The organism is Micromonospora sp. DT46 (assembly GCF_049841735.1).
Taxonomy (GTDB): domain Bacteria; phylum Actinomycetota; class Actinomycetes; order Mycobacteriales; family Micromonosporaceae; genus Micromonospora; species Micromonospora reichwaldensis.
The window spans coordinates 346247-457879 of the sequence record NZ_JBNCKW010000002.1 but is presented as its reverse complement, the minus strand read 5'-3'; the positions used below and the strand labels follow the sequence as shown (position 1 = coordinate 457879).

The following is a 111633-nucleotide window of genomic DNA, read 5'->3' as shown; positions in this document are numbered from 1 at the left end:
GATCAGCGCCTACGGGTCGATCTGGTCCGGCGTGTGGCTCACCGGGCAGAACGGGCCGCAGGGCTGGACGAACATGGCCGGCGACTCGAAGTTCCCGATGACGAACGCCCGCGCCTTCTCGCTGCTGGCCAAGACCAACGGCAACTACCGGTACGCCGGGACCGGCACGACGTTCACCTACTACGGCTCCGGCAGCACGCTGTACCTGCGGATCAACGACGACGCGCCGGGCAACGGCAGCGGCGCCTTCACCGCCGAGGTCACGGTCACCCGCGGCTGAGCTGACGTCACGGCGACCCGCTGCTGACAGGTGCGGGGGTGGCTCGGCGACCGACCGTTCTCCGAGCCACCCCCGCCGCCTGCCCTAGAGCGGATAGGTACGGGCCACGGCCAGCATCTCCGAGCTGTGCGAGCCCACGATCCCCACGTCCGGCGGGCGCGGGCGGAAGCCGGGCAGGGCGTCCAGGCCGTCGCTGGCGTCCATCGCGCGCAGCGCCACCTGCCCCGCCTTAGGCGTGACGGTCAGCGTCACCTCGATCCCCTCCGGCGGCGGGGCGTGGAAGACCAGGCCGAAGCCCCAGCGGCCCTTTCGGGCCTCCACCGGCACCGCCCGGCCGGCCACCTCCGCCCGCAGTACCGTCGCGGTCGCCGCGTCGACGTGCAGGGTGGTCAGGCGGACCTGGCGTTGCGGGACGAGCCGCAGGCGCAGGGTGCGCTCGGCGCCGGCGGTGGTGTCGGCGAGCACCTCCAGCTTGGGGGCGGGCAGGTTCGCCGGCTGCGCCGGGCCGGCGCGCAGCTCGGTGTCGCCCAGGCCGGGGAAGTCGGCGACCTCGGTCACCTCGTCGACGTAGCCGTCGGTCCAGGGCTGCGGGTCCTCCTCGTGGCTGAGCCAGCGGGCCTGGCCGCTGCCGGCGTCGAGGGCGTACATCAGGTGGGTGGGCGCGGGGTGCGCGGCGTCGAAGCGGTCGACGGCGAACCCGACCCCGGCGAGGACCACGGCCGCCAGCGCGGTGGCGGCGGCCGGCAGCGCGCCGAGCCGGCGCGCGCGCACGGCGACCAGTCCGCGCTGCCCGCCGGCCTGCGGGTGCAGCAGGTCGACCACCGGCAGCGCGGCGAGGCCGAGCAGCACCGCGACCAGCGCCGCGACCCCGCCCATCGCCATGCCGAGCGCCGGGAAGAGCAGGACCACGGTGGGCAGCAGGATCACCACGGCCACCGCGGCGGCCAGGGTCGACGCGACCACCGGCCACGGACCGTCGATCCGCACGCTCAGCGCGACCAGCCCGGCCGCCGCGCCGGCCAGGGCCGGGATGGTGACGAGGTACGCCCCGCCGGGCACCAGCACGGCGAGCAGCACCCCGAGCACGGCCAGCCAGCCCAGCCCGCCGACGGCGAGCGCGGCCGGGCCGACCCGGCGGCGGGTGAGCGCGTACCAGGTGAACAGGACGGCGGCGGCGAGCGCCACCACGGCCAGCCGGTACCAGGTGGGCCGGTACGGGTCGAGCAGCTCGGCGTAGCCGGGCCGCAGCGCGGTGATCGCCGCCCAGAGCAGCTGCGCGGCGAGCGGGGCGAGCACGAGCGGCAGCAGCGCCAGCCCGAACCCGGCGGCGAGCCGGCCCCCGGTGGTGCGGCCCCGCCGCAGGGCGAGCCAGCCGAGGGCCGCCACTGCGGCGAGCGCGAGCAGCGCCAACGGCAGGACCAGCCAGCCGGGGTAGCGGACCAGCCCGCCAGGGACGGGGAAGTAGGTGGCGTCGTTCCCGGAGTCCAGCGCCCTCAGGTCGACCCGGCCGAACTCACGGGCGAGGCCGAGGGCGTTGTCGCCGTGGTGCTGGAGGCTCGACCGGTCCATGGCGGCGGGAGTGTCCAGCGGAGTGTGGTAGATCGCCCCGCCGTCGATGTACGCCGAGTTCAGCCCGACGAAGTCGTTGTCGAGGAACGCGGTGAAGTCGGTGTCGTTGGGCAGCGCGCGGTAGATCTCCACGGCGAACGAGGTGCCCACGGGGTGCGGCGCGGCCCGGCCGAAGGCGTCCACCAGGGCGGCGTTGTCCCGCGACGTCTCGAACATGATCACCGGGCCGGTCGAGCCGCGTGCCTCCAGGTTGAGCACGACGCCGCCGCCGGCGGCCAGCGGGTGGCTGGACGCGAACGCCGCCGCCCCGCACAGGCACGCCTCCTCGGCGTCGGTGAGCACGAAGACGATGTCGTTGCGTGGCCGGGGACCGGCGGCCAGGGCGCGGGCCACCTCCAGGATGGCCGAGGTGCCGGCGGCGTCGTCGTTGCCGCCCGGCCCGGACTGCACCGAGTCGTAGTGCGAGACGAGGAAGACCTTGCCGGTGGGGTCGGTGCCGGGCAGCCGGGCCACCACGTTGCGGACCCGGGCCAGGGCGGCCCCGCCGGCCGCCCCGCTGAGCTGGCCGGCCTCGGGCACGACGGTGTCCTGCACCTCGGTCTCCAGGCCGAGGCCGCGCAGCACCCCCTCGACGTGCGCGCGGACCTGGTCGTTGGCGGGGCTGCCCGCCACGTGCGTCCGCGCGGCGACGACTTCGACGTGCTCGTACGCCCGGGCGGCGCTGAACTCGCCCGGCGGTGCGTCGGCCGGGCGCGGCGCGGGGGTGCGCAGGTCGAGCAGGGTGCCGGCGCCGACGGCGACGAGCGCGGCGAGCGCCGCCGCGGCGGCGACCAGCCGGCGACGGGGCCGGGCCAGCGCGCGGTCGGCGGGGCGGGTGGGGGGTGCGCCCACGGGGTCTCCTCGGGACGGGTCTCAGGTGGGCACCATCCTGCACCCCGGCGGCCGTCAGCGGGACTCCCGGTGCGGGCCGGGGGAGCGCGGACGCCCGCTTTGCCCCTCGCCGCACAGTGATCCGACCCATGCCCGCGCATGCGGAGCCCGTCGTGTTGTGTGCGAACGTTGTCTAATACAGGATCAGCAGGGCACTCGGAAGGAGCCCGACATCACCAGCGATCTCCCGCGTCTCGCGGCGGTGACCCGGCCGCACCGGGGGACCGGCATGGCCGGTTCCTCCGTCGTGCCGTATCCGCACGGCGGCATGGGACGTCATCCCAACCTGCCTCCCGGCGAGCGGCTGCGGGTGCTGCTGGTGGAGGACGACGAGGGCGACGCCTTCCTGGTCGGTGAGCTGCTCGCCGAGACCAACTCGATGATCGACCTGCTGGTGGCGACCAGCCTCAGCGAGGCCCGGCAGCGCGTGATGGGCGTCGACTGCGTCCTGCTCGACCTGGGCCTGCCCGACGCGCAGGGCCTCGACGGGCTGCGTCAGGTGCTGGAGATGGCCAGTGGCGCCGCCGTCTGCGTGCTGACCGGCCGCTCCGACGAGCACCTCGGCATCGTCGCCGTCGCCGAGGGCGCCCAGGACTACCTGGTCAAGGGCCAGGTCGACGGGGTGCTGCTGACCCGGGCGCTGCGCTACGCGGTGGAGCGCAAGCGGGCCGACGAGAACGCCCGGCGGCTGCGCGAGGTCGAGTTGCGCCAGGCCGAGTCCGCCCGCCTCGAACGGGGCCTGCTGCCCCAGCCGCTGATGACCACCGACGTCGTCGCGGTGCACACCTTCTACCGGCCCGGCCGGCACGCCGCCCTGATCGGCGGTGACTTCTACGACGTGGTGCAGACCCGGCCCGACCGGCTCGACCTGATCGTCGGCGACGTCTGCGGGCACGGCGTGGACGAGGCGGCCCTCGGCGTCGAGCTCCGGGTCGCCTGGCGGGCGCTGATCCTCGCCGGTGTGCCCGACGACGAGGTGCTCCCGGCGCTTGAACAGGTGCTGATGAGCGAGCGCCGGCTCCAGGAGATCTTCGCGACCGTCGCGACCGTGCGGCTGGACCTCGACGCCAACCGGGCCACCGTCCGGCTGGCCGGGCACCCGCCGCCGCTGCTGCTCGCCGGGGGCAAGGTGGTGCCGGTTCCGGCACCCGGCGGCCTGCTGCTCGGCGTACGACCCCGCCGGCCCGTGGCCTACGACCTGGAGTTCGACACCGATGACTGGTCCCTGTTGATGTACACCGACGGCCTCATCGAGGGCCGGATCGGCGAGGGCGACGAGCGCCTCGACGTGCCGGGCCTCAGCGGACTGCTCGCCGATCCGGCGACCCTCGCCGTGCCGCTGTCGGAGCTGCCGGCCTGGCTGGTCGGGCGAGCCGAGCAGCTCAACGGCGGTCCGTTCGCCGACGACGTCGCCATGCTCCTGGTCAGCCGGGGCGGTGGCAGGTGACGCGCGTCGGCGACTGGACCCTGCGCCGGCGGGTCGTCACGCTGCTCACCGTCGTCGCGGTCCTGCTGATCGGGCTGGCCGGCGGCGAGGTGGCGCTGGCGGCGAAGAACCGGACGCACATCGACGCGATCCTGTACAAGACCGGCCCGCTGCGGGTGCAGGCGCAGGAGCTGCTGAACGCGTTGCTGGACCAGGAGACGGCGGTCCGCGGCTACGCGGTCAGCGGCAACCCGGCGGACCTGACGCCGTACGAGGCGGGCCGGAAGCGCGAGCAGGACCTGGTCGCCTCGATGCAGCGGCTGGTCGACGACTATCCGGAGCTTCGGCAGGAGATCCGGCTGGTCGAGGAACGGGCCGAGGCGTGGCGCCAGGCGGTGGCGGTGCCGGTGGTCACCACGACGCAGCAGAACGGCACGACCGCGGGGCAGGCGCTCATCACCGACCAGGCGCGGGAGCAGTTCGACGACGTACGCGGCGCCGTCGACCATCTCCAGCAGGAGATCTTCGAGGCCCGGCAGCGCAGTGCCGAGGACGTCCTGCGGACGAGCAACCTGCTGGTCGTCCTGCTGATCGCCGCCCTCGCGGTGGTGATCATCGCCGGCAGCATGCTGCTGGTCTCCCTGGACAAGATGGTGATCCGCCCGCTGACCGGCCTCGCCGACCAGGTCCGCGAGGTGGCCGAGGGCGACTACCAGCACGGGATCGCCGGCGCCGGTCCGCCCGAGTTCCTCCGGCTCGCCGAGGACGTGGACGCCATGCGGCGCAAGATCGCCAAGGACCTGGCCGAGGTACGGGAGGCCCGGGAGCGGATCGAGTGGGTCAACAGCCAGCTCCAGAAGCAGGCCGAGGAACTCACCCGCTCCAACCGTGACCTGGAGCAGTTCGCGTACGTCGCCTCGCACGACCTCCAGGAGCCGCTGCGCAAGGTGGCCAGCTTCTGCCAGCTCCTCCAGCGCCGCTACGCGGGGCAGTTGGACGAGCGGGCCGACCAGTACATCGCGTTCGCGGTCGACGGCGCGCAGCGGATGCAGCGTCTGATCAACGACCTGCTCGCCTTCTCCCGGATCGGCCGGCTCACCACCGGCTTCACCGAGGTCGACATGAACAAGATCATGGGCGACGTGGCCGGCCAGACCGAGGCGGCCCGGCAGTACGCCGACGCGGAGCTGACCTGGGGCGAGCTGCCCGTCATCCGTGGCGAGGAGCCGCTGCTGACGAACCTGCTGGCCAACCTGGTCAGCAACTCGGTCAAGTTCCGCCGCCCCGACGTGCCCCCGAAGGTGCACGTCTCGGCCCGTCTCGTGGGCGACGAGTGGGAGATCAGCTGCCAGGACAACGGCATCGGGATCGAGCCGGAGTTCGCCGACAAGATCTTCGTCATCTTCCAGCGGCTGCACGCGAAGGACGCGTACCCGGGCACCGGGATCGGGCTGGCGATCGTCAAGAAGATCGTGGAGTACCACGGCGGTCGGGTCTGGGTGGACACGGGCACCGAGGAGGGCACGGCGATCCGCTTCACCCTCCCGGCGCTCCCCGAGGACGTCGAGGCGGCCGCCGCGTCGACGGCGGACGAGCCGGCGCCCGGGGACGGCGTGGCCGGGGACGGCGACGGGACGCCCGGGGACGGCGACGAGCCCGCCGCCGGGGCCGGCACGGGCGGCGCCCCGGCGCAGGCCGACCGGCGCGCCGACGAGTCGGAGACCACGGACGGGCCCGGCCGGGCACCGGAAGGCGGTAGAACGGGTGACATGAGGGAGACGGTGGGATGACCGCGCCGGCGGACGGCAAGAGCCCGATCGAGGTCCTGCTGGTCGAGGACGATCCGGGTGACGTGTTGATGACCCAGGAGGCGTTCGAGGAGCACAAGCTCCGCAACCGGCTGACCGTCGTCTCCGACGGCGCCGAGGCGCTCGCCTACCTGCGGCGGGAGGGCCAGTACGCCGACGTGGTGCAGCCGGACCTGATCCTGCTCGACCTGAACCTGCCGCGCCGCGACGGCCGGGAGGTGCTGGAGGAGATCAAGTCCGACGAGCAGCTCTGCCGGATCCCGGTGGTGGTGCTGACGACCTCCCAGGCCGACGAGGACATCCTGCGCAGCTACCAGCTGCACGCCAACGCGTACGTGACGAAGCCGGTGGACTTCGAGCGCTTCATCTCGGTGGTCCGGCAGATCGACGAGTTCTTCGTCAGCGTGGTGAAGCTGCCGCCGCGTGGCTGACACCCTGCTCGACGACGTCGGTGGTCTGCTGCGCGAGACCGCCGACCAGGTCGTGCTTCCGCTGTTCCGCAAGCTCGACGAGGCCGACGTGAGCGAGAAGGCGCCGGGCGACCTCGTCACCGTGGCAGACCGCCGCGCCGAGGAGGTGATCTCGGCGGCCCTGCGCCGGCTGCGCCCCGGCTCGGTGGTGGTGGGCGAGGAGGCGGTCGCCGACGACCCGGCCCTGCTGGAGCACCTGCGCGCCTCCGGCGACGTGTGGCTCGTCGACCCGGTCGACGGCACCTCGAACTTCGCCGCCGGCCGGCAGCCGTTCGCGCTGATGGTGGCGCTGCTGACCGACGGGGATCCCGTCGCCGCGTGGGTGCTCGACCCGCTCGCCGGGACGCTGGCCGTCGCGCGGGCCGGCGAGGGCACCTGGCTCGACGGCCGGCCGGTGCGGACCGGCGACCGGGCGCCCGCGCTCGACGCGGTGCGCGGCGCCGCGATGTCGCACGCGCTGCCGGCCGCGCCGCGCGCGCTGGTCGAGGCGGGCGGCGCGCGGCTGGGCGAGATGCTGCCCGGCCAGCACTGCGCCGGCCGGGAGTACCTGGACGTGCTGACCGGGGACCAGGACTTCGTGCTCTTCTGGCGCACCCTGCCGTGGGACCACGCCCCGGGCGCCCTGCTGGTCCGGGCGGCGGGCGGGGTCGCGCGGCGCTTCGACGGCACCGACTACCGCCCGGGGGACGACGGCCACGGCCTCCTGGTCGCCGCGAGCGAGCAGATCTGGGTGGACGTGCGTGAGGCTCTGCTCGACGGCGCGTGACGTCGCTGCGACCCTGCGTGGACGTCCGACGGTCCGGGCGTTCGCGGGCCTGGCCCGGCGTGCTCCGTCCGGTATCCTGACCGCCGGTCTCCGCCAGCAGGCCGCCGACCGGCGCCCGGCGGGGGCCGCCGCCGCGCCGTGTTGTCATCCGGGGCCGGCGGCCGACGGAAGGATGCTTTCGTGCGCAGGACCATGCCCGTCGGGCGTCACGGTCGCCCGCTGACCGCCCTGTCGGCCGGGCGACGTGCCCGCCGTCCGCTGACCGCCCTGCTCGTCGCCGTCACGCTGCTCTTCGGCGTCGGCGCCGTGCCGGCGTACGCGGAGCCCAACGAGGGCGGCACCAAGAAGCTCCGGGACGCCCTGGAAGCCACCGCCAAGGCGCACATCGAGGCCAAGGGGAAGCTGGAGAACTCCAAGGTCCGGCAGAAGCAGCTGGCCGGGCAGTTGGGCGCCGTGGAGGTCCGGCTGGTCGAGCTGACCGCACAGGTCGGCGAGGTGGCCGCACAGTCCTACCGGCTGGGCCGGCTGACGCCCACGTCGATGCTGCTCAACAGCGCCTCCCCCGAGGCGTTCCTGGACCGGGCGGCCAGCCTCGACCTGATGGCCCAGCGCGACAGCAGGCGGCTGCGCAGCCTGATCGAGGCGCGGGAGCAGGCGCGACAGGCCAAGATCGCCATCGACACCGAGGTGCGGGAGCAGCAGAAGCAGCTCGCCGTGATGGCGAAGAAGAAGAAGGAGGCCGAGGCGGCGCTCGCGGAGGTCAGCTCGGGCAGCAGCGGCGGGTTCAGCGGCGGCAGCTCCTCCTCGGCGAAGCCGGCCCCCCGCAACTCGGACGGCTCCTGGCCGTCGGAGTCCTGCTCGCTGAACGACCCGACCAGCTCCGGCTGCATCACCCCGCGCACCCTCAACGCCCTCAACCAGACCAAGGCGGCCGGCTACAAGCGGTACGTCAACTGTTTCGACAACCGCCCCTCCGGCGAGCACCCCAAGGGCCGGGCCTGCGACTTCTCGGCCGCGGCCGGCGGGTTCGAGAACAAGACCGCCACCGGCGGGGACAAGGCGTACGGGGACAGCCTCGCCGCCTGGCACGTGCGCAACGCCAGCCGGCTGGGCGTGCTCTACGTGATCTGGTACCGGCAGATCTGGCACCCCGGCACCGGCTGGCGGGCGTACGGCGGCAGCGGCAGCCCCGCCGCCGACCACACGAACCATGTTCATCTCTCGATGTACTGACCCGGGGGCCCAGTTTTCCTGCGTACCATCGCGCGGGTGAGCTCCCCATCCTCCGACGTCACGGTCCCGCCCACCCAGCCGGCGGCGGCGACCCCCCGGGCGCTGCCCAACGGCCTCGCCGCGTTCCTGGTCTTCTTCTCCAGCGGCGCCGTCCTGGTGCTGGAGACCGCCGCGCTGCGGCTGGTCGGGCCGTACGTCGGGGTGACCCTCCAGGTGACCAGCTCGGTCATCGGCATCGCCCTGGCCGCCATCGCCTACGGCGCGTGGACGGGCGGCTGGCTGGCCGACCGGCGCAACCCGAGGGCGATGCTGGCCCCGGCGCTGGTGCTGGCCGGCATCGCCACGGCCGTCACCCTGCCCGTCGTCCGGTACGCCGGCGAGGTGCTGCGCGGCGGGGCGGCCTCGGCCATCCTGCTGCTCGTCGCACTCGCCGTTTTCGTGCCGGCGGCCCTGCTCGCCGCCGTCACCCCGCTGGTCGTCAAGCTCCAGCTCGCGGACCTGCGGCGCACCGGCCAGGTGGTCGGCCGGCTCTCCAGCGTAGGCACGCTGGGCGCGGTCACGGCCACCCTGGTCACCGGTTTCGTGCTGGTGGCCGCGCTGCCCAGCACGGTCATCCTGTTCGCCCTGGCGGCCTCGCTCGGGCTCACCGGGCTCGGCCTCGGGGTGTGGCTGCGCCGCCAGGACCGCGCGGAGCTGCCCGGCCCCGCCCGCGCCAAGGCCGCCCTGGCGGTGCTCGGTCTCGTCGGCGCCGGGCTGACCACCGTCGCCCCGAACCCGTGCGACATCGAGACCGCCTACCACTGCGCCAGCGTGGAGGTCGATCCCGGCCGGGACTCCGGCCGCACCCTGCTGCTCAACTCGGCGCAGCACTCGTACGTGGACCTCGCCGACCCCACCCACCTGGAGTACGCGTACACCCGGTGGATCGGGGCGGTGGCCGACGTGGTCGCCCCGCAGGGGCAGCGGCTCGACGCGCTGCACCTGGGCGGCGGCGGGTTCACCGTGCCCCGCTACCTGACCGCCACCCGTCCGGGCACCGACAACGTCGTGTTCGAGATCGACGGCGGGCTGGTCGAGCTGGGCGAGCGGCAGCTCGGCGTACGCCAGGGGCCCGACCTGCGGGCGGTCGTGGGTGACGCCCGGCTGCTCGTCGCGGGGGAGGCCACCGACAGCCGCGACCTCGTGGTCGGCGACGCGTTCGGGCACCTGGTGGTGCCCTGGCACCTCGCCACCCGGGAGATGGCCGCCGAGGTCCGCCGGGTGACCCGCCCCGGCGGCGTCTACGTGCAGAACGTCATCGACTACCCGCCGCTGCGCTTCATCCGCAGCGAGCTGGCCACCGTCGCCGCCGAGTTCCGGCACGTCGCCCTGATCGCCCCGGCGGCGGCGCTCGCCGGTCAGGAGGGCTCGAACTTCCTCATCGTCGCCTCCGACGCCCCGCTGCCGCTGGAGGCGGTCCGCGCCCGGCTGGCCGAGCTGCGGGAGGACGCCAGCCTGCTGGCGGGTGCCGACCTCACCGCGTTCGTCGGCGAGGCGCTGGTGCTGACCGACGACTACGCGCCCGTGGACCAGCTCCTCGCCACCGCCTGAACGGGTGAATCGCTGACCGATTCCGACCCTTCAGGTGTAGCCGGGTCGGTCCGGGGCAACAACGACCCTCATGGGTGGACCGATCCGGGACGGCGCACAACTGCTGGGCGAACGGTACCGGCTGATCGAACAGCTGGGGGCGGGCGGCATGTCCGTCGTCTGGCGCGGCTACGACGAGGTGCTGGGCCGGCAGGTGGCGGTCAAGGTGCTCGCGTCGCGGCTGGCCGCCGACCGCGCGTTCCGGCACCGCATCCGGATCGAGGCGCAGGCCGCGGCCCGGCTGTGCCACCCCAACATCACCAACGTCTACGACTACGGCGAGTCGGAGCAGGTCGGCCTGACCGTGCCGTACGTCGTCATGGAGCTGGTCGACGGGGAGTCGCTGACCGGCCGGCTGCGCCGGGGCAGTCTGCCCTGGCGGGAGGCGGTGACGATCGGCGCGGAGGTCACCTCGGCGCTGGCCACCGCGCACGCCCGTGGCGTGGTGCACCGCGACGTCACCCCGGGCAACGTCATGCTGACCGCCACCGGCGTGAAGGTGGTCGACTTCGGCATCTCCGCGCTGGTGGGGGAGAAGGAGAAGGGGCCGGACGGCGCACTGCTCGGCACCCCCGCGTACCTCGCCCCGGAGCGGCTCGACAACGGCCAGGTCTCCCCGGCCACCGACGTGTACGCGGTCGGCCTGCTGCTCTACCGGATGCTCACCGGCCGGCTGCCGTGGCAGGCGAGCACCACCACGCAGATGCTGCGCGCCCACATGTACAACGAGCCGGAGCCGATGCCGCCGGTGCCGGGACTGCCCGACGAGGTGCGCGAGCTCGTGAGCCGCTGCCTGGCCAAGCGCCCGGGCGACCGGCCCGCCACCGCCGAGGTCACGCGTACGCTCGCCGAGGCCGCCGGCATGATCGCCCCGGTGCCGGTCTCCCCCGCATCGGGGCCCGTGGACGAGGCCGCGCTGGCCGCCGCCGGCACCACGATCCTGCCCTGGTCCGCCGCGACCGACGCGCTGCCGTTCTCCCGTACGCGCAACCGGCGCGCGGCGACCCGGCGCCGGCGGATCGAGGCGGGGGTGGCCGCCGCCGGGCTGGTGGCGGTGACCGCGGCGCTGTGGGGGGTGACCTCGCACAGCCCCGCCAGCGGCGGCATCGACCAGCCGACGGAGGCGCGGATGGGGGCGGAGACGCCGCCGCCCTGCCGGGTCACGTACGCGCTGCGCACGGACTCCGGCAAGGACTTCGCCGCCGAGCTGACCCTGACCAACACCGGCATGCGGGAGTTGCGCGACTGGCGGCTGAGCTTCACCTTCCCCAGCCAGCAGACCGTGACGAAGGCGACCCCCGTCCCGGTGCGCCAGCAGGGGCGCACGGTGCTCGTGGAGGCGGCTCCGGAGCGGGCCGCGCTGGCCCCCGGCGCGTCCGAGAAACTCACGCTGACCGGCCGCCACGGCGGGGCCAACCCGCTGCCGCTGGAGTTCCGCCTCGGTGACGAGGCCTGCGGGGCGCAGGTCTCCGGGGTGGCCGGCGCGGCGCCCAGCGTGGCACCCACCAAGGCGCCGGCCAAGGCACCGGTCAAGGCGCCCACCGTCAAGGCCCCGCCGAAGAAGGCTGGCACGTCGGCCGGGAACTCCGGCGGGTCCAAGGCCAAGTCCGACAACTCCGGCAAGGGCAAGGGCAAGGCGGGTGGTGGAAAAAAAGTAAGCCAGGAAACGGAAAGGGAAAGGGACACGGAAAGGGACGATGACGACGACTGAGCCCGCCGGGGTCAGCTGAACTCCGAGAACCGTTGCACCTGCTCGATGTCCCCCTCGACGATCAGCATGCTGCCCGGGGCGATCACGGTGGCGTCGGTGGCGTACCGGAAGCGTTCCCCGGGCAGCTTCACGCCCACCACGCGTACGCCGTAGCGCCCGGTGGGCGTCAGTTCCGAGAGCGGCCGGCCGAGCATCGCCTCCGGGGCGCACACCTTGGCGATGGCGAAGTCGTCGCCGAACTCGATGAAGTCGAGCATCCTGCTGACGATGAGGTGGGCCAGCCGCTCCCCGGTCTCCGCCTCGGGAAAGATCACGTGGTGCGCGCCGACCGAGTTCAGGATCTTGGCGTGCTTCGTCGAGGTGGCCCGCGCCCAGATCTGCGGTACGCCCAGCTCGACCAGCGCCAGCACCGTCAGCACGCTCGCCTCCAACGAGGCGCCGATGGCGACCACCGCCCGGCCGAAGTCCGCCACGCCGAGCTGGCGCAGCGACCCCTCCTCGGTGGAGTCGGCCTGCACGACGCGGTCGAGCTGCGCCGACCACCGCTGCACCTGCTCCGGGTTGCGGTCGATGGCCAGCACCTCGTGGTTCATCGCGGCCAGTGCGCCGGACAGGTGACACCCGAACCGGCCCAGTCCGATCACCACGACGCTGCCTTCGTCCGTCCTCCTAGCCGACAACGGGTTGCTCCTCCGGGTAGCGGTACAGCCGCCGGCGGGTGTTCAGGGCGAGCGCCGACCCGAGGGTCAGCGGCCCGATCCGGCCGACGAACATGAGGATGATCAGGGCGAGCTGGCCGTTCTCCGGCAGCGACGCGGCGATCCCGACGCTGAGTCCGGTGGTGGTGAGCGCCGACGTGACCTCGAACAGCGCCGCGTGGAAGGGGACTCCCTCGGTGATGAAGATCAGCAGCACCGTGCCGCAGGCCAACAGCGCGACGCTGAGCAGGGCGACGGTGATGGCCTGCCGCTGGCTGGCGGTCGCCACCCGGCGTTTCCCGACCGTCACGTCCGGCTCTCCCCGCAGTTCCGCCCACATCACGAAGGCGAGCAGGAAGAAGGTCGCCACCTTGATCCCGCCGGCCGTGCTCGCGCTGCCGCCGCCGATGAACATCAGCGCGATGAAGAGGGGATAGCTCTCCTCCTCCAGGCCGTCCACGTCCAGGACGTTGAAACCGCCGGTGCGGATGTACGAGTTCTGGGCGAACGCCACCAGGAGCTTGTCCGGCCAGGTGTAGATGCCCAGGGTGCGCGGGTTGGCCCACTCGATGGTCAGCAGGGCGGTGAAGCCCACCACCAGCAGTGTCAGGCTGCCCCAGACGGTCAGCTTGGTGGCGACCGCCCACCGGGTCGGGTGCCGCCACTCCCGCGCCGCCTCGAAGAGCGCCGGGAAGCCCAGCCCGCCGATGATCGTGCCGAAGGCCAGCGGCAGGGTGACCCAGGCGTCGGTGGAGAAGGCGACCATGCTGTCGGTGTAGAGGGCGAACCCGCCGTTGTTGAAGGCCTGGACGGCGTGGAAGACGCTGCCCCAGAGGGCCCGGTCGAACGGGTAGTCGTAGGTGATCCACAGCCGGGCGGTCAGGATCGCGGTGATGACCGCCTCGCAGGCCAGCGCGAGGCCGGCGATGTGCAGCAGCAGCCGGCGTACGTCGCCGATGCCGAACTCGGCGGTCTCGGCCTGCACCAGCAGCCGGCTGCGCAGCCCCAGCCGCCGGGCCACCACGAGGATCACCAGGGTCGCACCGGTCACGATGCCGAGGCCGCCGACCTGGGTGAGCACGGTGATCATCACGAGCCCGAACCCGTTCCAGTAGTTCGGGGTGTCCACCACCGCCATTCCGGTCACCGAGACCGCCGAGGTGGCGGTGAAGAGGGCGGTCAGGAACGGGGTGTGCCGGTACTCGCTGGTGGCCCAGGGCAGCATCAGCAGTCCGGTGCCGACCAGGATCGTCACCAGGAAGCCGAGCGGCACGAGCCGTACGGGGTGACGAAGAAGCCGGCGCACCAGACAATCTTCCTTTTCCGGCGCGATCCGGGTGTGTAAACCGGCATCCCGACCGAGCCCAAACCACGCCCCGCCACCCGCCCTGCCGCCATCCGCCCGCCGGCGTCCTTCCTGTGCGAGGCTGTCGAGCTGATGTCGTAGACGACTCAGGCGCGCCGGGCTGCGCAGCCGCTGTCGAGCCGCCCCATCCATGGGGGCGGCGGCCCCCGCCGGACGAGGCCGCCCACCAGGCCGGTGACCAGCGGGATGCGCCGCCGTCCTCGGCCAACGTCAGCCAGACCAGCCAGGGCGGCCCCCTCCACGGCACCTGCCGGACCCCCAGCCTGCTTCGCGCCGTCCGCCCGGCACACCCCGCAACACCTCGCCCCGCACCCCGTCGCGCCCCGCCCGGCCAAACCCTGCCGCACCCGGCACGGCCCGGCCCGCCGAACCCTGCCGCACCCGCCGCGACCCGGCGCGCGGCGCTGCGCTCGCCGCATCCCGGAGATCTTGGTGGGAATCGGCCCCTCTGGGGGCGTCTTCGTACCAAGATCTCCCGAACGCCGTCCGGGTGCGGCCGGACGGGAGGTCTGACGGGCGGCCGGGGGCAGCCCGGCCGGCGGGGTTCGGCCGGCGAGGGTCGGGCAGCGGGGTTCGCTGGCGGGGGGTTCGGTCGGTGGAGGGCGGGAGGAATACGGCATTCGGTGGGTATCGGTGGCGCGGAGCGACACAGCATCACTTCCGTCGATGGGGCGGGCGCCCATCGCGGACGGGTGGGGTCGTCACCGTGTCGTGCTCGTTGTAACCCCCGACCACCCCACCCCTGTTACTTGTGTGTTTCGGCCACATAGCCCGTGGGTGACGTCACTTCTAGCGTGAGCCGTCATATGAGTTCCCTACCTCCGAGTCCTCACGTGGAGTCGCAATGACGGTCCGGACGACGCGGCGGGTGTTCCTCTCCGCCGCCACGATGATGGCCGCGGCGCTCGCCGCCACGGCCTGTGGCAGCCCGCAGGACACCGCCTCCGGTGGCGGCGACAGCGCCGCCCCGGTGAAGGTTGGCCTGGTCTACTCCCAGTCGGGAGCCCTCGCCAGCTACGGCAAGCAGTACATCGAGGGATTCAAGGCCGGCCTCGACTTCGCCACCAAGGGCACCAACAAGGTGGGCGACCGGGCCGTCGAGGTCACCGAGGTCGACGACGCGGGTGACCCGGCGAAGGCGGTCTCCGCGGCCAAGGACCTGATCGGCAAGGGCAACAAGATCATCGCGGGTTCGACGGCTTCCGGCGTGGCCCTCCAGGTCGCCCCGATCGCCGCGCAGAACAAGGTCCTCTTCATCTCCGGACCCGCAGCCACCGACGCGGTGACCGGCGCCAACAAGTACACGTTCCGCTCCGGGCGGCAGTCGTACCAGGACGTGGTGACCGCCAAGTCGTTCATCGGCGACCCGGCCGGCAAGAAGGTCGTGGTGTTCGCCCAGGACGGCGCCTTCGGCGACGCCAACGAGGCGGCCGTGAAGGCCGTCATCGGCGGTGCGGGCGCGGCCGTCAGCAGCGTCCGGGCGCCGGCCAGCGCCACCGAGTTCACCCCGTTCGCCAGCCAGATCAAGTCCGCCAAGCCGGACCTGCTCTTCGTCGCCTGGGCCGGCACCACCGCCCCCGCGATGTGGCAGACGCTCGACCAGCAGGGCGTGCTCTCCTCCACCACGGTCGTCACCGGCCTGGACATCCGCGCCTCGTGGCCGACCTTCGGCGCCGCCGGCAGCAAGATCTCCTTCCTGTCGCACTACTTCGACGGGGCCTCCGACAACGAGGCCGTGAAGGCGCTGAAGGCCAAGGTCGGCACCGTCGACCTGTTCCACCCGGACGGCTTCGCCGCCGCGCAGATGGTCGTACGGGCCATCGAGGAGGGCGGCGACGACGTCGAGAAGATGGTGAAGGCGCTGGAGGGCTGGAGCTTCGACGGGGTCAAGGGCAAGATGACCATCCGGGCCGAGGACCACGCGCTGCTGCAGCCGATGTTCCAGGCCAAGCTGTCCGGCAGCGGCACCGCGTTCACGGCCACCGCCCAGAAGGCGCTGACCGGGGACGAGTCCGCGCCGCCGGCCGTGGCGATGAAGGGCTGACACCAGATGCTCGCCACCCGCGGTCTGACCTGGCGGATCGGTGAGGTCGCCATCGTCGACAGCGTCTACCTCGACCTGGCGCCCGGGGAGTTCCTCGGCGTCATCGGGCCCAACGGCGCCGGCAAGACCTCACTGTTCAACCTGATCACCGGCGTACGCCGGGCCACGGAAGGACGGATCACCCTCGACGGGCAGGACATCGGCTCCCTGCCACCGCACAAGCGGGCCCGTCTCGGCCTCGGCCGTACCTTCCAGGCAAGCTCGGTCTTCGGCTCGCTCAGCGTGCGGGAGAACGTCCGGCTCGCCGTTCAGGCGCACCGCGGGGGCTCGATGAAGCTGTGGCGGCGGGCGGCGGCCGACCGGGAGGTCGCCGCCGCCGCCGACGCGGCGCTCGACCGGGTCGGCCTTGCCCACCGGGGTACGGCGCTGGCCGGCACCCTCGCCCACGGCGAGAAGCGGAAGCTGGAGATCGCCCTGCTGCTCGCCGGGGAGCCCCGGGTCATGCTGCTCGACGAGCCGATGGCCGGGGTCAGCGCCGAGGACGTACCTGAGCTGGTCTCGGTGATCCGCTCGCTCACCGGCGACAGCGGCCGGTCGGTGCTGATGGTCGAGCACCACATGGACGTCATCCTGGAACTGGCCGACCGGATCGCCGTGATGCACCACGGCGCGCTGCTGGCCTGCGACACCCCGGAGACGGTGATGGCCAACCCCACCGTGCAAGAGGCCTACCTGGGGGAGTCGCTCTAGTGGAACCCATTCTCAGTGTGGAGAACCTGTCGGTCCGCATCGCCGGGCTGCACATCCTCCAGGGGGTGTCCTTCACGGTCGCCCCGACCGGCGTCACCGTCCTGCTCGGGCGCAACGGCGTGGGCAAGACGACCACGCTGCGCGCGATCGTCGGCCTCACCCCGCCCGCCGGCGAGGTGCGCGGCACCGTCCGGATGGGCGCCCAGAGCCTGCTGGCCCGGCCCACCCACCGGCTGGTCCGCGGCGGGCTGGGCTACGTGCCGGAGGACCGGTGCGTCTTCGCCGGGCTCACCGTCGCGGAGAACCTCCGGCTCGCCGAGCGGCGGGGCAGCACCCCGGCGTACGACAAGGTGTTCGCGCTCTTCCCGGAGCTGGACCGGCGCGGACGGCAACGGGCCGGCTCGCTCTCCGGCGGGCAGCAGCAGATGCTCGCGATCGGCCGGGTGCTGCTCAACGACAACCGGCTGTTGCTGGTCGACGAGCCGACCAAGGGGCTCGCGCCGAAGGTGGTGACCGAGGTGGCCGAGGTGCTGGAACGGGTCGCCGAATCCGTGCCGGTGCTGCTCGTCGAGCAGAACCTGGCCGTGGTCCGGCGGCTCGCCCGGGACGCGGTCGTGCTGGCCGCCGGCCAGGTCGCCTGGACCGGCGACGCGCAGGAACTGCTGCTGGAGACCGCCCTGACCAAGTCGCTGCTGGGCGTCGGCTCGGCGGAGGGACACCACCCCGCCGGTACGCCGGCCGCCGCGCGGAAGGACCAGCACTGATGGACACCGTCATCCTGTTGACGCTGACCGGGCTCGGCCTGGCGGCGCTCTACTTCCTGGTCGCCAGCGGGCTCTCCCTGGTCTTCGGCCTGGCCGACGTGCTCAACTTCGCGCACGGCGTCTTCCTCGGCGTCGGCGCGTACGGGACCTGGTGGGCGGCGCACAACCTGCCCGGCGCCGGGTCGGACGGCTTCGGCTTCGTGGTCGCGGTCATCTTCGGGGTGGCCGCCGGCACGCTGGTGGCGGTGCTCGTCGAGCTGGTGCTGATCCGGCCGCTCTACTCCCGCACCATCGAGCAGGTGCTGGTCACCGTCGGCCTCTCGCTGGCCGGCGTGGCGCTGCTCCAGGCGACCTGGGGCGCGGACGCCCGGCCCTTCCCACGCCCCGAGTGGACCCGGCAGGTCACCGGAATCCTCGGCGCCAACGTGCCCAACGGCGGCCTGCTGCTGATCATCGCCGCGGTGCTGGTGCTCGGCGCGATCCTGGCCTTCCTCCGCTGGACCCGCTACGGCCTGATCATCCGGGCCGGCGTGGAGAACCGGGAGATGGTCACCGCGCTCGGCATCGACGTGCGCAAGGCGTTCACCCTGGTCTTCGCCATCGGCGGGGCGGCTGCGGCGCTGGCCGGCGCGCTCGGCGGCGTCTACTTCGGCACCGTCTCGCCCGGCCAGGGCGGCTCGCTGCTGATCTTCGCGTTCATCGTGGTGGTCATCGGCGGGATGGGCTCGGTGATCGGGTCCGCGTACGCGGCCGTCGCCGTCGGCCTGACCCAACAGTTCGTCAACTACTACGGCACCTCCGGGCTGGGCGACATCTGCGTGGTCGCGCTGCTGGCCGTGGTGCTGCTGCTGCGCCCGCAGGGCATCGCCGGAAAGGTGGCAACGGCATGACCGAGGTCAAGAGCCCCGAGGTTCCGGCGCCGCCGGCCGCCGTGCCCGACGAGCTGACGCCGGGGCGCCGACGGTGGCACGGGCTGCGCCCGTACCTGCCGCTGGTCACGCTGGTGGTCGCGCTGATCCTGCCGTACTCGACGCTGCACCTGCCGGGGATCTTCGAGGGGGCGCTGAACTCCCCGGGCACCCTGCAACTGCTCGCCGTCTGCCTGGTCTTCGGCGGCCTGGCCGCCGGGTACGACCTGCTCTTCGGGCGGACCGGGATGCTCTCCTTCGGGCACGCCCTCTACTTCGCCGCCGGCGTCTACGGCACCGACATCCTGGTCACCAAGGCGGGGCTGCCGCTGTGGCAGGCGGGGCTGCTCGCGATCACCGGCGGGACGATCCTCGCCGCGCTGCTCGGTGCGGTGGCGCTGCGTACCGTCGGCATCGCGTTCGCCATGGTGACGCTCGCCTTCGCCCAGGTCGGGGCGATCCTGGTGGCCCGCGACTTCGGCGGGCTCACCGGCGGCGAGGAGGGGCTGCCGCTGGACGTCTCCGGGCTGCCCGAGGGGCTGGTCGGGGTCACCAACACCGTCAACCTCTACTGGCTGGCGCTGGCGTACCTGGTCGTGGTGGTCTTCGTGGTGCACCGGGTCTCCGGCTCGCCGACCGGGCGGGTGCTCGCCGGCCTGCGCGACGACGAGCGGCGGATCGGGGTGCTCGGGCTCGACCCGTACCGGTTCAAGCTGGTGGCGTTCACCCTGGCCGGCGGCCTGGCGGCGGCCGGTGGCGCGGTCTACGTCCTGATCGTCGGCGGCGCCTCGCCGCACATCACCTCCTCCGAGTGGACCCTGGCGCTGCTGGTCATGGTGGTGCTCGGCGGGCCGGGCACCCGGTGGGGCCCGGTGATCGGCGGGATCCTCTACATGTACCTGGACCACCGGCTGGTCGCGTTCGGCACGTCCGACGCGGTGGAGGCCCTGCCGGCGTTCCTGAGCAACCCGCTGTCCCAGCCGCTCTTCGTGCTCGGCACGGTCTTCATCCTGGCCGTCTACTTCTTCCCCGGCGGCCTGGCCAGCCTCGCCCCGCGCCTGGCACTCCTGAAGCACTCCCTGCGCACCCCGTCCCGCCGCTCCTGACGGCGCGGGCCCAGGCCCCGCCGATGACGCAGCTGCCGCCGCCCGGCGACGGCTCGTCATCGGCGGGGCCTGCGCGTGGACGAGGACCGACGGTCCGTGGGCGTCGATCGAGTACCGACCGCTGTAGGCGGGGCGCGCCTCCGGACCCGTTCAGGCGGGAGGCTTCGGCGGTGCGAGGTTGCGGAACCGCTCGTGCGCCGACTGCCGGCTGATGCCGAGCGCGTTGCCGATCTCGGCCCAGGAGAGCCCGGCCTCCCGCGCTGACACGACGGCGCGTTCGATCAGCGGCCGTTGCCAGCGTTCCACCTCGGCGAGGATGCCGAGCGCCTGCAACGGCCACGTGGTGGCCAGCTCGGCGACGTTGTCGCGGAGGGTGTCGGAACGGCCCACCAGCCAACCGGGCGGCGTGGCGGCCAGGATCGGCCTGATGTGTCCGCCCCACTCGGAGGCGGCCATCCAGCGGCCCTCCTCAGCGGCCGGGTAGTCGCTGGCGCCGACCCAGCCGCAACTGCACCGGGCCCGGTAGCCGACGGTCGTCGCGGGTGCTGCGGCGTCGGTACTCAGCGTCCCGTCCGGCAACCGGAACCCGATGAGGTCCGCGTGCCCCGGCACCACTTCCTCCGCCATCCCGCAAGCATATGCTTGTCAGGATTTCCTGACTGTCAGCGTCAGGCTATCCTGACGCGGCTGCCCGGGCTGATCGTCGTCCGGGCCCGACGCTCCGGAAGGAGAGCGCATGTCCGTGGTCAGCGGCACCGTGGCGGCAGGTTACGAGCCGGTCCGGGAGGCGTTCCTGGCGAACTTCGAGACGCGGTCCGAGATCGGCGCGGCCCTCAGCGTCTACCGGCACGGTCGGGAGGTGGCCAGACTGTGGGGCGGGCTCGCCGATCCCGCCACCGGCCGCGCCTGGCGGGAGGAGACCCTCCAGGTGGTCTTCTCGGCCACCAAGAGCGTGCCGGCGGCCTGCGCGCACCTGCTGGTTCAGCGCGGGCAGCTCGACCTGGACGCACCCGTCGCCGAGTACTGGCCGGAGTTCGCGGCGGCCGGCAAGGGCGGGATCCCGGTCCGCTGGCTCCTGTCCCACCAGGCGGGGCTGCCGGTGCTCGACCGTCCGGTTCCACTGGCGCAGGCGCTGACCTGGGAGCCGATGGTCGCCGCGCTGGCCGCCCAGGCGCCTGCCTGGCGGCCCGGCACGGCACACGGCTACCACGGGCTCACCTACGGCTGGCTGGTCGGCGAGGTGGTACGCCGCGTCTCCGGCCGCAGCCTCGGCACGTACTTCGCCGAAGAGATCGCCACACCGCTGGGCTTGGACTTCTGGGTCGGCCTGCCCGCCGCCGAGGCGCACCGGGTCGCCCGGCTCGTCGAGCAGCCGGTCGCCCCGCCCGCCGACGTGGCGGCGCCGGAGGCGCTGGCCGCCGTGGCGGCGTTGGAGGCGCTGGCCGCGTACACCGATCCGACCTCGTTGGTGGTCCGGTCGACGATGGTGACCGACCCGCCACTCGACCTCGCCGACCCGCGGACCTGGGCGGCCGAGATCCCTGCGGTCAACGGCATCTGCACCGCCACGTCGCTGGCACGTTTCTACGCCGGCCTGATCGGCGAGGTCGCTGGCGTCCGGATCCTCGACGCGGCCACCCTCGACGCCGCCACTCGGGAACAGGCCGGCGGGGTCGACCGGGTCCTGCTGGTGCCGACCCGGCCGGCGCTCGGCTTCGGCCTGCCGTTGCCCGAACAGCCCTGGTGGTCGCCCACCGCCTTCGGCTTCCCCGGCCACGGCGGCTCGCTCGGCTACGCCGACGCGGCCAGTGGCATCGCCTTCGGCTACGTGACGAGCGGGCTCCGCGTCACGATGGGCCCGGACCCCCGTACGACCAGCCTGGTCGAGGCGGTCCGGGCGGTGGTGTCCCGCCAGCCGGCCTGACCGCTGCCGGCCCACCTCGACCGGGGCCGCGGCCCCCTCGTGCGACCGCGACCCCGTCTCCCGTCCTCGTACGTCAGCTGTTCAGCAGCTCGTACGCCGACGCCGGAGCCTTCTGCGCCTGGCTGCCCGTCGGCACGGTGACCTTCGGGGCCTTGCCGAAGTCGAAGTACTTCACGACGTACTTCGTGGCCTTGAGCTTGCCGACCGCCGGGATCTCCAGGATGAGCGAGGTGAGGTTCCCGTCCGCCCCGACGACGGCCGTGAACGGGATCGTCTTCGCCGCGGCACCGAGCGCGTCGACGTCCACGGCGTCGGCCATGGCCTGGCGCACGTGCTCGCCGTGGGTCAGGTCCACGGTCCCGGTGTAGGTCCCGCCGCCCTGGTCCGTCACGGTGTCTCCCACCGCCCCGAGGATCGCGCCGGTGTTGCCCGGGTCGGCACCCTCGTAGTAGGGCACGCTGGCCGGGTCGGTCAGCTTCGCGTGGTCCAGCTCCATCCACTTCTTCGGCAGCTTGAGCATGCTGCTGAGCTCCTCGGCGCCGTCGAAGCTCACCTTCATCCAGGAGCGCTGCTCGATCAGGCGGAAGGAGAGCTTCATGGTGAAGTCGAGCTCCTTGTCCTTCTCGGTCACGGTGAGGTCCATGCCCTTGCCCGCCGGGTCCACCACGCCGGTGACGACGCCGGTCGGGTCGCTGCCGCTGAACCGGAAGGCCGGGTCCTTCTCGTCCGGCACCGCCGCCAGGAGCGTGCTCTTCGGGTTGGCCGACGGGGACGCCGCCGGGACCGGCGAGGAGGCCGCCGGGGCGTCCTGGGCGTCGTCGTTGCCACACCCGGCGACCAGGGAGGTCGCGGCCACCAGGGAGACGGCTGCCGCCGCGACCCGTCGGACCCTGCCGGCGGGGCCGGTCTGCTGCGTGATTCGCATGATTCTCTTTCCTAGCTGGACTGTTGCCGCCGCAGATCTTGGCACGCGCCCGGGCCGCCGCGTTGGCCCTGAGGGCCCGCCCGGGCGCTCGGCCTCATAAGCGGCCGACCCGCGCGCGGGCCGTTCCCTCCGAGGGCGGTCGGGCGGTGTGCCCCCGGGCGGTCCGCCGTCTCGCGGAAGCGGGGAACGTCCGCCGGAGCTGGTAGAAATGCCGGATGAGCCAGGATCGGACGGCGGTACGGGAGCGGGCCGAGGCGGTGCTGCGGCGGTTGGCCGGCGAGCACGCCCGGCTCCGGGAGGACCAGTGGCGGGCGATCGAGGCGCTGGTGGTCGACCGTCGTCGGGTCCTCTGCGTGCAGCGCACCGGGTGGGGCAAGTCGGCGGTCTACTTCGTGGCCACCGCCCTGCTGCGGGACCGGGAGGCGGCCGGCGCAGAAGGCGTCGCCGGGCCCACCGTGATCGTCTCGCCGCTGCTGGCGCTCATGCGCAACCAGGTCGAGTCGGCGGCCCGGGCCGGCATCCGGGCGCGCACGATCAACTCCGCCAACCTCGACGAGTGGGACGAGATCACCGCCGAGATCCACGCCGGCGCCGTGGACGTGCTGCTGATCAGCCCGGAGCGGCTCAACAATCCGGACTTCCGGGACACCGTGCTGCCGAAGCTGGCCGCCACGACCGGCCTGCTGGTGGTCGACGAGGCGCACTGCGTCTCCGACTGGGGGCACGACTTCCGGCCGGACTACCGCCGGCTGCGTACGTTCCTGGGCAACCTGCCCGAGCGCACCCCGGTGCTGGCCACCACGGCCACCGCCAACGCCCGGGTCACCGCCGACGTGGCGGAGCAGTTGGGCGACGCCCTTGTGCTGCGCGGCAGCCTGGACCGGGAGTCGCTGCGCCTCGGCGTGGTCGAGCTGCCGAGCCCGGCGTACCGGCTGGCGTGGCTCGCCGACCACCTGGACCGGCTCCCCGGCTCGGGCATCGTCTACACGCTGACGGTCGCCGCGGCGGGGGAGACCGCCGAGTTCCTGCGTTCCCGGGGCTACGCCGTCGCCTCCTACACCGGGCAGGCCGAGGACGCCGACCGGCGGGCCGCCGAGCAGGACCTGCTGGACAACAAGATCAAGGCGCTCGTCGCCACGAGCGCGCTGGGCATGGGCTTCGACAAGCCCGACCTCGGCTTCGTCGTGCACCTCGGCGCGCCGCCGTCTCCGATCGCGTACTACCAGCAGGTCGGCCGTGCCGGCCGGGCCGTCGCGCACGCCGAGGTGCTGCTGCTGCCCGGCACCGAGGACGCCGCGATCTGGCGCTACTTCGCCTCGCTCGCCTTCCCGCCCGAGGCGCAGGTCCGCGCCGTCCTGGCCGCCCTGCACACCGACCGGCCGCTCTCCACCCAGGCGCTCGAACCGATCGTCGACCTGCGCCGGGCCCGGCTGGAGCTGATGCTCAAGGTGCTCGACGTCGACGGCGCGGTCCGCCGGGTGCGCGGCGGCTGGCTCGCCACCGGGGAGCCCTGGGTCTACGACGAGGCCCGGTTGCGCCGCGTCGCCGAGGCGCGCGCCGCCGAGCAGCAGGCCATGCGGGAGTACGCGACCACCCCCGACTGCCGGCTGCGCTACCTGCGCGAGTGCCTGGACGACGCCGGGGCCGCCGACTGTGGCCGCTGTGACCGTTGCGCCGGCCCGCTGTTCACGGCCGACGTGTCGGAGGTGGCGCAGACCGCCGCGCAGACCTTCCTCGGCCGGCCCGGGGTGGAGATCACGCCGAAGAAGCTCTGGCCGACGGGGCTGGAGGCGGTGGGCGTACCGCTGAAGGGGCGGATCGCCCCGGCGGGGCAGGCGCTGCCGGGGCGGGCGGTGGGGCGGCTGTCCGACCTGGGGTGGGGCGGCCGGCTGCGCGACCTGGTCGGGCCGGAGGCGGCGGACGTGGCCGTACCCGAAGACGTGGCCGCCGCCGTGGTCGAGGTGTTGAAGGCGTGGGCGCACGGCGACGAGAGGTGGCCGCGCCGCCCGGTCGGGGTGGTCGCGGTCGGCTCGCGCCGCCGGCCCCGGCTGGTCGGCTCGCTCGCCGAGCGGATCGCCGCCGTGGGCCGGCTGCCGCTGCTCGGTGCGGTGACGCCGACCGGCGCGCCGGCCGGCGGCCCGCGCGGCAACAGCGCCCAGCGGGTACGCGCCCTGCACGGCGCCTTCGCCGTGCCGGACGACTTGGCCGACGCTCTCGCCGGGCTCGACGGGCCCGTGCTCCTCGTCGACGACCTGGTCGACTCGGGCTGGACGATGACGATGGCCGCACGGGAGCTGCGCCGGGCCGGCGCCCCCGACGTGCTCCCGCTCGCCCTGGCCGTAGCCGGCTGAGCCACCGGCGCCGCCCGGTCCGGCGGGCCGGGCCGCCGATGCCTGGGCGGAGGGGCCCGAGCTGCGGTGGCGTCGTGTCCGGACCGGTCGGGAAAGTTCCCGACGCGGGCGGACTGCGACCGTCGCCACGCCGCGCCACCGGCGGGCCGGCCCGGTGCCGACGGGCGGTAGCGTGGGCGGCATGACCGATGAGCAGCCCGTTCGCGACCGGGACGGCGGCGGTGCCTGACCAGGTGTCGGCCGCGCCGGAGCACGCCTCGGCCGCGCCCGACGGCGTGCCGACCGCGCCGGAGCACACATCGGCCGCGCCCGAGGGCGTGCCGGCCGCGCCGGAGCAGGCGCCGGTCGCGTCCGACGGTGCGCTGGTCTCGTCGGAGCAGGCGTCCGCCGGGCCGGAGCACGTGTCGGCCGTGCCGGACCGCGGCACCGTCCGGCTTGCGCTGGTCGTCGGCGGGTTGGTGCTCGCCGTCCTGCTTGGCTTCGGCCTCGGTCGGCTGAACGGCGGCGGCCCGTCCGCTGCGGCGGGACCGGACAGCGCCCTCACCGGCCACAGCCACCCGCCGGGCACGGGCGCCCACGAGCACGGCGTCGACCAGGCCGCGGCGGCGCAGGCCGCCGGTCTCTCGGTCAGCTCGGCGGGCTACACGCTCACCCCTCTGGCCGCCACGTTCACCGCCGGCCGCGCGGGCGAACTGCGCTTCCTGGTGCGGGACGCGCAACGCCGCCCGGTGACCCGGTTCGCGGTCGTGCACGAGAAGCCGATGCACCTCATCGTGGTCCGTCGCGACCTGACCGGCTACCAGCACCTGCACCCGACGATGGCGGCCGACGGCACCTGGTCGGTGCCGCTGACCCTGCCGCAGCCGGGGGTCTGGCGGGCGTACGCCGACTTCACCGCGCTCGCCGACGACGGCCGGCAGACCGCCGTGACCCTCGGGGCGGACCTGACCGCGCCGGGCGGCTACCTGCCGAGGCCGCTGCCGGCGCCGGCGTCCTCGGCCACGGTCGACGGCTTCACCGTCAGCCACCAGGGCACCCCGCAGGCCGGCGTGACCGTGCCGCTGACCTTCCGTGTCGACTCGGCCGGCGGGCGCCCGGAGCTGGAGCGCTACCTCGGCGCGTACGGACACCTGGTCGCCCTGCGCGAGGGGGATCTCGGCTACCTGCACGTCCACCCCGAGCCGCAGCCGGTCGACGGGGCGGTGACGTTCTGGGTGACCACGCCCGACCCGGGCCGGTACCGGCTCTACCTGGACTTCCAGGTCGCTGGCGTGGTGCACACCGCCGAGTTCACGCTCACGGTGCCCTGACCTCGCGGATGCCGGCCGAAGCCGGGTGAGGCACGTTTCCGCTGGTGGTGCTCAGCCGGCGCGGCGGATGGGGCGGCGGGCCAGGTAGCGCAGCAGGTCGCGGATGTGGTGCTTCTCCTCGGCCGGCACGGTCGGGTCGGCGAGCCGTTGCAGGATCACCCGGACGTCCGCCTCGACCGGGCCGTCGTCGACGCGCCGGCGGGGCGCGGGACCGGCGTCGGGCAGGCCGAGCGCGCGGAACGCGGCCGCGACCGGCAGGTCCAGCGCGGCGCAGAAGCCGCGCACCTTGGCCAGCTCGGGGTAGTCCTGCCAGTCTCCGGCGAGCCAACGGAACACGGTCGACCGGCCGACGCCGGTGTGGGACGCCAGGTCGGTGACGGTCCAGCCGCGTTCCTCGCGGGCGTCGTCGATGGCGCGCCGTACGAAACGTGCGAAGGCCATCTGCGGAGAAACCTCTACGGAACCCATCCCTGCGGGTCTTCCCTCCCGACCGGCACCCGGCGGTGCGCCTCCGAGGGTAGTACGGAAAGGCAGCGAAACAGTTGACTGATCGACCAGACCGTCTCGTGAGCGGGACTCCGCACCCTGCAAAATGGCGTGGATCACACGCGGCCGACGGGCTCCGTGACCGCTCGACCACGCTCGACACTCATCCGTCGGCCGGGGCGCCCTCTCCTGGGGCCGGGTGGCCGCGACGACCGACGTCGCTCAGCGGGCAGCCGCGACGCCTTCCGGCACCGGGGTGCCGGGGGCCGGCGCGGGCACCGGCGGCAGCAGCGCCGCCAGCCGTGGGGTGACCGCCCACTGGTCGACGAGTTCCCGGTACTCCGTCCGCTGGGCGGCGGTGGGCGCGGTGCCGGTGCGTCGTGCCCGGATGAGCAGGTTGCGCGGAGTGTGCCGGGAGTCGACGAACTCCACCACCTCGGCCCGGTAGCCGTGCAGCCGGAGCAGCCCGGCCCGCAGCGCGTCGGTGAGGACGTCCGCGAAGCGCTCCCGGAGGATGCCCTGCCGGGTCAGCAGCTCGTACGGGGCCGGGGCCGGCCGCGCGCGGAGCTGGGCCGCGACGTCGTGGTGGCAGCACGGCGCGCTGAGCACCCAGCGGGCCTGCCAGCGCACCGCCCGGGCCAGCGCCTCGTCGGTGGCGGTGTCACAGGCGTGCAGGGCCAGCACCAGATCGGGGGCGGGCTCCACGACGGCGTCGGCGATCGTGCCGGCCACGAAGCTGACCCGGTCTGCCCAGCCCAGCCGCTCGGCCAGCTCGGTGTTGCGTCGCCGTTGGTCCTCCCGGACGTCCACGCCGACCAGCTCGACGTCGACCCCCCGCTGCGCCAGCCACCGGTACGCGGCGAAGGTCAGGTACGCGTTGCCGCAGCCCAGGTCGACCACCCGCAGCGGGCCGGTCAGGTCGTCCGGGAGGGTCGCCGCCAGCGCCCGCAGGAACGCGTCGACCTGGCGCCGCTTCGCCGCCGAGCCGCCGATCTCGGCGAAGATCGGGTCACCGGGATCGAGGAGGTACTCCTTCGCCCGGTCGTGCCCACCCGGCTCGGCGGCGGGCCGGGCCGCGGCGGCCCGGTGCACCTGCGCCTCGCCGGACTTGGTGACCCGCAGCTGGAGCGTCGCGTCGGCCGTCTCCACGTGCCAGTTGCCGAACGGCTCGGCCAGCAGCGCGTCCACCGCCGCGTCCGCCTCCGGGCCGGCGGCCACGTTTCGGGTGTACGGGCGGGAGCCGTCGGAGGTGGAGATCTGCAACCGGGGGCCCGCCTTCAGCGCGACCGGCCGCAGTTCGGCGCGGACCATCGAGGGGCGGTGTCCACGCCGGCGCCCGGCGGCCACCGCACGGGTGAGCGCCGGGTCGAGCAGCAGTGCCCGGACCTCGGTCAGGGCGGCGTCCAGTGGTTCGGGCATTGCTCCATCTTCCTCGTCGACCGGCGGCCTGCCCGGCACGCGTCCCGGCGGCGGTGTCCGGCGGGGGTTCTCGCCGGTGGTGTCGCGTCCGCCCAGCCCGCGGATCACGGCCCGGACGAGGAGATCCCCCGGCACCGGGTGCACCGGTCCGGGGGATCTCGGGTGACGTACGTCGGTCAGTCGGCGGTCGCCTCGGCCGGCGTACCGGCGGCGGAGCCACCACCACGACGGCGCCGGCGGCGGCGGGGCTTCGCGGCCTCGCCCTCGGCGGCGGCCGGGACCTCGGTGGCCTCGGCGGTGATCACCGTGGTCGGCTCGCCCGCGACGGTCTCGCCGGCGCGGCGACGCCGACGGCGACGCGGGACGCGGGTGCCATCCTCGGCGGTGTCAGCCGGCGCGTCGGCCTGCGGCGCGTCGGTCGCACCGCCGGCGCGGCCCGAGCGGCGCTCGCCGCGACCACGGCCCTCGCCGCGTTCACCACGCTCGCCGCGCCGGGAGCCCCGGCCGCCCTCGCCCCGGCGGGGCCGTCCGCCGCCGAGGTCCTCCTCGACCTCGGCCGACAGCCCGGCGCGGGTGCGCTCGGCGGTCGGCAGGGTGCCGCTGACGTCGGTGGGGATGTGCAGGTCGGTGTAGAGGTGCGGGGACGTGTGGTACGTCTCCGCGGGCTCCGGCATGTCCAGGCCCAGCGTCTTGTCGATGATCCGCCAGCGGGGCATGTCGTCCCAGTCGACGAAGGTCACCGCGACGCCCGTCGCCCCGGCCCGGCCGGTACGACCGATCCGGTGGGTGTAGGTGTCCTGGTCCTCGGGGCAGTCGTAGTTGATGACGTGGGTGACGCCGCTGACGTCGATGCCCCGGGCGGCCACGTCGGTGGCGACCAGAGTGTCGATCTTGCCGGCGCGGAACGCCCGCAGCGCCCGCTCGCGCGCGCCCTGCCCGAGGTCACCGTGCACGGCGGCGACCGCGAAGCCACGGAAGTCGAGATCCTCGGCGACCCGGTCGGCGGCCCGCTTGGTGCGGGTGAAGATCATGGTCAGCCCGCGCCCCTCGGCCTGGAGGATCCGGGCCACGATCTCGACCTTGTTCATCGAGTGGGTGCGGTAGGCCAGCTGCTCGGTCTGCGGCGACGGGCCGGTCTCGGCGGTGTGCCCGGCGTGGATCGTCATCGGCTGGCGCAGGAAGCGCCGGGAGAGGGTGACGATCGGGTCCGGCATGGTCGCCGAGAAGAGCATGGTCTGCCGGTCCTCCGGCAGCATCGCCAGGATCTTCTCGACATCGTCGAGGAAGCCCAGGTCGAGCATCCGGTCGGCCTCGTCCAGCACCAGCGCGCGGACCCGGTCCAGCCGCAGGTGCTTCTGCTTCTGCAGGTCCATCAGGCGGCCGGGGGTGCCGACCAGGATCTCCACGCCCTTGCGCAGCGCGTCGATCTGCGGCTCGTACGCGACACCGCCGTAGATCGGCAGCACGCGCACGCCCCGGGTCCGGCCCGCGGCGGCGAGGTCCTTGGCCACCTGGATGCCCAGCTCACGGGTGGGTACGACGACCAGCGCCTGCGGCACGCCGTCGCTGCCCTCGCCCGGCGCGAAGACCCGCTCCAGCAGCGGTACGCCGAAGCCGAGGGTCTTGCCGGTGCCGGTGGGCGCCTGGCCGATCATGTCGATGCCGCGCATCGCGATCGGGATCGCGTACTCCTGGATGGCGAAGGCGCGGGTGATGCCGGCCGCGGCCAGCGCGTCGACGGTCTCCTGACGCGCGCCCAGCTCGGCGAAGGTGGGAGCCTCCGGACGCACCGGAGCGGTGGCGGCCAGTTCCTGGCCGTCCATCAGGTCTTGAGTCAGCTCGCTCATATGGATTTGGGGGTGCCCTCTCGTGGGTGCGCCCCGGCATGTCCGTCAGGGCGCGTTCGGTGTGGCGCGGGCCACACGGTCGGCGGCTGAATGCCTCTGCCGGACCGGGCCGCACGCGCGCCGCAGGCCTCACACTTCGACCGGGCTGGCTGATCGCTCAGATCAGCCTGGGTCAGGTCGGCGCCCGCGGCAACTGCTCCATGCTACCTGAACCGACCCGAGGGCGTCCCGATTCCATCCGCGCGCGCCACGCCGGGGGCCACCCATGTGAACTGTGTCACTTCTTGCCGGTTTGCCGGCGGGCGGTAGCCTGCGCTCGTGCCCGCGACCGATCTGCCCGACCGCGCCGTCGTCGACCTGCTCGGCCTGGTGGCCTTCGGTGAGCTGCTCGCCTTCGAACGGATGGCCGTCGACGCCCGGCTCGCCCCCGACCTGCGCCGGCGGGCGGCCCTGGGCGAGATGGCCGCCGCCGAGATCGGCAACTACCGGCGGCTGGCCGACCGGCTCGCCGCGCTCGGCGTGCTGCCCGACGACGCCATGGCGCCGTACGTCGAGCCGCTCCAGGCGTACCACGACTCAACCGAGCCGAAGGACTGGGCGGAGGCGGTGACGAAGGCATACGTGGGCGACGCCATCACCGACGACTTCATCCGGGAGATCACCGCGGCCCTGGCCGAGCCGGACCGTCAGCTCGTCCTCGACGTGCTGCACGACTCGTCGTACGCCGACTTCGCCGTCGCCGAGATCCGGGCGGCCGTCGAGGCCGATCCGAGGGTGGCCGGCCGGCTCTCGATGTGGGCGCGGCGACTGGTCGGCGAGGCGCTGTCACAGGCCGGCCGGGTGGCCGCCGCCGAGCGGGGGGCGCTCACCGCGCTCGTCGCACAGAGCGGGCGGGTGGACGTGCCGGGGCTGTTCGGGCGGCTGACCGCGGCACACGCCACGCGGATGGCCGCCGCCGGGCTGAACAACTGACCGCGACCGGCGTCCGCGACGGGCGATCGTCGGGTCACCCGTCGCGGCCGACCGGACCACTCAGCGGACGGTGAACCCGACCGCGCGCGGCGACGCCTCGGCGATCTCGACGTAGGCGACCTTGTTGACCGGCACGATCACCCGCCGGCCCTTCTCGTCGGTCAGGGAGAGGGTGCCCTCGTCCTTGCCGAAGGCCTCGGTCACGATCTGCTCGATCTCGGCCGGCGACTGCGCGCTCTCCAGGACCAGCTCGCGGGGCGCGTACTGCACGCCGATCTTGACCTCCACTGTGCCTCCTCATTCGGGCGAAAGAGCCGCCGTTGGGAAGGCTATCCGATCTCGGGGCCGGATGTTCAGGCTGACTCACCTTGCAGCGGGAAGCTGGCGATGCCCCGCCAGGAGAGCGCCGCGACCAGTGCCTCCGCCTCTGCCTTGGGCAGTTGCCGGCCACGGGCCAGCCAGAACTGCGCGGCGGTCTCGGCCGCGCCGACCAGGCCGGAGGCGAGCAGTTCGGCGTGCGCCCGGCTGATCCCGGTGTCGGAGATGATGGTGTCGGTGATCGCCGCAATGCAGCCCTGCTCCACCCGCTCGACGCGCTGGCGCACCGCCGGGTCGTTGCGCAGGTCCGACTCGAAGACGAGGCGGAACGCCTCGCTCTCGTGGTCGACGAAGTCGAAGTACGCCCGCACCGACGCGCCGACGCGCTCCTTGTTGTCGTTGGTGCCGCGCATGGCGTCGTCGACCTTCGCGAGGATCGCGTCGCAGTGCGTGTCCAGCAGGGCGAGGTAGAGGTCCATCTTGCCGGGGAAGTGCTGGTAGAGCACGGGCTTGGAGACTCCCGCCCGCTCGGCGATGTCGTCCATCGCGGCCGCGTGGTAGCCCTGGGCGACGAACACCTCCTGGGCCGCGGCGAGCAGTTGCTTGCGGCGCGCGGAACGGGGCAGGCGGGTGGGCCGGCCGGCGGTCTGGGCACCGTTCCCCACAGCGGTCATGGGAACCTCCGAGTCTCTTCGTACGAGCCGGCAATTCACCCGAACCGGTCGGGGCCCGGGGACCCGTCGCGGAATTGGCCCGCCGCTGTAACTTATCGCCACTGTCACCACACGGTAGCCTCAGCGGGGGCGACCAAGGAGCGCGCGGTGAGTGAAACAGGGCAACCCGGTGCCGCCAACCCGGGGGAGCACGGCGACGGCACGGGTCCGCAGGACGACCTGGCCCGTTCCGGCAGCGGGTGGGCGCCCCCGGCGGCCAGTTGGTCCCGGGGCGGGGAGATCTCCGGCCCCCGCGAGCCGGCCTCTCCATGGGGTCCGCCCGAGCCGTCCCCCGGTTGGGCCGCCTCGTCCCCGCGGCACGGCGACCTGCCGCCACCGCTGCCCGGCCCGGCCGCGACCGAGCCGCCGGCCCGGGTCAACGGCCACCACGCCAACGGCGTCGACCACGCCGCCGACGACGCGCCGGTCAGCCGCCAGGTCCCGGTGAGCGCCCCGCCCGGCATCCCCGGCGACCAGCGCCGCGACCCGGGCAACGACCGGCTGGTGGTGCCCGCGCAGCGCCCGGCGCCGACGGCCGAGCAGCCACCAGGGACGCAGCACGGGTTCACCGACCCCGAGTCCCGTCCGGCCCGGCGCTCCGCCGAGGACCCGTCGGCCGGCCGCCAGAACCGCTGGTCGGAGCCGGGGCTGCCGACGTCGGCGCCCCCCGCCGTCCAGGTCCCGCCGGTGGGCACCGCCGCCAGCGGCTTCGAGGTGCCGCCCGGCTTCCACGCGCCGACGGCCGACCGTGCCGCCGCCGACGAGCCCCCGTCGGCCGCCGGCCCGCCGCGCGGCTGGAGCGACCACTACGCACCGGAGCCGTCGGCCCCCGACCCGCGCCACCTCCCGCCGCCCACCGAGCGCCCGCCCACCGAACGCCCAGTTGATACCGCGCCCGCCACGGGCGACCGCGCGACGGCCGGCGACCGCGCGGCCGTTGGCGACCGGCTCGCCGGCGTCGACCGCGCGTTGGGGGCGGACCGCGCCTTCCGGGACGACCGGGACGCCGATCCGGTCGCCACCGGCACGGACGGCGCACCGGGGGAGTTCGGCCAGGACCGCGCCGCCGGTGGGCCGGGCCAGGGCCGCGCCCCGGACGGCCCCCACGCGGAGCGGACGCTGGGCGCCCCCGGCCAGGACCGCACGCCGGCCGGATTCGACCAGGACCGCAGTGCGGCCGGGTTCGAGCAGGAGCGCGCGCCGGGCGGTTTCGACCGGGACCGCGCGCCGCACGCCGCGGGGCACGAGCGGGTCGGGCGTGGCTTCGGCGCGGACCCGGGTGCCGACCGGTCCCCGGTCGCCGAACCGGCGGCCGGTGCGCAGCACGTTCCGGGCGGCGACCGGGAACCGTCGTCCCGGTCGGAACCGGGCGGTTCCCGACAGTCGGCTGCCGAGTGGCCGCCGAGCACCGAACCGGACTGGACCGGCCCGAACTGGAACCGCCCGAGCTGGGGTGCCGCGTGGGCGCCGCCCTGGTCCCGGGAGGAGGCCGAGCCGGTGGGCCGTCGCTCCCGGGAGGACGCCGAGCCGGCGGGGCGTCGAGCCCGCGAGGAGCCCGAGCCCGTCGGTCGCCGGTCCCGCGAGGAACAGCCGCCGGCCTGGGCCGGTGAGCCGCAACGACCGCACGAGCCGCCGCGCGCCGAGTCTCCCCGCCCCTACGACCCACCCCGCGAGCCCGGCCGCCCCTACGACGTCGCCCAGACCGCGCCGGTGCCCCGGCCGGCGTACGAGCGACCGTCCGCCCCCGCCGACCGGCTCACGGGGCCCGAGGCCGAACCGCCGGCCCCGACCGAGCGACCGGCCTGGGCGTCGGGCGGGTCGGTCCCCGCGCCGGCGGGCGCGCCCCCGCTCGCGTACGCCCCGGAAGCCGCCGCTGCGGCGGCCCGCGCCGAGGACACCCCGGACCGGGTCACCCGGCCGTTCCGGCTCCGGCCGGAGAGCGCGGAGCCGGCCCCGAGGCCGCCGGGCGGCCCACAGCCCGCCGCCGAGGCCGCCACCAGCGGGTTCGGGCGGCGTGAGCGCACCCCGTCCGGGCCCGCCCCGACGAGCGCGCCCCCCTACGCGGCCCGCCGGTCCGCACCCGAGCCGGCCCCGGCGGCCCCGCCGGCCGCCGCCGACCCGGCGCCGGAGTCCGCATCGGCGGTGTTGCCGCAGCGCGTCCCCGCCGAGCCGGACGTGCCCGTCGTGCCGGAGCCGCCAGCCGTGGAGCCACCCGCCGAGACCCCCGAACTCGCCCGCATCGCCACCCATCTGCGCCGCGAGGACGAGCCTGCCCCGCCGCGGGAGCGCCCGGAGGGCTTCGACGTCAACGCCATCCTCGACGCCGTCCGTGGCGTGGCCGGTGTCCGCGACGCGGCGCTGCGCCGTACCCCGGCCGGCGCGCACAGCCTGCGGCTCGACCTCGCCGACGGGGCCGACCCGGCCGAGGTGAGCCGGCAGGTCGCCCGCCTGCTCCAGGACCGGATGGGGCTGGCCGCCGCGCCGCAGAACCTGCCCGGCATGCCGGCGGCACCCGCCCCGCCGGTGCGCCGCCGGTCGGCGGAGCCGCGCGGTGCCGACCCCCGGACGGCGGGCGTCGCGGCACGCCCCGCCGAGCCGTCCTCCGCAGAGCCCCGGGTGCCCGGCGCCAGGGTGACCGGCGGCCCGTCGGAGGCCGCGTCGCCCCGGGCCGAACAGCGTCCCGAGGCGGCGCCCGAGACCCCGCGCCGGCGGCGGCAGCCCGTCGCCCCGCACCGGGGCCGGGCCACGGTGGAGGAGCCCGGCTCGGTCTCCGCCGCCCCTTCCGGGACTCCGGCCGGTGCCCCGGCGACCGTCGGTACGTCGTACTCCGGTGGGCAGGTGACGACGACGGAGACCGCGCCGTCCCGGCCGCTGGACACCGGCGGCGCGGTGGGCCCCCGGGTGGTGATCGACCACGTCCAGGTGAGCACCTTCGGGCTCGACGCCACCGTGGAGGTACGCCTGCTGGCCGGCGGGGAGAGCGCCGCCGGCTACTCGACCGGGCCGGCCGTCGACGGGTACGTGCTGCGGCTCTGCGCGGTGGCCGCGGCGGCGGCGGTGGACGAGCTGCTGCGCGGCGGCGAGCCCGGCCCCGATGCCGGCCCCGACCGTGGGCGCTGCTTCGTCGAGCACGCCGCCGTGGTGCCCTTCGGCAACTGCGACGTGGCCACGGTCGTGGTGCTGCTCGTCTGCGACGGCTGGGTGGAGCAGCTCGTCGGCTCCGCGCTGGTCGCCGGTGACCCCCGGCAGGCGGTCGTCCGGGCCACCCTGGCCGCGGTCAACCGCCGGATCGAGGCGCTGCTGGCCTGAGCGCTGCCGGTCGTTGCGGCCCCGGGCAGACTGGAGTCATGAAGCGCGCCACCCTCCGGCCGGACCACCTCCTTCCCGAGCACTCCGTCCCACCGCCCTGGCCGGGGCGGGAGGTACGCCTCGACGGCACGGTGACGTACGTCCGGGACACGCCGGCCACCGCTCCCGGCGCGGAGCCGGCGCTCTACGTGCACGGGCTCGGCGGTTCGTCGCAGAACTGGACCGACCTGGCGTACCTGCTCGCCGACCACCTCGACGGGCAGGCCATCGACCTGCCGGGGTTCGGCCGCAGCGAGCCGGGCCGCCGGTACACCGTCCCGTCCTTCGCCGACCGGGTGATCCGCTGGATCGAGCACTCCGGCCGGGGGCCGGTGCACCTGTTCGGCAACTCGCTGGGCGGGGCGGTCTCGGTGCAGGTGGCGGCGGTACGCCCGGACCTGGTCCGGAGCCTGACCCTGATCTCGCCGGCGCTGCCGTTCCTGGACTTCCGGCGCTCGTTGCAGGGCCGGATGCTGCCGCTGCTGGCGATCCCCCGGGGCGAGCGCCTGGCCGCCTGGCGGCTGGCCCAGATCGCGCCCGAGGTGATGGCCCAGCAGGTGATGGAGTCCTGCGTGGCCGACCTCACCCGGATCTGCGACCAGCGCCGGGAGGAGGCGCTGGAGGAGATCCGGGTGCGGCACGAGGCCGCGCACTACGCCGCCGCGTACGTCCGGACGTTCCGGGGACTGGTCTCCAGCTTCCTGCGGTCGTACCTGCCGGGGTCGGGGTCGCTGTGGCGGCTCGCCGCGACGGTCGAGGCGCCCACCCTGGTCGTCGGCGGGCGGGCCGACCGGCTGGTGGACGTGCGGGTGGCACCGCAGACGGCCCGCGTCGTCCCGGACAGCCGGCTGCTGATGCTCGACGGGGTCGGCCACGTGGCGCAACTGGAGGTGCCGCGCCTGGTGGCCCGGGCCGTGTTGGGCCTGCTCACCGAAACGGGGGACACCCTCAGGCGGTCCGACGTGGCAGGCTGACCGGGATGTCCCCTGCCCGTCACCCCGCCCCGACCCGCCGTGCCCCGGCTCCCGTCGAGGGCCGCCGTCGCGCCCAGGCCACGTCGCCCCCACGGGACGGCGGCGTGGACCTGACCCGCCCGCGGCACCGCCGTCCGGAGCGTCGGCGGGGTCTCGTGGGGCTGGTCGCGCTGGTGCTCGCCGTCGGTGGGGCGGTGGCGGTGATCGCCGACCGGCGGGGCGCCGACGTCGGGGCGGAGGCGCTCACCGCCGGGGAACTGGCTCCCGCGCCGATGCTCGCGCCGGGGGCGGCCTCGCCGCTGCCGTCCGCGCCGGCCGCGGCGCCCTCGGCCGTCGAGCCACCGCCGGCCGTGCTCCGGCTGCCCGGGCCGGTGCCGTCCGCGGGCCGGGGCAGCTTCGGCTACGACGACCGGGTGGGCCCGGTGCTGGGTGACGCGGGCACGCTGCGCCGCTACCGGGTCGCCGTGGAGTCGGGCGCCGGCGAGGACGCGGGCGAGTTCGCCGCCGCCGTCGAGCGGGCGCTCGCCGGGCCGGGGAGCTGGGTCGACGGCGAGCTGCGGTTGCAGCAGGTACGCGCCGCCTCCCGGCACGACTTCACGGTCTACCTCGCCACGGCCAGGACGGCGGGCCGGCTGTGTGCCGCCGGAGGGGTGAACATCCGGGTGGGCGGGAAGCCCTACACGTCGTGCCGGGCGCCCGGCAAGGTGATCATCAACCTGGACCGCTGGCGGCTCTCGGTGCCGCACTTCGTGAGCGCGAAGGTGCCGCTGTCGGTCTACCGGACGTACGTGGTGAACCACGAGGTCGGGCACCAGTTGGGGCACCGGCACGAGCGCTGTCCCGGCAGGGGCCGGGTGGCGCCGGTGATGATGCAGCAGACGCTCTTCCTGAACGGCTGTGTCGCCAACCCCTGGCCGTACCGGGACGGTCGCCGGTACGCGGGCCCGCGGCTCTGACCCGGCGGCGATCGGGCGTCGGGCGCCAGCCGGGGGGCCGGCCGAATTCACCCCTGAGGGGATGAGCGAGGTTCGCGTTTTTCGGGGCGTAATGCCCGATTAGTGTGGGACGCTCGGTCCATGACGTCGTCGTCCCCTTCCGACCCGCCCGGCCCGGCACGCCGCCCGACGCCGACCCGACCGTCGTCACCTCGGCCGACGCGCTGGTGGCGACCGTCGGCCCCGATCCGGGGCCGTCGGGTGGTGGGGCTCGGCGTCACCCTCCTGCTCGCGGCGACCGCCGCCGTGACGCTGGCCCGGGCCGGCGACCGCGCGCCCGTGCCGACCACGGGCGACGGGAACCGCACGTCGTACGCGGCGGGGGCGGACGAGCGGGCACGGCCCTCCGCCTACCCCCGCACGGGTACGGGCGACTTCACCACCGCGCCCGGCGACTCCCCGGTGCGGGGCACCGACGGGCCGCTCCGGCACTACCGGGTGGCCGTGGAGCAGGGCACCGACCAGGACGTCGCCGCCTTCGCCGCCACCGTGGACGAGGTGCTGGGCGACCCCCGCAGCTGGATCGCCTCGGAGGAGCTGCGGCTGCGGCGGGTGGCGGAGGCGGACGACGCCGACTTCACCGTCTACCTCGCCACCCCGGAGACCTCGGAGCGGATGTGCGCCGAGGGCGGGCTCAGCACCGAGGGCTACACCTCCTGCCGGCTCCCCGGGCAGGTGATCATCAACCTGGCGCGCTGGCTGGAGGCGGTCCCCGACTACGGGGCGCCGCTGGAGATCTACCGCGCCTACGTGGTCAACCACGAGGTGGGCCACGAACTCGGCGAGGAACACCAGGCCTGCCCGGCGCCCGGCGAGCCGGCACCGGTGATGCAGCAGCAGACGTACGGCCTGGACGGCTGCGTCGCGAACGCCTGGCCGTACGTCGACGGCTCGCGCTACGACGGCGAGCTCGTTCCCGGCACCTGAGTTATTCCCCTTCCCGCAGTTCGGGCGACGTGTCGCTCCTCATGGCCGATCGAGGCCGGTGCGAGCGACAATGGGCCGGTTCGCCTTCAGCCGATCCCGGGGAGTCCACCGTGTCGTTGCCCCCGCTCGTCGAGCCCGCCGCCGAGCTGACCGTTGACGAGATCCGCCGCTACTCGCGCCACCTGATCATCCCGGACGTCGGGGTCGAGGGGCAGAAGCGGCTGAAGAACGCCCGGGTGCTCTGTGTCGGCGCCGGCGGCCTCGGCTCGCCGGCCCTGATGTACCTCGCCGCCGCCGGGGTCGGCACGCTCGGCATCATCGACTTCGACACCGTCGACGAGTCCAACCTCCAGCGCCAGATCATCCACGGCGTCTCGGACGTGGGCCGCTCCAAGGCCGAGTCGGCCGCGGCCTCGATCCGCGAGATCAACCCCCTGGTGAACGTGGAGATCCACAACACGGCGCTGGACCGGGAGAACGTGCGGGACATCTTCTCCCGCTACGACCTGATCGTCGACGGCACCGACAACTTCGCCACCCGCTACATGGTCAACGACGCGGCGGTGCTGCTCGGCAAGCCGTACGTCTGGGGGTCGATCTACCGCTTCGACGGCCAGGCGTCGGTGTTCTGGGCCGAGCACGGCCCCTGCTACCGCTGCCTCTACCCGGAGCCCCCGCCGCCCGGCATGGTCCCCTCCTGCGCCGAGGGTGGCGTGCTCGGCGTGCTCTGCGCGTCGATCGGCTCCATCCAGGTCAACGAGGCGATCAAGCTGCTCGCCGGCATTGGGGAGCCGCTGGTCGGCCGGCTGATGGTCTACGACGCCCTGGAGATGAGCTACCGCAAGATCAAGGTCCGCAAGGACCCGAACTGCGTGCTCTGCGGCGAGGACCCCACGGTCACCGACCTGCTGGAGGACTACGAGGACTTCTGCGGCGCGGTGTCGGAGGAGGCCCAGGAGGCGGTGGTCGACGCGACCATCACCGCGCTGGAGCTCAAGGAGTGGCAGGACGCGGGCAAGGACATCTTCCTCGTCGACGTCCGCGAGCCGGCCGAGTACGAGATCGTCCGGATCCCCGGCGCGACGCTGATTCCCAAGGGCGAGATCATCTCGGGCGAGGCGCTCGCCAAGCTGCCGCAGGACCGGCAGATCGTGCTGCACTGCAAGTCCGGGGTCCGCTCGGCGGAGGCGCTCGCCGCACTCAAGTCGGCCGGCTTCCGCGACGCGGTGCACGTGCAGGGCGGCGTGCTCTCCTGGATCAAGCAGATCGACCCGTCGCTGCCGGCGTACTGACCCGCGCCGTCGGCCGAGGTCGCGGGGGGCCGTCCCGACCCCTGCGGCCTCGGCCGATTCGCCGAGGCGTGATCACGTTTGCGCAGGTAGCGTTGCCGCCGTGGTCGACATCGATGCGGCGGTCGGGTTCGTCGTGGCACACGGGGACGCGGTGGACCGGGCCCGGCTGTCCCGGCTGCGCACCGGCGTGCCGCCACCTCCCGGACTGCTCGACGCCGCCGAGGTCGGCCAGGCGCCCGACGGCGGCTGGCCGGCGACGCTGGGCGGGGCAGTCTCCTCCGTGGACGCCACCTGTTTCCGCCTGTCCGAGTTGGACGACCTCGGCGCGCTCGGTCGTCCGGCCGCCCGCCGGGCCCTGGACTGGCTGGCCGCGCGGCAGTCGCCCGACGGCGGCTGGGAGGAGGACCCGGCGCTGGCCGACGTGGCCCCCGAGTGGGCCCGGCCGGGCGACCCCGAGGCGGCGTTCCACCTGACCGCGAACGCCGGGTTCTGGCTGACCGTCGCCGGCCTGGACGCGCGGGCGGCGGGGCCGCTCGACCACCGGGTCGGCGGCGCGTACGCGGGCGTCGTGCACGCCGCCGCCCAGTCGCTCGTCGCCCGGCTGCGCCCGGACGGCGGCTGGCCGTCCTTCCTGCCCGCCGGCTGGCTGAGCGCGGCGGTCCTGCACCGGCAGGAGATGTTCCACGAGGCGGCGCGGATCCAGGTGATCCTCGCCGAGCGGGTGCCGGAGCTGTCCCCGGGCGACGTGGCCTGGCTGGCCGCGACGCTGCGCCGCGTCGGCATCGACGGGCAGGACTGGCTGCTGGGGCGGGCGCGGCGGCGGCTGGCCGAGACCCAGCGCAGCGACGGCGGGTGGGAGAGCGACGACGGGCCCCAGTTCGACGTGCACACCACGCTGAGCGCGATCCGGGCCTGCCGCTGAGCTTCACCCGCCGGCCTCACTTGAGCTGGCTGATCACCAGCGGCCACCAGGCGTCCGGGGCGAACGCGGCGCGGTCGATGCTCTCCAGGACGGTACGCAGCGTCTCCGCCCGCTCGGCCCGGCCCGGCTTGCCCTCGTCGGCCTCCACGAAGAGCGCGAACTGGTAGAGGAACTCGACGAAGGTGCGGAAGGTGCTGTTGACGGCCTGGATGTCCTGCTGCTCCAGGTCGAACTGGAGGATCTCGCCGGTCCCCGGGTCGAGCACGTAGAGCAGCTCCGGGTTGTCGGCGACCGCGCCGACCACGATCAGCCGGATGTCCAGGGAGCCGTCCTCGGTGCTCAGCTGGATCGTGTCGAACAGCTCGATGTCGCCTTCGAGGAACGCGGTGTAGACGACCGCCACGTCGAGCGGGATCTCGTCGCCGGCGGGGAGCAGGTCGGCGTCGAATCCCCCCTCCAGCCACGCCTCGCGCGGGTACGGGATGAGCTCGTCCTCGTTCCACAGTGAGCGGAACCGGGGGTCAGCGGCCATCGGTGGTCCTTTGCGTCTCGGATGTGGAGGGGGTGCGGGCGCCGCAGGTGGCGGGGCCGGGACGCCGGGTGCGCAGCGGCGTCAGGACGCCAGGTCGGCGGCGATCAGCAGGCGTCGCCAGTTGTCGGCGTACTCGCCGGCGTGCCGGCCCTTGCGGAGCCGCTGGTCCCGGACGCCGGGCCCGAGGACGACGGCGACCAGCTCCGGGTAGCCGGGGCCGAGCACGTGCTCGTCGAAGAACGTGGCCACGTCGGGCGCGACGACGGTGAACTCCACGTCCTCGTCGGGGTGCTCGTACTGGAAGACGTAGTCGTCGGGCTCCATCCAGTAGACGTCGAGATCCTCGGTGTCGAGGCGGATCGGCGCCCCCGCCCCGATCTCGCCGCGCAGCCGGGGCGGGATGCTGTGCACCTCGTGGCCGACCGCGAGCGGGCTGCCCATCGGGTCGTCCTCGTCCACCGTGCGGGCCGCCCAGGCCGCCGGGCTGCGGATCTCCTCGGGCGGGTCGAACCGGAAGTTGTCGCCGGCCAGCCGGCCGAAGAGACCGTAGACCTCGGCCACGCCGGGCAGGTCGGGGATCGGCTCCAGCGGGCTCGGCTCGCCGATGACCACGCCGAAGCCGTGCTCGGCCTCCAGGCGCCGCAGCAGCGTGAGCTTCTCCCGGATCCGGTCCAGCCGCGCCGGGTCCTGGGGGGCGGTCACGGGATCACCTTCACGATGACCGGGGTGCCCTCGGGAACGTCCCGCAGCGCGACGGAGATGTCGCTGCCGAGCTGGCGATTCGTCCAGGCGTCCATCGGCCTGAGGTTATCGTACGTGTCCGTTCCGTCCAGTTGCAGCTCCTGGATGTGGTCGGGGTCGTAGCCCTGGCCCCGGGCGGTGATCGGCCCCTTGCCCGCGTAGAGGCGCTCGACCACGTTCTTGTTGGCCAGGTACTTGTTCGTCTCCGGGGTGCCCATGTCCTGGGTGAGGCGGCCGTCCTTGGTGAGGCTGCGGATCATCCGGTCCCGGTAGATGTTCGTACGGGTGCGGCGCTTGCCGGTCGAGGGGTCGTAGACCTTGTTGCTGTCCCGGTCCGACGGCGCCTTCTTCAGCGCCCCGTCCTGGCCGAGCCGTTGCAGGTCGCGGGCCTTGCGGTCGAAGTCCCGCCGGTCGAAGTCCGGCCGGTTCTTCAGCACCAGCACCGCCGGGCCCTTCGGCTTCGTGCCGGCCGACTTGGCGGTGCGGAAGACGTCGGCGTTCTCCAGGTAGGCCGAGACGACGCGGGCGCCCTTGGCCTGCGTCTGCCGGGGCGGGCTGGTCCGCTTCCTAGCCATTGAGCACCGTCTCCACGGCCATGCCGATGAGCTGGTCGATGATGAAACCGGTGATCATCTTGAAGATCGGGATCTGGAGGAGGGACGCCCCGAAGGTGACCGCCGCCGTCACGATGGCCTGCGCGATCTGGATCGCCAGCAGGGCCAGTTGGATGATCACCTGGATCTTCAGGGCCAGCACCACGCCCGCCGCGACCATCAGCCCGACGCCGATGACGGTGGCCGGGCGGGCGACGTCGGCGATGTTGCGCGCGGCCGACTCGCCGTCGTTCCACTCGCCCGCGAAGGCGGTGAAGCTCTGGCCCCGGTTGTTGTCGAGCACCGTCCGCGCCGCCGCCTCCAGCTGCGCGACCGATCCGGAGATCTGGCCGGCCATGCCGGTCCACTCCCCGGCGAGCTGGAAGATCGCCGTCTCGTCCGACTGCGGCCACTCGTAGCCGAGCATCGAGAGCAGGGAGGCGAGCTCACCCGGGAGCGTCAGTCCCACCGCGACTCCTTTCCTAGATCGGGCGACTCAGCCACCGGGGCGAGCCGAGGGCGGGCGGCTCAGCCACCCGGGGCGAGCCGAGGCCCGGCGGTTCAGGCACCCAGCGAGCCGAGGATCGAGCGGAAGGACGCGGCCGCGTTCTCCTCGGCGGCGCGGTAGCCGTCGGCCATCCCGCGCAGGCCGTCGACGTAGCTCTCCAGCTCGGTGATGTTGGTGCCGAGGCACTCGGCCAGCGCGTCCACGCACGCCTGGTGGGCGACGCCGAGCAGCGAGCCGATGTCGTCGCCGCCGAAGGCCGCGGCGTAGCCGCCGGCCGCCGCCTGGAAGCCCTCGAAGACCTGGCGGACGGACTCCTTGGCTCGTTCCAACTCGTCCGCGCCGCGACCCAGCGCGTCGAGGTCGACGTCGAGGCTCTCCACGCTCAGCTCCCGTGCAGTTTCCGCATTGTCTCGCTGACGGCCTGGCTGATCTCCCGCATCTGCCGCAGGCCCTGGTCCTGGAGGCGTTCGATGGTGGCGGTCATCGCGGCGAGGTCGGGCATCGGCTCGGTGGCGGCGACCCCGTCGTCCTGGCCGTCGAGCGCGGCGTTGACCGCCTGGCGCAGCTCGGCGGCGAGGTATTCCGAGCCCTCCCGGAGCACCCGGGGGTCGATGTCGACGGCGCTCACCCGGCCGTCGGTGCCGAGCGTGACCCGGATGCGGCCCTCGGCGGCCTCGGCCACCGACTCCACCCGCTCCCGGGGCGCGGCGCCGCCGCCCACCTCGCGCAGCGCGGCCCGCGCCTGCGCCAGTTGCTGTTCCAGGGCACTCTCGCCCAGCATGCCGCCTCCCCAAGACAAGCCGTGCCGAACCCGACCCAGACTAGCGGTCACCCGCAATCCGACGGTGGCCCCGCCCACGGCCGTCCGGGCACTCGCGAGCGTCGGCGATGGTTCAGCCGCGCAGGTGGCCGTCCCCGGTCACCACGTACTTGGTGGAGGTCAGCTCGGGCAGGCCCATCGGGCCGCGGGCGTGCAGCTTCTGGGTGGAGATGCCGATCTCGGCGCCGAAGCCGAACTCGCCGCCGTCGGTGAACCGGGTCGAGGCGTTGACCATCACGGCCGCCGCGTCCACCCGGGCCACGAACTCCCGGGCGGCGGTGGTCGAGTCGGTGACGATCGCCTCGGTGTGCCCGGTGCCGTACCGCCGGATGTGCGCGACCGCCGCGTCGAGCGAGTCGACGACGGCGACCGCGATGTCGGCGGAGAGGTACTCGGTGGCGAAGTCCTCGTCGGTGGCCGGCCGCACGGCGGCCGAGTGGGCGGCGACCCGCTCGTCGCCGTGCACGGTGACGCCGGCCTCGGCGAAGGCGGCCAGCACCGGCGGCAGGAAGGCGTCGGCGACCGCTGCGTGCACGAGCAGCGACTCGGCGGTGTTGCAGGTGGAGAGCCGCTGGGTCTTCGCGTTCAGCGCGATCGCGACGGCCTTGGCCAGGTCGGCGGTGGCGTCGACGTAGACGTGGCAGTTGCCCACGCCGGTCTCGATGACCGGCACGGTGGACTCCTCCACCACCGTGCGGATCAGGGACGCGCCGCCGCGCGGGATCAGCACGTCGACCAGGCCCCGGGCGCGCATCAGCTCCTTGACCGAGTCGCGGCTGCCGGCGTCGAGGAGCTGTACCGCGTCCGCCGGCAGGCCGGCGTCGGTCACCGCGTCCCGCAGCACGGCGACCAGGGCGGCGTTGGAGTGGGCCGCCGACGAGGAGCCGCGCAGCAGCGCCGCGTTGCCGGACTTCAGGCAGATGCCGGCGGCGTCGACCGTCACGTTCGGCCGGGCCTCGTAGATGATGCCCACCACGCCGAACGGCACCCGGATCTGGCGCAGCTCCAGCCCGTTGGGCAGGGTCGAGCCCCGGACCACCTCGCCCACCGGGTCCGGCAGGGCGGCCATCTGCCGCAGCGCGTCGGCGACGCCGGCCACCCGCCCCGCGTCGAGGGCGAGCCGGTCCAGCACGGCCGCGCTCAGCCCGGCCCCGCGCCCGGCCGCCAGGTCCGTCGCGTTCGCGGCGAGGATCTCCGGCGTACGCGCCACCAGCGCGTCGGCCATCGCCACCAGCGCGGTGTCCTTGGCGGTACGCGTGGCGACGGCCAGCGCCTCCGCCGCCGTACGCGCCCGCCGGGCCTGTTCGCTCACGCTCATTGCCGCACTCCTCACAGCAGTACGAGGTCGTCGCGGTGGACGACCTCCCGTTCGTACGCCGGGCCGAGCGCCGCGGCGAGTTCCGTGGTGGAGCGGCCGAGCAGCCCGGGCAGCTCGACCGCGTCGTAGTTGACCAGTCCCCGGGCGACCGGCGCGCCCTCGACGTCCACCAGGTCGACCGGGTCGCCGGCGGTGAACGCCCCGTCCACGGCCGTGATCCCGGCGGGCAGCAGCGACTTGCGGCGGCCCACCACCGCCGCGACCGCGCCCGGGTCGAGGTGCAGCCGCCCCCGGGGAGTGGTGGCGTGGGCCAGCCAGAAGAGCCGGGCCGTCGGGCGTCGGCGGCTCGGGTGGAACAGGGTGCCGACGGGCTCGCCGGCCAGCACGGGGGCGGCCAGCGGCGCGGCGGTCAGCACCACCGGGATGCCGAACCCGGTCGCGATCCGGGCCGCCTCCACCTTCGTCACCATGCCGCCGGTGCCCACGCCGGCCCGGCCGGCGCCGCCGATGTCGACCCCGGTCAGGTCCCGCTCGTCGTGCACCTCGCTGATCCGGCTGGAGCCCGGGCGGGTGGGGTCGCCGGTCCAGAGGGCGTCCACGTCGGAGAGGAGCACCAGCAGGTCGGCGTGGACCAGGGCGGCGACGAGGGCGGCCAGCCGGTCGTTGTCGCCGAACCGGATCTCCTCGGTGGCGACCGTGTCGTTCTCGTTGACGATCGGCACCGCCCGCAGGTCGAGCAGCTTGCGCAGCGTGCGGTACGCGTTGCGGTAGTGCGCCCGCCGGGTCACGTCGTCGACGGTGAGCAGCACCTGCCCGACGGTCAGCCCGTGCCGGGCGAAGGCGGCCGCGTACCGGCCGATCAGCAGGCCCTGCCCGACGCTGGCGGCGGCCTGCTGGGTGGCCAGGTCGCGCGGGCGCCGGGACAGCCCCAGCGGCGCGAGGCCGGCGGCGATCGCGCCGGAGCTGACCAGCACGACCTCCCGGCCCTCGGCGGCGAGCGCGCCCAGGGTGCCGACGAGCGCGCCGACCCGCCCGTCGTCCAGCCCGCCTTCGGCGGTGGTCAACGAGGAGGATCCGATCTTGACGACGACCCGCCGGGCCGCCGTGACCATGTCACGCACCCGCCCATTCTGCGTGGTCGGTCCCGGCACGCCCCGGCACGTTCTCATATCGTGGCCGGTCGTGAGACCTGACGAGTACGTCGAGGCGGTGCTGGAGCTCGTCGAGCGGATCCCGCCGGGCCGGGTGATGTCGTACGGGGCGGTGGCCGACGCGCTGGCCGAACGTTCGGGGCGGGCGTCGGCCCGGCTGGTCGGCTCGATCATGGCCCGGCACGGCGGGGGAGTGCCCTGGCACCGGGTCGTGAACGCGGCCGGCCGCCTGCCACCCGGGCACGAGCGGGAGGCGCGGGCCCGGCTGCGCGCCGAGGGGACGCCGCTGCGCGGCGACGGGGTGGACATGAGGGCGAGCTGGTCGCCCGAGGAGGGGATGTGACCCGTGCCATAACGTGAGTAACATTCGGCGTCATGGACGCGCCGCCGGGTGGAGCCGGCTCCCCGCCCGCCGCGCCGCCAGCCGGCCGAACGCCCGCCTCGCCGGCCGGCGCCGGCCCGACGTCCGCCTCGGGCGTGCTGCCGCGCCGGGTGCACGCCGGCTATGCGCTCGGTTCGCTGGCGACCGGCGCGTTCGGCACCGTGCCCGGCCTGCTCCTGCTGCCGTACCTGACCGACACCCTCGGCGTCGCGGCGGGCGCGGCGGCCCTGCTGGTGCTCCTGCCGAAGGCGTGGGACGTGCTGGTCAACCCGGTCGCCGGCCGGATCTCCGACCGCACCCGGTCGCGCTGGGGCGCCCGCCGGCCGTACCTGCTGGTCGCCGGGCTCGCCCTCGGCGTGCTCTTCGCCGCCATCTTCGCCGCGCCGTTCGGGGCCGGGCCGGCCGCCGGGGCGTACGTGGCGTTCGCCTTCCTCGCCACCGCCACCGCGTTCGCCTTCTTCCAGGTGCCGTACGTGGCGATGCCGGCGGAGCTGACCGGCGACTACGCCGAACGTACCCGGCTGATGACCTGGCGGATCGCGGTGCTGGCGCTGGCCATCCTGGTCTCCGGCGCGGTGGCCCCGCTGGTGCGCGACGCCGGTGGCGGAGGCGTCCCGGGGCACCGCTGGATGGGGCTCTTCGTCGCCGGCCTGATCGTGCTCGGGGCGGTCGGCGCGTTCCTCGGCACCCGCTCCGCGCCCGGCGGCACGGTGGGGGAGAGCGAGCCGACGCTGCGCGCGCAGCTCGCCGTCGCCGCCCGCAACCGACCGTTCCGGGCGCTGCTGGTCTGCTTCGTGGTGCAGTCCGCCGGGGTGGCCACCGTCCTCGCCGGGGTCAACTACTTCGCCGACCAGATCCTGCGCGATCCCAAGGGCGGGCCGACCGTCCTGTTCGCCTGCTTCGTCGGGCCGGCGCTGCTGGTGATGCCGCTCTGGACCCGGGTCGGGGCGCGGGTCGGCAAGCTCGCCGCGCTGGTCGCCGCCTCGCTGATCTTCGCGGTGGGCGCGCTGGCCCTGGTCGCCGCCCCGGTGCTGCCCCCGCTCGCGGTCTACCTGCTGGTCGCGCTGATCGGCGTCGGCTACGCCGGGCAGCAGGTGTTCGCCCTCGCCATGCTCCCGGACTGCATCGCGTACGACACGGCGCGCACCGGCCGGCGGCAGGCCGGTGTCTTCACCGGGCTCTGGACGGCCGGGGAGACCTTCGGGCTGGCCCTCGGACCGGGCATCTTCGGCCTGGTGCTCCAGCTCAGCGGCTACGTCTCCTCCGACACCGGCACGGCGGCCACCCAGTCCGGCACCGCCCGCCTCGGCATCCTGCTCGGCTTCACGGTCCTCCCCGCCCTCCTGGTCGGCCTGGCCGTCCTGGCCCTCCGCCCCTACGACCTGACCCCGGCCCGCCTGGCCGCCGCCACCCCCACCCCAACCCCGCACCCCCGCACCCACCCCGCCGATCATGCGGTTGTGGTGGGGGAGGAAAGCCGCTGACCCCCACGGAAAGGGCACCACGACTCCATGATCGACGAGGGAACCGAGCGGCGGGCGCTGCCCGGGAACGGGCTGCCCGCCGAGCGGGTGCTGGCGGAGCTGCGGGCACTGCGGGCGGCCGACCGGCCCACGCACGGGGGGCGGCTGTTCGCGTACGTCTACGACCCGGCGGTGCCGGGGCTGGACGAGCTGGCCGCCGCCGCGTACGCCGGCAGCGCCCACGTCAACGGGCTCGACCCGACCGCCTTCCCGTCGCTGCTGGCGATGGAGAACGCGCTGGTCGGCGCTGCCGCCCGGCTGCTCGGCGGGGGCCCCGGCAGCGCCGCGCCGGACGTCGTCGGCAGCGTCACCAGCGGCGGCACCGAGTCGCTGATCCTCGCCGTCAAGGCCGCCCGGGACGCCCACCCGGAGATCGCGGCACCCCGGATCGTGGTGCCGGCCAGCGCGCACGCCGCGTTCGCCAAGGCGGCGCACTACCTGCGGGTCGCCGTGGACACGGTGCCCGTGTCGGCGTCCACGCTGCGGCCCGCCGCCGCCGACATGGCCGCCGCCATCGGCCCGGAGACCGTGCTGGTGGCCTGCTCCGCCCCCTCGTACGCGCACGGCGTCGTCGATCCCGTCGCCCCGATCGCCGAAGCTGCCGCCGCCGCCGGGGTGCGCTGCCACGTGGACGCCTGCTTCGGGGGCTGGACCCTGCCGTACCTGCGTCGGCTCGGGGCGGACGTGCCGCCGTTCGACTTCGCGCTCGCGGGGGTCACCTCGATCTCGGTGGACCTGCACAAGTACGCGTACGCCCCGAAGGGCGTGTCGGTCCTGCTGCACCGTGATCCGGCGCTGCGTGCCCCGCAGTACTTCGCGTACGCGGACTGGCCCGGCTACACGATGGTCAACCCGGTCATCGCCTCCACCCGCTCCGGCGGACCGATCGCCGCCGCGTACGCCACCCTGCGGCACCTCGGCGACGACGGGTACCTGCGGCTCGCGGCGGCCACCCGGGACGCCGTCGCCGGCCTGGCCGACGCCGTCCGCGCGGTCGACGGGCTGCGGCTGATGGCCGAGCCGGAGTCGACAGTCGTCTGCTTCACCGCCACCGATGCGGGCCTCGACCTCTTCGTCCTGGTCGACGAGCTGGCCGCCCGCGGCTGGCACACCCAGCCCCAGCTGTCGTACGCCGACCTGCCGCCGAGCGTGCACCTGACGGTGACCGCCGCGGTGGCGCCCCGGGTGGCGGAGTTCGGCCCGGACCTGGCCGACGCCGTGGCCGCCGCCCGGGCCGCCGGACCGGTGACGCTCCCCGCCGAACTGCTCGCCCTCGCGACCACGCTCACCCCCGACGCGCTCACCCCCGACCTGGTCGCGGGCCTGGCCGCCGGCCTGGGCCTGACCGCCCCCGCCGACGCGGCCGGTCCAGGCCGCTCCGCCGGTCCCGCGGATGCCACCGGGCCAGGCCGCTCCGCCGGTCCCGACGACGACGCCGGTCCCGACGACGACGCCGGTCCCGACGACGACGCCGGTCCCGACGACGACGCCGGTCCCGCAGACGCCGCCGGCACCGGTGGTTCACTGGCGGGGCGGATGGCGGTGGTGAACACCCTGCTCGACGCCGCGCCGCCGGCGCTGCGGGAACGGCTGCTGGTGGAGTTCGTCGGCCTGCTGCAACGCCCCACATGGTGAGCGGCGGCGCCCACCCCGCCGGGTGGACGCCGCCGCCGGATCACCTGTCCACCCGGACGACGACGTGGTTGTCGCCGGGGGTCAGGTCCGGCCAGTAGCGGTGGTCGGCGCCGTAGTGGACCAGCCAGATTGACGGGCCCGCCTCAAGGCGCTCCGGCCCGAGGCGGAAGCGGAAGGTCCAGCTCCGGCGCTCCCCGGCCGGCACCCCCTCGGTCAGGCACGACGGCCACTCCGGCTGTTCGCGGGCCGGCTCGCACCGGTCCCAGTCGCCGCCGTCGGGCGTGCCGAAGGCCTCCAGGTGCCGGAAGGCGACGCGGTTCGCGTCGAGGGGTCCCCGGTTGGTCACGGTCACCGTCACCGTGCCCTGGAACCGGCCGTGCTCGTCCGCCGGTCCGAGGACGAACGGCCCGGCAGAGATCGCGAGGTCGGTGAGGCGGGAGTCCCGGCCGAAGGTGGTCGGACCGCCGGTCTGGGCGAACCGTTCGCCGTCCCAGCCGTACGTCCGCCACTGCTGGCGCGCCCAGTACGCCGGAATGCTGCAACAGGGCTGGATGTCGGCGACCTGGACGCGGACCTTCCCGTCGGCCACGGCGACGGCGCGGACGTCCTCGAAGCCGCCGTCACCCTCCTCGTGGGTCCGGGTCACCCGCCCCAGCGTGACGATCCGCCCGGCGGCGTCCCGGTCGAAGGCGACCACCTGCTTCGCCGACGCCTCGCCGATGCGGCAGCCGAGCAGGGCCAGCGTCTCGGTGGCGCCGTCGGCGTCGACGTCGCCGTGCGTGACGCTGATCAGGTACGGCCGGTCCACCTCCGGTGTGGTGGCCGGCAGCAGGGTGACCCGCGTGGTGTCGGCGCAGTTGCGGCCGGCCCAGGCCGGCAGGTCGGGTCGGGCGGCGCGCAGCTGCCGCTCGGTGATCCGGCCGTCCGGCGCGGCCGGTGACGACGGCGACGACGACGGCGACCGCGACGCGTCGGGTGAGGGCCGGGGCGACGGGGACCAGGTGGGGTCGGCCGTCGGCGTCGCCGCTGGCGGTGCCGGCGACGGGGCGTCCCGCAGCGCCGCGACGGCGGCGATCGGGGCCACCACCAGCGCGACGGCGACCGCCCCGGTCGCGACGGCGGCGCGGCGGCGACGCCGCAGCGTGCGCCGGGCCGCGTCCGGGCCCGGACCGTCGATCCGGTCCGTCAGGTCTCCGCGGTACGCGGCGAAGCGCGCCCGCAGCGGGTCCTGCTCAGGCATGACCGACTCCCTCCGGGTTCTCGTCGAGCAGGGTGGCCAGGACGGCTCGGCCCCGGTGCAGCCACGACTTGACCGTCCCCTCGGCCACCCCCTCCTGGACGGCGATCTGGGCGACGGACATGTCGGCGAGGTAGTGCAGGACCACGGCCCGCCGGTGTTTCTCGGGCAGCGCCGCGAGCGCCCTGTCGATGTCCACCCGGTCCGGCGTCGGGCCCGGCACCTGCGTCTCCACCCGCCGCTGCCGCAGCAGGTGGCCGCGGGCGGTACGCAGCCGACGCCACCGGCTGCGGGCGAGGTTCCAGGCCACCCGCCGGATCCAGGCCACCGGGTCGTCGTAGCGGGCCAGCCGGTCCCACCGGGCGAGCGCCCGGCAGAACGCCTCCTGCGCCAGGTCCTGGGCCTGGCCCAGGTCTCCGGTGTACGCGCAGAGCTGCGCGGTCACGCTGCGGAAGTGCGCGTGGTAGAAGTCGTCGAAGGTGATCGCCGCCGCGCCCTCGCCGGCCCGCGCGTCGACCGTCGGAGGTGGTTCGTTGGCGCGGGCCCCCATCGTCACTGTCACTGTCCCTCCCCGTTCGGGCCGCCGTGGGTGTCTGGCGGCGGTAACACTCCGCCGGGCTGAGGCCGGTTGCGGGCTGGCGCGGTCGTGGATCCGACGGCCGCCGACGGGTCGAGCGGGAAACGGCGCGCGGCCGTGGGGGTCGCCCACGGCCGCGCGCCTGCCTAGTCCACCGTCGTCAGCCGGCGGCGCTGACGGTGAACGCGGCGGTGTTGTCGGCCGGGTCGACGTCGACCAGTTCGTTGTTCCAGCCGAACATCGCGGACAGCCGCAACGAGCCCGCGCCCAGGTCGCCCGGGGTGACCTCGGCGGGCGCGCGGAGCAGCAGCGAGACCGAGCGCTCCTCACCCGGCATGAACCGCCCGCCCGGCACCGAGCAGGTGCCGGTGCAGACGTCCACCGGCTCGATGCCGGCGACGTGCACCCCGGCCGGCAGCGTCGGGTCCAGCGAGTACCCGTCGTGCGCGGCGTCGCCCGCGACCCGCACGGTCACCGGCAGCCGGCCCAGCCAGCTTCCGTCCCCCTGTCTGGCGAGGACGGCCGCCGGCCCGACCGTCAGCGACGCGTCGGTTCGCGTGTCCCAGACGTACGACCGTGGGTGGCGCAGCGAGCCGGAGGTGGAACGGAACAGGGTGTCGAACGCCCGGCTGTCGTTGGCCGGGTTCGCGTCCCCGGTCTCGACCGTCACCCGGCCGCCGGGGGTGGACATGGCGTGGGCCTGCGGAGTGGTCAGCACCTGGAATTCGATCGTGAACCGACGCCGCTCACCCGGTTGCAGGGCGTCACCCGGGACCGCGCAGTAGACGTTCCGCAGCGGCTGCTCGCGACCGTACGCGCAGGGTGCCGACGGGGTCATGCCCGTGTTGGAACCCGGCACCGGCTCGGTCACGGTCAGGTTGAGGTACGCCGGCTGCTCCCCTCGGTAGTCGACGGTCACCGGCAGGCTGCCGACGTACCCCCGGTCGGTCGGGTTGAGCACCAGCCGGCCGACGGACACCGACGTGTCGGCCGGAGCGGCGGCCTGCGCGGCGGGCGCCGCCATGCCGAGCAGGGCGAGCCCCGCGCCCAGGACGCCGGCAGCGAGCCGGCGGGCGATGGTACGTGCCATTGTGCGTGTCCTCCAGATCCCCGTGGTTCCGCCCGCAGCCTTCGCGCCGGCGGGCGGTGTTACGGGTAGGACACCCCTCATCGCCGGGAGCGGTTGCGACCGATGAACATGAACCGGTGTCGCTCACCCGACAGCGCTGCGCCCGGGACGGCGCGGACCGAGCGACCGGTCGGCGTCGACGGCGGCTGTGGTTGACTGGTGGCGGTGCTCGGGAAGGGGGCGGTCGTGCAGGTGCCGGGAGTGCTCGGTGAGCCGATCCGGTTCGTGCTGAACTGGGGCCGCCGCTACTCGCTCTGGGTCTTCAACTTCGGCCTGGCCTGCTGCGCGATCGAGTTCATCGCCACCAGCATGGGCCGGCACGACTTCATGCGCCTCGGCGTGATCCCGTTCGCGCACGGGCCCCGGCAGGCCGACCTCATGGTCGTCTCCGGGACGGTCACCGACAAGATGGCCCCCGCCATCAAGCGGCTCTACGACCAGATGCCCGAGCCGAAGTACGTCATCTCGTTCGGCGCGTGCTCCAACTGCGGCGGCCCCTACTGGGATTCGTACTCGGTGACCAAGGGCGTCGACCAGCTCATCCCCGTCGACGTCTACGTGCCCGGCTGCCCGCCCCGGCCCGAGGCGCTGCTGCACGGCATCCTGCGCCTCCAGGAGAAGATCGCCGCCGAGCAGTCCGGGATCGGCGGCGTGCCCCGGCCGGACGCGCTCGCCCCGCCGGTCGACGCCCCGCCCGCCGACGCCGGCTCGACCGGGGTGCTCCCACGCTCGGCGGAGTCGCTGACCGCCCCGCCGGTCCGCCCGCCCACCCCCTGAGCCGTACCGTCCGGTCGGACGAGGGCCCCGGCTGGCCGGCGGGGGCTAGCCTGCGCACCATGAACCACTCCGCCGACCAGCGTTCCGCCCACATCGTCGACGTGCTCACCGAGGAGTTCGGCGCGTCGATGGCTCTCGACCCGGCAGCCTTCCGGCGCAAGTTCCGCAAGATGGCCGCGTCCCCGTTCGCCTTCTACCGGGGCAGCGCCTCGCTCTTCTACGCCGACCAGGTCGGCGACTTCGCCGACGACCGGTTCCTCGACGACCGGACCAGCCGGGTGTGGATCCACGGCGACCTGCACGCGGAGAACTTCGGCACGTACATGAACGCGTCCGGGCAGCTCGTGTTCAACGTCAACGACTTCGACGAGGCGTACGTGGGGCCGTTCAGCTGGGACCTGAAGCGGCTGGCGGCCAGCGTGGCGCTGATCGGCTACGCCAAGGCGCTCTCCGATCGGGCGATCAGCGACCTGGTCACCGGCTTCGCGCGGTCGTACCTGACCGAGCTGCGCGCCATCGCCGAGGGGGGCGACGACGCGATCGGCTCGATCACCCTGGACAACGCCGACGGGGTGCTCCGCCGGGTGCTCCAGCAGGCGCGGCTCAACACCCGGGTCGACCTGCTCGCCACGCAGACCACCATCGACAACTACGAGCGCCGGTTCTCGCTGGGCGACGGCGTCTTCGAGATCGACGCCGAGACCCGGGAGCGGGTCTGCGCCGCGTTCGAGGACTACCTCGGCACGCTGCCCGCCTCCTCCGCCCAGCTCCGTCCCGTGGCCACCCAGATCAAGGACGTGGTGCTGCGCAAGGGGGTGGGCATCGGCTCGGCCGGGCTGCCGTCGTACAACCTGCTGCTGGAGGGGCACACCCAGGCGCTGGAGAACGACGTCGTCATCTACATGAAGCAGGCCCAGGTGCCGGCGGTGGCCCGGCACATCGCCGACGAGGCGGTCGCGGGCTACTTCCAGCACCAGGGGCACCGCACCGCCGAGTCGCAGCGGGCACTTCAGGCGCACGCCGACCCGTGGCTGGGCTTCACCGAGCTGGACGGGGCCGGGCAGCTCGTCGCCGAGGTGTCCCCGTACGCGGCCGACCTCGACTGGGCCGACGTGAACGAGCCGGAGGACCTGGCCGGCGTGCTGACCGACCTGGGCCGGGCGGTCGCCCGGATGCACTCGGTGGCCGACGACGAATCCAGTCACGACCTGGTCGACTACTCCACGGAGGAGGCGATCGTGGCGGCGGTGGACGCCGACGAGGCGGGCTTCGTGACGCACCTGGTCGACTTCGCCCACGCGTACGGCGTCCGCGCCCGGCAGGACCACCAGCTCTTCGTCGACCTGTTCCGCAACGGCCGGCTGCCCGGCCTCTGAGCGGCGTCAGGAACCGAACTCCAGCACCACCTTGATGTCGTCCGGCTCGGAGGTGTACGCCCCGGTGTACGCCTCCACCGGCACCCGGCGGGTGATCAGCGCGTCGAGCCACGACCGGTCGGCGCGGGCCAGCGCCGCGGCGGCGAGGTCCCAGTGCCGGCGGTTGGCGTTCACCGAGCCGAACACCACGTTGTTCTCCAGCACGAGCGCGCGGTTGAGCGCCCCGGCGTCGAGGTCGATGGTCCGCCCGCCGCTGGAGACGCCGGTCAGGCAGACGATGCCGGTCGGCGCGGCCTTGTACATCACGTCGAGGACGACGACCGGCGCCCCGGTGCACTCCAGCACCACGTCCGGCTCGAAGTCCAGCTCGCTGACGGGCACGGTGTGGTAGGTCGCCCCGAGCGCCCGGACCAGATCCGGCTTCGGCCCGGTGGTGTTGCGGTCCAGCACGTGCACGGCGAGCCCGCGCTGCGTGGCGAGCAGCGCGGCCAGCAGGCCGATCGGCCCGGCCCCGGTGACCAGTACGGTCTGCGGCTGCCACTCGGCGCGGGCACCGATGCGCTCGATGTGCTCCCACGCCTTCGCCACCACGCTGGTCGGCTCCAGCAGCATGCCGACCGAGGCGAGGGCCCGATCCAGCCCCACGGCGAACCGGGGTTGCAGCCGCCAGCGGTCCCGGGCGAAGCCGGGCAGGGCCTTGATGCCGTGCTCGGTGAACCGACCGTTGCGGCACATGTCCCACTCGCCGACCGCGCAGTTCGGGCAGGGCACCGGGTCGGGGTGCCGGACGACGCCCGCCACCAGGTCGCCGGGTTGCAGCGTGCCCGACGGGTCCTCCAGCACCCGGCCCAGCGACTCGTGCCCCAGCACAAGCCGGTCCGCGCCGGGCGGCGCCTCGCCGTAGTCGCCGGCGATGATCTCGTGGTCGGTGCCGCAGATCCCCACCGCCAGTGCCTCGACCAGGATCGCGCCCTCCTCGGGCGGCGGCTCCGGATGATCGTCGACCAGCCGCAGCGAGTCGGCGACACCCGGGTTGACAGTCACAGCGCGCACGCCCTCATCCTTCCCCGCCCCCCGCCCGCCCGCCGCCAAAGCCCGACATCCACCCCGCATCCCGCACTCCCGCGCCCGCACTTCGCGCCCGCACCCCGCACCCGCGCCCGCCCCCGCGCCCTGCGCCCCGCGCTCCACGCCCCGCGCTCCGCACCCCGCACCCCGCGCTCCGCACCCCGCGCTCCGCACCCCGCACCCCGCGCCCGCTCGATCATGCAGTTGTGGTGGGGGATGAAGGTCGCTTTCCCTGCCGAACCGGGCACCACAACTGCATGATCGTCTCGGCGGAGGGGCGGCGGAGGGGCGGCGGAGGGGCGGCGGAGGGGCGGCGGAGGGGCGGCGGAGGGGCTGAGGAGGGGCGGGGGATCGGGGGCGGGGTGGGCGTGGGGCGTTCGGTTGGGTGGGGGGTGCGGGGGAGGACCTAGGATCAGCGGCATGACTCCGGAAGAGGTCGGCCAGCGGATGGTGGCGCTGCTCGCGCCCGCCGAGGTGACCCCGTCGGTCTCCGGCGGCCAGGCGCACGCCCGCGCCACCGTCGACGTACCGCCGGCGAACTGGCCGGACGCGCTCCGCGCAGCCCGCGACGACGCCGAGCTGGCCTGCGACTACTTCGACTGGCTCTCCGCCGTCGACGAACTCGCCGGCGGCTTCGACGTGGTGGCGCACCTCTGGTCCACCACCCGCCGGCACGGGATCCTGCTGCGGACCCGGGTGCCCCGGGACGCCCCGGCGGTCGCCTCGGTCGTCGACGTCTACCCGGGCGCCGCATGGCACGAGCGGGAGACGCACGAGATGTTCGGCATCGACTTTCCCGGCCATACCGGGCTGGCGCCGCTGCTGCTGCCGCCCGAGTTCGAGGGGCATCCGCTGCGCAAGGAGTTCGTGCTCGCCTCCCGGGTGGCGAAGCCCTGGCCGGGCGCGAAGGAACCGGGCGAGTCCGAGGCCGGCGGCGGGCGTCGCCCGATCCGCCCGCCGGGCGTGCCCGCGCCGGGGGAGTGGGGAACGACGCCGACACCTGCCGGCGCGGGCGGGGTCGGCGAGGGGCCGCGCGGCGGCACCCCGGCCCGCCCGGCCCGGGAGCGGCCCGCCCGCCCGGCCCCGGGGGCCCGTCCACCCCGTACCGCCCGGCCCGCCGCCACCGCCGACGGTCCGGCACCTGCCGACGGCCCGGCACCCGCAGGCGGCCCGGCATCCGCCGACCCGGCGGTCACCCGCCCCGCCGACCCGGCGGGCGACGCCGGTCCGCCGCCCGCCGCACCTGCCGACGGCCCGGCACCCGCCGGCCCGGCGGTCACCGGTCCCGCCGACCCGGGGGCCGACGCCGGACCGCCGCCCGGCGCGCCCGGCGGCCGGACCGCCCGCTCCGGCCCGACGGCGGACCGGCCCGCGCCCGAGGGCCCGGCAGCGTCGGAGCGTTCCGGCGACGACGGAGGTACGCCCTGATGCCACTGTGGTTGGAGCTGGTCATCCGGGTGGGGGGCGTGCTCGTCGCCTTCCTCACCCTGCCGTTGCTGGTCGGGCAGGCCGAGCACAAGGTGATGGCGCACATGCAGGGCCGGCTCGGCCCGATGTACGCGGGCGGCTTCCACGGCTGGGCCCAGCTGGTCGCCGACGGCGTGAAGTTCGTGCAGAAGGAGGACGTCACGCCCCGGGAGGCGGACCGGGCGGTCTTCCGGCTCGCCCCGGCGGTCGCCCTCGTGCCCTACCTGCTGGTCCTGCTGGTGATCCCGCTCGGCCCGGACGACCTGGTCGGGCAGCCGCTGGACATCGGCCTGTTCTTCGTGCTGGCCGTGGTGGGCGTGGGCGTCGTGGCGGTGCTGATGTCGGCGTGGGCGTCGGCAAACAAGTACAGCCTCCTCGGCGGCCTGCGCGGCGCGGCCCAGCTGCTCGGCTACGAGCTGCCGCTGGTGCTGGCCGCCGCGTCGGTGGCCATGGCGGCCGGCACGCTCAGCCTCTCCGGCATCGTCGAGGCGTGGCAGCCGTGGTGGCTGCTCTGGCAGGCCCCCGCCATGGTCGTCTTCTTCCTCGCCGGGCTCGCCGAGATCCGCCGCCCGCCGTTCGACATGCCGGTCGCCGACTCGGAGCTGGTCTTCGGCTACATGACGGAGTACACGGGCCTGCGGTTCGCGTTCTTCCTGCTCGCCGAGTACGTCGGCATCGTGGTGATCGCCGCCCTCACCACCGTGCTCTTCCTCGGGGGTTGGCAGGGCCCGTTCGCCGACGCGCAGCTCGGCTGGCTGTGGACCCTGCTGAAGGTCTTCGCCGTCTCGTTCCTGATCATCTGGATCCGGGTGTCCTATCCCCGCCTGCGCGAGGACCAGCTCCAGCGCCTCTGCTGGCTCGTCCTGGTCCCCGTCTCCCTGGGCCAACTGGTCCTCACCGCCGCCGTCCGCGTCGCGCTGTGAGGTGCGCCGTCCGCGTCGCGCTGTGAGGCGCGCCGTCCGCGTCGCGCTGTAGGGCGCGTCGCGCGGTGGGGCGCGCCGTCAGGGCAGCGGGGTGTGGGCGGGGTCGACGCGCTCGGCGGGCGGGGGCGGCGGGGGCGGGGTGCCGTCGCCGAAGGGACGGCCGCCGAGGGCCTCGCGGCCGTGCGGGGTCAGCCAGTTCGCCAGGTCGGGGCCGAGCGGCACCACCCCGGTCGGGTTGATGTCGCGGTGCACCTCGTAGTAGTGCCGCTTGATGTGGTCGAAGTCGACCGTGTCGCCGAAGCCCGGCGTCTGGAACAGGTCCCGGGCGTACGCCCAGAGCACCGGCATCTCGGTCAGCTTGCTCCGGTTGCACTTGAAGTGCCCGTGGTAGACCGGGTCGAAGCGGACCAGCGTGGTGAACAGCCGCACGTCCGCCTCGGTGATGGTGTCCCCCACCAGGTAGCGCTGCCCGGCCAGCCGCTCGCCCAGCCAGTCCAGCCGGTCGAACAGCCGGTGGTACGCCTTCTCGTACGCCGCTTGGTCGCCGGCGAAGCCGCACCGGTAGACGCCGTTGTTGACGTCCCGGAAGAGCAGCGTGCTCACCTCGTCGATCTCGTCGCGCAGCCGCTCCGGGTAGAGGTCGGGCGCCCCCTCGCGGTGGTACGCCGTCCACTCGGTGGACAGGTCGAGGCTCATCGGCCCGAAGTCGTTGGTGACCACCTGACCGGTGGGCACGTCCACGATCGCCGGCACGGTGATGCCCCGCTCGTAGCCGGGGAACCGGGCGAAGTACGCCTCGGCCAGCCGCTCGATGCCGAGCACCGGGTCGCGCCCGCCCGGATCGAGGTCGAACGTCCAGCTCCGCTTGTCGTGGGTCGGGCCGGCCACCGCCAGCGAGATCGCGTCCTCCAGCCCGAGCAGCCGCCGGACGATGATCAACCGGTTCGCCCAGGGGCAGGCGCGACTGACCGCCAGCCGGTACCGGCCGGGCTCCACGGGCCAGCCGTCGCGGGCGTCGGCGGTGATCCGGGTGGCGATGTAGCGCTGGTCCCGGGTGAACTCGCCGCCCGGCTCGACGTACCGGCCGCCGGCCCGCATCAGCACCTCGTCCGCGTTGGTCGCCGCGCCGCCCTCGGTCGTCCCGCCCATGCCCGCCCCCTCCGCCGTCGTCCGTCGCTCGTCCCATCATGGCGGCTACACCGCTCCCGGGCGCGCCGAGTGCCGACCTCCGCGCGGTGTGCTGGCCTCCGCTGCCGGGCGCGCCGAGTCCGAAGGCGGCGGGTCGAGGCCGGAGGTGGCGCGCCGGGACCGGTCGGCCGGCCCCGGTGGCCGGTTAGGCTGCCGCGATGACCGATGTGGAGGCGGCGGCCCGACGCTTCATCGCCGACGTGTGGAACGGCGCGCGGGAGGAGTCGGCGTACGAACTGGTGTCGCCGGAGTGCCCGGGGCTGGGCGGGGCCGGCCCGGAGGCGACGCTGGCGTGGCACCGGGAGCGCCGCGCCGCCTTCCCCGACCTGCGCTACAAGCTCGTGGACGTGGTGGCCGCCGGGGACCGGGTGGCGGTGCACTGGCGGGCGGCCGGCACCCACGCCGGCCAGTTCGGTCCGGTGCCGCCGACCGGGCAGGTGGTCAGCTACTCGGGGGCGAGCTTCCTGCGCTTCGACGACGCGGGCCGGATCATCGACGTGTGGAGCTGCAACGAGCTGTTCCAGCTCCTCCAGCAGCTCGGCGTCGAGATGCTGCCGCCGGCGCTGGAGGGAGGCGTCAGAGGAACCGGGGCGTGATCCGGCTGAGCGGCAGGTTGACCGGGAACGGCTCGCCAGTGTCGATGAACTTCGTCCACGACCAGTGCGCTCCCCTCCACCTCGATCCGCCAGAAATACGGGATGCCGGCCTGTGCGTAGAGCGCGGGCTTGAGCACCCGGTCGATCGACTGCGTACTCGGCGAGACGATCTCCACGGCGAGCACCACCTCGTGCGGTTCGTACTTCGACGGGTGGCGGCGTGCGGCGGTCGAGGTGGTCACCAGGACGTCGGGGATGAACGAGCGGGTGCGGCTGATGCGTACCTCGACGCTCTGGGTGACGTCGTAGTCCTCAGGGCAGTCCTCTTCCAGCGCAACGCCGAGCCGCATGGCGATGGTCTGGTGGATCCTTGTGGGGGAGGGGATCACGATCAGCACTCCATCGAGCAGTTCGCGGCGGTGGCCGTCCTCGGGCAGCGCGTCCAGATCGTCCGTCGTCCACCCGCCCTCGGGCGGGTAGTCGCTCTGCAGCGCGGCGGTCATCGGTTGGTCCTTTCCGATGCGTCGTTCTCCCCGCCTCACCGTACCGCCGGCAGACCTCGGGGGGTGGTCGCGCGCGCCGCGGCCACAGGGCAGGATGGTCGACATGACCGACCGCAGCGAGCGCAGCGAGCCGGGCGGCGCCGGCGGAGACCGTGGCCTGCCCGGCGCGGGCCTGGTGAAGGGGCTCGCGGTCACGTTGAAGACGATGACCCGCCGCTCGACCACCCAGCAGTACCCGGACGTCGCCCCCGAGTTGCCGCCCCGCTCGCGCGGGGTGATCGCGCTGCTGGAGGAGAACTGCACGGTCTGCATGCTGTGCGCCCGGGAGTGTCCGGACTGGTGCATCTACATCGACTCGCACAAGGAGGAGGTGGCGGTGCCCGGCGCCGCCCGCCCCCGCCAGCGCAACGTGCTCGACAAGTTCGACATCGACTTCTCGCTCTGCATGTACTGCGGCATCTGCGTGGAGGTCTGCCCCTTCGACGCCCTCTACTGGTCGCCGGAGTTCGAATACTCCGAGTACGACATCAAGGACCTGCTGCACGACAAGGACCACCTCGGGCAGTGGATGGCCACCGTGCCGCCGCCGCCCGCGCACGACCCGAACGGTGAGCCGGCGAAGGAGGAGACCGCCGCCGCGCGCAAGGCCGCGGTCCCCGCCGCGCCCGCCGCCCGTCCCGCCGCCCCGGCCGTACGCCCCGAGCCCGAGGCCGGCGCATGACCGGTGCGGACGTGCTGCTGCTCGCCCTCGGCGCGCTGGCGGTCGGTTCGGGGGTGCTGGTGGTGGCGACCCGGCACCTGGTGCGCGCCGGCCTCTACCTGGTGCTCTGCCTCGGTGCGCTGGCCGGGATGTACCTGGTGCTCACCGCCGAGCTGGTGGCCTGGGTGCAGGTGCTGATCTACGTCGGCGCGGTGGTCGTGCTGCTGCTCTTCGCGGTGATGCTCACCCGCGCCCCGATCGGCGCCTCCGACGACCTGGACCGGCCGGGCTGGGCGGCGGCGCTGATCGGCGGCGGCACCGGGCTCGGGCTGGCCGCCCTGCTGGTGGACGCGTACCGCTGGACGGCCGTGGAGCTGCCCGACGCGGGCACCGCGGAACGCCTGGGCGACCAGATCTTCCGTAGCTGGGTGCTGCCCTTCGAGGTGCTCTCGGTGCTGCTGCTGTCCGCCCTGGTCGGCGCCATCGTGATCTCCCGACCCGACATCGGCCGGCCGAGGGCCGGGGACCCACCCGCCGACCGGCCCGACGCGGGCAGGTCCCGCGCCGACCGGTCGGGCAGGGCCGTCGCAGGCGCGGAGCCGCACGACGACGGCAGGCGGTCGCGGTGAGACCCGTCATCCCGTACGTCACCGCCGCGCTGCTGTTCGGCCTCGGCGTCTACGGCGTGCTGCGCCGGCGCAACGCGGTGCTGGTGCTGATGGCCGTCGAGCTGATGCTGAACGCGGTCAACCTGATCCTGGTCACCGCCGACACCACCGTGCGCACGCAACTGCCGCACGGCGGGCAGGTCTTCGCGCTCTTCGTGATCGTGCTGGCCGCCGCCGAGATCGGGGTGGGCCTGGCGATCGTGCTCCAGCTCTACCGGCTGCGGGCCACCGTCGCCGTCGACGAGGTGCCGCTGACCGAGCCTCTGCCCGGCGCGCCTCTGGCCGAGCCGGTCACGGTCGGCGCCACTGCCGGGGCCGACCCGGGCGCCGCTGCCGGGACGGATGCCCGGCCCGGGTCCGCCGAGCGCCCGGAGGGGGAGCGGTGAGCACGACCACCCTGCTCGGCGCGCTGCTGCCGGCCGTACCGCTGGTGGCGGGACTGCTCGGCCTGCTGCTGCCGCCGGCGCCGCGCGACGCCGGGACGGACGGGGGCCCGGCCCGGCGGGTGGCGATCGCGCTCGGCGTGGCCGGGGCGGCCGGGGCGCTGGCGCTCGCCGTCGCCCTGCTGGTCACCCTCGACCGGCCCGCCGAGGCGTCCACCACCTGGGTGGACCTGGGCGGGCTGACCGTGAGCCTCGGGATACGGCTGGACTCCGCCGCCGCGCTGGTCGCCGTCGCGGTCGCCGCGGTGGCCTTGGCCGTGCAGGTCTACTCGGTCGGCTACCTGCGCCGGGGCCCGCACGACGACGTCGACACCGACCACCGCTACCCGCCGTACGCGGCGCAGATCAGCCTCTTCACCGCCGCCATGCTGCTGGTGGTGGTCGCCGGGGACCTGATCCTGCTGCTGGTCGGCTGGGAGGTGATGGGCATCTGCTCCTACCTGCTCATCGCCCACGACCGCCGGCTGCCCGAGGCGCCGGCCGCCGCCATGAAGGCGTTCCTGGTGACCCGGGTCGGCGACGTCGGCTTCCTGCTCGGCATCGCGCTGCTCGGCGTCTCGGCCGGCAGCTTCCGGATCGCCGACGTGCTCGCCCACGACCACGCCACCGGTACGCTGACCGCCGCCTGCCTGCTGCTGCTCGCCGGGGTGGCCGGCAAGAGCGCCCAGTTCCCGCTGCACACCTGGCTGCCGGACGCGATGGCCGGTCCGACGCCGATCTCGGCGCTGATCCACGCCGCAACCATGGTCGCCGCCGGCGTGTACGCCGTCACCCGGCTCTACCCGCTGTTCGAGGTGACGCCGACCGCGCTGGCCGTGCTCGGCGTCATGGCCTCGGTCACCCTGCTGCTCGGCGCGTTCGCCGCCACCGCCCAGGACGACCTCAAGCGCGTGCTGGCCTGGTCGACGGTCTCGCAGATCGGCTACATGACGGGCGCGCTGGCGGTCGGCTCCACCCCGGCCGCCCTGTTCCATCTGCTCACCCACGCCGCGTTCAAGGCGCTGCTGTTCCTCGCCGCCGGCGCGGTGATCCACGCCGTCGGCACCACGCTGATGTCCCGCATGGGCGGGCTGCGCCGCAGCATGCCGGTCACCTTCTGGTGCACGGTGATCGGGCTCGGGGCGCTGGCCGGGGTGCCGCCGCTGTCGGGCTTCTGGAGCAAGGACGGCGTGCTCACCGTCGCCCAGGACGCCGCCCTGCACGGCACCGGTCCGGCCCCGGCCTGGGTCGGCTGGCTGGTCTGGCTGGCCGGGCTGGTCGGCGTCGCGGTCACCGCCTGGTACGCCACCCGACTGCTGCTGCGCACCTTCTTCGGCGAGACGCGGATGCCGCTGGCGCACCCGCACGACCCGCCCGCGGTGATGCGCTGGCCGGTGCTGCTGCTCGCCGTGCCGGCCGCCCTGCTCGGCCTCGCCGGCTTCGACTGGGCATTCGCCCGCCGGCTGCTGCTCACGCCCACCGCCAGCGCGCCGGAGCATCTGCTGATCCACGTCGGCCCGGAGTTGCTGCTGCCGCTGGCGCTGCTGGTCGTCGGGGCGGGGCTGGCCTGGCTGCGCTGGCGGCGGGACCCGGCCGCCGACCCGGCGACCGCGCTGGGTCCGCTGCGGCCGGTCTTCGCCGCCGCGTTCCGGCTCGACGACGTCCAGCGTGCCCTGGTCGTACGCCCGGCGAAGGCGCTGGCCCGCGCCACGCGTACCGCCGACGAGGTGGTGGTGGACGGCGCGGTCGAGGGCAGCGGCCGGGCCGCGCTCGGCCTCGGCGGCGGCCTGGCGTCGCTGCACCGCGCGGCGCTGCCGCGCGCGGCGGCCGGCGTGCTCGCCGGGGCGCTGCTGATCGGCCTGGCGGCCGTCGTGATCGGAGTGGCCGCATGAGGTTGGGGGAGTTCCTGCTGGTGGCGGTGCTGGCGCTGCCGGCGCTCGGTGCGCTCGCGGTGGCGGCGACGCCCCGGGACCGGGCGGCCCGGGCGGTCGGCACGGTCGTCGCCGCGCTGACCCTGGTGGCCGCCGCGCTGCTCTTCCTCGGCGACCGCGGCTGGACCAGCTACGCGGCCGACACCCCCGCCGTGCGCCCCTGGCACCGGCTCGACCTGCCCTGGGTGCCCGGCCTCGACCTACGCTTCCACCTCGGCGTGGACGGCATCTCCTGGCCGCTGGTCGTGCTGACCGCCCTGCTCACCCTGCTCTGCTGCGCCTACACCCTGTGGAAGGTGCCCGACGGCGGCAGCGGGCGGGCCCTGGTGGCCCTACTGCTGGTCGTCGAGGTCGGCATCCTCGGCACCTTCCTTGCCCTCGACCTCGTGCTCTTCTTCGTCTTCTTCGAGGTCGTCCTGCTCCCCATGTACGCGATCATCGCCGGCTGGGGCGGCGCGGACCGGCGGCGGGCGGCCCGCAAGTTCGCCCTCTACACGCTGTTCGGCTCGGTGCTGCTGCTGGTCGGCGTGTTCGTGGTGGTGGCCGCCGCCGGGACGGCCGACGTGGTGGCGCTCACGGGCGGCACGGGCCTGTCCCGGGGCACCCAGCTCGCGGCGTTCACGCTGCTGGCGCTGGCCTTCGCGGTGAAGAGCCCGCTCTGGCCGCTGCACTCCTGGCTGCCCGACGCGCACACGCAGGCGCCCACCGTCGGCAGCGTCGTCCTCGCCGGGGTGCTGCTCAAGATGGGCACGTACGGGCTGGTCCGGATCGCGGTCGGGGTGGCCCCCGAGGGCGCCCGCTGGGCCGCCCCGGTGCTCGGCGTGCTGGCGGTCGCGGCGATCCTCGTCGGGTCGCTGGTCTGCCTCGCGCAGCGGGAGCTGAAGCGGCTGATCGCGTACTCCAGCGTCGGGCACATGGGCTTCGTGCTGCTCGGGGTCGCCACGCTCACCACCACCGGCATCCAGGCGGCCCTGATCGGCAACGTCGCGCACGGGGTGATCACCGGCCTGCTCTTCTTCCTCGCCGGCGCGGTCAAGGACCGTACGCACACCGGGTCGCTGGACGAGCTGTCCGGGCTGCGGGAGACCGCCCCCCGGCTCGCCGGGCTGCTCGGCTTCGCCGCCGTCGCCTCGCTCGGCCTGCCCGGGCTGGCCGGCTTCTGGGGCGAGGCGTTCGCCGTGGTCGCCGCCGTCGAGGTCGGCGGGGCGCTCTGGACCACCCTGGGCGTGCTGGCGGCGATCGGCGGGGCGCTCACCGCCGCGTACCTGCTGCGGCTGTTGCGGCGGGTGACGCACGGGCGGCCCAGCCCGGCGGTCGGACGGCTGACCCCCGGCCTGGCCGGCGCGGAACTGCTCGCGTGGGCGCCGCTGGTGCTGCTCGCCCTCGCGGTCGGCCTGGCCCCGACCCTGGTGCTCGGCGTCGCCGAGGCCCCCGTCGACGCCCTCGTGGAGGTGCTGCGGTGAGCGATCCGGGTCGGCGGTACGGACGTGACGGGATATCGGCATGAGCGAGCGGAGCGAGCGAATCATCGGGCTTTGTGCGCTGATGTCTCATGACGGCACGCAGCGGAGCGGAGTGCCGGCATGAGCGTGGTGCAGAGCGTCGACAACGTGGCGCTGCTCCCGGCGTACCTGGCCGCCGGCACGGCCGTGCTGGTGCTGCTCGCCGACCTGCTGGTGGCCCGCGCCCGGGTCACGTTGGCCACGGCCGCGGTCGGCGCGGCGGCCACGGCGCTCGGCGCGGCCCTGGTCGGCGCCGGGAGCGAGCGGCGGACGTTCTGCGTCGGCCCCGACTGCTCGTACGTCTTCGGCGGCCGGGCCGCACTGGTCGCCGTCGTCGTCGCCCTGCTGACCCTCGGCGTGCTCGCGCTGTCCGGCCCGTTGCTGCGGGCGGGGCAGTCGCCGGCGGGGGAGTACTGCTTCCTGCTCGCCTGCTCGATGACGGGCGGCGTGGTGCTCGGCGCGGCCAGCGACCTGATCACCCTGATCGTGGCGCTGGAGACGCTCACCCTCCCGCTCTACGTCCTCGTGGGGCTGCGCCGGGACAGCCTGGCCAGCGCCGAGGCGGCCGTCACCTTCTTCGTGGTCAGCGTGGTCGCCACCACGCTGACGCTGCTCGGGGCGGCGCTGCTCTACGCGGCCACCGGCGGGCTGCACCTGGGCCGGATCGGCGCGATCCTCGCCGACCGCACGGACCTGCTCGACCTGCCCCTGACCACCGCCGCCGTGGCGCTGGTGGTGCTGGGGCTGGCGTTCAAGGTGGCGGCGGTGCCGTTCCACGCCTGGGCGCCGGCCGCCTACGACGGCGCGCCGCTGCCGGTGGCGGCGTACCTGTCCACTGCCTCCAAGCTGGGCGGCGTGGTGGCGCTGCTCGCCGTGGTGCAGCACGCGCTGCCCGCCGACGTGACCGGCCCGGTGCTCGCCCTGCTCGCGGTGCTGACGATGACCGTCGGCAACCTGGTGGCGCTGCGCCAGCGGCGTACGGTCCGGCTGCTCGCCTGGTCCTCGGTCGCCCAGGCCGGCTACATCCTCGCCCCGCTCGGCGCGCTGGCGCTGACCGCCGGGCGCACCGCCGACGCCCGCACCGCCGCGTACGCGGCCGCTGTGGCGTACGCCGTCTTCTTCGTGGTGCTGGAACTGGCGGCCTTCGCGGCCGTGGTGGCGTTGCGCCCGGCGGGCGCGGACGGCGGCACGGTCGACGACCTGCGTGGGGCGGCCCGGCGCCACCCGTGGCGGGCGGCGGCGCTCGGGCTGGCGCTGATCGGGCTCGCCGGCCTGCCGCCGGGCCTGGCCGGCCTCTTCGCGAAGGTGACCGTGGTCCGTTCGCTGCTGGACGGCGGCGCGGGCTGGCTGGCCGTGGTGGTGGCCGTGAACGCGGTGATCGGCCTGGCCTACTACCTGCGTCTCACCGCCGCCCTGTGGGCCGCGCCGGCCGAGGGGCCGGTGGGCGGGGCTGCCGCGCCGGGCGTCGGATCCGCTGGCGTCTCGGCCGTGGCCCACGTGGCCCCCGTGCGGGCCCGGACGGTCGGCGTGGTGCTGGCCGTGGCAACGGCGGCGGCGCTGGTGCTCGGCTTCGCCCCGCAGCTCGTGCTCGACGTCGCCGCCCGCTGACGCGACGGTTCGCGTCGGACGGTCTTCCCGTCTTCGGGGGCTTCAGTCCCGACGGGCACTTCGGACATCTCAGGCAACTCACAGCCATGAGACGGATGGTTGGCGGGTACCGGGTTGTTGAACCGGTCAGCGGATCCCGAGCGATCCGTGCTGCACCGAAGGAGTGATCGTGCACCACAACCGTCTGAAGACCGCCGCGCTGCTCGGCCTGCTCACGTCGCTGATCCTGGCGGTGGGCTACTGGTTCGGCGGCAGTGGCGGCCTGGTCATCGCCGTCGTCGTCTCGCTGCTCATGAACGGCGTCACCTACTTCTACTCCGACAAGCTCGCGCTGCGCTCGATGCGGGCGCAACCGGTCAGCGAGGCACAGTTCCCCGAGCTGTACCGGATGGTGCGCGAACTGGCCACCGAGGCCGGGCAGCCGATGCCGCGCCTCTACGTGAGCCCGACGTCGCAGCCCAACGCGTTCGCCACCGGGCGGAACCCGCAGCACGCGGCCGTCTGCGTCACCCAGGGGATCACCGAGATCCTCGACTACCGGGAGCTGCGGGGCGTGATCGGGCACGAGCTGTCGCACGTCTACAACCGGGACATCCTCATCTCCAGCGTGGCGGCCGGTCTGGCCGGCATCATCACCATGCTGGCGAACATCGCCTGGTTCATCCCGCTGGGCGGGGGCGACGACGAGGACTCCCCGAACCCGGCCGTGCTGCTGCTCACCATCATCCTGGGGCCGATCGCGGCCACCGTCATCCAGCTCGCGATCAGCCGCAGCCGGGAGTTCCAGGCGGACGCCTCCGGAGCCAGGCTCACGAAGGACCCGCTGGCCCTGGCCAGCGCCCTGCGGAAGATCCACATGGGTGCCCAGCGCCGGCCGCTGCCGGCCCAGGGGCAGCTCACCAGCACCGCCCACCTGATGATCGCCAACCCGTTCAAGGGCGGCGGCGTGGCGGCGCTCTTCTCCACCCACCCCAAGATGGAGGAGCGGGTCGCCCGGCTGGAGCGGATGGCCGCGAACAGCGGCCCCGTGCAGTTCCAGCGCTGAGGCGCTGATCACCTTTCCGCCCGTGTCCGGTCTCCCGGACACGGGCGGAACGCCGTGTGAGCGCGTTAACCGTTCCTTCCACGCCTCCGGCGGCGTTAGGGTCGAAAGGTTCCCCGCTCGTTACATTCCCTGGAGGTCGACCGTGGCCGCACTGCGCCAGTACCTGGGCGTCTGGCGGATCCCCGGAGCGCCGATGCTGCTGCTCACCGGCATCGTCGGCAGGCTCGGGATCGGCATGACGCCGCTGGCGCTGCTGCTGGTCGTCGAGCAGGTCACCGGCCGCTACTCGCTGGCGGCCGTCGCCGGGGGCATCTACGCCCTCTCCGGCGCCGCGCTCAGCCCCGTGGCCGGCCGGATCGCCGATCGGATCGGTCCCACCCCGGTGCTCGTCGGCACCGCCGTCGCCCACCCGTTCGCCCTGCTCGGCCTGCTCTGGTCCGCCCGCTCCGACGCCGGCAGCCTGACGCTGGTCTTCGTGGCCTCCGGAATCGCCGGCGCCACCTACCCGCCGCTGACCGCCGCGATCCGGGGCGCCTGGAACGAGCTGACCTCGCCGTCGTCCGGCCGGTGGCACCTGCGCAACACCGCCCTCGCCGCCGAGACCACCCTCTTCGAGATCGTCTTCGTGCTCGGTCCGCTGCTGGTCGCCGGCTTCATCCTGTTCGCCGACGCCGGTGCCGCCCTGGTCGGCTCAGCCGTGGTGACCCTGGTCGGCACCATGGCGGTGGCCCTCGGCCGGGTCATGCGCGGCTGGCAGCCGCACCCGCGCGAGCACCAGACCAGAGGGCTCGGCCCGCTGCGCGTGCCCGGCTTCCCGGCACTGCTGCTCTGCGTCGCCAGCCTGGGCATCGCCTTCGGCGCGGCCGGCGTGACCGTGCCGGCGTTCGCCACCGCCTACACGTCCGACGACCCCGACAGCCTCGCCGGCGTGCTGCTGGCCGTCTGGGGCGTCGGCAGCGCCGTGGGCGGTTTCTGGTTCGGCGTCCGCAAGCCGGCCCGGAACATGACCCGGCAGTTCTCGCTGCTGCTCGGCGGCGTGGCCGCCAGCTTCGCCGTCTTCGCGGTGATGCCCACGCCGGTGGCGCTGGGCACCGCCCTGGTGATCGGGGGCGCCATGATCGCGCCCGCGCTCACCCTGGAGAACACCCTGGTCGGCCGGATCTCCCCGACCAGCATGCTGAACGAGGCGTACACCTGGGTGGTGACCATGTCGGTGGGGGCCAGCGCCGCCGGCGGCGCGGGGGCTGGCCTGATCGTCGACCACGGCGGCGGGGTGCCCTGGGCGTTCGTCTTCGCCGGGGCCGCGGTCGCCGTCGGGGCCGGGGTCGCGGCCCTGCCGGCCGGGCCCATCTCCCGCGCGGAGACCACGGCGGTACGCACCGAGGAGCTGCTGCCGGCCTGACGCCTACGGGTTCTGACCCGGTCGGCCCCACCGCGGCGGGGCCGACCGGTCATCGTCAGCGGTAGTTGGTGAACTGGAGGGCGACGCCGAAGTCCTCGCCCTTGAGCAGCGCGATGACGGCCTGGAGGTCGTCCCTCTTCTTGCCGGTGACGCGGAGCTGGTCGCCCTGGATCTGGGCCTGGACGCCCTTCGGGCCCTCGTCGCGGATCTTCTTGCTGATCGCCTTGGCCTTGTCCGAGTCGATGCCCTGGATCACCTTGCAGTCGATCTTGAAGATCTTGCCGGACGAGCGCGGGTCACCGGCGTCCAGCGACTTCAGCGAGATGTTCCGCTTGATCACCTTCTCCTTGAAGACCTCCAGTGCCGCCCGCACCCGCTCCTCGGTCTCCGCCTGGAGGCTGATCGCCTCCTCGCCCGACCAGGAGATCTCGGCGCCGGTGCCCCGGAAGTCGAACCGCGTCGCGAGCTCCTTCTCCGCCTGACGGAGAGCGTTGTCGACCTCCTGGCGGTCGACCTTGCTCACGATGTCGAACGACGGGTTCGCTGCCATGCTCATGCTCCTGCTGTCCGGCGGTCTGTGGTCCTTCGTCCCCCGCTGACCAGCGGTACGACCCCCTGACGGTACCCGGTTGCGCCGATGCCGGGGTGAGCCGCTATCCTTGCTTCCGCTGCCGCGTTACGACGCGGTGGGGTGCCCTGGCGGGTTGCCCGAGCGGCCAATGGGAGCGGACTGTAAATCCGTCGCGAAAGCTACAGAGGTTCGAATCCTCTACCCGCCACCAGGAGCACCAACGGCCCCCGACCAGCAGGAATGCTGATCGGGGGCCGTTGTCGTCCGGCTGAATCCAGCCCGTTGCGACTCGTTGTAGGCAGATCGCGGGCAGGTCGATCATGGCGCTGAGGGCGTACGTGACCGGTCGGGCGGTCCTGGCGACGCGTCGTCGTTCGCCGCGATCACCGACTGGCTGCACGATCTGGACGAGCAGTCCCGCAGCCGGCTCGGCTTCCGGCTATCCACGAGAAGTGGGTGGCGGGGGAGCTTCCGTGTCTACATGCGGGCTTGGCGGCGGCCCGCGATTGTGCCGGCTGCAAGCGTGATCACCATGACCGCCGTGAGGATAAGGATCGTGGTGATGGAGATGTCCAGTTCCCACCCTGCTTGTTTGAAATAGAGCTGGTAGGTGGCTTGCGCCAAGGCTGGCGCCAGGAGGAGCACCGAGGCGACGATGGGCATCCGTGCATCGATGGGCGCGGCGATGACGGCCAGTGCGGCGAACGCGTACAGGGACATAAGCGGTGCGTCCGACCAGCCGTTGATCGGGCTCGGCGTCAAAGCGACGACTGCCAGTGCCCCGAGGACGGGCCAGGCCCATGGTTTGGTCACGGGCGTTCGGTGTGCGCGGAGCAGTGGCAGCAAGGCCAGCGAAGCCAGCAGCGCTGGCCAAAACTTGGGAGCAATCGCGCTCTGGAGGCTATAAACCGACCAAAGCGATTGGGTAAACCAATTTGCCGACCAGAGTTGCGCGGCCACGGTCAATATTGTCGCAGCGAATGCCAGTCGGTAGCTGCCCCACGCCGTAGCGAAAAGCGCGATGGCCAGCACCGTCGGAATGACGATGAGCATGAACCACCACGTGTCGGGTTTGTATGGGCCATCCGACAGCGTCGTCACCAAGAATGAGATCGGACCCCCGGCCCAGAGCGTCATGCCGTACACGAGCAGGGACAGCGCGGACAGTCGCAGCGCGGAGTATCCCAGCGCTGATCGCGAGCCGAGACGGTCGACACCGGTGCGGGCGCGTAGCCCTCCGACCACGAGCGCCGCCGCTTCTCGAAGGTGCGGCCGCTGCCGCTCGTCGTCAGCCGTGGCGAGCAGGGTTTCGAGCATCTCGTCGGCGCGATACTGCTGGTAGGCGCGGGGGTAGGCCCGCAGTAGCCACCGGTAGCGGCGCTCCAGTTCAGTCATGCCGGCACCACCCAAGCCGCAGACGTCGAGCGGACGGAACGGTCACGAACGACGCTGGCCGCCGCAGCCATCCGCTCTGCTTCCGCACGCAGTGCGGACATACCTAGCTGGGTGAGCTCGTAGGTGCGGCGGGCGCGGCCGTTGACCACCGCTTCCTCGGCCACCCGCACCATCTCTTCACGGGTGAGCCGGTCCAGAGCGGCGTAGAGGGTGCCCGTCGTGAGGCGCACCCGCCCGTCGGACAACTCCTGCGCCCGCTTGACGATCGCGTAGCCGTGCAAGGGTTCGTCCTGCAACGCGGCCAAGATGAAGTAGGTGGGTTCGCGCATCGCCGCGAAGGAACCAGTCATGCCGTCGACATAAGCAGATGATCGACGTATAGGTCAAGACTCGATGAGCGCGACGGCGGCTACGTGGAGTAGTTGACGTTTGTCGCTCGAAGCTGGGCGCGAGTCCTGTGGGTGCACCCGAAAGTCGTGACCAGCACGCACTGCGGGCCGCAGTGGGACACCACCTCACACGCGGCCGTGATCATGAACGACAAGATCGGCGACGCCTTCGGATGAGCGCGGGACAAGTGCAGACTGAGGCGATGACTAGTGAAGTGGTTTCGCCACTGACAGTGACGGACAGGCTCGTGCTGCGAGAGGTTCACTCGTCCGACATGGCTGCCATTGAACGGATGTGGCGTGACCCGGTGATGCGGCGATACCTCGGTGGCCCGGTGTCTGATGAGGAAGTGGCCGAGCGGCGGAGATATGACCAGGCGGGCGGACTGATGGTGGCGACGCACTCCGGGGAGGCCGTCGGTAGGTGCCACCTGGGCCGGTACCGCACAGGTGATCTTGAGTTGTCGTACGTCTTCCTACCGGAGTGGTGGGGGAGGGGGTACGCCCGGGAGGCATGCGCGGCGGCCATCGGGTTGGCCTTCGACCGGTTCGCGGACGCCGCCCGGCTGATCGCTGTCACTCAGGAGGCGAACACCCGTTCGGTCCGACTCCTGGAAGCCTTGGGCATGGCGCGGGTCGACGCGTTCGAGGAATTCGGCGCACGTCAATTGATGCACGCGATCGACCGCGCGGAGGCAATGTCCCGGGTGTGGGCAGATGGTGGGCGGGCTGGCGTCGCGCGTCCGGATGGCGACGAGAAGCAGCAGGTCAGCGCGGTTGATTCAATCAAGATCGCCGACGCCCTGTAGATCCATCGCGAAAGCTGCAGAGGTTCGAATCCTCTACCCGCCACCAGGAGCACCAACGGCCCCTGACCAGCAGGAATGCTGATCGGGGGCAGTTTTCGTTGGTCTGGCCGAGTTCGGCTGCGTCCAGCGCCCTACGACTCGTTCTGGACAGATCGTGGCCGGGTCGATCATGTTTGTGGGGGCACATCTCAGGATGTGGCTGCCGGTGCTGCTGGCACCTCTGGGCTTGGCATGGGCAGTGCGTGTGACGACCGGTCGTCGGGATCATCCGATGGCACCACGCATGCCGTCGGTCGGCTACCGGAACTCGTGCACGACCTCGATCAGCCCGACGATGTGCGCGTTGAACTCGTCCAGTTCCTCGGCTGGCACCCACAGCTCCAGGATGGTGTCACCGCCGGCCTGCCGCACCGGGTAGCGGCTGAGAAAGTCCGTCTCGACGTGGAATCGGGTCACGTACCCGACGGCGGAGGCGGGCACGTTCCAGTCTCGGGCGATCATGACCGCGTAGTCCTCGTTGAGAACCGGGTAGAAGATCGGCTGGTCCGGCAGGCGCGGCGGCCACTTTCGCCATCCCGAGTCGCGTACGAGGCCGAGTTCTTTCGGTCCGGTCGGGCGCCACAGCACCGTCGTTCCGCCACCGCTTTCCATCTCGACCTCGCCGTTCGGGTTCATGATGAGCCCGGACAGTACCGGCGGACCTGCGACCGGCACCACCGCATTCGGCTCCAGGCGGGGTGAGTCGATGACGGTCCGACCCCATCGCTGCGGAAGGTCTGCGCGGGCGCGTTGGAACGCCCCACGGCAACACCAACGAGGACACCGATGGCGAGCCCGGCCGCCGGCGCAAGCGCTCCGCCATGCGGCGCTTAGGCCATGGCGTCACCGTCCTCCTTCGTGCCTACGCGAACTGCACCCAAGGGGAACCACACCATGAACGACAAGAGCGGCGACGCCTTCGGATGAACGTCAGTGGTTCAGCTGCTCTCGGCTGTGGCGTCGCCGATCAAACGCCGAGCTTCTGCGATGACGTCTGCGTCGAGGTCCGCAGTCGTTGTACCCGTGTACGGGTGCCCGTTGTAGACGGAGTCGACGTAGTCGTAGGCGCTTTCGAGAGCGATCAGATCGGCTGCCAGGGGAGTGCCGTCATAGGTGATGAACCGGTATGCCCAGGACGACAGATCGCGGGGCGTGACGGTCTGTGCGAGCAGTCGGCGGGCCATGATCCGGAGGGCTTCCTCTTCACCCTCTCGGCTTCCCTCCCGGTAGTAGGTCAGGGAAAGTTCCACGAGTGCGCCTTCGAGCCAGCGGCGCAACTCCTGATTCTCGCTACCTCGGGCCGGCGAAACGCCCGCCAGGATGTTAAGGGTCGGACTGTCTACGCCCGTAACGAGGCAGTCACAGGCTGCTTGGATTACGTCGGCCGCCGTACTCGATCCGACGCTCCAGAGGATGGCGGCGTTTTGAAGGCGGGTGGGGGCATCCTCGCTGTGCATCGGTACATGGTCCGCTGCCAAGCCGGGGCTGTCTCCGGCCGATGCTGTCCGCGGGGTCACGCCCGCCAGAGCAATCGCGCCCACCCTCTGAATCGAGGGCGGGCGCGGATTCGCAGCGGTCAGCAGCAGTTTCCCTCGGCTCCGGCGGTGACCGTTTCCTTGTCGGTGGCGGGGGTGCAGCACGCGCTCTCGCTGACCTTGTCCAGTTGGTCGGAGTCGGCCTTGACGGTGTAGACCTCCCAGGGCTCGTTGCCGGGGCCGCGTACCCAGACCTTGTCCTGGAGGGCGTAGCAGCATTCGGTGCTGTTCTCCTCCAGGGTGATCAGGCCGGAGTCGGTGAGGCGCCTGGTGGCGGCGTTGACCTCGTCGGTGCTGAACACCTCGACGCCCAGGTGGTCCATCACGGTGGGCTGGTCGGCTTCGCCCTCCAGGAGCACGAGCTTCAGCGGCGGGTTCTCGATGGCGAAGTTGGCGTAGCCGGGGCGACGTTTGGCCGGCTCGGTGTCGAACAGCTTCGAGTAGAAGGCGATGGAGCCTTCGAGGTCGGATACACGCAGGGCGAGCTGGACGCGGGACATGGTTCCCCTCCTGACGGATTCAGCGGATGTGGTGGCTGGTGAGAGCGGTGGTACGGGTGCGCTCGTAACGGGCGTCGGCGTGGCAGTCCGTAGTGCAGACCTGCCCGCACGGCTCGCAGAGCGTCACGTCTCGAACGCGGGTGTTGCGACGACGGGAGAACAGCTTGAGCACTACTTCGCCCTTGCCTAGATGTTTTTCGAAGCAGGCCCTACGTTGCACCCTGTTTCGACATCTGTCAACCTAGAGGCATGTCGAAACAAGTGCTGCCGGTGGTGGACCTCCAGGCCGTGGCCTGCTGCTCCCCGATCGCGGTCCGTCCGCTGGAGGCCGAGCAGGCGGCGGTGGTCGCGCCGATGTTCAAGGCGCTGGGCGACCCGATCCGGCTGCGGCTGATGTCGATGATCGCCTCCGTGCCGGAGATCTGCGTCTGCGACCTGACCCCGGCGTTCGACCTGTCCGGGCCGACCATCTCCCACCACCTCAAGGTGCTGCGCGAGGCCGGCCTGGTCGACTCCGACCGTCGCGGCACCTGGGTGTGGTACCGGGCCCGCCCGGAAGCATTTCGGCAGCTCGGCGCGCTGCTGGACCTCCCCGCCGGGTCCGCGCAGGCCACCGCGTGACCCTCACCCTGGCCCGCCGGGCATCGGCTGAGTTCACCGGTACGGCCCTGCTGGTCGCCGCCGTCGTCGGCTCCGGGATCGCCGCCTCCCGGCTCTCTCCCGACGACGTCGGGCTCCAGCTCCTGGAGAACGCGATCGCCACCGCCCTCGCCCTGGGCGCGCTGATCCTCATGTTCGGGCCGGTGTCCGGGGCGCACTTCAACCCGGTCGTCTCCGCCGTCGACTGGTGGCTCGGCCGCCGCGCCGGCACCGGCCTGACCGCCCGCGACCTCGCCGCCTATACCACCGCCCAGACCGGCGGAGCCATCACCGGGGCGGTGCTGGCTGGCCTGATGTTCGACCTGCCGGCCGTGGCCTGGTCGCGTACCGAGCGGACCGGCGGGAACCTGTGGCTGGCCGAGGTGGTCGCCACCGCCGGTCTCGTCGTCCTGGTCTTCGCCCTCGCCCACACCGGCCGCACCTCCGCTGCCCCTGCCGCCGTCGGCGCCTACATCGGCGCGGCCTACTGGTTCACCTCGTCGACCTCGTTCGCCAACCCCGCCGTCACCATCGGTCGCGCGTTCACCGACACCTTCGCCGGCATCGCCCCGGCGTCGGTGCCCGGCTTCGTCGCCGCCCAGCTCGTCGGCGGCCTGGTCGCCGTCGCCGCCCTCGCCGCCTGGTATCCCCACGCCGCCGACTCCGCCGACAACGTCGTCGTGCCGCACCTCGCCCGGGAGAACCGATGACCGCCCCCGCCGGCGCCACCGGCATCACCGTCGCCGCCATGGGCGATCAGCACGCCGACGCCGTGCTGGACATCTACCGGCTCGGCATCGCCACCGGCAACGCCACCTTCGAGACCGAGCCGCCCACTTGGGAGCAGTTCACCGCCAGTCGGCTACCTGGTCACCGCTGGGTGGCCATCGACCCCACCGGCCGGGTCCTCGGCTGGGTCGCCTGCTCCGCCGTCTCCGACCGGTGCGTCTACGCCGGGGTCGTCGAGCACTCCGTCTACGTCCACCCCGACGCCCGCGGCCAGGGAATCGGCCGCCTCCTGCTCGACGCCCTGATCGCCTCCACCGAGCAGGCCGGCATCTGGACCATCCAATCCGGCGTCTTTCCCGAGAACTCCGCCAGCCTCGCCCTGCATGCCGCCTGCGGCTTCCGCACCGTCGGCACCCGCGAACGCGTCGGCCGTCACCACGGAACCTGGCGCGACGTCACCCTCATCGAGCGCCGCAGCCCGAACGTCATCTGATGGGAAGGACATCACCGATGAGCCACAAACCCAGCGTCCTGTTCGTCTGCGTCCACAACGCCGGCCGCTCCCAGATGGCCGCCGCCTGGCTGCGCCACCTCGCCGGAGACACCATCGAGGTCCGCTCCGCTGGCAGCGCACCCGCCGGCCAGATCAACCCCGTCGCCGTCGACGCCATGCGGGAGGTCGGCATCGACATCGTCGACCAGACGCCGGCCCAACTCACCTGGGACACGGCCGAAGCCAGCGACGTCATCATCACCATGGGCTGCGGCGACGCCTGCCCCGTCTTCCCCGGCAAGCGCTACGAGGACTGGAAGCTCACCGACCCCGCCGGCCAACCCCTCGACATCGTCCGCCAGGTTCGCGACGACATCAGGACTCGGGTTACGCAGTTGCTGGTCAGCATCGAGCAACACGGCTGAGCACCCGGGACCATGGCGGGAGCAGGTGACCCTGCGCTCCCTGTCGCCCGGCGCCGGTCTGAGGGATTCAGGCCGCACACCTCAATGCGTGGCTGTGGCGGTTCCGCCGTCAAATGCCTTCGTAGCCGATACATTCCGAGTCGTGGACACACCACCGGGGGAACCCACCTTCTGGGCCCGTACCGCCGCCCGGCCTGCCCCGGGAGGACCGGCGTGAGGGACCTGGAACGCCGTTACCGGCAACTGCTGCGGGCGTATCCCGCCGCGTACCGCCAGGCACGGGGCGGCGAGATCGTCGGCACGTATCTCGACCTGGCCGCGCCCGACCGCCGCTGGCCGTCGATCCTCGACGTGGGGGACGTGCTGGCCGGGGGTGGGCGTGAGCGCCTGCGCGCCGCCGGCGCTGCCGACCTCATACCCGGCGTACGCCTCGCCGCTGTTCTGAGCCACCTGACCGCGACCGCCCTCGCTGGCTTCTGGGCCGCCGCCGAAGTGGTCACCACGCCGGGTATGTGGGGCTCGCCGGCCTTCGGGCCGTTCGCCACCACGGGCATCGTCGTCTGGGCCTGCTGGCTGCTGGCCGCCGTCGTTCATGTTCTCGGGCCGGCCCGGTGGGCCCGCGCCGCGATCGGACTGGCGCTGGTGTCCACCGTCGCCGTGGTACCCGTCGCCGCCCTGTTCGGGCTGCCCCGCCCGTACCTGTTCGTTCTGCTTCCTCAGGCGGCCCTGGGCGTGTTGGCACTGGCACTTCCCTCCCACACGGCGCTACGCCACCGCCTCGTACCCTTGCCGATCGCACTGGGGTCGGCTCTCGTCGCAGTCGGGGTCCTGGCCGGGAAGGGCGCGTGGTTCTACCGGTTCAGCTACGGGGGCGCGTTCCTCCCGGAAACCGGCGCGGTCCTTCTGCTGGCCGCCATGCTCGCCGCGGCCGTGCTGTCCCTGCGCGGCGACGCCCGGGGCATCTGGGCTCTTCTCGTCCTGCTCACTCCCGTCGGACTGCTCGCCCTGGGTCCCCTGACCGAGAACGTCGCGCCCGTGGTCGGCGCCGGCCATGCCGACTTCCGCGTCGGCGCCGGGACCGCCGTCGCCGTCCTTCTCGCGGGCGCGGCGTCTCTGGCCGGGGCGCTCGCAGTCCGGGCACATTCCGGCGCGGCGGCCGACACCCCGGCGGTACCGGTGCGCGAGCGGTGCCCAGCCTGCGGCAGATAGCAGCCACGGGACCGCCGTCCTGAATGCTCCTACCCGGGTTCGTGGCGGAGCTTTGTCGGTCCGTCGTCTCAGCCCTGGCGCGCTGGCGCAGAACGAGTATGGTGGTCGATGTCCGGCCGGGCCTCCTCCCGGGCAGGAGGTCACCCACGGTGAAGGTGGGTACGCCCGGACTCCCGGACCTTCCCCGAATTGCGCGGAAGGTCGCAATCCGCAATGTGCGAAGTGCATGATGCCCACTCAGCCCCCGTGATCAGGGCTCGGTCGGGGCGGCCCGTGGGCCGAACGGCGGAACGTCGCCGACGCTCGGCCCGGCGGTACACGCACCGCTTTTCTGGGTACCTGCCTTGTGGCACGATCGTGGAACCTCCACCATCCCCGTGACACTTCCCCTGCAGGAGCAACCATGTCTCGTCGAAAGCTCGGCCAGCTGCTTGGCTCGCTTTTCGCGCTCGCCGTTCTCGCGAGCGGCGTCCTGGTCGGTGACCTCCAGGGATTCGGAGATCTCCAGACCGCCGACATCATCTGGAACATGCCCGCGCCTCGTTGAGTGACCACCGCTCGATGACGTGACACCGGCGGGCCGGTAAGGGGGCACGGGATGGCGGGTCGTGGCCCCACCGGCCCCCGCTCGACTGAATACGCGTGGCTGATCACCGGGCCGTTGGCCCTGATCGCCATCGTCTGCACGACGGCGGTCGGCTTGGTCGCGCCGCAGCCGTTCGGCGGGTGGTCGCTCGCGCTGCCACTTCTCGTGGCCATGGTGGCCGCCGGGATCCCGGTACTGAACTTCACCGTTCGGCGGCAGTCCCTCGGCGTGACCCTGACCGAGATCCCACTGGTCCTGGCGTTCTATCTCGTCGAACCGCTGACGGTTGTCATGATCTACACGGTCGCGTCGGCCGTGTCGCACCTCAGGCACCGGTTCGGCCCGACGAAGTTCTGGTTCAACGTGGGCCGCGCGGCCGCGGGTTCGTCCCTGGCCGTCCTCGTGCTCCAGGCCCTGCCGCCCGTCGAGGATGTCGGCCCGGCCACCTGGCTCAAGCTGTTCTTTGCGGCCAGCATGGTGAACCTGCTGAGCATGGCCTCGGTCGCCGGCGTGCACACACTGTTGCAGGGCTGGCAGGCGGGCCGGGGCGCGTTCCGGCAGTCGATGCCGGGGCTTCTGGCAGCGATGATCAATATTGCCATCGGCATCATCGTCCTCATCCTCATCGCGGCCACCTGGTGGTCGTTGCTGCTGCTGGGGGCGCTCCTCGTCGCGCTGGCCTTCGTCTACCGGGCGTACGCGCAGTTCTTCCGGCAGCACCGCACCCTCACCGACATGTACGAGCTGAGCCGCGCGGTCAGCGAGAGCGGTGAGTACGGCACGCTGCCCGACGCCCTCCTGGGCCGCGTACGGGCGCTCATGCAGGCCGAGTACGCGACGCTCTGGCTGCCCGCCCAGGGCCGGCACCCCGAGGTGCTGCTGACCGCGCGCAACGACGCCCCCGGTCTGCTCGACTTCGCCAAGACCCCGGCCGCCCTGCGGGAACGGGCCCGGGACGAGGGCCGCACCGTGGCCGTCGGTCGAGGACTGACGACCGACGGCGACCTGCGCGCCCCCCTCTCGACGCACCGGGTCAAGGACGTGATCGTCCTTCCACTGCGGTCCGGCCAGGCGGTCATCGGGACGCTGGAGGTGGCCAACCGGCTGGGGGACAGCAACTACTTCGTCCGCACCGACGTGCCGCTCTTCGAGACGGTGGCGGCGCACGCGGCGGTGGCGTTGGAAAACTCGCGGCTGGTCGACCGGCTCCGGCACGACGCCAGCCACGACACGCTGACCAGGCTGCCGAACCGGCGACGGATCACGGGCGCGCTGGAGGAGGCCGTCAAGATCCGGGCGCCCGGCGAGGTGGTGGCCCTGCTGCTGTTCGACGTCGACCGGCTGCGCCAGGTCAACGAGTCGCTCGGGCACGCCGCCGGCGACAAGGTCCTGGTGGAGGTCGCCAACCGGCTGCGCTCCTGCGTACCCTCGGCGGCCCTGGTCGGGCGGGCCGGCGGGGACGAGTTCCTGGTGACGCTGCGCCTGGAGAGCGCCGAGGCGGCGATGGAGCTGGCCGCGCAGCTGCGCGAGCAGATCCGCGACGAGATGGTCTTCGACGCGCTCACCCTCGACGTGGACACGGCCGTCGGTGTCGCCGTGCACCCCGACCACGGCAGCGACGCCGTCGCCCTGCTGCAACGGGTGGATCTGGCGGCGACGGCGGCCAAGTCCGTGCCGGGCAGCGTGCAGCTGTTCAGCCCGACGCTGGAGTCGCGGTCGCTGCGGCGGCTCGGCCTCGCCGGCGACCTGCGGCGCGCGCTGGACGCCGACGAGCTGGAGGTCTACTTCCAGCCCAAGGTGACGCTGCGCGACCGCCGGCTGGTCGGCGTGGAGTGCCTGGCCCGCTGGGAGCACCCGGCGCACGGCACGGTCGCCCCGGAGGACTTCGTCGCGGTGGCCGAGCACACCGGCCAGCTCGGCCGGTTCACCGAGTTCGTGCTCCGCGAGGGGCTGCGGCGCAGCCGGGACTGGACGCACGCCGGCCAGCCGCTCGCCGTCGCGGTCAACCTCTCCGCGCGTACGCTCACCGACCAGCACTTCCCGGCCCGCGTCAAGGAGCTGCTCGACGAGTACGGCGTGCCGCCGCAGCTGCTCACGCTGGAGATCAAGGAGGCCGGGGTACTGGACGGCACCGACCGGCCCATCCCGACCCTGCGGCGACTGCGGGACCTCGGCGTACGGCTGTCGGTGGACGACTTCGGCACCGGCGACTCGTCCCTGGCCCACCTGCGCCGCCTGCCGGTGCACGAGGTGAAGGTCGACCGCTCCTTCGTGCAGGGCATGGCGACGGACCCGGGCGACCTGGCGATCGTCAACGCGGTGGTCACGCTCTCCCAGCAGTTCGGCCTGGCCGTGGTCGCCGAGGGCGTGGAGAGCGAGCTGACCCTGGAGCTGCTCCAGGACATCGGCTGCGAGATCGGCCAGGGCTTCCTGTTCAGCCGCCCGTTGCCGTACGAGCGGCTGGAGGCCTGGTTCGGCGCCCAGGTGGACCCGGAGACGATCTCCCCGGGGGAGCTGCCCCGGCTGCGGGCCGTGCCCTGAACTGCGGAGACGCGCCTGTGGGGGATCCGATTTCATCTCCGCCGCACGGCCGTGTAATGTATCCCCTGCGCGTCACCCCCCGGGGAGATCGCGCAGGCCCCCTTAGCTCAGTCGGCAGAGCGTCTCCATGGTAAGGAGAAGGTCTACGGTTCGATTCCGTAAGGGGGCTCAGAGGGTCCGGCTGGACCCGCCACGGCGGTGTAGCTCAGATGGTAGAGCAAGCGGCTCATAATCGCTGTGTCGCCGGTTCAAGTCCGGCCACCGCTACTCTCGTCCACCGGGCCAGCTCCCGGCGGTCGGTGGGATGGGCGCCACTGGCGCCCACTTTGCATGTCCGCGCCGTCAGCGCGTAGGCTGATGCGCCGTAGTTGTTACCCGTAGCGAGGAAGGCACTCCGCCGTGGCGAAGGCGACCGATGTCCGGCCGAAGATCACTTTGGCGTGTGTGGAGTGCAAGGAGCGCAACTACATCACGCGCAAGAACCGTCGTAACGACCCCGACCGCATCGAGCTGAAGAAGTTCTGCCCGCGGGACGGCAAGCACACGGTCCACCGCGAGACCCGCTGACCCACGGCCGGCACCGCCGGCCCGGTCCTCAGGCACTTCCCGATCGCCGGTCCGTAGGGACGGCGCGGCTCCGGCCGCCGCCGACCGTACGGATCGGCGATCGGCGTTTGCGTGTAGGTTCGCGGCATGTCCCTGGACCCGTCCTTCGTCGGCCGGACGTATCCGCCGACCGCCCCCTACCAGGTGGGCCGAGAAAAGATCCGCGAGTTCGCCACGGCGATCGGCGCCGCCGATCCGGCCCACCACGATCCGGAGGCCGCCCGCGCGCTCGGCCACCCGGACGTGGTCGCCCCGCCGACCTTCCCCATCGTGCTCACGATGGCGGCCAACCAGCAGATCATCGACGACCCGGCCCTCGGCGTCGACTACAGCCGCGTCGTCCACGGCGACCAGCGCTTCGCCTACGCCCGGCCGGTGGTGGCGGGGGACGAGCTGGTCTGCGTCAGCGTCATCGACGACGTCAGCAGCCGTGGCGGGCACGGCTTCCTGACCACCCGCACCGAGGTCGCCACCCCGGCCGGTGAGCCGGTCGTGACCGTCTGGTCGAAGCTCGTCGTACGCGGGGAGGGCTGAGATGGAACTGCCAGCCAGGACGTTCCGGGTGACGCGCGCGGACCTGGTCCGCTACGCCGGCGCCTCGGGGGACTTCAACCCGATCCACTGGAACGACCGGACCGCCACGAAGGTGGGTCTGCCCGGCGTGATCGCCCACGGCATGTTCACCATGGCGCTGGTCGGCCGCGCGGTGGCGGAGTGGGCCGGGGCGCCCGACGCGATCGTCGACTACAACGTCCGCTTCACCCGGCCGGTGGTCGTCCCGGACGACGACGAGGGCACCGAGATCGAGGTCACGGCCGTGGTCCGGGAGGTCACCGAGGACGGCCTGACCAGGCTCGACGTGACCGCCGTCTGCCGGGGGGAGAAGGTGCTCTCGCAGGCTCGCGCGACCGTCCGGACGGCCCGCTGACCAGGCATCCGACGCGCGAGGGGCAGACCGGTTGGGAAAGTGGTGCCGCTACCCGTACACTGGTCCGCCGTGGGGCAAGTAACCCCTGCACGGTCGTGCATGACCGGGCGGGATGAGCATTGCCGCACAGGGGTGTAGCTCAATTGGCAGAGCAGCGGTCTCCAAAACCGCAGGCTGCAGGTTCAAGTCCTGTCACCCCTGCGCCTCAGGCCTGACCGTTCCCGTGGGTCGCGCCGCCTTACGGCGGCGTCCGGCCCGTGGTGGTGGCATCGGCGGGGTGGCCCCGAGGCATTCGGGTCCTCCCGGCTGATCCGCCGGCCGCGGCCCGTCGCGGGACGGTTGGTCCGGCCGGCGTGACCAAGCGCCGCGCACGCCCGACAGCGTGCGACCCCGACATCCCGCGACGGAGGGCGAAGTGGCCGACAAGAAGCGGCGCGGCGAGGACGCCGGCGACGACCGTCTGCACGACGAGGTCGTCGACGACGTGGCCGATGACGACGCCACCGACGCCGAGGAGCCGGTATCCCGGGGCGGCACCGCGACGCGCTCGCGGGCGAAGGCGGATTCGGCGGACAGCAAGCCGAAGACCAAGGCGGAAACCGACCGGGTCGGTCTGTTCGGCCGCATCGCCCGATTCATCCGCGAGGTCGTGGCGGAACTGCGTAAGGTCATCTGGCCGACCCGCAAGGAGCTGCTGACCTACACGGCCGTTGTGGTCGCCTTCGTCGCGGTGATGCTGACGATCGTGGCCGGCCTTGACTTCGCCTTCGCGAAGGGCGTGCTGTGGGTCTTCGGCAACCCCAGCTGACCGGCCGACTGAGCCGATAGTGACGGAAGTGAGCGAGCGTGCCTGAGTACGACGAGACCGCCGAGACCACGGACGAGCAGTCCACGGTGGCGACGGCGGCTGGTGACGAGTCGGTCGAGGCCGCCAGCGAGCCGGAGTTCCCCACCACCGAGCCCGCGCCGGACGAGGACTACGACCCGGTCGCCGAGCTGCGGCAGAAGCTGCGCTACGCGCCGGGCGACTGGTACGTGGTGCACTCGTACGCCGGCTACGAGAACAAGGTCAAGACCAACCTCGAGACCCGGATCACGAGCCTCGACATGGAGGACTACATCTACCAGGTCGAGGTGCCGACCCGGGAAGAGGTGGAGGTCAAGAACGGGAAGCGGTCGCAGATCCAGGCCAAGGTCTTCCCGGGCTACATCCTGGTCCGGATGGAGCTGACCGCCGAGTCCTACTCCTGCGTGCGCAACACGCCGGGTGTCACCGGCTTCGTGGGCGCGACGGACCGGGCCGACCGCCCGGCCCCGCTCTCCCTCGACGAGGTGCTGAAGTGGCTGGCGCCGGCCGTCGAGACCGAGCAGAAGAAGGCCAAGCCCGAGATCAAGGTCCTCGACTTCGAGGTCGGCGACTCGGTCACCGTCACCGACGGCGCCTTCGCCTCGCTGCCGGCGACGATCAGTGAGATCAACGCCGACCAGCAGAAGCTCAAGGTGCTGGTGTCGATCTTCGGTCGCGAGACGCCGGTGGAGCTGAACTTCAACCAGGTCGCCAAGATCTGACGTCGGGAGCGCCGGCGGTGGGCAGCGGCCCGCCGCCGGCGTACCTGTTCCGCCCCCCGCCCGACCTCGGCGCAGGCGGCGGCGGGACGCTGCGCTACTCTAGAACGTCGCCGCTGTCGCATCGCGCTGACCGTGCGCGCCTGCGGCCGGCACCTTTCCCAGTTCCAAGCCCCAGGAAGAGACATGCCTCCGAAGAAGAAGCTCGTCAAGACTTTCACGCTTCAGCTGAAGGCGGGCCAGGCCACGCCGGCGCCGCCGGTCGGCCCCGCGCTCGGCCAGCACGGCGTGAACATCATGGAGTTCTGCAAGTCCTACAACGCGCAGACCGAGGCTCAGCGGGGCGACATCGTCCCCGCCGAGATCAGCGTCTACGAGGACCGCAGCTTCACCTTCGTCCTGAAGACCCCGCCCGCCGCCCGGCTGCTGCTCAAGGCCGCCGGGGTGGAGAAGGGCTCGGGCGTCCCGCAGAAGGACAAGGTCGGCTCGGTGTCGCAGGCCCAGGTGCGTGAGATCGCCGAGAAGAAGATGGTCGACCTCAACGCCAACGACATCGACCAGGCTGCGAAGATCATCGCCGGCACCGCCCGGTCGATGGGCATCGTCGTCAACGACTGACCTCGGTCACCGCCAGATCCAGTTCGTGGGAGGGCGCGCGTGAAGCCGCGGCCCGCCATAGACCACAGGAGTACGTAGAAAATGCAGCGCAGCAAGAGCTACCGCAAGGCCGCCGAGGTCATCGACCGGTCGAAGCTCTACACCCCCGCCGAGGCCGTGAAGCTGGCCAAGGACACCACCTCCGCCAAGTTCGACGCCACGGTCGAGGTCGCCATGCGCCTCGGCGTCGACCCCCGCAAGGCGGACCAGATGGTCCGTGGCGTGGTCAACCTGCCGCACGGCACCGGTAAGACCGCCCGCGTGATCGTCTTCGCCGCCGGTGCGAAGGCCGAGGAGGCCGTCGCCGCCGGTGCGGACGAGGTGGGCACCGACGAGCTGGTCGCCCGGATCCAGGGCGGTTGGCTCGACTTCGACGCGGCGATCGCCACGCCGGACCAGATGGCCAAGATCGGCCGGATCGCGCGGATCCTGGGCCCGCGCGGTCTCATGCCGAACCCGAAGACCGGCACGGTGACCATGGACGTCACCAAGGCGGTCTCGGACATCAAGGGCGGTAAGATCACCTTCCGGGTGGACAAGCACTCCAACCTGCACCTGATCATCGGCAAGGCCTCGTTCTCCGAGACCCAGCTGATCGACAACTACGCGGCGGTCCTCGACGAGGTCCTGCGGGCCAAGCCGTCCGCCGCGAAGGGCAAGTACCTCAAGAAGGTCACCCTCACCACCACCATGGGCCCGGGCGTCCCGGTCGACCCCAACGTGGTGAAGAACCTGCAGGAGGCTCCGGCCGAGGCCTGAGCATCCGTACCCGTGACGGGGCGTCGCCACATCGTGGCGGCGCCCCGTTCCGTGTCGGTTGTGGCATGCTCGGCCGGTGCGCCTGGAGAACGTCTGGCTGCGCTACCGGCGGCGGGGCCCGTGGGTGCTGCGGGAAGCCGCGGTGCGGATCGGCCCCGGTGAGGTCGTGGTCGTCCTCGGCCGCAACGGTGTGGGCAAGTCGACCCTGCTCCAGGTGGCGGCCGGGGTGCTGCGGCCGAGCCGGGGGCGGGTCACCGGTCGACCCCGGCACGTCGGGTGGGTCCCGGAGCGCTTCCCGGCCGACCAACCCTTCACCGTCGAGCACTACCTGACCGCCATGGGACGTGTCGCCGGCCTCGACCCGGCGGCCGTCGGCCACGCGGTCGACCACTGGACCTCCCGGCTGGGCCTGTCCGGGTTCCGCCGGGTCCGCCTGCCGGAGCTGTCCAAGGGCACCGCCCAGAAGGTCGGCCTGGCCCAGGCGATGCTGCGTCCACCCGGCCTGCTGGTCCTCGACGAGCCGTGGGAGGGCCTCGACGCCGCGACCCGGGACCTCGTGCCCGAGGTGATCGACGAGGTGGCGGCGGCGGGCGGTTCGGTGCTGGTCAGCGACCACCGGGGCGAGATCGCCCGGCTGCCGGGTGCCTGCCGGTGGACGGTGGCGGACGGCACGGTCACCGAGGCCGCCCCGTCGGCGGAGGCGGCGCTGGCGGTGGTCGAGGTCGCGGTCCCGGTGGCGCGGGTCGACGGCACCGTCGCCCGGCTGCGCGCCGAGGGGCACCGGATCCTTCGCGTACGCCGGCCCGCCCGACCCGGCGTGGCCGCCCCGGACGACGCCGAGGGGCCGCCGACGGCGACCGTGGACCCCGCCGCGCCGCCCGTCGCCCGGGCGCCAGAGGCCACGGGCGGGACCACCGGGGGGCCGCGGTGACCGCACTGCTCCGGCTGCGGCTGGCGGGCTTCCTGCGTACGGGACGGGCGCTGGCCCCGCTGCTGGCCGGCCTGGTGGCTCTCGGCGTCCTCTACGGCGGCGGCCGGGCGCAGCCGGGGGAGGCGTACGGCGTCTCGGCGGTGGTGCTCTTCCCGGTGCTCGCCTGGCAGACCAAGGTGCTGCTGGACGTCGAGCCGGACGTGCAGCGCCGGCTGGCGCAGGCGCTCGTCGGGGTGCGCCGGGAGCGACTGGCCGGGCTGCTGGCGGCCGGCGTGGCCGGGCTCGGCACGGTGGCCGTCGCGCTGGTCTTCCCGTGGCTGGTGGGCGGGGTCGCCGGTCCGGTGGGGCCGGGCGACCGGTCGGTGCCGGTGGGGATCGCCGTCGGGCTGTGGGCGCACCTGCTGGCCGTACCCGCGGCGGTGGCGCTCGGGGCGCTGGCCAGCCGCGCCTCCACGGGCAGCGCCGGCTACGGCGTCGCGGTGCTCGCGCTCGGCGGGGTCGGCGCGGTCGCCCTCGGCCTGAGCGGCTCGGTGGCGCCGTGGCTGGCGCCGCCGGTGATGGCCACCGCGCGGGCCGCCGCCGACGGCCTGGTCGCGTCCACGGTGGGCCTGCTCACCGCCTGGGCCGTGGCCTGGAGCGCGGCGGCCGCAGCGGCGTATCTGTGGCGGCGGCGTCACCGACCCTGACCGTCGGCCCCTCGGGGTGCGGGGGAGTGACCCGGCCCACCGGGGGGCGATTTGGTGGTCGCGGGGCTCCTCGCGTAACCTAGGCCGCGAAGTTCCACCCAGAGACCGCTGGTCACCGTGCCCCGGCACGGTCGAAGGTCCCGCGACTACGGGCGACCCGCGCAGGGCGGTAAGCGAAAATCGGTGCTGAGCATGGTCCGCCGACCGTGTCCGTGTGCCGGCCCTCGCCCCGTGCGCCCTGCGCCGGGGCCTTTCTCGTTGTCGTGGCACCTGCGCCCCCGTCGAAAGCTCCGGCCGACGACGGTGACCGGCCTCGAGTAACGAGAGAGGAGGGACATGGCGGACAAGCCGATCCGGGCCGACAAGGCCACGGCCGTCGCTGAGCTGACCGAGAGCTTCCGCAACGCGGGTGCCACGGTGCTGACCGAGTACCGCGGTCTGACGGTTTCCCAGCTCACCCAGCTGCGGCGCTCGCTCGGCAAGGAGACCAGCTACACCGTTGCGAAGAACACGCTCGCGAAGCGTGCCGCGACCGACGCTGGTATCTCCGGCCTCGACGAGATGTTCTCCGGTCCTACCGCGCTGACTTTCGTTTCGGGCGACGTCGTCGAGGCGGCGAAGGGGCTTCGCGACTTCGCGAAGGCCAACCCGAAGCTCGTCATCAAGGGCGGTGTCTTCGAGGGCAAGGCCATTACCGCGGCCGAGGTCACGAAGCTCGCCGACCTGGAGTCCCGTGAGGTGCTGCTGGCCAAGCTGGCCGGCGCGATGAAGGGCAACCTGAGCAAGGCCGCGGCCCTGTTCCAGGCCCCGCTGTCGAAGACCGCCCGTCTGGCGGCCGCCCTGCAGGACAAGCGCGAGAAGGAGGGCGCCGAGGCGGCCTGAGGCCCCGCGGCGCACCCAGTTCTTACCTAACAGATTCAGGAAAGGACGCCAGACATGGCGAAGCTCAGCACCGACGAGCTGCTTGACGCGTTCAAGGAGATGACGCTGATCGAGCTCTCCGAGTTCGTGAAGCAGTTCGAGGAGACCTTCGAGGTCACCGCGGCCGCTCCGGTCGCCGTCGCCGGCCCGGCCGGCCCGGCCGCCGCCGCTCCGGTCGAGGAGGAGAAGGACGAGTTCGACGTCATCCTCGAGGCTGACGGCGGCAAGAAGATCCAGGTCATCAAGGTCGTGCGCGAGCTGACCGGCCTGGGCCTCAAGGAGGCCAAGGACCTGGTCGAGGCCGCTCCGAAGGCCGTCCTGGAGAAGGCCAACAAGGAGACCGCCGAGAAGGCGAAGACCAAGCTCGAGGGCGAGGGCGCCAAGGTCACCCTCAAGTGACCTGACGTACCACCAGGCGCGTGTCCGGCTCGGTGAGCCGGGGCACACCGCGTCACGGCGGGCGGTGATCCGACACTGGATCGCCGCCCGCCTTCGTGGTGGATCCGGCGACAGGGGCGGTGAGCAGGGCGTCGACGCGCCGCCACGGTCGGCGACCGGGCCCCGGGAGTAGCCCGTCGGTGGGAAAGAAGCGGCGACCCGGATGCCGGGCCTTGACGCGGCCCCGCACCGACAGGCACGCTGACACAGCAAGACCTTCCGCGCTTGCAACGGCCACCACTTGGGTAATGGCAGCGGCGACACCATCGGCCGCGGCACCTGAGCGGCCCGGCAGGAACGTCGCGTTCCGAGCGGCCCGGTTCGACCCCGGTTCAGGGGTCCCGAGGCACGTTCCGCGACGACCTGCGGGTTGGGCTGGACAGCGGTTAGCCTCTCGGCTACACTGCTAGTTTGCGCTGCCTTCCGACTTGACCCCTGCTCGGAAATGTCCGTTTACGGATATTTCTGGTGGGGTCATTGGAGTGCACGCGTACCAGCCGTTCTGCAGCACCGGTCCTCGGAAGGACGCATCTTGGCAGCTTCCCGCCCTGCGAAGACCAGTCGTACGTCGAGCGCATTCGCTCCCCGCCGAGTTTCATTCGGCAGGATCACCGAACACCTCGAGGTCCCCAACCTCCTCGCCATCCAGAACGAGTCCTTCGACTGGCTCGTCGGCAACGAGGCTTGGCAGGGCCGGTCGGCGGACGACCCGCACGCACGCTCGGGTCTCGCGGAGATCCTCGACGAGATCAGTCCCATTGAGGACTTCTCCGGCACCATGTCGCTCTCCTTCTCGGCTCCGCGCTTCGACGAGGTCAAGGCCTCGATCGAGGAGTGCAAGGAGAAGGACCTGACCTACTGCGCCCCGCTCTTCGTGACCGCGGAGTTCACCAACAACACCACCGGCGAGATCAAGAGCCAGACGGTGTTCATGGGTGACTTCCCGATGATGACGCCGAAGGGCACCTTCATCATCAACGGCACCGAGCGCGTCGTGGTCAGCCAGCTCGTCCGGTCCCCGGGCGTCTACTTCGACAAGCAGCCGGACAAGACCTCCGACCGCGACCTCACCAGCGTCAAGGTCATTCCCAGCCGGGGCGCCTGGCTGGAGTTCGACATCGACAAGCGCGACACGGTCGGCGTCCGCATCGACCGCAAGCGCCGGCAGGCCGTCACCGTCCTGCTCAAGGCCGTCGGTTGGTCGGCCGAGCGCATCCGCGAGCGGTTCGGCTGGTCCGAGCTGATGATGACCACGCTCGAGAAGGACCACATCGCCGGCGCGGACGAGGCGTTGCTCGACATCTACCGGAAGCTCCGCCCTGGCGAGCCGCCGACCCGCGAGAACGCCCAGACCCTGCTCGACAACCTCTTCTTCAACCCGAAGCGGTACGACGTCGCCAAGGTCGGTCGTTACAAGTTCAACAAGAAGCTCGAGCTGGAGGTGCCGATCACGACCGGCACCCTGACCGAGGACGACATCGTCGCCACCGTGGAGTACCTCTGCCGGCTGCACGCCGGTGAGGACGGCTACGAGGCCGACGACATCGACCACTTCGGCAACCGGCGCCTGCGTACCGTGGGTGAGCTGATCCAGAACCAGGTCCGGGTCGGTCTGTCCCGGATGGAGCGGGTCGTCCGCGAGCGGATGACCACCCAGGACGTCGAGGCGATCACGCCGCAGACCCTGATCAACATCCGTCCCGTGGTGGCGGCGATCAAGGAGTTCTTCGGCACGTCGCAGCTGTCCCAGTTCATGGACCAGACCAACCCGCTGGCGGGCCTGACCCACCGGCGCCGGCTGAGCGCGCTCGGCCCGGGTGGTCTGTCCCGGGAGCGGGCCGGCTTCGAGGTCCGCGACGTGCACCCGTCCCACTACGGCCGGATGTGCCCGATCGAGACGCCGGAAGGCCCGAACATCGGTCTGATCGGCGCGCTGTCCACCTTCGCCCGGGTCAACCCGTTCGGCTTCATCGAGACGCCGTACCGGAAGGTCGTCGACGGTCGGGTCACCGACCAGATCGACTACCTGACCGCGGACGAGGAGGACCGGTTCGTCAAGGCGCAGGCCAACGCGCCGCTGAAGGCCGACGGCACGTTCGCCGAGGACCGGGTCCTGTGCCGCCGTAAGGGCGGCGAGACCGAGGACGTGGTGCCGAGCGCCGTCGACTACATGGACGTGTCGCCGCGGCAGATGACCTCGGTCGCCACCGCGATGATCCCGTTCCTCGAGCACGACGACGCCAACCGGGCGCTGATGGGCGCGAACATGCAGCGCCAGGCGGTGCCGCTGGTCAAGGCCGAGTCCCCGCTCGTCGGCACCGGCATGGAATACCGTGCCGCGGTCGACGCCGGTGACGTGGTCGTCGCCGAGGTCGGCGGCGTCATCGAGGACCTCTGCGCCGACTACATCACCATCCACCAGGACGACGGCCACCGCCGCACGTACCTGCTGCACAAGTTCCGCCGCTCCAACGCCGGCTCCTGTGTCAACCAGAAGCCGGTCGTCTTCGAGGGCGACCGCGTCGAGGCCGGTCAGGTCATCGCCGACGGTCCGTGCACCGACGAGGGCGAGATGGCGCTCGGGCGCAACCTGCTCGTGGCGTTCATGTGCTGGGAGGGCCACAACTACGAGGACGCGATCATCCTGTCGCAGCGCCTCGTGCAGCAGGACGTGCTCACCTCGATCCACATCGAGGAGCACGAGGTCGACGCCCGGGACACCAAGCTGGGCCCGGAGGAGATCACCCGCGACATCCCGAACGTCAGCGAGGAGATGCTCGCCGACCTCGACGAGCGCGGCATCATCCGGATCGGCGCCGAGGTCGTCCCCGGCGACATCCTGGTCGGCAAGGTCACGCCCAAGGGCGAGACCGAGCTGACCCCGGAGGAGCGGCTGCTCCGCGCGATCTTCGGTGAGAAGGCGCGCGAGGTCCGCGACACCTCGCTGAAGGTGCCGCACGGCGAGACCGGCACGGTCATCGGCGTGCGTACCTTCTCCCGCGAGGACGGCGACGAGCTGCCGCCGGGCGTCAACGAGCTGGTCCGGGTCTACGTCGCCCAGAAGCGGAAGATCCAGGACGGCGACAAGCTCGCCGGCCGGCACGGCAACAAGGGCGTCATCTCCAAGATCCTGCCGATCGAGGACATGCCGTTCCTGGAGGACGGCACGCCCGTCGACATCGTGCTCAACCCGCTCGGTGTGCCGTCCCGGATGAACATCGGCCAGGTGCTGGAGACGCACCTCGGCTGGGTGGCGAAGACGGGCTGGAGCGTCGACGGCGACGACGCCGAGTGGAAGCGCCAGCTGCGCTCCATCGAGGCGCACGAGTCGGAGCCGGACACCAACGTGGCCACGCCGGTCTTCGACGGTGCCCGCGAGGAGGAGATCTCCGGCCTGCTGGCGTCGACCCTGCCCAACCGGGACGGCAAGCAGCTGATCGGTTCCACCGGCAAGGCGCAGCTGTTCGACGGTCGCTCCGGGGAGCCGCTGCCGGACCCGATCGCGGTCGGCTACATCTACATCCTGAAGCTCAACCACCTGGTCGACGACAAGATCCACGCCCGGTCGACCGGTCCGTACTCGATGATCACGCAGCAGCCGCTGGGTGGTAAGGCGCAGTTCGGTGGCCAGCGCTTCGGCGAGATGGAGTGCTGGGCGATGCAGGCGTACGGCGCCGCGTACGCCCTGCAGGAGCTGTTGACGATCAAGTCCGACGACGTCCTCGGCCGGGTCAAGGTCTACGAGGCCATCGTCAAGGGCGAGAACATCCCGGAGCCGGGCATCCCGGAGTCGTTCAAGGTGCTGCTCAAGGAGCTGCAGTCGCTGTGCCTCAACGTCGAGGTGCTGTCCAGCGACGGCGTGGCCCTGGAGATGCGCGAGACCGACGACGAGGTGTTCCGCGCCGCGGAGGAGCTGGGCATCGACCTGTCCCGGCGCGAGCCGAGCTCGGTCGAAGAGGTCTGAGGTGAGCGGTCGGGGGCCGGCTCGCCGGCTCCCGACCCCACCCACTAGCTAGCAGTACAGACGACGACATAGGGGACATAGTGCTCGACGTCAACTTCTTCGACGAGCTGCGCATCGGCCTCGCCACCGCTGACGACATCCGTCAGTGGTCGCACGGTGAGGTCAAGAAGCCTGAGACGATCAACTACCGCACCCTGAAGCCGGAAAAGGACGGGCTCTTCTGCGAGAAGATCTTCGGTCCGCAGCGGGACTGGGAGTGCTACTGCGGTAAGTACAAGCGGGTCCGGTTCAAGGGCATCATCTGCGAGCGCTGCGGCGTCGAGGTGACGCGGTCGAAGGTCCGCCGCGAGCGGATGGGGCACATCGAGCTCGCCGCGCCGGTGACCCACATCTGGTACTTCAAGGGCGTGCCGAGCCGGCTGGGCTACCTGCTGGACCTCGCCCCCAAGGACCTCGAAAAGATCATCTACTTCGCCTCGTACGTTGTGACGAGCGTGGACGCCGAGTCGCGTCACCGTGACCTCTCGACGATCGAGAACGAGATCCTGGCCGAGAAGCGGCAGGCCGAGAACAGCCGCGACTCGGAGATCGAGAAGCGGGCCACCAAGCTCGAGGCCGACCTGGCCGAGCTGGAGGCCGAGGGTGCCAAGGCGGACGTCCGGCGCAAGGTCAAGGAGGGCGGAGAGCGCGAGATGCGCCAGATCCGCGACCGGGCCCAGCGCGAGATCGACCGCCTGGACGAGGTGCTGGACACCTTCCGCAAGCTGGAGCCGAAGCAGCTCGTCACCGACGAACTGCTCTACCGCGAGCTGCGGGACCGGTTCGGCGAGTACTTCACCGGCGGCATGGGCGCCGAGGCCATCAAGGCGCTGGTCCAGAACATGGACCTCGACGCCGAGGCCGAGAACCTGCGCGAGACCATCCGCTCCGGCAAGGGCCAGCGGAAGATCCGGGCGCTCAAGCGGCTCAAGGTCGTCGCGGCGTTCCTGAACACCCGCAACTCGCCGCTCGGCATGGTGCTCGACTGCGTGCCGGTCATCCCGCCGGACCTGCGCCCGATGGTGCAGCTCGACGGTGGCCGCTTCGCGACCTCCGACCTGAACGACCTGTACCGCCGCGTGATCAACCGGAACAACCGCCTCAAGCGGCTGATCGACCTCGGCGCGCCCGAGATCATCGTCAACAACGAGAAGCGGATGCTCCAGGAGGCCGTCGACGCGCTGTTCGACAACGGCCGCCGCGGCCGGCCGGTCACCGGGCCGGGCAACCGCCCGCTGAAGTCGCTCTCCGACATGCTCAAGGGCAAGCAGGGCCGGTTCCGGCAGAACCTGCTGGGCAAGCGCGTCGACTACTCCGGCCGTTCGGTCATCGTCGTCGGCCCGAAGCTGAAGCTGCACCAGTGCGGCCTGCCCAAGCAGATGGCGCTGGAGCTGTTCAAGCCGTTCGTGATGAAGCGGCTGGTCGACCTCAACCACGCGCAGAACATCAAGTCCGCCAAGCGGATGGTCGAGCGGCAGCGCCCGGTCGTGTGGGACGTGCTCGAAGAGGTCATCGGCGAGCACCCGGTCCTGCTGAACCGGGCGCCGACCCTGCACCGCCTGGGCATCCAGGCCTTCGAGCCGCAGCTCGTCGAGGGCAAGGCCATCCAGATCCACCCGCTGGTCTGCACCGCGTTCAACGCCGACTTCGACGGTGACCAGATGGCGGTGCACGTGCCGCTGTCCGCCGAGGCCCAGGCCGAGGCGCGGATCCTGATGCTGTCGTCGAACAACATCCTCAAGCCGGCCGACGGCAAGCCCGTCACCATGCCCACCCAGGACATGGTCATCGGCCTCTACCACCTCACCCACCTCACGGCGGGCGAGAAGGGCGAGGGCCGGGCGTTCAGCTCGGACGCCGAGGCGCGGATGGCGTACGACAACGGCGAGCTGCACCTGCAGGCCCCGGTGAAGATCCGCCTGCGTGGCGTGGTCGGGGTCGACAACGGCGCCGGCGCTGAGGCGTGGACCGCCCCGGAGGGCTGGGTCGAGGGCGAGCCGCTGACCGTCGAGACGACCCTCGGTCGGGTGCTGTTCAACGAGACGCTGCCGCAGGGCTACCGCTTCGTGAACTACGAGATCCGCAAGGGTCAGCTCTCCGCGATCGTCAACGACCTCGCCGAGCGCTTCCCCAAGGTGGCGCTGGCCGCCACCCTGGACGGGCTCAAGGAGGCCGGCTTCCACTGGGCCACCTGGTCCGGCGTGACGATCGGCATGGAGGACGTCATCGCCCCGCCGCGCAAGCGGGAGATCCTGGAGCGGTACGAGAAGGAAGCCGACCAGATCGACAAGCAGTACCAGCGCGGTCTGATGACCCCGGAGGAGCGTCGCGGCGAGCTCATCCAGATCTGGACCAAGGCGACCAACGAGGTTGCCAAGGAGATGGACACCGCTCTGCCGCAGGAGAACCCGCTGTGGAAGATGATCAACTCGGGTGCTCGCGGTAACCTCCTCCAGCTCCGGCAGATCGCGGCGATCCGTGGTCTGGTGGCCAACCCGAAGGGCGAGATCATCCCGCGGCCGATCAAGGCCAGCTACCGGGAGGGTCTGTCCGTGCTGGAGTACTTCATCTCCACGCACGGTGCCCGTAAGGGTCTCGCGGACACCGCCCTGCGTACCGCCGACTCGGGTTACCTGACCCGTCGTCTGGTGGACGTCTCGCAGGACGTCATCATCCGCGAGGAGGACTGCGGCACCGACCGCGCCATCCCGATGCAGATCGGCGAGCGGATCGACGGCAAGCTGGTCGTGCACGAGCACGCCGAGACCAGCGTGCACGCCCGGACGCTGGCCGACGACATCAAGGGGCCGGACGGCGTCGTCGTCGCCGAGCGGGGTCAGGACATCAACTCGATCCTGGTCGACAAGATCGTCGCCGCCGGGACGGAGACGGTCCGGGTGCGCAGCGTGCTCACCTGCGAGTCGAAGCTGGGCGTCTGCGGTGCGTGCTACGGCCGCTCGCTGCCGACCGGCAAGACCGTGGACGTCGGCGAGGCGGTCGGCATCATCGCCGCCCAGTCGATTGGTGAGCCCGGCACGCAGCTGACGATGCGTACCTTCCACACCGGTGGCGTCGCGGGTGAGGACATCACCCAGGGTCTGCCCCGTGTCCAGGAGATCTTCGAGGCCCGGGTCCCGAAGGGCAAGGCGCCCATCGCCGACACCCCGGGTCGGATCCGGATCGAGGACGGCGAGCGCTCGCGGAAGATCATCGTGGTGCCGGACGACGGCAGCGACGAGATCGTCTACGACAAGATCTCCAAGCGGGTCCGGCTGCGGACCCACGACGGCGGTCACGTCGCGGTCGGCGAGAAGCTGACCGAGGGCACCATCGACCCGCACGAGCTTCTGCGGATCATGGGTCCGCGTGCGGTCCAGGTCCACCTGACCAGTGAGGTCCAGGAGGTCTACCGCTCGCAGGGTGTGCTCATCCACGACAAGCACATCGAGATCATCATCCGCCAGATGCTCAAGCGGGTGACGGTCATCGACTCCGGCTCGACCGAGTTCCTGCCGGGCGTGCTGGTCGACCGGGCGCTGTTCGAGTCGGAGAACCGCCGACTCGTCTCCGAGGGCGGCGAGCCCGCCGCCGGCCGCCCGGTGCTGATGGGTATCACCAAGGCCTCGCTGGCCACCGACTCCTGGCTCTCGGCGGCCTCCTTCCAGGAGACCACCCGGGTGCTGACCGACGCGGCGATCAACTCGCGCAGCGACTCGCTCGTCGGCCTCAAGGAGAACGTGATCATCGGTAAGCTCATCCCGGCCGGTACGGGCATCAGCAAGTACCGCAACGTCCGGGTCGAGCCGACCGAGGAGGCGAAGGCCAAGGTCTACTCGATGACCGGCTACCCGGAGACCGACTACGGCTTCGGGCCGGCCAGCGGCCAGGCGGTTCCGCTGGACGACTTCGACTTCGGGTCGTACCGCTAAGCAGCACGATCGACGAGGCCCCCGGCACGCGCCGGGGGCCTCGTCGCGTCCCGGGGCCGGGGTGGCCCGTGCGGGCGCCGCGGCGGAGCGCACCGGGGCATGATGGGGGCATGACGACCGCACCCGGGCAGGCGCCCGTCGCCCAGCCGGGGCTGCCCCGCCATCCGCTCGACCCGGACCCGGCCCGGGCCACCAAGGCGCGGGCGGTCTTCGCACTCGGCCTGATCGGCGCGCTGACCGGCCTGTTCATCGGCGGCGTGGTGCCGGCCACGGTGGCGCTCCAGCTCGCCCGCCAGGCGCGCCGGGAGGCGTACGCCTCGGGGGGTTTCCTGACCGGCTCCGCCTGGCTGCGGCGGGGGGAGCGGCTGGCCTGGACGGGCCTGGTGCTCGTCGCCGTCAGCGTGGTGGCCGCGGTGGTGCTCGGGGTGGTCCGGCTCGCCGACACGCCCTACGGGCAGGACTTCGCACCGAACATGGACTGACCGACCGCCCGAGCGGAACGGGTCTCGCGCCGGGCGCGGGCCGTCGGGCCGGCGGCGGTAGCCTGGCCCGGTGTCCGTCGCGCGGCGGTGGACGCCGAGACGTCGACAGGAGGACCCGTGACGGAACCGGCGCGCTACCCGGGCGGCGATCCCGTGGCGCACCCCGCCGCGCATCCCGACGCCCCGCCCGGCGGGACGCAGTGGGCGCGACCCGACGCGGGCACTCCGTCCGTCGCGCCGGGGTACCCGCCGCCGGTGGCGCCCATGAACGCCCCGTCCGGGGGAGGGGACCCGGGCCCGCCGCCGGCGTCGCCCTGGGGCGCCTCGCCCGGGGCAGGGGTCCCGGGCCCGTCGTCGGTGTCCCCGTGGGGTGCCTCGCCCGGGGCAGGGGGGCCGTCGCCGGCCCCGGGGTGGGGTCCGGGCCCGTTCGCCCCGCCATCGCCGCCGCGCGAGGCCGCCCGGCCGCCGAAGCGGGTCGACCCGGTCGCGGGCACGTCCTTCGGCGTGGTGCACCTCGACGTGCCGCCGGTCACCTCCGGCCTGGCCGTGGGTTCGCTGGTGGCCGGGATCGTCTCGACGCTTGTCGCGTTGCTCGTGATCTGTGTCGGCGCGGTCGGCGGCGTGGGCGGCGCCTGGGCGGCCGGCGCCTTCACGGTGCTGGGCGTCCTGGCCGGCGCGGGCGCCGTCGTGGCCGGCCTGCTGGGGATGCGGCAGATCCGGCGTCCGGCCGCCCCGCCGGCGGTCCGGTTCACCGGGCGGGGCCTGGCGGTGGCCGGCGTCAGCTGTGGCGGGGCGGGGCTGCTGCTCAGCCTGCTCGGCCTGGGGCTGGCGTTGCTGCTGACGCTCGGGTGACGCCCGCGCCCGCCCGTGAGGCGTGACGGCGGCCGTGACGGGGTCGACGGGCCGGTCCGCGCGGAAGCCGGTACACTTGGGTCCGTAGGTGCCCACCACGGGCGGGTAGGCGCGACGGGTTCGATCGGCAGGCGGTGGACGCTCCGCAGGCCGCTCCGTTTTGACCTGTGCGGTTGTGGTAGGTACTCTTTCCCCTTGTGCCCGGGCCAGCCCGGGCAACTCGTGCGTGCGCTGGATCCGGTGAGCCGGAGATCGCGTGGGAGCACGACAAAGCCAAAGATCCGGCGCGCGGCCTGCCGTGCGCCGGTGCAAGACCCCGTCGACAACGCGCGAGCGTCGGCGCCGGGGCCGTGAGCTGGGCGACACGCCCGACCGCGGGTGCCGGGACCACCGCGAGGTGGCCCTGGTCGGAATGTAGGAGAGTCGACCATCTGGTCGGCTACGGCAGACGGTGCGGCCGCCACCAGGCGGTCGAAGGGAGCGGAGAAACCCGGTGCCCACGATCCAGCAGCTGGTCCGAAAGGGCCGCCAGGCTAAGACGAGTAAGACCAAGACCCCGGCGCTGAAGGGTTCCCCTCAGCGGCGCGGCGTGTGCACCCGCGTGTACACCACCACCCCGAAGAAGCCGAACTCGGCGCTGCGCAAGGTCGCTCGTGTCAAGCTCAGCAGCCAGATCGAGGTGACCGCCTACATCCCGGGCGTCGGCCACAACCTGCAGGAGCACTCGATCGTGCTCGTCCGCGGCGGCCGGGTGAAGGACCTCCCCGGCGTGCGTTACAAGATCGTCCGCGGTTCGCTGGACACCCAGGGTGTCCGCAACCGCAAGCAGGCGCGCAGCCGTTACGGCGCGAAGAAGGAGAAGAGCTGACATGCCGCGTAAGGGACCCGCTCCGCGGAAGCCGCTGGTCGCTGACCCGGTGTACAACTCGCCGCTGGTCACCCAGTTGGTGAACAAGATCCTCCTGCGTGGTAAGCGTCAGCTCGCCGAGCGCATCGTCTACGCCGCCCTCGAGGGCTGCCGTGAGAAGTCCGGCACCGACCCGGTCGTCACCCTCAAGCGGGCGATGGACAACGTCAAGCCGACTCTCGAGGTGCGTAGCCGCCGCGTCGGTGGCGCCACCTACCAGGTCCCGGTCGAGGTCCGCCCCGCCCGGGCGACCACCCTGGGCCTGCGCTGGCTGGTCACCTACTCCCGCGCCCGTCGTGAGAAGACCATGATCGAGCGGCTGATGAACGAGCTGCTGGACGCGAGCAACGGCCTCGGTGCCGCCGTCAAGCGGCGCGAGGACACGCACAAGATGGCCGAGTCCAACAAGGCCTTCGCGCACTACCGCTGGTAACACCCTGGTTCCGGCGCCCGCGAGGGCGCCGGAACCGCCACCAGTTGTGTCGAGACGACGATAAGTAGGGATTGAAGTGGCCGCCGCAGACGCGCTCGCCAACGTACGCAACATCGGCATCATGGCCCACATCGATGCCGGTAAGACCACCACCACCGAGCGGATCCTGTTCTACACCGGCATCACGTACAAGATCGGTGAGGTCCACGAGGGCGGTGCCGTCATGGACTGGATGGAGCAGGAGCAGGAGCGTGGTATCACCATCACCTCCGCTGCTACCAAGTGTGAGTGGAAGGGCCACACGATCCAGATCATCGACACGCCCGGCCACGTCGACTTCACGGTCGAGGTCGAGCGGTCGCTGCGGGTGCTGGACGGCGCGGTCGCGGTCTACGACGGTGTCGCCGGCGTGGAGCCGCAGACGGAGAACGTCTGGCGGCAGGCGGACAAGTACAACGTCCCCCGGATGTGCTTCGTCAACAAGCTCGACCGGACCGGTGCCGACTTCTTCCGCTGCGTGCAGATGATGATCGACCGGCTCAACGCCACCCCGCTGGTCCTCCAGATCCCGATCGGCGCCGAGTCCGACTTCATCGGCGTGGTCGACCTGGTCGAGATGCGGGCCCTCACCTGGCGCGGCGAGACGCAGAAGGGTGAGGACTACGCGATCGAGGAGATCCCGGCCGACCTCGCCGACTCCGCCGCGGAGTGGCGCGAGAAGCTGGTGGAGACCCTGGCCGACGTCGACGACGCGGTGATGGAGAAGTACCTGGAGGGCGAGGAGATCTCCGTCGAGGAGATGAAGGACGCCATCCGTCGGGCCACCATCGCCGGCAAGGCCAACCCGGTCCTCACCGGCACCGCCTTCAAGAACAAGGGCATCCAGCCGATGCTGGACGCGGTCATCGCGTACCTGCCGTCGCCGCTGGACATCCCGGCGATCGAGGGTACGGCCACCGACGGCGAGACCCCGCTGCAGCGGAAGCCGTCGAAGTCGGAGCCCTTCTCGGGCCTCGCCTTCAAGATCCAGACGGACAAGCACCTCGGCAAGCTCACCTACGTGCGGATCTACTCCGGCACGCTCGAGTCCGGCTCCCAGGTGGTCAATTCCACCAAGGACCGCAAGGAGCGGATCGGCAAGATCTACCAGATGCACGCCAACAAGCGGGAAGAGCGCAGCTCGGCCCAGGCTGGCGACATCATCGCGGTGCAGGGTCTCAAGCAGACCACCACCGGTGACACCCTGTGCGACCCGGCGAACCCGGTCATCCTGGAGTCGATGACCTTCCCGGAGCCGGTCATCGAGGTCGCCATCGAGCCGAAGACCAAGGCCGACCAGGAGAAGCTCAGCACCGCCATCCAGCGGCTGGCCGAGGAGGACCCGACCTTCCGCGTCAAGCTGGACGACCAGACCGGTCAGACGGTCATCTCCGGCATGGGCGAGCTGCACCTGGACATCCTGGTCGACCGGATGCGCCGCGAGTTCAACGTCGAGGCCAACATCGGTAAGCCGCAGGTGGCGTACCGCGAGACCATCCGCCGCAAGGTGGACAAGGTCGAGTACACCCACAAGAAGCAGACCGGTGGTTCCGGCCAGTACGCCCGGGTGATCATCAGCCTGGAGCCGCTGCCGCTCGGCAACGACGCCCCGACCTACGAGTTCGCCAACGCCGTCACCGGTGGCCGCATCCCCCGGGAGTTCATCCCGTCGGTGGACGCGGGCGCGCAGGACGCCATGCAGTACGGCATCCTCGCCGGCTTCCCGCTGGTGGGTGTCAAGCTCACCCTGCTGGACGGCCAGTACCACGAGGTCGACTCGTCGGAAATGGCATTCAAGATCGCCGGCTCGATGGTGATGAAGGAGGCGGCCCGCAAGGCCGACCCCGCGCTCCTCGAGCCGATGATGGCCGTTGAGGTCACCACTCCTGAGGAGAACATGGGTGACGTCATCGGCGACCTCAACTCCCGCCGCGGCATCATCCAGGCGATGGAGGAGCGCAGCGGCGCCCGCGTCGTCAAGGCTCTGGTGCCGTTGTCGGAGATGTTCGGCTACGTCGGCGACCTGCGGTCGAAGACCCAGGGCCGGGCTAGCTACAGCATGCAGTTCGACTCCTACGCCGAGGTTCCGTCCTCGGTCGCGAAGGAGATCATCGCCAAGGCGACGGGTGAGTGACCCTCACCTGACGTGATCGATGATCCGAGGCGGTCGCGGGAGGGTGCTCCCGCCCGCGACCACCTCGGTCGGAACGCGTGAGACCGGGCCTGTAGGCTTCATCGCCGCAGAACCCACCAAAGCTCTCCGGCCGTCAGGCCGGAAAGGCTGTCGACAGAGTCCTAAGCGCCGACCGGCGCGCCGGGCGTACGAACCAAGAAGTCCACAGGAGGACCCAGTGGCGAAGGCGAAGTTCGAGCGGACTAAGCCGCACGTCAACATCGGCACCATTGGTCACATCGACCACGGTAAGACGACGCTGACGGCGGCCATCACCAAGGTCCTGCACGACCAGTACCCGGACCTGAACCCGTACACGCCGTTCGACGAGATCGACAAGGCGCCGGAGGAGAAGGCCCGCGGCATCACGATCTCCATCGCGCACGTCGAGTACCAGACCGAGGCGCGGCACTACGCGCACGTCGACTGCCCCGGTCACGCCGACTACATCAAGAACATGATCACCGGTGCCGCCCAGATGGACGGCGCGATCCTGGTGGTCGCGGCGACCGACGGCCCGATGCCGCAGACCCGCGAGCACGTGCTGCTGGCCCGCCAGGTCGGCGTGCCGTACATCGTCGTGGCGCTCAACAAGAGCGACATGGTCGACGACGAGGAGCTCCTGGAGCTCGTCGAGCTCGAGGTCCGTGAGCTGCTGTCGAACCAGGAGTACCCGGGCGACGACCTGCCGGTCGTGCGGGTCTCGGCGCTGAAGGCCCTCGAGGGTGACCCCGAGTGGACCGGCAAGCTGCTGGACCTGATGACCGCGGTCGACACCGCGATCCCGCAGCCGGAGCGCGAGACCGAGAAGCCGTTCCTCATGCCCATCGAGGACGTCTTCACGATCACCGGTCGTGGCACGGTCGTCACCGGCCGCGCCGAGCGTGGCGTGCTCAAGCCGAACGAGGAGGTGGAGATCGTCGGCATCCGCGAGAAGTCGATGAAGACCACCTGCACCGGCATCGAGATGTTCCGCAAGCTGCTCGACGAGGCCCGCGCGGGCGAGAACGTCGGTCTGCTGCTGCGTGGCATCAAGCGCGAGGACGTCGAGCGCGGCATGGTCGTCATCAAGCCGGGCACCACGACCCCGCACACGGAGTTCGAGGCGACGGTCTACATCCTCTCCAAGGAGGAGGGTGGCCGCCACACCCCGTTCTTCCAGAACTACCGTCCGCAGTTCTACTTCCGGACCACGGACGTCACCGGTGTCGTCACCCTCCCCGAGGGCACCGAGATGGTCATGCCGGGTGACAACACCACCATGACGGTGAAGCTGATCCAGCCCATCGCCATGGAGGAGAACCTCAAGTTCGCGATCCGCGAGGGTGGCCGCACCGTCGGCGCCGGGTTCGTCACCAAGATCATCAAGTGAGCTAGGTAACCCCGATTAGACCCGCCGCCGGTCGTGCGGCATACTAGTCAGGTTGCGTAACGACAGTTCGCTGCCTGTGTTCGGCTTTCGCTGAACCTCCGGGTGGCAGAGCAGTCGAGCGTAGGGTGGTTGGCGGCCCGTCCGCCAACCACCCTCGCACGGCGTTCAGGTCGCGGTAGTGCGATCGACGCCTTGACCCACCGCGCGGTCAGAGTCGCTCCGGAGTCCCGGGGCGGAGCCTGGCCCGAGGGCGCGACACGCCCGACCGCGGGGGTCGGCGAAGTGGGCCTGTGCCAGCCGGTACAGGCGCCCGCAACACAGCGGCATCGAGAGAAGGAACAGAAGCCACCATGGCGGGACAGAAGATCCGCATCCGGCTCAAGGCCTATGACCACGAGGTCGTCGACTCCTCGGCTCGGAAGATCGTCGAGACGGTGACGCGTACCGGGGCGCAGGTCGCGGGCCCGGTGCCGCTGCCCACGGAGATCAACCGTTTCTGCGTTATCCGCTCGCCGCACAAGTACAAGGACTCGCGCGAGCACTTCGAGATGCGCACGCACAAGCGGCTGATCGACATCATCGACCCGACCCCGAAGACGGTCGACTCGCTCATGCGCCTCGACCTGCCGGCTGGCGTCGACATCGAGATCAAGCTGTAGGGACCGGACAAATGGACAGGCAAGTCAAGGGGATCCTGGGCGCCAAGCTCGGCATGACCCAGGTCTGGGACAACAACCGTGTTGTCCCGGTGACCGTGGTCGAGGCCGGCCCGTGCGTCATCAGCCAGGTTCGTAGCGCCGAGAAGGACGGTTACTCCGCGGTCCAGCTCGCGTACGGCACGATCGACCCGCGCAAGGTCAAGAAGCCGATCAGCGGGCACTACGCGAAGGCCGACGTCGCGCCGCGCCGGCACATCGTCGAGCTGCGCACCGCCGACGCGGCGGACTACTCGCTCGGCCAGGAGATCACGGTCGAGGAGTTCCCGGTCGGCGTCTCCATCGACGTGACCGGCAAGACCAAGGGCAAGGGCTACGCCGGCCCGATGAAGCGGCACGGCTTCCACGGTCTGCGCGCCAGCCACGGTGTCGAGCGCAAGCACCGCTCGCCGGGCTCCATCGGCGCCTGCGCCACCCCGGGTCGTGTCTTCAAGGGCACCCGGATGGCCGGCCGCATGGGTGGCGTGCGCTACACCGTGCAGAACCTGACCGTCCAGGCGGTCGACACCGAGAACAACCTCCTGCTCGTCCGTGGCGCCATTCCCGGCCCCAAGGGCGCGCTGGTCCTGGTCCGTACCGCGGCCAAGACCAAGGCGAAGAAGGGCGGTGCGGCCAAGTGACCACCGTTGACGTCCTCACCGTCGAAGGCTCCAAGAGCGGCTCCGTCGAGCTGCCCGCCGACATCTTCGACGTCCAGGCCAACGTCGCGCTGATGCACCAGGTCGTGGTGGCCCAGCTCGCGGCGGCCCGGCAGGGCACGCACAAGGTCAAGACCCGCGGCGAGGTCGCCGGTGGCGGCAAGAAGCCGTACAAGCAGAAGGGCACCGGTCGCGCCCGGCAGGGCTCGATCCGCGCGCCGCAGTTCGCCGGCGGTGGCGTCGTGCACGGCCCCGTGCCGCGCGACTACAGCCAGCGGACCCCGAAGAAGATGAAGGCCGCCGCCCTGCGTGGCGCCCTCTCCGACCGGGCCCGCGCCGGGCAGGTGCACGTCGTCGAGGCGTTCGTCTCGGGTGAGAAGCCGTCGACCAAGGCCGCCCTGGCCACGCTGACCAAGCTGACCGAGGCCCGTCGGGTCCTGGTCGTGCTGAGCAGCACCGACGAGCTGAACTGGGTGTCGCTGCGCAACGAGCCGCGGGTGCACCTGATCGAGGCCGGCCAGCTCAACACGTACGACGTGCTGGTGGCCGACGACGTGGTCTTCACCAAGGACGCCCTGGACGAGTTCCTGGGTGTTCCCGCCGAGACCACCGAGGAGGGTGGCAAGTGAGCACGATCGCCGACCCGCGCGACATCATCGTGGCGCCGGTCGTCTCGGAGAAGAGCTACAGCGAGCTGAACCGCAACTGGTACACCTTCCTGGTGCACCCGGACGCGAACAAGACCGAGATCAAGATCGCGATCCAGCAGATCTTCGACGTCCGCGTCCTGACGGTCAACACGCTCAACCGCCAGGGCAAGCGCAAGCGGACCAAGACCGGTTTCGGGCAGCGTAAGGCCACCAAGCGGGCGATCGTGAAGCTGGCTGACGGTGACCGTATCGAGGCCTTCGGCGGCCCGGTCAGCTGAGGGGTGTAGACAATGGCTATCCGTAAGTACAAGCCGACGACGCCGGGCCGGCGTGGCTCCAGCGTCGCCGACTTCGCTGAGATCACCCGGTCGACGCCCGAGAAGTCGCTGCTGGCTCCGCTGCCGAAGAAGGGCGGGCGTAACGCCCACGGCCGGATCACCGCGCGGCACCACGGTGGCGGCCACAAGCGCCAGTACCGTCTGATCGACTTCAAGCGGGTCGACAAGGACGGCGTGCCGGCGAAGGTCGCCCACATCGAGTACGACCCGAACCGCACCGCGCGCATCGCGCTGCTGCACTACGCCGACGGCGAGAAGCGCTACATCCTCGCGCCGAAGGACATGAAGCAGGGCGACCGCGTCGAGTCGGGTCCGGGCGCCGACATCAAGCCGGGCAACAACCTGCCGCTGCGCAACATCCCGGTCGGTACCACGATCCACAACGTGGAGCTGCGTCCGGGCGGCGGCGCCAAGCTGGCCCGCTCGGCCGGCGTCGGCATCCAGCTGCTCGGCCGTGAGGGTGTGTACGCGACCCTGCGCATGCCGTCCGGCGAGATCCGGCGGGTCGACGTCCGCTGCCGCGCCAGCATCGGCGAGATCGGCAACGCCGACCAGTCGAACATCAACTGGGGCAAGGCCGGCCGTATGCGGTGGAAGGGCAAGCGCCCGACCGTCCGTGGTGTCGCGATGAACCCGGTCGACCACCCGCACGGTGGTGGTGAGGGTAAGACCTCCGGTGGTCGCCACCCGGTCAACCCGCAGGGTAAGCCCGAGGGCCGCACCCGTCGTAAGGGCCAGCCGAGTGACCGGCTGATCGTCCGCCGCCGCTACGCCACGCGTAAGCGCGGCTGAGGGAGATAAGACATGCCTCGCAGCCTGAAGAAGGGCCCGTTCATCGACGACCACCTGCTCAAGAAGGTGGAGACGCAGAACGACAAGGGCTCGAAGAACGTCATCAAGACCTGGTCGCGGCGCTCGACGATCATCCCCGAGATGCTGGGCCACACGATCGCCGTGCACGACGGACGCAAGCACGTCCCGGTGTTCGTGACCGAGGCGATGGTCGGGCACAAGCTCGGCGAGTTCGCGCTGACCCGCACGTTCAAGGGTCACGAGAAGGACGACCGGAAGAGCCGTCGGCGCTGACGCCGCGGGCATACGGATAGAGGAACAAGGGGTTACAGCGATGCCAGGAAAGGGCGACGCTCCGGTGCTTCCGGGCGCGCGGGCGATTGCGCGGCACGTGCGCATCTCGCCGATGAAGGCGCGCCGGGTGGTCAACCTCGTCCGCGGCCTGCCCGCGAAGGAGGCGCTCACGGTGCTGCAGTTCGCGCCGCAGGCTGCGAGCGAGCAGGTGTACAAGGTGCTCGCGAGCGCCATCGCCAACGCGGAGAACAACGAGCGGCTGGACCCCGACGCGCTGCTCGTCAGCGAGGCGTACGTCGACGAGGGCCCGACCATGAAGCGGTTCCAGCCGCGGGCGCAGGGCCGGGCGTACCGGATCCGCAAGCGCACCTGCCACATCACCGTCGCGGTGGAGGCGGTGGCGCCGGCCGCGCCGAAGAAGGCGGCCGCGAAGAAGGCTGCCCCGGCGAAGCAGGCGGAGCCGGCCGAGACGCAGAGCAAGACGGAGGACGCCGAGTAATGGGTCAGAAGGTTCACCCGCACGGGTTCCGGCTCGGCATCTCGACCGACTGGAAGTCCCGCTGGTTCGCGGACAAGCTCTACAAGGACTACATCGGCGAGGATGTCAAGATCCGCCGCATGATGTCCAAGGGCCTCGAGCGCGCCGGCATCTCCAAGGTCGACATCGAGCGCACCCGCGACCGGGTCCGCGTCGACATCCACACCGCCCGGCCGGGCATCGTCATCGGCCGTAAGGGTGCGGAGGCCGACCGGATCCGCGGCGAGCTCGAGAAGCTGACCGGCAAGCAGGTCCAGCTGAACATCATCGAGGTGAAGAACCCCGAGTCGGACGCGCAGCTCGTCGCACAGGGTGTGGCTGAGCAGCTCTCCAGCCGGGTCAGCTTCCGTCGGGCGATGCGCAAGGCCATGCAGTCCGCGATGAAGAACCCGGTCTGCAAGGGCATCCGGGTCCAGGTCTCGGGTCGCCTCGGCGGCGCCGAGATGAGCCGGACCGAGTTCTACCGCGAGGGCCGGGTTCCGCTGCACACGCTGCGGGCCAACATCGAGTACGGCTTCTTCGAGGCCCGTACGAGCTTCGGCCGGATCGGCGTGAAGGTCTGGATCTACAAGGGCGACGCGGTGCCGGGCCGGGAGACCCCGACCGAGGCTCCGTCGCGTCCGCGCCGTGACCGTGGCGACCGCCCGGAGCGGCCGCGCCGTGGTCGGTCCGGCTCGTCCGGCACGACCGCCGGCGGGACCGAGGCCGGCCGGGCCGCCGCCGCGACGACCATCGCGCAGCAGGCCGAGACGCCGAGTGGTGACGCGGTGGATCCCGCCGCCGTCGCCGCCGCGGCAGAAACGCAGCAGGAGGGCTGACAGATGCTGATGCCGCGCAAGCCCCCGAAGGGCTTCCGCAAGCCGCACCACCCGGACCGCAGTGGCGCGTCCAAGGGTGGTAACCGGGTGGTGTTCGGCGAGTTCGGGATCCAGGCTCTCGAGCCGGCGTACGTGACGAACCGCCAGATCGAGTCGGCGCGTATCGCGATGACCCGCCACATCAAGCGTGGTGGCAAGGTCTGGATCACGATCTTCCCGGACCAGGCTCTCACCAAGAAGCCGGCGGAGACCCGGATGGGTTCCGGTAAGGGCTCGCCCGAGTGGTGGGTCGCCAACGTCAAGCCGGGGCGGGTTCTCTTCGAGATGTCCTTCCCCAACGAGCAGATCGCGCGAGAGGCGATGCGTCGCGCGATCCACAAGCTCCCGATGAAGTGCCGCATTGTTACGCGCGAAGTGGGTGAATCCTGATGGCAGCGGGCGTTAAGGCCTCCGAGCTGCGTGAGCTCTCCGAGGAGGAGCTGGTCACGAAGCTGCGCGAGGCCAAGGCGGAGCTGTTCAACCTCCGCGTGCAGGCCGCGACCGGCCAGCTGGACAACAACCGGCGGTTGCAGGTCATCCGTCGGGAGATCGCCCGGATCTACACGATCATGCGTGAGCGCGAGCTGGGTCTCTCGGCCGCGCCGACTGAGGTGACTGCATCATGAGCGAGAACACCACCACCGCCGCCGCGCGGGCCCGCCGCAAGGTGCGTGAGGGCCTCGTGGTCAGCGACAAGATGGAAAAGACCGTCGTCGTCGAGGTCGAGGACCGGGTCAAGCACGCGCTGTACGGCAAGATCATGCGCCGTACGCGCAAGTTGAAGGTGCACGACGAGCAGAACACCGCCGGCATCGGCGACCGGGTCATGATCATGGAGACCCGGCCGCTGTCCGCCACGAAGCGGTGGCGGATCGTGGAGATCCTGGAAAAGGCCAAGTAGCGAAGGCTCGAGCTCGCCCGGCGTCAGTCGGGCGCGGGTTCCGCCAGGCTCCGGCCGCCATGCGCGGCCGGAGAACCGGCAGACATAGGAGATAGACGTGATTCAGCAGGAGTCGCGACTGCGCGTCGCCGACAACACGGGTGCCCGGGAGATCCTGTGCATCCGGGTTCTCGGTGGCTCCGGTCGGCGCTACGCGAGTATCGGCGACGTCATCGTGGCCACCGTCAAGGACGCGATCCCGGGTGCCGGTGTGAAGAAGGGCGACGTCGTCAAGGCCGTCGTCGTTCGCACCGCCAAGGAGAGGCGGCGGCCGGACGGTTCGTACATCCGCTTCGACGAGAACGCCGCCGTCATCATCAAGGACGGCGGGGACCCGCGCGGTACCCGCATCTTCGGCCCGGTGGGCCGGGAGCTGCGGGACAAGCGGTTCATGAAGATCATCTCTCTCGCGCCGGAGGTGTTGTGACCGTGAAGGTCAAGAAGGGCGACACGGTCGTCGTCATCGCCGGCAAGGACAAGGGTGCCAAGGGTAAGGTCATCGCGGCCTACCCGCGGCAGGACAAGGTCCTGGTCGAGGGCGTGAACCGGGTCAAGAAGCACACCCGCATCAGCACCACCCAGCGTGGCGCCAAGACCGGTGGCATCGTCACCCAGGAGGCCCCGATCCACGTCTCGAACGTGCAGGTCCTGGACTCCGACGGCAAGCCGACCCGCGTCGGTTACCGGATCGACGACAACGGCCAGAAGGTCCGCATCGCGCGTAGCACCGGTAAGGACCTGTGATGACCACGGCTACCGAAACCAAGACCATGCCGCGCCTCAAGGAGCGGTACCGCAACGAGATCGTGGCGCAGCTGCAGGAGCAGCACCAGTTCGGCAACCCGATGCAGGTGCCGCGGCTCGTCAAGATCGTCGTCAACATGGGTGTCGGCGAGGCCGCCCGGGACGCCAAGCTGATCGACGGCGCCGTCCGGGACCTGGCCACCATCACCGGCCAGAAGCCGCAGGTGCGGCGGGCGACCAAGTCCATCGCGCAGTTCAAGCTCCGCGAGGGCATGCCGATCGGCGCGAAGGTGACCCTCCGCGGCGACCGGATGTGGGAGTTCCTGGACCGGCTGCTGTCGATCGCGCTGCCGCGTATCCGCGACTTCCGCGGTCTGGACGGGCGCAAGCTCGACGGGCACGGCAACTACACGTTCGGTCTGACCGAGCAGTCGGTGTTCCACGAGATCGACCAGGACAAGATCGATCGGCAGCGGGGCATGGACATCACGGTGGTCACGACCGCCACGACCGACGACGAGGGCCGGGCGCTGCTCAAGCTCCTGGGCTTCCCGTTCAAGGAGAACTGAGATGGCCAAGAAGGCGCTGATCATCAAGGCGGCCGCGAAGCCGAAGTTCTCGGTTCGCGCGTACACCCGCTGCCAGCGGTGCGGGCGCCCCAAGGCGGTCTACCGCAAGTTCGGTCTCTGCCGGGTCTGCATCCGGGAGATGGCCCACCGCGGTGAGCTGCCGGGCGTGTCCAAGGCTTCCTGGTAAGGGCGACCGCGTCCCGGCCTTCGGGCCGGGACCCCTTGCACCGATCACGTATTGCTCTTCGCCGTAGGCCCGGGGCGTGTCGCCTCGGGAACCCCGGCGAGAAAGGCTGACGAAATCCATGACGATGACCGACCCGATCGCAGACATGCTCACGCGTCTGCGTAACGCCAACCAGGCGTACCACGACCAGGTGACGATGCCCTACTCGAAGATCAAGGCGAACATCGCCGAGGTCCTCAAGGCCGAGGGCTACATCGCCACCTGGTCGGTCGAGGAGCCCGAGGAGGGCGCCGTCGGCAAGCGACTGGTCGTCGAGCTGAAGTACGGCCAGAACCGGGAGCGGAGCCTGGCCGGCATCAAGCGAGTGTCCAAGCCCGGTCTGCGGGTTTACGCCAAGTCGGACGGGCTCCCGCGGGTGCTCGGCGGGCTGGGCGTGGCGATCATTTCGACGTCCCAGGGGCTGCTGACCGACCGGCAGGCCCGCAAGCGGAGCGTTGGCGGGGAAGTCCTCGCCTTCGTCTGGTAACGGGAGACAGGTAGAAATGTCGCGTATTGGACGTAAGTCGATCCCGGTGCCGACCGGCGTCGACATCACGATCGACGGGCAGACCGTCAAGGTCAAGGGCCCGAAGGGCGAGCTCTCGCACACCCTGGCCGAGCCGATCACGATCGACCGGGCCGAGGACGGGCAGCTGAACGTCAACCGCCCGAACGACGAGCGCAAGGCCAAGGAACTGCACGGCCTCAGCCGTACCCTGGTCGCCAACATGATCGTCGGCGTCACCGAGGGCTACCGCAAGAGCCTGGAGATCGCCGGCACCGGTTACCGCGTGACCGCCAAGGGCAAGGACCTGGAGTTCGCGCTCGGGTTCTCGCACCCGGTGCACGTGCCGGCGCCGGACGGCATCACCTTCACGGTGGAGAGGCCGACGCTGTTCCACGTGGCCGGCATCGACAAGCAGCTCGTCGGTGAGGTTGCCGCCAACATCCGGAAGATCCGCCCGCCGGAGCCCTACAAGGGCAAGGGCGTGAAGTACCAGGGCGAGGTCATCCGCCGCAAGGCTGGAAAGGCAGGTAAGAAGTGAGCGCCACGCTGCTCAAGCGCCGCCGCGGCGTCGCCGCCAAGCGTGCCGTCGGGCGTGCGCGCCGGCACTTCCGGGTCCGCAAGAACGTCAGCGGCACCGCCGAGCGTCCCCGCCTCGTGGTCACCCGCTCCCTGCGGCACATCGTGGCCCAGATCGTGGACGACACCAAGGGTCACACCCTGGCGTCGGCCTCGACCCTGGACGCCTCGCTGCGCGGCACGGAGGGCGACAAGAGCGCCC

Annotated in this window: 111 protein-coding genes, 4 tRNA genes and 3 pseudogenes (2 of these 118 only partly in view); 88 read left to right on the top strand and 30 right to left on the bottom strand. The window is 72.4% G+C overall.

Translation table 11 applies throughout. The annotated features are described in order from the left end of the window. On the top strand, positions 1–280 hold the 3' portion of the coding sequence (locus ACLQ20_RS06430) for a hypothetical protein (protein ID WP_151457179.1). The gene continues 188 nt to the left of window position 1, outside the view; the window shows 280 of its 468 coding nt (coding positions 189–468); its start codon lies off the left edge, out of view; it ends in the stop codon at positions 278–280. Between the two features lie 84 nt (positions 281–364). Here the strand turns inward: ACLQ20_RS06430 and ACLQ20_RS06425 are convergent, their stop codons facing one another. Further along, positions 365–2740, bottom strand: a complete 2376-nt coding sequence (locus ACLQ20_RS06425; RefSeq protein WP_425854534.1) for a M28 family peptidase — start codon at positions 2738–2740, stop codon at positions 365–367. Between the two features lie 307 nt (positions 2741–3047). Here ACLQ20_RS06425 and ACLQ20_RS06420 point away from each other — a divergent pair, with 307 nt between their 5' ends. The 7 genes from ACLQ20_RS06420 (at position 3048) to ACLQ20_RS06390 (ending at position 11822) form a co-directional block, all read left to right on the top strand. Further along, on the top strand, positions 3048–4226 hold the full coding sequence (locus tag ACLQ20_RS06420) for a PP2C family protein-serine/threonine phosphatase (RefSeq protein WP_151456478.1): 1179 nt from the start codon (positions 3048–3050) through the stop codon (positions 4224–4226). Next, the gene (locus ACLQ20_RS06415) at positions 4223–5995 is read left to right on the top strand and encodes a sensor histidine kinase (protein WP_358120603.1); all 1773 of its coding nucleotides are present in this window, start codon (positions 4223–4225) and stop codon (positions 5993–5995) included. The genes ACLQ20_RS06420 and ACLQ20_RS06415 overlap by 4 nt, the downstream gene beginning before the upstream one ends. Next, positions 5992–6444, top strand: a complete 453-nt coding sequence (locus ACLQ20_RS06410) for a response regulator (protein ID WP_151456480.1) — start codon at positions 5992–5994, stop codon at positions 6442–6444. Before ACLQ20_RS06415 ends, ACLQ20_RS06410 begins: the two co-directional genes overlap by 4 nt. Continuing rightward, entirely contained in the window at positions 6437–7249 is an 813-nt protein-coding gene (locus ACLQ20_RS06405) for an inositol monophosphatase family protein (RefSeq protein WP_151456481.1), read from the top strand. Before ACLQ20_RS06410 ends, ACLQ20_RS06405 begins: the two co-directional genes overlap by 8 nt. 192 nt (positions 7250–7441) lie before the next feature. Next, positions 7442–8482 carry a coiled-coil domain-containing protein gene (locus tag ACLQ20_RS06400; protein ID WP_151456486.1) on the top strand — a complete coding sequence of 347 codons (1041 nt, stop codon included), beginning with the start codon at positions 7442–7444 and terminating at the stop codon, positions 8480–8482. 36 nt (positions 8483–8518) lie between these two features. After that, on the top strand, positions 8519–10072 hold the full coding sequence (locus ACLQ20_RS06395; protein WP_151456482.1) for a fused MFS/spermidine synthase: 1554 nt from the start codon (positions 8519–8521) through the stop codon (positions 10070–10072). Between the two features lie 70 nt (positions 10073–10142). Next, positions 10143–11822, top strand: coding sequence for a serine/threonine-protein kinase (locus ACLQ20_RS06390; RefSeq protein ID WP_151456483.1), 1680 nt, complete (start codon positions 10143–10145; stop codon positions 11820–11822). 11 nt (positions 11823–11833) lie between these two features. Here the strand turns inward: ACLQ20_RS06390 and ACLQ20_RS06385 are convergent, their stop codons facing one another. Together ACLQ20_RS06385 and ACLQ20_RS06380 are read right to left on the bottom strand one after the other, a co-directional pair. Beyond that, complete coding sequence (locus ACLQ20_RS06385) at positions 11834–12502, bottom strand: potassium channel family protein (protein WP_151456484.1); 669 nt, start codon at positions 12500–12502, stop codon at positions 11834–11836. Continuing rightward, positions 12492–13826 carry a TrkH family potassium uptake protein gene (locus tag ACLQ20_RS06380; RefSeq protein WP_425854528.1) on the bottom strand — a complete coding sequence of 445 codons (1335 nt, stop codon included), beginning with the start codon at positions 13824–13826 and terminating at the stop codon, positions 12492–12494. Before ACLQ20_RS06380 ends, ACLQ20_RS06385 begins: the two co-directional genes overlap by 11 nt. 904 nt (positions 13827–14730) lie before the next feature. On the opposite strand from ACLQ20_RS06380, the gene ACLQ20_RS06375 reads away from it, so the two are divergent. The 5 genes from ACLQ20_RS06375 to ACLQ20_RS06355 are packed head-to-tail and all read left to right on the top strand — an operon-like array spanning position 14731 to position 19458. After that, entirely contained in the window at positions 14731–15930 is a 1200-nt protein-coding gene (locus tag ACLQ20_RS06375) for a substrate-binding domain-containing protein (RefSeq protein WP_132230839.1), read from the top strand. A 6-nt stretch (positions 15931–15936) separates the two neighbouring features. Next, positions 15937–16680 (top strand): ABC transporter ATP-binding protein, encoded by a 744-nt coding sequence (locus ACLQ20_RS06370; RefSeq protein ID WP_151456742.1) that lies wholly within the window; start codon positions 15937–15939, stop codon positions 16678–16680. Next, positions 16680–17444, top strand: coding sequence for an ABC transporter ATP-binding protein (locus tag ACLQ20_RS06365; protein WP_151456743.1), 765 nt, complete (start codon positions 16680–16682; stop codon positions 17442–17444). The genes ACLQ20_RS06370 and ACLQ20_RS06365 overlap by 1 nt, the downstream gene beginning before the upstream one ends. Then, the gene (locus ACLQ20_RS06360) at positions 17444–18334 is read left to right on the top strand and encodes a branched-chain amino acid ABC transporter permease (RefSeq protein ID WP_151456744.1); all 891 of its coding nucleotides are present in this window, start codon (positions 17444–17446) and stop codon (positions 18332–18334) included. The genes ACLQ20_RS06365 and ACLQ20_RS06360 overlap by 1 nt, the downstream gene beginning before the upstream one ends. Beyond that, the gene (locus ACLQ20_RS06355; protein ID WP_425854525.1) at positions 18331–19458 is read left to right on the top strand and encodes a branched-chain amino acid ABC transporter permease; all 1128 of its coding nucleotides are present in this window, start codon (positions 18331–18333) and stop codon (positions 19456–19458) included. Before ACLQ20_RS06360 ends, ACLQ20_RS06355 begins: the two co-directional genes overlap by 4 nt. Positions 19459–19608: 150 nt before the next feature. Here ACLQ20_RS06355 and ACLQ20_RS06350 read toward each other — a convergent pair whose 3' ends face one another. After that, positions 19609–20085: a hypothetical protein gene (locus ACLQ20_RS06350; RefSeq protein WP_425854523.1), complete on the bottom strand. Its 477-nt coding sequence runs from the start codon at positions 20083–20085 to the stop codon at positions 19609–19611. Positions 20086–20194: 109 nt separating this feature from the next. Between ACLQ20_RS06350 and ACLQ20_RS06345 the strand changes: the two genes are divergently transcribed. Then, a complete protein-coding gene (locus ACLQ20_RS06345; RefSeq protein WP_425854521.1) occupies positions 20195–21382 on the top strand; it encodes a serine hydrolase domain-containing protein in 1188 nt (395 codons plus the stop codon). Between the two features lie 73 nt (positions 21383–21455). On the opposite strand, the gene ACLQ20_RS06340 is transcribed toward ACLQ20_RS06345, so the two are convergent. Continuing rightward, on the bottom strand, positions 21456–22307 hold the full coding sequence (locus ACLQ20_RS06340; protein WP_425854519.1) for a hypothetical protein: 852 nt from the start codon (positions 22305–22307) through the stop codon (positions 21456–21458). A gap of 215 nt (positions 22308–22522) precedes the next feature. Between ACLQ20_RS06340 and ACLQ20_RS06335 the strand changes: the two genes are divergently transcribed. After that, the gene (locus ACLQ20_RS06335; RefSeq protein WP_425854518.1) at positions 22523–24658 is read left to right on the top strand and encodes a DEAD/DEAH box helicase; all 2136 of its coding nucleotides are present in this window, start codon (positions 22523–22525) and stop codon (positions 24656–24658) included. Between the two features lie 188 nt (positions 24659–24846). Continuing rightward, the gene (locus tag ACLQ20_RS06330) at positions 24847–25968 is read left to right on the top strand and encodes a hypothetical protein (protein WP_425854516.1); all 1122 of its coding nucleotides are present in this window, start codon (positions 24847–24849) and stop codon (positions 25966–25968) included. Between the two features lie 51 nt (positions 25969–26019). Here the strand turns inward: ACLQ20_RS06330 and ACLQ20_RS06325 are convergent, their stop codons facing one another. From ACLQ20_RS06325 to ACLQ20_RS06315, 3 genes are all read right to left on the bottom strand, one after another. Continuing rightward, the gene (locus ACLQ20_RS06325; protein WP_091627481.1) at positions 26020–26436 is read right to left on the bottom strand and encodes a helix-turn-helix domain-containing protein; all 417 of its coding nucleotides are present in this window, start codon (positions 26434–26436) and stop codon (positions 26020–26022) included. 240 nt (positions 26437–26676) lie between these two features. Next, entirely contained in the window at positions 26677–27873 is a 1197-nt protein-coding gene (locus ACLQ20_RS06320; RefSeq protein ID WP_425854514.1) for a class I SAM-dependent methyltransferase, read from the bottom strand. A gap of 176 nt (positions 27874–28049) precedes the next feature. Beyond that, positions 28050–29720 carry a DEAD/DEAH box helicase gene (locus ACLQ20_RS06315; protein WP_425854512.1) on the bottom strand — a complete coding sequence of 557 codons (1671 nt, stop codon included), beginning with the start codon at positions 29718–29720 and terminating at the stop codon, positions 28050–28052. Positions 29721–30038: 318 nt separating this feature from the next. Between ACLQ20_RS06315 and ACLQ20_RS06310 the strand changes: the two genes are divergently transcribed. Next, complete coding sequence (locus ACLQ20_RS06310; protein ID WP_425854511.1) at positions 30039–30692, top strand: ferritin-like fold-containing protein; 654 nt, start codon at positions 30039–30041, stop codon at positions 30690–30692. Positions 30693–30752: 60 nt separating this feature from the next. Here the strand turns inward: ACLQ20_RS06310 and ACLQ20_RS06305 are convergent, their stop codons facing one another. Together ACLQ20_RS06305 and ACLQ20_RS06300 are read right to left on the bottom strand one after the other, a co-directional pair. Continuing rightward, positions 30753–30980 carry a DUF3107 domain-containing protein gene (locus ACLQ20_RS06305; RefSeq protein ID WP_151456946.1) on the bottom strand — a complete coding sequence of 76 codons (228 nt, stop codon included), beginning with the start codon at positions 30978–30980 and terminating at the stop codon, positions 30753–30755. Positions 30981–31045: 65 nt separating this feature from the next. Then, a complete protein-coding gene (locus ACLQ20_RS06300; RefSeq protein WP_132230849.1) occupies positions 31046–31684 on the bottom strand; it encodes a TetR/AcrR family transcriptional regulator in 639 nt (212 codons plus the stop codon). A 483-nt stretch (positions 31685–32167) separates the two neighbouring features. Between ACLQ20_RS06300 and ACLQ20_RS06295 the strand changes: the two genes are divergently transcribed. The 6 genes from ACLQ20_RS06295 (at position 32168) to ACLQ20_RS06270 (ending at position 40181) form a co-directional block, all read left to right on the top strand. Further along, positions 32168–35032 (top strand): hypothetical protein, encoded by a 2865-nt coding sequence (locus tag ACLQ20_RS06295; protein ID WP_425854510.1) that lies wholly within the window; start codon positions 32168–32170, stop codon positions 35030–35032. 38 nt (positions 35033–35070) lie between these two features. Next, entirely contained in the window at positions 35071–36045 is a 975-nt protein-coding gene (locus ACLQ20_RS06290; protein ID WP_151457774.1) for an alpha/beta fold hydrolase, read from the top strand. 104 nt (positions 36046–36149) lie between these two features. After that, on the top strand, positions 36150–37001 hold the full coding sequence (locus ACLQ20_RS06285; RefSeq protein ID WP_327029635.1) for a DUF3152 domain-containing protein: 852 nt from the start codon (positions 36150–36152) through the stop codon (positions 36999–37001). Positions 37002–37241: 240 nt separating this feature from the next. Further along, entirely contained in the window at positions 37242–37967 is a 726-nt protein-coding gene (locus ACLQ20_RS06280) for a DUF3152 domain-containing protein (RefSeq protein WP_425854508.1), read from the top strand. A 41-nt stretch (positions 37968–38008) separates the two neighbouring features. Next, a complete protein-coding gene (gene moeZ / locus ACLQ20_RS06275; protein WP_225852398.1) occupies positions 38009–39259 on the top strand; it encodes an adenylyltransferase/sulfurtransferase MoeZ in 1251 nt (416 codons plus the stop codon). A 100-nt stretch (positions 39260–39359) separates the two neighbouring features. After that, entirely contained in the window at positions 39360–40181 is an 822-nt protein-coding gene (locus ACLQ20_RS06270; protein WP_151456499.1) for a prenyltransferase/squalene oxidase repeat-containing protein, read from the top strand. A gap of 16 nt (positions 40182–40197) precedes the next feature. Here the strand turns inward: ACLQ20_RS06270 and ACLQ20_RS06265 are convergent, their stop codons facing one another. From ACLQ20_RS06265 to proB, 8 genes are all read right to left on the bottom strand, one after another. Further along, the gene (locus ACLQ20_RS06265; protein ID WP_151456500.1) at positions 40198–40713 is read right to left on the bottom strand and encodes an SUKH-4 family immunity protein; all 516 of its coding nucleotides are present in this window, start codon (positions 40711–40713) and stop codon (positions 40198–40200) included. 81 nt (positions 40714–40794) lie between these two features. Continuing rightward, on the bottom strand, positions 40795–41415 hold the full coding sequence (locus tag ACLQ20_RS06260; RefSeq protein ID WP_425854506.1) for a hypothetical protein: 621 nt from the start codon (positions 41413–41415) through the stop codon (positions 40795–40797). Beyond that, on the bottom strand, positions 41412–42029 hold the full coding sequence (locus ACLQ20_RS06255; RefSeq protein ID WP_151456502.1) for a hypothetical protein: 618 nt from the start codon (positions 42027–42029) through the stop codon (positions 41412–41414). The genes ACLQ20_RS06260 and ACLQ20_RS06255 overlap by 4 nt, the downstream gene beginning before the upstream one ends. After that, entirely contained in the window at positions 42022–42516 is a 495-nt protein-coding gene (locus tag ACLQ20_RS06250; protein ID WP_151456503.1) for a hypothetical protein, read from the bottom strand. The genes ACLQ20_RS06255 and ACLQ20_RS06250 overlap by 8 nt, the downstream gene beginning before the upstream one ends. A gap of 92 nt (positions 42517–42608) precedes the next feature. Then, positions 42609–42935 carry a hypothetical protein gene (locus tag ACLQ20_RS06245; RefSeq protein WP_132230860.1) on the bottom strand — a complete coding sequence of 109 codons (327 nt, stop codon included), beginning with the start codon at positions 42933–42935 and terminating at the stop codon, positions 42609–42611. Between the two features lie 2 nt (positions 42936–42937). Further along, positions 42938–43336: a YbaB/EbfC family nucleoid-associated protein gene (locus tag ACLQ20_RS06240; protein WP_327029629.1), complete on the bottom strand. Its 399-nt coding sequence runs from the start codon at positions 43334–43336 to the stop codon at positions 42938–42940. A gap of 112 nt (positions 43337–43448) precedes the next feature. Then, entirely contained in the window at positions 43449–44693 is a 1245-nt protein-coding gene (locus tag ACLQ20_RS06235) for a glutamate-5-semialdehyde dehydrogenase (RefSeq protein WP_425854505.1), read from the bottom strand. An 11-nt stretch (positions 44694–44704) separates the two neighbouring features. Further along, positions 44705–45814: a glutamate 5-kinase gene (gene proB / locus ACLQ20_RS06230; RefSeq protein WP_192581527.1), complete on the bottom strand. Its 1110-nt coding sequence runs from the start codon at positions 45812–45814 to the stop codon at positions 44705–44707. Positions 45815–45875: 61 nt separating this feature from the next. On the opposite strand from proB, the gene ACLQ20_RS06225 reads away from it, so the two are divergent. The 3 genes from ACLQ20_RS06225 to ACLQ20_RS06215 are packed head-to-tail and all read left to right on the top strand — an operon-like array spanning position 45876 to position 49384. Further along, positions 45876–46187: an MGMT family protein gene (locus ACLQ20_RS06225; protein WP_132230864.1), complete on the top strand. Its 312-nt coding sequence runs from the start codon at positions 45876–45878 to the stop codon at positions 46185–46187. Positions 46188–46219: 32 nt separating this feature from the next. Beyond that, positions 46220–47710: an MFS transporter gene (locus ACLQ20_RS06220; protein ID WP_425854503.1), complete on the top strand. Its 1491-nt coding sequence runs from the start codon at positions 46220–46222 to the stop codon at positions 47708–47710. 27 nt (positions 47711–47737) lie between these two features. Then, positions 47738–49384 carry a pyridoxal phosphate-dependent decarboxylase family protein gene (locus tag ACLQ20_RS06215; RefSeq protein WP_425854502.1) on the top strand — a complete coding sequence of 549 codons (1647 nt, stop codon included), beginning with the start codon at positions 47738–47740 and terminating at the stop codon, positions 49382–49384. Between the two features lie 40 nt (positions 49385–49424). Here the strand turns inward: ACLQ20_RS06215 and ACLQ20_RS06210 are convergent, their stop codons facing one another. The 3 genes from ACLQ20_RS06210 to ACLQ20_RS06200 form a co-directional block, all read right to left on the bottom strand. Further along, complete coding sequence (locus ACLQ20_RS06210) at positions 49425–50624, bottom strand: hypothetical protein (RefSeq protein WP_327029625.1); 1200 nt, start codon at positions 50622–50624, stop codon at positions 49425–49427. Continuing rightward, positions 50617–51183: a SigE family RNA polymerase sigma factor gene (locus ACLQ20_RS06205; protein ID WP_425854500.1), complete on the bottom strand. Its 567-nt coding sequence runs from the start codon at positions 51181–51183 to the stop codon at positions 50617–50619. Before ACLQ20_RS06205 ends, ACLQ20_RS06210 begins: the two co-directional genes overlap by 8 nt. A 175-nt stretch (positions 51184–51358) precedes the next feature. Next, entirely contained in the window at positions 51359–52288 is a 930-nt protein-coding gene (locus ACLQ20_RS06200; RefSeq protein WP_151457476.1) for a hypothetical protein, read from the bottom strand. Positions 52289–52513: 225 nt separating this feature from the next. On the opposite strand from ACLQ20_RS06200, the gene ACLQ20_RS06195 reads away from it, so the two are divergent. Continuing rightward, entirely contained in the window at positions 52514–53104 is a 591-nt protein-coding gene (locus ACLQ20_RS06195) for an NADH-quinone oxidoreductase subunit B (protein ID WP_132231313.1), read from the top strand. 59 nt (positions 53105–53163) lie between these two features. Beyond that, positions 53164–54480 carry a DUF2252 domain-containing protein gene (locus ACLQ20_RS06190; protein WP_151457764.1) on the top strand — a complete coding sequence of 439 codons (1317 nt, stop codon included), beginning with the start codon at positions 53164–53166 and terminating at the stop codon, positions 54478–54480. Positions 54481–54486: 6 nt separating this feature from the next. On the opposite strand, the gene ACLQ20_RS06185 is transcribed toward ACLQ20_RS06190, so the two are convergent. Then, positions 54487–55533, bottom strand: a complete 1047-nt coding sequence (locus tag ACLQ20_RS06185) for a glucose 1-dehydrogenase (protein WP_151457763.1) — start codon at positions 55531–55533, stop codon at positions 54487–54489. A gap of 435 nt (positions 55534–55968) precedes the next feature. On the opposite strand from ACLQ20_RS06185, the pseudogene ACLQ20_RS06180 reads away from it, so the two are divergent. Beyond that, positions 55969–56565 (top strand): annotated as a pseudogene (locus ACLQ20_RS06180) (NADH-quinone oxidoreductase subunit C); the annotation flags it as partial. 410 nt (positions 56566–56975) lie between these two features. After that, on the top strand, positions 56976–57938 hold the full coding sequence (locus tag ACLQ20_RS06175) for a complex I subunit 1/NuoH family protein (RefSeq protein WP_088998320.1): 963 nt from the start codon (positions 56976–56978) through the stop codon (positions 57936–57938). A gap of 78 nt (positions 57939–58016) precedes the next feature. Here the strand turns inward: ACLQ20_RS06175 and ACLQ20_RS06170 are convergent, their stop codons facing one another. Beyond that, entirely contained in the window at positions 58017–59087 is a 1071-nt protein-coding gene (locus tag ACLQ20_RS06170) for a glutathione S-transferase family protein (RefSeq protein ID WP_327029624.1), read from the bottom strand. A gap of 197 nt (positions 59088–59284) precedes the next feature. Here ACLQ20_RS06170 and ACLQ20_RS06165 point away from each other — a divergent pair, with 197 nt between their 5' ends. Further along, complete coding sequence (locus tag ACLQ20_RS06165; RefSeq protein WP_425854498.1) at positions 59285–59722, top strand: ester cyclase; 438 nt, start codon at positions 59285–59287, stop codon at positions 59720–59722. A gap of 116 nt (positions 59723–59838) precedes the next feature. Here ACLQ20_RS06165 and ACLQ20_RS06160 read toward each other — a convergent pair. Further along, positions 59839–60225 (bottom strand): annotated as a pseudogene (locus ACLQ20_RS06160) (Uma2 family endonuclease); the annotation flags it as partial. A 94-nt stretch (positions 60226–60319) separates the two neighbouring features. Between ACLQ20_RS06160 and ACLQ20_RS06155 the strand changes: the two are divergent. The 8 genes from ACLQ20_RS06155 to ACLQ20_RS06120 all read left to right on the top strand — a co-directional run bounded on the left by ACLQ20_RS06155 (position 60320) and on the right by ACLQ20_RS06120 (position 69503). Beyond that, positions 60320–60946 carry a NuoI/complex I 23 kDa subunit family protein gene (locus tag ACLQ20_RS06155; RefSeq protein WP_425854496.1) on the top strand — a complete coding sequence of 209 codons (627 nt, stop codon included), beginning with the start codon at positions 60320–60322 and terminating at the stop codon, positions 60944–60946. Next, the gene (locus ACLQ20_RS06150) at positions 60943–61554 is read left to right on the top strand and encodes an NADH-quinone oxidoreductase subunit J family protein (protein ID WP_151453800.1); all 612 of its coding nucleotides are present in this window, start codon (positions 60943–60945) and stop codon (positions 61552–61554) included. The genes ACLQ20_RS06155 and ACLQ20_RS06150 overlap by 4 nt, the downstream gene beginning before the upstream one ends. Next, a complete protein-coding gene (gene nuoK / locus ACLQ20_RS06145; protein WP_425854493.1) occupies positions 61551–61979 on the top strand; it encodes an NADH-quinone oxidoreductase subunit NuoK in 429 nt (142 codons plus the stop codon). Before ACLQ20_RS06150 ends, nuoK begins: the two co-directional genes overlap by 4 nt. Then, complete coding sequence (locus ACLQ20_RS06140; protein ID WP_425854491.1) at positions 61976–63907, top strand: NADH-quinone oxidoreductase subunit L; 1932 nt, start codon at positions 61976–61978, stop codon at positions 63905–63907. Before nuoK ends, ACLQ20_RS06140 begins: the two co-directional genes overlap by 4 nt. After that, positions 63904–65409, top strand: coding sequence for a complex I subunit 4 family protein (locus ACLQ20_RS06135; RefSeq protein WP_425854489.1), 1506 nt, complete (start codon positions 63904–63906; stop codon positions 65407–65409). Before ACLQ20_RS06140 ends, ACLQ20_RS06135 begins: the two co-directional genes overlap by 4 nt. A 120-nt stretch (positions 65410–65529) precedes the next feature. After that, positions 65530–67056, top strand: a complete 1527-nt coding sequence (locus tag ACLQ20_RS06130) for an NADH-quinone oxidoreductase subunit N (RefSeq protein ID WP_425854488.1) — start codon at positions 65530–65532, stop codon at positions 67054–67056. Between the two features lie 169 nt (positions 67057–67225). Beyond that, the gene (gene htpX / locus ACLQ20_RS06125) at positions 67226–68101 is read left to right on the top strand and encodes a zinc metalloprotease HtpX (RefSeq protein ID WP_425854486.1); all 876 of its coding nucleotides are present in this window, start codon (positions 67226–67228) and stop codon (positions 68099–68101) included. Positions 68102–68243: 142 nt separating this feature from the next. Beyond that, entirely contained in the window at positions 68244–69503 is a 1260-nt protein-coding gene (locus ACLQ20_RS06120) for an MFS transporter (RefSeq protein ID WP_425854485.1), read from the top strand. Between the two features lie 55 nt (positions 69504–69558). On the opposite strand, the gene ACLQ20_RS06115 is transcribed toward ACLQ20_RS06120, so the two are convergent. Then, positions 69559–70053 carry a YajQ family cyclic di-GMP-binding protein gene (locus ACLQ20_RS06115; RefSeq protein WP_089003198.1) on the bottom strand — a complete coding sequence of 165 codons (495 nt, stop codon included), beginning with the start codon at positions 70051–70053 and terminating at the stop codon, positions 69559–69561. Between the two features lie 148 nt (positions 70054–70201). On the opposite strand from ACLQ20_RS06115, the gene ACLQ20_RS06110 reads away from it, so the two are divergent. Beyond that, positions 70202–70285: transfer RNA gene (locus ACLQ20_RS06110), tRNA-Tyr, on the top strand. 266 nt (positions 70286–70551) lie between these two features. On the opposite strand, the gene ACLQ20_RS06105 is transcribed toward ACLQ20_RS06110, so the two are convergent. Beyond that, entirely contained in the window at positions 70552–71469 is a 918-nt protein-coding gene (locus tag ACLQ20_RS06105) for a hypothetical protein (protein WP_425854483.1), read from the bottom strand. Beyond that, positions 71466–71819, bottom strand: coding sequence for a PadR family transcriptional regulator (locus tag ACLQ20_RS06100; protein WP_327029614.1), 354 nt, complete (start codon positions 71817–71819; stop codon positions 71466–71468). Before ACLQ20_RS06100 ends, ACLQ20_RS06105 begins: the two co-directional genes overlap by 4 nt. Positions 71820–72061: 242 nt before the next feature. Here ACLQ20_RS06100 and ACLQ20_RS06095 point away from each other — a divergent pair, with 242 nt between their 5' ends. Further along, positions 72062–72667, top strand: coding sequence for a GNAT family N-acetyltransferase (locus ACLQ20_RS06095; protein WP_425854481.1), 606 nt, complete (start codon positions 72062–72064; stop codon positions 72665–72667). Positions 72668–72964: 297 nt separating this feature from the next. On the opposite strand, the gene ACLQ20_RS06090 is transcribed toward ACLQ20_RS06095, so the two are convergent. The 3 genes from ACLQ20_RS06090 to ACLQ20_RS06080 form a co-directional block, all read right to left on the bottom strand. After that, the gene (locus tag ACLQ20_RS06090; RefSeq protein ID WP_425854479.1) at positions 72965–73342 is read right to left on the bottom strand and encodes a hypothetical protein; all 378 of its coding nucleotides are present in this window, start codon (positions 73340–73342) and stop codon (positions 72965–72967) included. A 302-nt stretch (positions 73343–73644) separates the two neighbouring features. Then, on the bottom strand, positions 73645–74163 hold the full coding sequence (locus ACLQ20_RS06085) for a hypothetical protein (RefSeq protein ID WP_425854476.1): 519 nt from the start codon (positions 74161–74163) through the stop codon (positions 73645–73647). A 119-nt stretch (positions 74164–74282) separates the two neighbouring features. Beyond that, the gene (locus tag ACLQ20_RS06080; RefSeq protein ID WP_425854474.1) at positions 74283–74741 is read right to left on the bottom strand and encodes an ArsI/CadI family heavy metal resistance metalloenzyme; all 459 of its coding nucleotides are present in this window, start codon (positions 74739–74741) and stop codon (positions 74283–74285) included. Between the two features lie 249 nt (positions 74742–74990). On the opposite strand from ACLQ20_RS06080, the gene ACLQ20_RS06075 reads away from it, so the two are divergent. From ACLQ20_RS06075 to rplR, 47 genes and pseudogenes are all read left to right on the top strand, one after another. Continuing rightward, a complete protein-coding gene (locus tag ACLQ20_RS06075) occupies positions 74991–75362 on the top strand; it encodes an ArsR/SmtB family transcription factor (RefSeq protein ID WP_151453828.1) in 372 nt (123 codons plus the stop codon). Next, positions 75359–76066 (top strand): annotated as a pseudogene (locus ACLQ20_RS06070) (aquaporin); the annotation flags it as partial. The gene ACLQ20_RS06075 and the pseudogene ACLQ20_RS06070, both read left to right, overlap by 4 nt. Positions 76067–76086: 20 nt before the next feature. Continuing rightward, a complete protein-coding gene (locus ACLQ20_RS06065) occupies positions 76087–76602 on the top strand; it encodes a GNAT family N-acetyltransferase (protein WP_151453830.1) in 516 nt (171 codons plus the stop codon). A gap of 17 nt (positions 76603–76619) precedes the next feature. Further along, complete coding sequence (locus tag ACLQ20_RS06060) at positions 76620–77027, top strand: arsenate reductase ArsC (protein ID WP_151453831.1); 408 nt, start codon at positions 76620–76622, stop codon at positions 77025–77027. Positions 77028–77240: 213 nt separating this feature from the next. After that, entirely contained in the window at positions 77241–78236 is a 996-nt protein-coding gene (locus tag ACLQ20_RS06055; protein ID WP_425854473.1) for a hypothetical protein, read from the top strand. Positions 78237–78639: 403 nt separating this feature from the next. After that, complete coding sequence (locus tag ACLQ20_RS06050) at positions 78640–78783, top strand: hypothetical protein (protein ID WP_165947696.1); 144 nt, start codon at positions 78640–78642, stop codon at positions 78781–78783. A 51-nt stretch (positions 78784–78834) separates the two neighbouring features. Continuing rightward, positions 78835–81363 carry a putative bifunctional diguanylate cyclase/phosphodiesterase gene (locus tag ACLQ20_RS06045; RefSeq protein ID WP_151453319.1) on the top strand — a complete coding sequence of 843 codons (2529 nt, stop codon included), beginning with the start codon at positions 78835–78837 and terminating at the stop codon, positions 81361–81363. Positions 81364–81459: 96 nt separating this feature from the next. Then, positions 81460–81532, top strand: a tRNA-Thr gene (locus ACLQ20_RS06040). A 25-nt stretch (positions 81533–81557) separates the two neighbouring features. Continuing rightward, positions 81558–81630: transfer RNA gene (locus ACLQ20_RS06035), tRNA-Met, on the top strand. 132 nt (positions 81631–81762) lie between these two features. After that, entirely contained in the window at positions 81763–81930 is a 168-nt protein-coding gene (gene rpmG / locus ACLQ20_RS06030) for a 50S ribosomal protein L33 (protein ID WP_013288652.1), read from the top strand. 126 nt (positions 81931–82056) lie between these two features. Next, positions 82057–82503: a MaoC family dehydratase N-terminal domain-containing protein gene (locus ACLQ20_RS06025; protein WP_151453320.1), complete on the top strand. Its 447-nt coding sequence runs from the start codon at positions 82057–82059 to the stop codon at positions 82501–82503. 1 nt (position 82504) lies between these two features. Continuing rightward, entirely contained in the window at positions 82505–82897 is a 393-nt protein-coding gene (locus ACLQ20_RS06020; protein ID WP_132230891.1) for a MaoC family dehydratase, read from the top strand. Between the two features lie 128 nt (positions 82898–83025). Next, positions 83026–83098 (top strand) — tRNA-Trp (locus ACLQ20_RS06015). 214 nt (positions 83099–83312) lie between these two features. Continuing rightward, positions 83313–83705 (top strand): preprotein translocase subunit SecE, encoded by a 393-nt coding sequence (gene secE / locus ACLQ20_RS06010; RefSeq protein WP_088998337.1) that lies wholly within the window; start codon positions 83313–83315, stop codon positions 83703–83705. Positions 83706–83743: 38 nt separating this feature from the next. Beyond that, positions 83744–84466 (top strand): transcription termination/antitermination protein NusG, encoded by a 723-nt coding sequence (gene nusG / locus ACLQ20_RS06005; RefSeq protein ID WP_088998338.1) that lies wholly within the window; start codon positions 83744–83746, stop codon positions 84464–84466. A gap of 183 nt (positions 84467–84649) precedes the next feature. After that, positions 84650–85081 (top strand): 50S ribosomal protein L11, encoded by a 432-nt coding sequence (gene rplK, locus ACLQ20_RS06000; RefSeq protein ID WP_151453321.1) that lies wholly within the window; start codon positions 84650–84652, stop codon positions 85079–85081. Between the two features lie 81 nt (positions 85082–85162). After that, positions 85163–85879 carry a 50S ribosomal protein L1 gene (gene rplA / locus ACLQ20_RS05995; RefSeq protein ID WP_132230893.1) on the top strand — a complete coding sequence of 239 codons (717 nt, stop codon included), beginning with the start codon at positions 85163–85165 and terminating at the stop codon, positions 85877–85879. A gap of 76 nt (positions 85880–85955) precedes the next feature. Next, positions 85956–86810 carry an ATP-binding cassette domain-containing protein gene (locus tag ACLQ20_RS05990; RefSeq protein ID WP_425854471.1) on the top strand — a complete coding sequence of 285 codons (855 nt, stop codon included), beginning with the start codon at positions 85956–85958 and terminating at the stop codon, positions 86808–86810. After that, entirely contained in the window at positions 86807–87496 is a 690-nt protein-coding gene (locus tag ACLQ20_RS05985; protein ID WP_327029605.1) for a hypothetical protein, read from the top strand. The genes ACLQ20_RS05990 and ACLQ20_RS05985 overlap by 4 nt, the downstream gene beginning before the upstream one ends. A gap of 336 nt (positions 87497–87832) precedes the next feature. Then, on the top strand, positions 87833–88378 hold the full coding sequence (gene rplJ / locus ACLQ20_RS05980) for a 50S ribosomal protein L10 (RefSeq protein WP_132230896.1): 546 nt from the start codon (positions 87833–87835) through the stop codon (positions 88376–88378). A gap of 54 nt (positions 88379–88432) precedes the next feature. Then, positions 88433–88816: a 50S ribosomal protein L7/L12 gene (rplL, locus tag ACLQ20_RS05975; protein WP_132230897.1), complete on the top strand. Its 384-nt coding sequence runs from the start codon at positions 88433–88435 to the stop codon at positions 88814–88816. Between the two features lie 571 nt (positions 88817–89387). Further along, entirely contained in the window at positions 89388–92819 is a 3432-nt protein-coding gene (locus ACLQ20_RS05970) for a DNA-directed RNA polymerase subunit beta (RefSeq protein ID WP_132230898.1), read from the top strand. 80 nt (positions 92820–92899) lie between these two features. Continuing rightward, positions 92900–96787 carry a DNA-directed RNA polymerase subunit beta' gene (locus ACLQ20_RS05965; protein ID WP_151453324.1) on the top strand — a complete coding sequence of 1296 codons (3888 nt, stop codon included), beginning with the start codon at positions 92900–92902 and terminating at the stop codon, positions 96785–96787. A gap of 110 nt (positions 96788–96897) precedes the next feature. Further along, on the top strand, positions 96898–97269 hold the full coding sequence (locus ACLQ20_RS05960) for a hypothetical protein (RefSeq protein ID WP_132230900.1): 372 nt from the start codon (positions 96898–96900) through the stop codon (positions 97267–97269). Between the two features lie 504 nt (positions 97270–97773). Next, complete coding sequence (locus ACLQ20_RS05955) at positions 97774–98121, top strand: hypothetical protein (protein ID WP_327029603.1); 348 nt, start codon at positions 97774–97776, stop codon at positions 98119–98121. A 493-nt stretch (positions 98122–98614) separates the two neighbouring features. Then, complete coding sequence (gene rpsL, locus ACLQ20_RS05950; RefSeq protein ID WP_014440718.1) at positions 98615–98989, top strand: 30S ribosomal protein S12; 375 nt, start codon at positions 98615–98617, stop codon at positions 98987–98989. 1 nt (position 98990) lies between these two features. Further along, positions 98991–99461, top strand: a complete 471-nt coding sequence (gene rpsG, locus ACLQ20_RS05945; protein ID WP_077938296.1) for a 30S ribosomal protein S7 — start codon at positions 98991–98993, stop codon at positions 99459–99461. Between the two features lie 76 nt (positions 99462–99537). Then, a complete protein-coding gene (gene fusA, locus ACLQ20_RS05940) occupies positions 99538–101634 on the top strand; it encodes an elongation factor G (RefSeq protein WP_151453325.1) in 2097 nt (698 codons plus the stop codon). Positions 101635–101851: 217 nt separating this feature from the next. Beyond that, positions 101852–103045, top strand: a complete 1194-nt coding sequence (gene tuf / locus ACLQ20_RS05935) for an elongation factor Tu (protein ID WP_151453326.1) — start codon at positions 101852–101854, stop codon at positions 103043–103045. A 350-nt stretch (positions 103046–103395) separates the two neighbouring features. Next, positions 103396–103704 carry a 30S ribosomal protein S10 gene (rpsJ, locus tag ACLQ20_RS05930; RefSeq protein ID WP_007073037.1) on the top strand — a complete coding sequence of 103 codons (309 nt, stop codon included), beginning with the start codon at positions 103396–103398 and terminating at the stop codon, positions 103702–103704. An 11-nt stretch (positions 103705–103715) separates the two neighbouring features. Beyond that, positions 103716–104381, top strand: coding sequence for a 50S ribosomal protein L3 (gene rplC, locus ACLQ20_RS05925; RefSeq protein WP_151453327.1), 666 nt, complete (start codon positions 103716–103718; stop codon positions 104379–104381). Further along, positions 104378–105028, top strand: coding sequence for a 50S ribosomal protein L4 (gene rplD, locus ACLQ20_RS05920; protein ID WP_151453328.1), 651 nt, complete (start codon positions 104378–104380; stop codon positions 105026–105028). The genes rplC and rplD overlap by 4 nt, the downstream gene beginning before the upstream one ends. Continuing rightward, a complete protein-coding gene (rplW, locus tag ACLQ20_RS05915) occupies positions 105025–105327 on the top strand; it encodes a 50S ribosomal protein L23 (protein ID WP_088998352.1) in 303 nt (100 codons plus the stop codon). Before rplD ends, rplW begins: the two co-directional genes overlap by 4 nt. Before the next feature lie 12 nt (positions 105328–105339). Continuing rightward, entirely contained in the window at positions 105340–106179 is an 840-nt protein-coding gene (gene rplB, locus ACLQ20_RS05910; protein ID WP_091627702.1) for a 50S ribosomal protein L2, read from the top strand. Between the two features lie 12 nt (positions 106180–106191). After that, positions 106192–106473 carry a 30S ribosomal protein S19 gene (gene rpsS / locus ACLQ20_RS05905; protein WP_088647003.1) on the top strand — a complete coding sequence of 94 codons (282 nt, stop codon included), beginning with the start codon at positions 106192–106194 and terminating at the stop codon, positions 106471–106473. A gap of 40 nt (positions 106474–106513) precedes the next feature. Next, positions 106514–106972, top strand: coding sequence for a 50S ribosomal protein L22 (gene rplV, locus ACLQ20_RS05900; RefSeq protein WP_327029602.1), 459 nt, complete (start codon positions 106514–106516; stop codon positions 106970–106972). Next, positions 106972–107829: a 30S ribosomal protein S3 gene (rpsC, locus tag ACLQ20_RS05895; protein WP_151453330.1), complete on the top strand. Its 858-nt coding sequence runs from the start codon at positions 106972–106974 to the stop codon at positions 107827–107829. The genes rplV and rpsC overlap by 1 nt, the downstream gene beginning before the upstream one ends. A gap of 3 nt (positions 107830–107832) precedes the next feature. Continuing rightward, the gene (gene rplP, locus ACLQ20_RS05890) at positions 107833–108258 is read left to right on the top strand and encodes a 50S ribosomal protein L16 (protein ID WP_007465292.1); all 426 of its coding nucleotides are present in this window, start codon (positions 107833–107835) and stop codon (positions 108256–108258) included. Beyond that, positions 108258–108494: a 50S ribosomal protein L29 gene (rpmC, locus tag ACLQ20_RS05885; RefSeq protein WP_007073028.1), complete on the top strand. Its 237-nt coding sequence runs from the start codon at positions 108258–108260 to the stop codon at positions 108492–108494. The genes rplP and rpmC overlap by 1 nt, the downstream gene beginning before the upstream one ends. Beyond that, positions 108491–108769, top strand: a complete 279-nt coding sequence (rpsQ, locus tag ACLQ20_RS05880) for a 30S ribosomal protein S17 (protein WP_151453331.1) — start codon at positions 108491–108493, stop codon at positions 108767–108769. The genes rpmC and rpsQ overlap by 4 nt, the downstream gene beginning before the upstream one ends. 97 nt (positions 108770–108866) lie before the next feature. Next, positions 108867–109235 carry a 50S ribosomal protein L14 gene (gene rplN / locus ACLQ20_RS05875; RefSeq protein WP_007465279.1) on the top strand — a complete coding sequence of 123 codons (369 nt, stop codon included), beginning with the start codon at positions 108867–108869 and terminating at the stop codon, positions 109233–109235. Next, positions 109232–109552, top strand: coding sequence for a 50S ribosomal protein L24 (rplX, locus tag ACLQ20_RS05870; RefSeq protein ID WP_007465276.1), 321 nt, complete (start codon positions 109232–109234; stop codon positions 109550–109552). Before rplN ends, rplX begins: the two co-directional genes overlap by 4 nt. Continuing rightward, positions 109552–110121, top strand: a complete 570-nt coding sequence (gene rplE, locus ACLQ20_RS05865) for a 50S ribosomal protein L5 (protein WP_132230905.1) — start codon at positions 109552–109554, stop codon at positions 110119–110121. The genes rplX and rplE overlap by 1 nt, the downstream gene beginning before the upstream one ends. 1 nt (position 110122) lies before the next feature. After that, positions 110123–110308: a type Z 30S ribosomal protein S14 gene (locus tag ACLQ20_RS05860; RefSeq protein ID WP_007465272.1), complete on the top strand. Its 186-nt coding sequence runs from the start codon at positions 110123–110125 to the stop codon at positions 110306–110308. Between the two features lie 118 nt (positions 110309–110426). Next, positions 110427–110834: a 30S ribosomal protein S8 gene (gene rpsH, locus ACLQ20_RS05855; RefSeq protein WP_073828943.1), complete on the top strand. Its 408-nt coding sequence runs from the start codon at positions 110427–110429 to the stop codon at positions 110832–110834. A gap of 16 nt (positions 110835–110850) precedes the next feature. Continuing rightward, positions 110851–111393 (top strand): 50S ribosomal protein L6, encoded by a 543-nt coding sequence (gene rplF / locus ACLQ20_RS05850; RefSeq protein ID WP_132230906.1) that lies wholly within the window; start codon positions 110851–110853, stop codon positions 111391–111393. After that, positions 111390–111633, top strand: the 5' portion of a protein-coding gene (rplR, locus tag ACLQ20_RS05845) for a 50S ribosomal protein L18 (RefSeq protein ID WP_088998360.1). Its footprint extends 146 nt past the window's final position; only the first 244 of its 390 coding nucleotides appear in the window; its start codon is at positions 111390–111392; its stop codon lies off the right edge, out of view. The genes rplF and rplR overlap by 4 nt, the downstream gene beginning before the upstream one ends.

Excerpts from the sequence above, each read along its gene's own strand:
- rplE (WP_132230905.1), top strand. The coding sequence starts at position 109,552 with ATGACCACGGCTACCGAAACCAAGACCATGCCGCGCCTCAAGGAGCGG.
- ACLQ20_RS06235 (WP_425854505.1), bottom strand. The coding sequence starts at position 44,693 with ATGAGCGTGAGCGAACAGGCCCGGCGGGCGCGTACGGCGGCGGAGGCG.
- ACLQ20_RS06255 (WP_151456502.1), bottom strand. The coding sequence starts at position 42,029 with ATGGCTAGGAAGCGGACCAGCCCGCCCCGGCAGACGCAGGCCAAGGGC.
- ACLQ20_RS06105 (WP_425854483.1), bottom strand. The coding sequence starts at position 71,469 with ATGACTGAACTGGAGCGCCGCTACCGGTGGCTACTGCGGGCCTACCCC.
- ACLQ20_RS06220 (WP_425854503.1), top strand. The coding sequence starts at position 46,220 with ATGGACGCGCCGCCGGGTGGAGCCGGCTCCCCGCCCGCCGCGCCGCCA.
- ACLQ20_RS06315 (WP_425854512.1), bottom strand. The coding sequence starts at position 29,720 with ATGAGCGAGCTGACTCAAGACCTGATGGACGGCCAGGAACTGGCCGCC.
- ACLQ20_RS06300 (WP_132230849.1), bottom strand. The coding sequence starts at position 31,684 with ATGACCGCTGTGGGGAACGGTGCCCAGACCGCCGGCCGGCCCACCCGC.
- rplK (WP_151453321.1), top strand. The coding sequence starts at position 84,650 with ATGCCTCCGAAGAAGAAGCTCGTCAAGACTTTCACGCTTCAGCTGAAG.
- ACLQ20_RS06320 (WP_425854514.1), bottom strand. The coding sequence starts at position 27,873 with ATGCCCGAACCACTGGACGCCGCCCTGACCGAGGTCCGGGCACTGCTG.
- rplF (WP_132230906.1), top strand. The coding sequence starts at position 110,851 with ATGTCGCGTATTGGACGTAAGTCGATCCCGGTGCCGACCGGCGTCGAC.
- rplB (WP_091627702.1), top strand. The coding sequence starts at position 105,340 with ATGGCTATCCGTAAGTACAAGCCGACGACGCCGGGCCGGCGTGGCTCC.
- ACLQ20_RS06025 (WP_151453320.1), top strand. The coding sequence starts at position 82,057 with ATGTCCCTGGACCCGTCCTTCGTCGGCCGGACGTATCCGCCGACCGCC.
- ACLQ20_RS06240 (WP_327029629.1), bottom strand. The coding sequence starts at position 43,336 with ATGCTGGGCGAGAGTGCCCTGGAACAGCAACTGGCGCAGGCGCGGGCC.
- ACLQ20_RS06410 (WP_151456480.1), top strand. The coding sequence starts at position 5,992 with ATGACCGCGCCGGCGGACGGCAAGAGCCCGATCGAGGTCCTGCTGGTC.
- rplJ (WP_132230896.1), top strand. The coding sequence starts at position 87,833 with ATGGCGGACAAGCCGATCCGGGCCGACAAGGCCACGGCCGTCGCTGAG.
- moeZ (WP_225852398.1), top strand. The coding sequence starts at position 38,009 with ATGGCCGATCGAGGCCGGTGCGAGCGACAATGGGCCGGTTCGCCTTCA.
- ACLQ20_RS06170 (WP_327029624.1), bottom strand. The coding sequence starts at position 59,087 with ATGGGCGGGACGACCGAGGGCGGCGCGGCGACCAACGCGGACGAGGTG.
- rpsS (WP_088647003.1), top strand. The coding sequence starts at position 106,192 with ATGCCTCGCAGCCTGAAGAAGGGCCCGTTCATCGACGACCACCTGCTC.
- ACLQ20_RS06115 (WP_089003198.1), bottom strand. The coding sequence starts at position 70,053 with ATGGCAGCGAACCCGTCGTTCGACATCGTGAGCAAGGTCGACCGCCAG.
- ACLQ20_RS06200 (WP_151457476.1), bottom strand. The coding sequence starts at position 52,288 with ATGGCACGTACCATCGCCCGCCGGCTCGCTGCCGGCGTCCTGGGCGCG.
- rpmC (WP_007073028.1), top strand. The coding sequence starts at position 108,258 with ATGGCAGCGGGCGTTAAGGCCTCCGAGCTGCGTGAGCTCTCCGAGGAG.
- ACLQ20_RS06335 (WP_425854518.1), top strand. The coding sequence starts at position 22,523 with ATGAGCCAGGATCGGACGGCGGTACGGGAGCGGGCCGAGGCGGTGCTG.
- rplL (WP_132230897.1), top strand. The coding sequence starts at position 88,433 with ATGGCGAAGCTCAGCACCGACGAGCTGCTTGACGCGTTCAAGGAGATG.
- ACLQ20_RS06135 (WP_425854489.1), top strand. The coding sequence starts at position 63,904 with ATGAGGTTGGGGGAGTTCCTGCTGGTGGCGGTGCTGGCGCTGCCGGCG.
- ACLQ20_RS06090 (WP_425854479.1), bottom strand. The coding sequence starts at position 73,342 with ATGAACCCGAACGGCGAGGTCGAGATGGAAAGCGGTGGCGGAACGACG.
- rplV (WP_327029602.1), top strand. The coding sequence starts at position 106,514 with ATGCCAGGAAAGGGCGACGCTCCGGTGCTTCCGGGCGCGCGGGCGATT.
- ACLQ20_RS06345 (WP_425854521.1), top strand. The coding sequence starts at position 20,195 with ATGTCCGTGGTCAGCGGCACCGTGGCGGCAGGTTACGAGCCGGTCCGG.
- ACLQ20_RS06210 (WP_327029625.1), bottom strand. The coding sequence starts at position 50,624 with ATGCCTGAGCAGGACCCGCTGCGGGCGCGCTTCGCCGCGTACCGCGGA.
- ACLQ20_RS06330 (WP_425854516.1), top strand. The coding sequence starts at position 24,847 with ATGAGCAGCCCGTTCGCGACCGGGACGGCGGCGGTGCCTGACCAGGTG.
- ACLQ20_RS06390 (WP_151456483.1), top strand. The coding sequence starts at position 10,143 with ATGGGTGGACCGATCCGGGACGGCGCACAACTGCTGGGCGAACGGTAC.
- ACLQ20_RS06065 (WP_151453830.1), top strand. The coding sequence starts at position 76,087 with ATGACCGCCCCCGCCGGCGCCACCGGCATCACCGTCGCCGCCATGGGC.
- ACLQ20_RS06175 (WP_088998320.1), top strand. The coding sequence starts at position 56,976 with ATGCCACTGTGGTTGGAGCTGGTCATCCGGGTGGGGGGCGTGCTCGTC.
- ACLQ20_RS06215 (WP_425854502.1), top strand. The coding sequence starts at position 47,738 with ATGATCGACGAGGGAACCGAGCGGCGGGCGCTGCCCGGGAACGGGCTG.
- ACLQ20_RS06085 (WP_425854476.1), bottom strand. The coding sequence starts at position 74,163 with ATGCACAGCGAGGATGCCCCCACCCGCCTTCAAAACGCCGCCATCCTC.
- rplA (WP_132230893.1), top strand. The coding sequence starts at position 85,163 with ATGCAGCGCAGCAAGAGCTACCGCAAGGCCGCCGAGGTCATCGACCGG.
- ACLQ20_RS06360 (WP_151456744.1), top strand. The coding sequence starts at position 17,444 with ATGGACACCGTCATCCTGTTGACGCTGACCGGGCTCGGCCTGGCGGCG.
- rpsQ (WP_151453331.1), top strand. The coding sequence starts at position 108,491 with ATGAGCGAGAACACCACCACCGCCGCCGCGCGGGCCCGCCGCAAGGTG.
- ACLQ20_RS06130 (WP_425854488.1), top strand. The coding sequence starts at position 65,530 with ATGAGCGTGGTGCAGAGCGTCGACAACGTGGCGCTGCTCCCGGCGTAC.
- rpsH (WP_073828943.1), top strand. The coding sequence starts at position 110,427 with ATGACGATGACCGACCCGATCGCAGACATGCTCACGCGTCTGCGTAAC.
- ACLQ20_RS05860 (WP_007465272.1), top strand. The coding sequence starts at position 110,123 with ATGGCCAAGAAGGCGCTGATCATCAAGGCGGCCGCGAAGCCGAAGTTC.
- ACLQ20_RS06355 (WP_425854525.1), top strand. The coding sequence starts at position 18,331 with ATGACCGAGGTCAAGAGCCCCGAGGTTCCGGCGCCGCCGGCCGCCGTG.
- ACLQ20_RS06265 (WP_151456500.1), bottom strand. The coding sequence starts at position 40,713 with ATGGCCGCTGACCCCCGGTTCCGCTCACTGTGGAACGAGGACGAGCTC.
- ACLQ20_RS06080 (WP_425854474.1), bottom strand. The coding sequence starts at position 74,741 with ATGTCCCGCGTCCAGCTCGCCCTGCGTGTATCCGACCTCGAAGGCTCC.
- rplC (WP_151453327.1), top strand. The coding sequence starts at position 103,716 with ATGGACAGGCAAGTCAAGGGGATCCTGGGCGCCAAGCTCGGCATGACC.
- ACLQ20_RS06050 (WP_165947696.1), top strand. The coding sequence starts at position 78,640 with ATGTCTCGTCGAAAGCTCGGCCAGCTGCTTGGCTCGCTTTTCGCGCTC.
- ACLQ20_RS06095 (WP_425854481.1), top strand. The coding sequence starts at position 72,062 with ATGACTAGTGAAGTGGTTTCGCCACTGACAGTGACGGACAGGCTCGTG.
- rpsG (WP_077938296.1), top strand. The coding sequence starts at position 98,991 with ATGCCGCGTAAGGGACCCGCTCCGCGGAAGCCGCTGGTCGCTGACCCG.
- ACLQ20_RS06060 (WP_151453831.1), top strand. The coding sequence starts at position 76,620 with ATGAGCCACAAACCCAGCGTCCTGTTCGTCTGCGTCCACAACGCCGGC.
- ACLQ20_RS06045 (WP_151453319.1), top strand. The coding sequence starts at position 78,835 with ATGGCGGGTCGTGGCCCCACCGGCCCCCGCTCGACTGAATACGCGTGG.
- ACLQ20_RS06020 (WP_132230891.1), top strand. The coding sequence starts at position 82,505 with ATGGAACTGCCAGCCAGGACGTTCCGGGTGACGCGCGCGGACCTGGTC.
- ACLQ20_RS06165 (WP_425854498.1), top strand. The coding sequence starts at position 59,285 with ATGACCGATGTGGAGGCGGCGGCCCGACGCTTCATCGCCGACGTGTGG.
- ACLQ20_RS06375 (WP_132230839.1), top strand. The coding sequence starts at position 14,731 with ATGACGGTCCGGACGACGCGGCGGGTGTTCCTCTCCGCCGCCACGATG.
- ACLQ20_RS05960 (WP_132230900.1), top strand. The coding sequence starts at position 96,898 with ATGACGACCGCACCCGGGCAGGCGCCCGTCGCCCAGCCGGGGCTGCCC.
- ACLQ20_RS06290 (WP_151457774.1), top strand. The coding sequence starts at position 35,071 with ATGAAGCGCGCCACCCTCCGGCCGGACCACCTCCTTCCCGAGCACTCC.
- ACLQ20_RS06370 (WP_151456742.1), top strand. The coding sequence starts at position 15,937 with ATGCTCGCCACCCGCGGTCTGACCTGGCGGATCGGTGAGGTCGCCATC.
- ACLQ20_RS06340 (WP_425854519.1), bottom strand. The coding sequence starts at position 22,307 with ATGCGAATCACGCAGCAGACCGGCCCCGCCGGCAGGGTCCGACGGGTC.
- ACLQ20_RS06325 (WP_091627481.1), bottom strand. The coding sequence starts at position 26,436 with ATGGGTTCCGTAGAGGTTTCTCCGCAGATGGCCTTCGCACGTTTCGTA.
- rpsJ (WP_007073037.1), top strand. The coding sequence starts at position 103,396 with ATGGCGGGACAGAAGATCCGCATCCGGCTCAAGGCCTATGACCACGAG.
- rpsC (WP_151453330.1), top strand. The coding sequence starts at position 106,972 with ATGGGTCAGAAGGTTCACCCGCACGGGTTCCGGCTCGGCATCTCGACC.
- ACLQ20_RS06075 (WP_151453828.1), top strand. The coding sequence starts at position 74,991 with ATGTCGAAACAAGTGCTGCCGGTGGTGGACCTCCAGGCCGTGGCCTGC.
- rplP (WP_007465292.1), top strand. The coding sequence starts at position 107,833 with ATGCTGATGCCGCGCAAGCCCCCGAAGGGCTTCCGCAAGCCGCACCAC.
- ACLQ20_RS06350 (WP_425854523.1), bottom strand. The coding sequence starts at position 20,085 with ATGGCGGAGGAAGTGGTGCCGGGGCACGCGGACCTCATCGGGTTCCGG.
- ACLQ20_RS06400 (WP_151456486.1), top strand. The coding sequence starts at position 7,442 with ATGCCCGTCGGGCGTCACGGTCGCCCGCTGACCGCCCTGTCGGCCGGG.
- ACLQ20_RS06420 (WP_151456478.1), top strand. The coding sequence starts at position 3,048 with ATGGGACGTCATCCCAACCTGCCTCCCGGCGAGCGGCTGCGGGTGCTG.
- ACLQ20_RS06155 (WP_425854496.1), top strand. The coding sequence starts at position 60,320 with ATGGTCGACATGACCGACCGCAGCGAGCGCAGCGAGCCGGGCGGCGCC.
- ACLQ20_RS06150 (WP_151453800.1), top strand. The coding sequence starts at position 60,943 with ATGACCGGTGCGGACGTGCTGCTGCTCGCCCTCGGCGCGCTGGCGGTC.
- ACLQ20_RS06100 (WP_327029614.1), bottom strand. The coding sequence starts at position 71,819 with ATGACTGGTTCCTTCGCGGCGATGCGCGAACCCACCTACTTCATCTTG.
- ACLQ20_RS06190 (WP_151457764.1), top strand. The coding sequence starts at position 53,164 with ATGAACCACTCCGCCGACCAGCGTTCCGCCCACATCGTCGACGTGCTC.